Annotated in this window: 125 protein-coding genes, 2 tRNA genes and 1 pseudogene (1 of these 128 running past the window's edge); 47 read left to right on the forward strand and 81 right to left on the reverse strand. The window is 43.2% G+C overall.

Annotated elements, in window-relative coordinates:
* Positions 1-79 precede the first annotated feature (79 nt).
* Together RJ01_RS00005 and RJ01_RS00010 are read right to left on the reverse strand one after the other, a co-directional pair.
* Positions 80-156 (reverse strand) — tRNA-Arg (locus RJ01_RS00005).
* Positions 157-169: 13 nt separating this feature from the next.
* Positions 170-259 (reverse strand) — tRNA-Ser (locus RJ01_RS00010).
* Between the two features lie 260 nt (positions 260-519).
* Here RJ01_RS00010 and rnr point away from each other — a divergent pair.
* The 6 genes from rnr (at position 520) to RJ01_RS00040 (ending at position 7,326) form a co-directional block, all read left to right on the forward strand.
* Positions 520-2,967, forward strand: coding sequence for a ribonuclease R (gene rnr, locus RJ01_RS00015; protein ID WP_034169651.1), 2,448 nt, complete (start codon positions 520-522; stop codon positions 2,965-2,967).
* A 79-nt stretch (positions 2,968-3,046) separates the two neighbouring features.
* Positions 3,047-3,592 (forward strand): hypothetical protein, encoded by a 546-nt coding sequence (locus RJ01_RS00020; protein WP_034169652.1) that lies wholly within the window; start codon positions 3,047-3,049, stop codon positions 3,590-3,592.
* A 71-nt stretch (positions 3,593-3,663) separates the two neighbouring features.
* Complete coding sequence (locus tag RJ01_RS00025; RefSeq protein ID WP_034169653.1) at positions 3,664-5,703, forward strand: M3 family metallopeptidase; 2,040 nt, start codon at positions 3,664-3,666, stop codon at positions 5,701-5,703.
* 40 nt (positions 5,704-5,743) lie between these two features.
* On the forward strand, positions 5,744-5,956 hold the full coding sequence (locus RJ01_RS00030) for a YheV family putative zinc ribbon protein (RefSeq protein WP_171064841.1): 213 nt from the start codon (positions 5,744-5,746) through the stop codon (positions 5,954-5,956).
* Between the two features lie 14 nt (positions 5,957-5,970).
* Entirely contained in the window at positions 5,971-6,390 is a 420-nt protein-coding gene (locus RJ01_RS00035; RefSeq protein ID WP_034169654.1) for a hypothetical protein, read from the forward strand.
* A 60-nt stretch (positions 6,391-6,450) separates the two neighbouring features.
* The gene (locus RJ01_RS00040; protein ID WP_034169655.1) at positions 6,451-7,326 is read left to right on the forward strand and encodes a DMT family transporter; all 876 of its coding nucleotides are present in this window, start codon (positions 6,451-6,453) and stop codon (positions 7,324-7,326) included.
* A 48-nt stretch (positions 7,327-7,374) separates the two neighbouring features.
* Here the strand turns inward: RJ01_RS00040 and RJ01_RS00045 are convergent, their stop codons facing one another.
* The 5 genes from RJ01_RS00045 to RJ01_RS00065 all read right to left on the reverse strand — a co-directional run bounded on the left by RJ01_RS00045 (position 7,375) and on the right by RJ01_RS00065 (position 12,703).
* Entirely contained in the window at positions 7,375-9,657 is a 2,283-nt protein-coding gene (locus tag RJ01_RS00045) for a TRAP transporter large permease subunit (protein ID WP_034169656.1), read from the reverse strand.
* 177 nt (positions 9,658-9,834) lie between these two features.
* Entirely contained in the window at positions 9,835-10,407 is a 573-nt protein-coding gene (gene rrtA, locus RJ01_RS00050; RefSeq protein ID WP_005233757.1) for a rhombosortase, read from the reverse strand.
* Positions 10,408-10,479: 72 nt separating this feature from the next.
* On the reverse strand, positions 10,480-11,520 hold the full coding sequence (locus tag RJ01_RS00055; RefSeq protein WP_034169657.1) for a hypothetical protein: 1,041 nt from the start codon (positions 11,518-11,520) through the stop codon (positions 10,480-10,482).
* A gap of 546 nt (positions 11,521-12,066) precedes the next feature.
* Complete coding sequence (locus RJ01_RS00060; RefSeq protein WP_034169658.1) at positions 12,067-12,453, reverse strand: hypothetical protein; 387 nt, start codon at positions 12,451-12,453, stop codon at positions 12,067-12,069.
* Positions 12,446-12,703, reverse strand: coding sequence for a succinate dehydrogenase assembly factor 2 (locus RJ01_RS00065; protein WP_005233752.1), 258 nt, complete (start codon positions 12,701-12,703; stop codon positions 12,446-12,448). The genes RJ01_RS00060 and RJ01_RS00065 overlap by 8 nt, the downstream gene beginning before the upstream one ends.
* A gap of 182 nt (positions 12,704-12,885) precedes the next feature.
* Between RJ01_RS00065 and RJ01_RS00070 the strand changes: the two genes are divergently transcribed.
* Positions 12,886-14,058, forward strand: a complete 1,173-nt coding sequence (locus RJ01_RS00070; protein ID WP_034169659.1) for an acyl-CoA dehydrogenase family protein — start codon at positions 12,886-12,888, stop codon at positions 14,056-14,058.
* A gap of 53 nt (positions 14,059-14,111) precedes the next feature.
* Here the strand turns inward: RJ01_RS00070 and RJ01_RS00075 are convergent, their stop codons facing one another.
* From RJ01_RS00075 to RJ01_RS00215, 30 genes are all read right to left on the reverse strand, one after another.
* Positions 14,112-15,602 (reverse strand): NAD(P)/FAD-dependent oxidoreductase, encoded by a 1,491-nt coding sequence (locus RJ01_RS00075; protein ID WP_034169660.1) that lies wholly within the window; start codon positions 15,600-15,602, stop codon positions 14,112-14,114.
* A 207-nt stretch (positions 15,603-15,809) separates the two neighbouring features.
* Positions 15,810-16,175: a 50S ribosomal protein L17 gene (gene rplQ / locus RJ01_RS00080; protein ID WP_004786886.1), complete on the reverse strand. Its 366-nt coding sequence runs from the start codon at positions 16,173-16,175 to the stop codon at positions 15,810-15,812.
* 18 nt (positions 16,176-16,193) lie between these two features.
* Entirely contained in the window at positions 16,194-17,201 is a 1,008-nt protein-coding gene (locus tag RJ01_RS00085) for a DNA-directed RNA polymerase subunit alpha (protein ID WP_004786889.1), read from the reverse strand.
* A gap of 16 nt (positions 17,202-17,217) precedes the next feature.
* Positions 17,218-17,844: a 30S ribosomal protein S4 gene (gene rpsD / locus RJ01_RS00090; protein WP_004786890.1), complete on the reverse strand. Its 627-nt coding sequence runs from the start codon at positions 17,842-17,844 to the stop codon at positions 17,218-17,220.
* Between the two features lie 12 nt (positions 17,845-17,856).
* Positions 17,857-18,243, reverse strand: a complete 387-nt coding sequence (gene rpsK / locus RJ01_RS00095; protein WP_001040166.1) for a 30S ribosomal protein S11 — start codon at positions 18,241-18,243, stop codon at positions 17,857-17,859.
* A gap of 19 nt (positions 18,244-18,262) precedes the next feature.
* A complete protein-coding gene (gene rpsM, locus RJ01_RS00100; RefSeq protein WP_005233747.1) occupies positions 18,263-18,619 on the reverse strand; it encodes a 30S ribosomal protein S13 in 357 nt (118 codons plus the stop codon).
* 107 nt (positions 18,620-18,726) lie between these two features.
* On the reverse strand, positions 18,727-18,843 hold the full coding sequence (gene rpmJ / locus RJ01_RS15675) for a 50S ribosomal protein L36 (protein ID WP_000867907.1): 117 nt from the start codon (positions 18,841-18,843) through the stop codon (positions 18,727-18,729).
* 20 nt (positions 18,844-18,863) lie between these two features.
* Positions 18,864-20,183, reverse strand: a complete 1,320-nt coding sequence (gene secY / locus RJ01_RS00105) for a preprotein translocase subunit SecY (RefSeq protein WP_171065444.1) — start codon at positions 20,181-20,183, stop codon at positions 18,864-18,866.
* A 45-nt stretch (positions 20,184-20,228) separates the two neighbouring features.
* Positions 20,229-20,669, reverse strand: a complete 441-nt coding sequence (gene rplO / locus RJ01_RS00110; protein WP_004786897.1) for a 50S ribosomal protein L15 — start codon at positions 20,667-20,669, stop codon at positions 20,229-20,231.
* A gap of 3 nt (positions 20,670-20,672) precedes the next feature.
* Positions 20,673-20,849, reverse strand: a complete 177-nt coding sequence (rpmD, locus tag RJ01_RS00115) for a 50S ribosomal protein L30 (RefSeq protein WP_004786899.1) — start codon at positions 20,847-20,849, stop codon at positions 20,673-20,675.
* Positions 20,850-20,855: 6 nt separating this feature from the next.
* Positions 20,856-21,353: a 30S ribosomal protein S5 gene (gene rpsE / locus RJ01_RS00120; RefSeq protein WP_004786901.1), complete on the reverse strand. Its 498-nt coding sequence runs from the start codon at positions 21,351-21,353 to the stop codon at positions 20,856-20,858.
* A 2-nt stretch (positions 21,354-21,355) separates the two neighbouring features.
* On the reverse strand, positions 21,356-21,706 hold the full coding sequence (gene rplR / locus RJ01_RS00125; RefSeq protein ID WP_004281497.1) for a 50S ribosomal protein L18: 351 nt from the start codon (positions 21,704-21,706) through the stop codon (positions 21,356-21,358).
* 14 nt (positions 21,707-21,720) lie between these two features.
* Positions 21,721-22,254 carry a 50S ribosomal protein L6 gene (rplF, locus tag RJ01_RS00130; protein ID WP_004786903.1) on the reverse strand — a complete coding sequence of 178 codons (534 nt, stop codon included), beginning with the start codon at positions 22,252-22,254 and terminating at the stop codon, positions 21,721-21,723.
* A 13-nt stretch (positions 22,255-22,267) separates the two neighbouring features.
* The gene (rpsH, locus tag RJ01_RS00135; RefSeq protein WP_004786905.1) at positions 22,268-22,663 is read right to left on the reverse strand and encodes a 30S ribosomal protein S8; all 396 of its coding nucleotides are present in this window, start codon (positions 22,661-22,663) and stop codon (positions 22,268-22,270) included.
* Positions 22,664-22,675: 12 nt separating this feature from the next.
* Positions 22,676-22,981 (reverse strand): 30S ribosomal protein S14, encoded by a 306-nt coding sequence (rpsN, locus tag RJ01_RS00140; RefSeq protein ID WP_034169662.1) that lies wholly within the window; start codon positions 22,979-22,981, stop codon positions 22,676-22,678.
* Positions 22,982-22,990: 9 nt separating this feature from the next.
* Entirely contained in the window at positions 22,991-23,527 is a 537-nt protein-coding gene (gene rplE / locus RJ01_RS00145; RefSeq protein ID WP_004786908.1) for a 50S ribosomal protein L5, read from the reverse strand.
* Between the two features lie 16 nt (positions 23,528-23,543).
* Entirely contained in the window at positions 23,544-23,861 is a 318-nt protein-coding gene (gene rplX / locus RJ01_RS00150; RefSeq protein WP_004786911.1) for a 50S ribosomal protein L24, read from the reverse strand.
* 9 nt (positions 23,862-23,870) lie between these two features.
* Positions 23,871-24,239: a 50S ribosomal protein L14 gene (gene rplN, locus RJ01_RS00155; protein WP_001982634.1), complete on the reverse strand. Its 369-nt coding sequence runs from the start codon at positions 24,237-24,239 to the stop codon at positions 23,871-23,873.
* A gap of 91 nt (positions 24,240-24,330) precedes the next feature.
* On the reverse strand, positions 24,331-24,588 hold the full coding sequence (gene rpsQ / locus RJ01_RS00160) for a 30S ribosomal protein S17 (protein ID WP_034169663.1): 258 nt from the start codon (positions 24,586-24,588) through the stop codon (positions 24,331-24,333).
* A complete protein-coding gene (gene rpmC, locus RJ01_RS00165; protein ID WP_004786915.1) occupies positions 24,585-24,782 on the reverse strand; it encodes a 50S ribosomal protein L29 in 198 nt (65 codons plus the stop codon). Before rpmC ends, rpsQ begins: the two co-directional genes overlap by 4 nt.
* Complete coding sequence (rplP, locus tag RJ01_RS00170) at positions 24,782-25,195, reverse strand: 50S ribosomal protein L16 (protein WP_004786917.1); 414 nt, start codon at positions 25,193-25,195, stop codon at positions 24,782-24,784. The genes rpmC and rplP overlap by 1 nt, the downstream gene beginning before the upstream one ends.
* Positions 25,196-25,198: 3 nt before the next feature.
* Positions 25,199-25,951 carry a 30S ribosomal protein S3 gene (rpsC, locus tag RJ01_RS00175; protein ID WP_004786918.1) on the reverse strand — a complete coding sequence of 251 codons (753 nt, stop codon included), beginning with the start codon at positions 25,949-25,951 and terminating at the stop codon, positions 25,199-25,201.
* Position 25,952: 1 nt separating this feature from the next.
* A complete protein-coding gene (gene rplV / locus RJ01_RS00180) occupies positions 25,953-26,282 on the reverse strand; it encodes a 50S ribosomal protein L22 (protein WP_001982638.1) in 330 nt (109 codons plus the stop codon).
* An 11-nt stretch (positions 26,283-26,293) separates the two neighbouring features.
* Positions 26,294-26,569, reverse strand: coding sequence for a 30S ribosomal protein S19 (gene rpsS / locus RJ01_RS00185; protein WP_004673001.1), 276 nt, complete (start codon positions 26,567-26,569; stop codon positions 26,294-26,296).
* A 19-nt stretch (positions 26,570-26,588) separates the two neighbouring features.
* Positions 26,589-27,413 (reverse strand): 50S ribosomal protein L2, encoded by an 825-nt coding sequence (rplB, locus tag RJ01_RS00190; RefSeq protein WP_005233738.1) that lies wholly within the window; start codon positions 27,411-27,413, stop codon positions 26,589-26,591.
* Between the two features lie 11 nt (positions 27,414-27,424).
* Positions 27,425-27,745 carry a 50S ribosomal protein L23 gene (gene rplW / locus RJ01_RS00195; protein ID WP_004786923.1) on the reverse strand — a complete coding sequence of 107 codons (321 nt, stop codon included), beginning with the start codon at positions 27,743-27,745 and terminating at the stop codon, positions 27,425-27,427.
* Positions 27,742-28,344 (reverse strand): 50S ribosomal protein L4, encoded by a 603-nt coding sequence (gene rplD, locus RJ01_RS00200; RefSeq protein ID WP_004786925.1) that lies wholly within the window; start codon positions 28,342-28,344, stop codon positions 27,742-27,744. Before rplD ends, rplW begins: the two co-directional genes overlap by 4 nt.
* Before the next feature lie 11 nt (positions 28,345-28,355).
* Positions 28,356-28,994, reverse strand: coding sequence for a 50S ribosomal protein L3 (gene rplC / locus RJ01_RS00205; protein WP_005233737.1), 639 nt, complete (start codon positions 28,992-28,994; stop codon positions 28,356-28,358).
* A 60-nt stretch (positions 28,995-29,054) separates the two neighbouring features.
* Positions 29,055-29,366 (reverse strand): 30S ribosomal protein S10, encoded by a 312-nt coding sequence (gene rpsJ / locus RJ01_RS00210; RefSeq protein WP_000070912.1) that lies wholly within the window; start codon positions 29,364-29,366, stop codon positions 29,055-29,057.
* A 274-nt stretch (positions 29,367-29,640) separates the two neighbouring features.
* Entirely contained in the window at positions 29,641-30,375 is a 735-nt protein-coding gene (locus RJ01_RS00215) for a type 1 glutamine amidotransferase (protein ID WP_034169664.1), read from the reverse strand.
* A gap of 162 nt (positions 30,376-30,537) precedes the next feature.
* Between RJ01_RS00215 and RJ01_RS00220 the strand changes: the two genes are divergently transcribed.
* The 7 genes and pseudogenes from RJ01_RS00220 (at position 30,538) to RJ01_RS00250 (ending at position 37,789) form a co-directional block, all read left to right on the forward strand.
* Positions 30,538-31,740 carry a PLP-dependent transferase gene (locus tag RJ01_RS00220; RefSeq protein ID WP_034169665.1) on the forward strand — a complete coding sequence of 401 codons (1,203 nt, stop codon included), beginning with the start codon at positions 30,538-30,540 and terminating at the stop codon, positions 31,738-31,740.
* 18 nt (positions 31,741-31,758) lie between these two features.
* The gene (locus RJ01_RS00225) at positions 31,759-33,309 is read left to right on the forward strand and encodes a helicase HerA-like domain-containing protein (protein ID WP_034169666.1); all 1,551 of its coding nucleotides are present in this window, start codon (positions 31,759-31,761) and stop codon (positions 33,307-33,309) included.
* A 152-nt stretch (positions 33,310-33,461) separates the two neighbouring features.
* Positions 33,462-34,670 (forward strand): NO-inducible flavohemoprotein, encoded by a 1,209-nt coding sequence (gene hmpA / locus RJ01_RS00230; protein WP_005233731.1) that lies wholly within the window; start codon positions 33,462-33,464, stop codon positions 34,668-34,670.
* A gap of 88 nt (positions 34,671-34,758) precedes the next feature.
* Complete coding sequence (locus RJ01_RS00235) at positions 34,759-35,199, forward strand: Rrf2 family transcriptional regulator (protein ID WP_034169667.1); 441 nt, start codon at positions 34,759-34,761, stop codon at positions 35,197-35,199.
* 93 nt (positions 35,200-35,292) lie between these two features.
* Positions 35,293-36,210 (forward strand): ribosome biogenesis GTP-binding protein YihA/YsxC, encoded by a 918-nt coding sequence (gene yihA, locus RJ01_RS00240; RefSeq protein ID WP_034169668.1) that lies wholly within the window; start codon positions 35,293-35,295, stop codon positions 36,208-36,210.
* A gap of 102 nt (positions 36,211-36,312) precedes the next feature.
* Positions 36,313-37,257: pseudogene (locus RJ01_RS00245) on the forward strand (metal-dependent hydrolase).
* 97 nt (positions 37,258-37,354) lie between these two features.
* Positions 37,355-37,789, forward strand: coding sequence for a VOC family protein (locus RJ01_RS00250; RefSeq protein ID WP_034169669.1), 435 nt, complete (start codon positions 37,355-37,357; stop codon positions 37,787-37,789).
* Here the strand turns inward: RJ01_RS00250 and RJ01_RS00255 are convergent.
* Both RJ01_RS00255 and RJ01_RS00260 read right to left on the reverse strand, forming a co-directional pair.
* Entirely contained in the window at positions 37,786-39,024 is a 1,239-nt protein-coding gene (locus RJ01_RS00255) for a dicarboxylate/amino acid:cation symporter (protein WP_034169801.1), read from the reverse strand. The genes RJ01_RS00250 and RJ01_RS00255 overlap by 4 nt on opposite strands.
* A gap of 142 nt (positions 39,025-39,166) precedes the next feature.
* Positions 39,167-40,039, reverse strand: a complete 873-nt coding sequence (locus RJ01_RS00260; RefSeq protein ID WP_004786947.1) for an acyl-CoA thioesterase II — start codon at positions 40,037-40,039, stop codon at positions 39,167-39,169.
* Positions 40,040-40,321: 282 nt separating this feature from the next.
* On the opposite strand from RJ01_RS00260, the gene plsB reads away from it, so the two are divergent.
* Positions 40,322-42,889, forward strand: coding sequence for a glycerol-3-phosphate 1-O-acyltransferase PlsB (plsB, locus tag RJ01_RS00265; protein ID WP_034169670.1), 2,568 nt, complete (start codon positions 40,322-40,324; stop codon positions 42,887-42,889).
* Positions 42,890-43,050: 161 nt separating this feature from the next.
* Here plsB and RJ01_RS00270 read toward each other — a convergent pair whose 3' ends face one another.
* A complete protein-coding gene (locus RJ01_RS00270; protein ID WP_034169671.1) occupies positions 43,051-43,863 on the reverse strand; it encodes an NAD-dependent epimerase/dehydratase family protein in 813 nt (270 codons plus the stop codon).
* A 33-nt stretch (positions 43,864-43,896) separates the two neighbouring features.
* Between RJ01_RS00270 and recG the strand changes: the two genes are divergently transcribed.
* Together recG and RJ01_RS00280 are read left to right on the forward strand one after the other, a co-directional pair.
* Complete coding sequence (gene recG / locus RJ01_RS00275; protein ID WP_034169672.1) at positions 43,897-45,942, forward strand: ATP-dependent DNA helicase RecG; 2,046 nt, start codon at positions 43,897-43,899, stop codon at positions 45,940-45,942.
* Positions 45,929-46,564 carry a ComF family protein gene (locus tag RJ01_RS00280; RefSeq protein ID WP_034169673.1) on the forward strand — a complete coding sequence of 212 codons (636 nt, stop codon included), beginning with the start codon at positions 45,929-45,931 and terminating at the stop codon, positions 46,562-46,564. The genes recG and RJ01_RS00280 overlap by 14 nt, the downstream gene beginning before the upstream one ends.
* A gap of 1 nt (position 46,565) precedes the next feature.
* On the opposite strand, the gene RJ01_RS00285 is transcribed toward RJ01_RS00280, so the two are convergent.
* Together RJ01_RS00285 and RJ01_RS00290 are read right to left on the reverse strand one after the other, a co-directional pair.
* A complete protein-coding gene (locus RJ01_RS00285) occupies positions 46,566-46,967 on the reverse strand; it encodes an NUDIX domain-containing protein (protein WP_034169674.1) in 402 nt (133 codons plus the stop codon).
* Positions 46,968-46,995: 28 nt separating this feature from the next.
* Positions 46,996-47,586 (reverse strand): TIGR00730 family Rossman fold protein, encoded by a 591-nt coding sequence (locus RJ01_RS00290; RefSeq protein WP_034169802.1) that lies wholly within the window; start codon positions 47,584-47,586, stop codon positions 46,996-46,998.
* A gap of 152 nt (positions 47,587-47,738) precedes the next feature.
* Between RJ01_RS00290 and RJ01_RS00295 the strand changes: the two genes are divergently transcribed.
* On the forward strand, positions 47,739-48,752 hold the full coding sequence (locus RJ01_RS00295; RefSeq protein ID WP_004786961.1) for a CorA family divalent cation transporter: 1,014 nt from the start codon (positions 47,739-47,741) through the stop codon (positions 48,750-48,752).
* Positions 48,753-49,096: 344 nt separating this feature from the next.
* Here RJ01_RS00295 and RJ01_RS00300 read toward each other — a convergent pair whose 3' ends face one another.
* The 8 genes from RJ01_RS00300 to dxs all read right to left on the reverse strand — a co-directional run bounded on the left by RJ01_RS00300 (position 49,097) and on the right by dxs (position 57,926).
* The gene (locus RJ01_RS00300; RefSeq protein WP_034169675.1) at positions 49,097-49,387 is read right to left on the reverse strand and encodes a lipid asymmetry maintenance protein MlaB; all 291 of its coding nucleotides are present in this window, start codon (positions 49,385-49,387) and stop codon (positions 49,097-49,099) included.
* A 12-nt stretch (positions 49,388-49,399) separates the two neighbouring features.
* Positions 49,400-50,035 (reverse strand): phospholipid-binding protein MlaC, encoded by a 636-nt coding sequence (locus RJ01_RS00305; RefSeq protein ID WP_004786965.1) that lies wholly within the window; start codon positions 50,033-50,035, stop codon positions 49,400-49,402.
* Positions 50,036-50,053: 18 nt separating this feature from the next.
* Complete coding sequence (locus RJ01_RS00310; protein ID WP_034169676.1) at positions 50,054-50,731, reverse strand: outer membrane lipid asymmetry maintenance protein MlaD; 678 nt, start codon at positions 50,729-50,731, stop codon at positions 50,054-50,056.
* Complete coding sequence (gene mlaE / locus RJ01_RS00315) at positions 50,731-51,510, reverse strand: lipid asymmetry maintenance ABC transporter permease subunit MlaE (RefSeq protein WP_004786970.1); 780 nt, start codon at positions 51,508-51,510, stop codon at positions 50,731-50,733. Before mlaE ends, RJ01_RS00310 begins: the two co-directional genes overlap by 1 nt.
* On the reverse strand, positions 51,507-52,325 hold the full coding sequence (locus RJ01_RS00320; protein WP_034169677.1) for an ABC transporter ATP-binding protein: 819 nt from the start codon (positions 52,323-52,325) through the stop codon (positions 51,507-51,509). Before RJ01_RS00320 ends, mlaE begins: the two co-directional genes overlap by 4 nt.
* A gap of 407 nt (positions 52,326-52,732) precedes the next feature.
* Positions 52,733-54,541: a DEAD/DEAH box helicase gene (locus tag RJ01_RS00325; RefSeq protein WP_034169678.1), complete on the reverse strand. Its 1,809-nt coding sequence runs from the start codon at positions 54,539-54,541 to the stop codon at positions 52,733-52,735.
* A 529-nt stretch (positions 54,542-55,070) separates the two neighbouring features.
* A complete protein-coding gene (locus RJ01_RS00330) occupies positions 55,071-55,901 on the reverse strand; it encodes an inositol monophosphatase family protein (protein WP_034169679.1) in 831 nt (276 codons plus the stop codon).
* A 114-nt stretch (positions 55,902-56,015) separates the two neighbouring features.
* The gene (gene dxs, locus RJ01_RS00335; protein WP_005233697.1) at positions 56,016-57,926 is read right to left on the reverse strand and encodes a 1-deoxy-D-xylulose-5-phosphate synthase; all 1,911 of its coding nucleotides are present in this window, start codon (positions 57,924-57,926) and stop codon (positions 56,016-56,018) included.
* Positions 57,927-58,237: 311 nt separating this feature from the next.
* Here dxs and ribA point away from each other — a divergent pair, with 311 nt between their 5' ends.
* The gene (gene ribA, locus RJ01_RS00340; RefSeq protein ID WP_034169680.1) at positions 58,238-58,840 is read left to right on the forward strand and encodes a GTP cyclohydrolase II; all 603 of its coding nucleotides are present in this window, start codon (positions 58,238-58,240) and stop codon (positions 58,838-58,840) included.
* Between the two features lie 120 nt (positions 58,841-58,960).
* On the opposite strand, the gene hemN is transcribed toward ribA, so the two are convergent.
* Positions 58,961-60,334, reverse strand: coding sequence for an oxygen-independent coproporphyrinogen III oxidase (gene hemN / locus RJ01_RS00345; RefSeq protein ID WP_034169681.1), 1,374 nt, complete (start codon positions 60,332-60,334; stop codon positions 58,961-58,963).
* 242 nt (positions 60,335-60,576) lie between these two features.
* On the opposite strand from hemN, the gene hemF reads away from it, so the two are divergent.
* The 5 genes from hemF (at position 60,577) to RJ01_RS00370 (ending at position 65,547) form a co-directional block, all read left to right on the forward strand.
* Positions 60,577-61,524, forward strand: coding sequence for an oxygen-dependent coproporphyrinogen oxidase (gene hemF / locus RJ01_RS00350; protein WP_034169682.1), 948 nt, complete (start codon positions 60,577-60,579; stop codon positions 61,522-61,524).
* A gap of 150 nt (positions 61,525-61,674) precedes the next feature.
* On the forward strand, positions 61,675-61,881 hold the full coding sequence (locus tag RJ01_RS00355; RefSeq protein ID WP_034169683.1) for a hypothetical protein: 207 nt from the start codon (positions 61,675-61,677) through the stop codon (positions 61,879-61,881).
* A 98-nt stretch (positions 61,882-61,979) separates the two neighbouring features.
* A complete protein-coding gene (aroE, locus tag RJ01_RS00360) occupies positions 61,980-62,768 on the forward strand; it encodes a shikimate dehydrogenase (RefSeq protein ID WP_034169803.1) in 789 nt (262 codons plus the stop codon).
* Positions 62,769-63,154: 386 nt separating this feature from the next.
* The gene (locus RJ01_RS00365; RefSeq protein ID WP_005233691.1) at positions 63,155-64,978 is read left to right on the forward strand and encodes an acyl-CoA dehydrogenase C-terminal domain-containing protein; all 1,824 of its coding nucleotides are present in this window, start codon (positions 63,155-63,157) and stop codon (positions 64,976-64,978) included.
* 359 nt (positions 64,979-65,337) lie between these two features.
* Positions 65,338-65,547, forward strand: a complete 210-nt coding sequence (locus tag RJ01_RS00370) for a cold-shock protein (RefSeq protein WP_004786992.1) — start codon at positions 65,338-65,340, stop codon at positions 65,545-65,547.
* A gap of 430 nt (positions 65,548-65,977) precedes the next feature.
* On the opposite strand, the gene RJ01_RS16260 is transcribed toward RJ01_RS00370, so the two are convergent.
* On the reverse strand, positions 65,978-66,187 hold the full coding sequence (locus RJ01_RS16260; RefSeq protein ID WP_034169684.1) for a hypothetical protein: 210 nt from the start codon (positions 66,185-66,187) through the stop codon (positions 65,978-65,980).
* A 131-nt stretch (positions 66,188-66,318) separates the two neighbouring features.
* On the reverse strand, positions 66,319-67,473 hold the full coding sequence (hemW, locus tag RJ01_RS00380) for a radical SAM family heme chaperone HemW (RefSeq protein WP_034169685.1): 1,155 nt from the start codon (positions 67,471-67,473) through the stop codon (positions 66,319-66,321).
* A gap of 126 nt (positions 67,474-67,599) precedes the next feature.
* Between hemW and RJ01_RS00385 the strand changes: the two genes are divergently transcribed.
* Both RJ01_RS00385 and RJ01_RS00390 read left to right on the forward strand, forming a co-directional pair.
* A complete protein-coding gene (locus RJ01_RS00385; RefSeq protein WP_005233686.1) occupies positions 67,600-68,058 on the forward strand; it encodes a DMT family transporter in 459 nt (152 codons plus the stop codon).
* Between the two features lie 40 nt (positions 68,059-68,098).
* Entirely contained in the window at positions 68,099-69,457 is a 1,359-nt protein-coding gene (locus RJ01_RS00390) for an MATE family efflux transporter (protein ID WP_034169686.1), read from the forward strand.
* 30 nt (positions 69,458-69,487) lie between these two features.
* Here RJ01_RS00390 and RJ01_RS00395 read toward each other — a convergent pair whose 3' ends face one another.
* Positions 69,488-69,694: a DUF1737 domain-containing protein gene (locus RJ01_RS00395; protein ID WP_034169804.1), complete on the reverse strand. Its 207-nt coding sequence runs from the start codon at positions 69,692-69,694 to the stop codon at positions 69,488-69,490.
* Positions 69,695-69,982: 288 nt separating this feature from the next.
* On the opposite strand from RJ01_RS00395, the gene RJ01_RS00400 reads away from it, so the two are divergent.
* Together RJ01_RS00400 and RJ01_RS00405 are read left to right on the forward strand one after the other, a co-directional pair.
* The gene (locus RJ01_RS00400) at positions 69,983-71,281 is read left to right on the forward strand and encodes an AarF/ABC1/UbiB kinase family protein (RefSeq protein ID WP_004787005.1); all 1,299 of its coding nucleotides are present in this window, start codon (positions 69,983-69,985) and stop codon (positions 71,279-71,281) included.
* Positions 71,282-71,378: 97 nt separating this feature from the next.
* Positions 71,379-71,630, forward strand: coding sequence for a type B 50S ribosomal protein L31 (locus RJ01_RS00405; protein WP_004787006.1), 252 nt, complete (start codon positions 71,379-71,381; stop codon positions 71,628-71,630).
* Positions 71,631-71,707: 77 nt separating this feature from the next.
* Here RJ01_RS00405 and crcB read toward each other — a convergent pair whose 3' ends face one another.
* The gene (crcB, locus tag RJ01_RS00410) at positions 71,708-72,088 is read right to left on the reverse strand and encodes a fluoride efflux transporter CrcB (RefSeq protein WP_034169687.1); all 381 of its coding nucleotides are present in this window, start codon (positions 72,086-72,088) and stop codon (positions 71,708-71,710) included.
* 165 nt (positions 72,089-72,253) lie between these two features.
* Between crcB and RJ01_RS00415 the strand changes: the two genes are divergently transcribed.
* On the forward strand, positions 72,254-72,586 hold the full coding sequence (locus RJ01_RS00415; protein ID WP_034169688.1) for a HopJ type III effector protein: 333 nt from the start codon (positions 72,254-72,256) through the stop codon (positions 72,584-72,586).
* Positions 72,587-72,809: 223 nt separating this feature from the next.
* Here RJ01_RS00415 and RJ01_RS00420 read toward each other — a convergent pair whose 3' ends face one another.
* The gene (locus RJ01_RS00420; RefSeq protein WP_034169689.1) at positions 72,810-73,373 is read right to left on the reverse strand and encodes a hypothetical protein; all 564 of its coding nucleotides are present in this window, start codon (positions 73,371-73,373) and stop codon (positions 72,810-72,812) included.
* 180 nt (positions 73,374-73,553) lie between these two features.
* On the opposite strand from RJ01_RS00420, the gene RJ01_RS00425 reads away from it, so the two are divergent.
* Positions 73,554-74,180, forward strand: coding sequence for a class I SAM-dependent methyltransferase (locus tag RJ01_RS00425; protein WP_034169690.1), 627 nt, complete (start codon positions 73,554-73,556; stop codon positions 74,178-74,180).
* Here the strand turns inward: RJ01_RS00425 and RJ01_RS00430 are convergent.
* Together RJ01_RS00430 and RJ01_RS00435 are read right to left on the reverse strand one after the other, a co-directional pair.
* A complete protein-coding gene (locus tag RJ01_RS00430) occupies positions 74,177-74,761 on the reverse strand; it encodes a hypothetical protein (RefSeq protein WP_034169691.1) in 585 nt (194 codons plus the stop codon). The genes RJ01_RS00425 and RJ01_RS00430 overlap by 4 nt on opposite strands.
* A 26-nt stretch (positions 74,762-74,787) precedes the next feature.
* A complete protein-coding gene (locus RJ01_RS00435; RefSeq protein ID WP_004787020.1) occupies positions 74,788-75,255 on the reverse strand; it encodes a Holliday junction resolvase-like protein in 468 nt (155 codons plus the stop codon).
* Between the two features lie 123 nt (positions 75,256-75,378).
* Between RJ01_RS00435 and RJ01_RS00440 the strand changes: the two genes are divergently transcribed.
* From RJ01_RS00440 to RJ01_RS00460, 5 genes are all read left to right on the forward strand, one after another.
* Positions 75,379-76,023, forward strand: coding sequence for a ParA family protein (locus RJ01_RS00440; RefSeq protein WP_034169692.1), 645 nt, complete (start codon positions 75,379-75,381; stop codon positions 76,021-76,023).
* A gap of 131 nt (positions 76,024-76,154) precedes the next feature.
* Positions 76,155-77,303: an AI-2E family transporter gene (locus RJ01_RS00445; RefSeq protein WP_034169693.1), complete on the forward strand. Its 1,149-nt coding sequence runs from the start codon at positions 76,155-76,157 to the stop codon at positions 77,301-77,303.
* 110 nt (positions 77,304-77,413) lie between these two features.
* Positions 77,414-77,956 (forward strand): superoxide dismutase family protein, encoded by a 543-nt coding sequence (gene sodC, locus RJ01_RS00450; protein WP_034169694.1) that lies wholly within the window; start codon positions 77,414-77,416, stop codon positions 77,954-77,956.
* 142 nt (positions 77,957-78,098) lie between these two features.
* Positions 78,099-80,264, forward strand: coding sequence for a YccS family putative transporter (gene yccS, locus RJ01_RS00455; RefSeq protein ID WP_034169695.1), 2,166 nt, complete (start codon positions 78,099-78,101; stop codon positions 80,262-80,264).
* A gap of 126 nt (positions 80,265-80,390) precedes the next feature.
* Positions 80,391-80,687, forward strand: a complete 297-nt coding sequence (locus tag RJ01_RS00460; RefSeq protein ID WP_004787034.1) for a DUF3817 domain-containing protein — start codon at positions 80,391-80,393, stop codon at positions 80,685-80,687.
* A 211-nt stretch (positions 80,688-80,898) separates the two neighbouring features.
* Here RJ01_RS00460 and RJ01_RS00465 read toward each other — a convergent pair whose 3' ends face one another.
* From RJ01_RS00465 to RJ01_RS00480, 4 genes are all read right to left on the reverse strand, one after another.
* A complete protein-coding gene (locus tag RJ01_RS00465) occupies positions 80,899-82,128 on the reverse strand; it encodes an MFS transporter (protein ID WP_034169696.1) in 1,230 nt (409 codons plus the stop codon).
* Positions 82,129-82,307: 179 nt separating this feature from the next.
* Positions 82,308-83,180 carry a hypothetical protein gene (locus tag RJ01_RS00470; RefSeq protein ID WP_034169697.1) on the reverse strand — a complete coding sequence of 291 codons (873 nt, stop codon included), beginning with the start codon at positions 83,178-83,180 and terminating at the stop codon, positions 82,308-82,310.
* A gap of 47 nt (positions 83,181-83,227) precedes the next feature.
* Positions 83,228-83,605 carry a hypothetical protein gene (locus RJ01_RS00475; protein WP_004787040.1) on the reverse strand — a complete coding sequence of 126 codons (378 nt, stop codon included), beginning with the start codon at positions 83,603-83,605 and terminating at the stop codon, positions 83,228-83,230.
* Between the two features lie 142 nt (positions 83,606-83,747).
* On the reverse strand, positions 83,748-85,157 hold the full coding sequence (locus RJ01_RS00480; protein ID WP_034169805.1) for an FAD-binding oxidoreductase: 1,410 nt from the start codon (positions 85,155-85,157) through the stop codon (positions 83,748-83,750).
* Positions 85,158-85,511: 354 nt separating this feature from the next.
* On the opposite strand from RJ01_RS00480, the gene serA reads away from it, so the two are divergent.
* Together serA and RJ01_RS00490 are read left to right on the forward strand one after the other, a co-directional pair.
* Positions 85,512-86,744, forward strand: a complete 1,233-nt coding sequence (gene serA / locus RJ01_RS00485) for a phosphoglycerate dehydrogenase (RefSeq protein ID WP_004787044.1) — start codon at positions 85,512-85,514, stop codon at positions 86,742-86,744.
* Between the two features lie 124 nt (positions 86,745-86,868).
* Positions 86,869-87,735: a DMT family transporter gene (locus RJ01_RS00490; protein WP_034169698.1), complete on the forward strand. Its 867-nt coding sequence runs from the start codon at positions 86,869-86,871 to the stop codon at positions 87,733-87,735.
* A 46-nt stretch (positions 87,736-87,781) separates the two neighbouring features.
* Here the strand turns inward: RJ01_RS00490 and RJ01_RS00495 are convergent, their stop codons facing one another.
* Positions 87,782-88,930 carry a hypothetical protein gene (locus tag RJ01_RS00495; RefSeq protein WP_034169699.1) on the reverse strand — a complete coding sequence of 383 codons (1,149 nt, stop codon included), beginning with the start codon at positions 88,928-88,930 and terminating at the stop codon, positions 87,782-87,784.
* Positions 88,931-89,262: 332 nt separating this feature from the next.
* Here RJ01_RS00495 and RJ01_RS00500 point away from each other — a divergent pair, with 332 nt between their 5' ends.
* Positions 89,263-90,147 (forward strand): DMT family transporter, encoded by an 885-nt coding sequence (locus tag RJ01_RS00500; protein ID WP_034169700.1) that lies wholly within the window; start codon positions 89,263-89,265, stop codon positions 90,145-90,147.
* 61 nt (positions 90,148-90,208) lie between these two features.
* Here the strand turns inward: RJ01_RS00500 and RJ01_RS00505 are convergent, their stop codons facing one another.
* The 3 genes from RJ01_RS00505 to truB form a co-directional block, all read right to left on the reverse strand.
* Positions 90,209-90,676 (reverse strand): hemerythrin domain-containing protein, encoded by a 468-nt coding sequence (locus RJ01_RS00505; RefSeq protein WP_005233643.1) that lies wholly within the window; start codon positions 90,674-90,676, stop codon positions 90,209-90,211.
* Between the two features lie 127 nt (positions 90,677-90,803).
* Positions 90,804-91,571 (reverse strand): TSUP family transporter, encoded by a 768-nt coding sequence (locus RJ01_RS00510; protein ID WP_034169701.1) that lies wholly within the window; start codon positions 91,569-91,571, stop codon positions 90,804-90,806.
* Positions 91,572-91,586: 15 nt separating this feature from the next.
* Positions 91,587-92,492, reverse strand: coding sequence for a tRNA pseudouridine(55) synthase TruB (gene truB, locus RJ01_RS00515; protein ID WP_034169702.1), 906 nt, complete (start codon positions 92,490-92,492; stop codon positions 91,587-91,589).
* Positions 92,493-92,645: 153 nt separating this feature from the next.
* Here truB and RJ01_RS00520 point away from each other — a divergent pair, with 153 nt between their 5' ends.
* The 3 genes from RJ01_RS00520 to RJ01_RS00530 all read left to right on the forward strand — a co-directional run bounded on the left by RJ01_RS00520 (position 92,646) and on the right by RJ01_RS00530 (position 96,348).
* Positions 92,646-93,674, forward strand: coding sequence for a lipase secretion chaperone (locus RJ01_RS00520; protein WP_034169703.1), 1,029 nt, complete (start codon positions 92,646-92,648; stop codon positions 93,672-93,674).
* A 511-nt stretch (positions 93,675-94,185) separates the two neighbouring features.
* Positions 94,186-95,196 carry a triacylglycerol lipase gene (locus RJ01_RS00525; protein ID WP_034169704.1) on the forward strand — a complete coding sequence of 337 codons (1,011 nt, stop codon included), beginning with the start codon at positions 94,186-94,188 and terminating at the stop codon, positions 95,194-95,196.
* A 171-nt stretch (positions 95,197-95,367) separates the two neighbouring features.
* Entirely contained in the window at positions 95,368-96,348 is a 981-nt protein-coding gene (locus tag RJ01_RS00530; protein ID WP_034169806.1) for a triacylglycerol lipase, read from the forward strand.
* Positions 96,349-96,413: 65 nt separating this feature from the next.
* On the opposite strand, the gene rplS is transcribed toward RJ01_RS00530, so the two are convergent.
* The 12 genes from rplS to ispH form a co-directional block, all read right to left on the reverse strand.
* Positions 96,414-96,785 carry a 50S ribosomal protein L19 gene (gene rplS / locus RJ01_RS00535; protein ID WP_004787066.1) on the reverse strand — a complete coding sequence of 124 codons (372 nt, stop codon included), beginning with the start codon at positions 96,783-96,785 and terminating at the stop codon, positions 96,414-96,416.
* Between the two features lie 206 nt (positions 96,786-96,991).
* Complete coding sequence (trmD, locus tag RJ01_RS00540) at positions 96,992-97,732, reverse strand: tRNA (guanosine(37)-N1)-methyltransferase TrmD (RefSeq protein WP_034169705.1); 741 nt, start codon at positions 97,730-97,732, stop codon at positions 96,992-96,994.
* 42 nt (positions 97,733-97,774) lie between these two features.
* Complete coding sequence (gene rimM, locus RJ01_RS00545; RefSeq protein ID WP_034169706.1) at positions 97,775-98,323, reverse strand: ribosome maturation factor RimM; 549 nt, start codon at positions 98,321-98,323, stop codon at positions 97,775-97,777.
* Between the two features lie 30 nt (positions 98,324-98,353).
* Positions 98,354-98,611 (reverse strand): 30S ribosomal protein S16, encoded by a 258-nt coding sequence (gene rpsP / locus RJ01_RS00550; RefSeq protein ID WP_004281198.1) that lies wholly within the window; start codon positions 98,609-98,611, stop codon positions 98,354-98,356.
* A gap of 137 nt (positions 98,612-98,748) precedes the next feature.
* Positions 98,749-99,216 (reverse strand): type IV pilin protein, encoded by a 468-nt coding sequence (locus RJ01_RS00555; RefSeq protein ID WP_034169707.1) that lies wholly within the window; start codon positions 99,214-99,216, stop codon positions 98,749-98,751.
* Positions 99,210-99,755, reverse strand: a complete 546-nt coding sequence (locus RJ01_RS00560; protein ID WP_005233625.1) for a type IV pilin protein — start codon at positions 99,753-99,755, stop codon at positions 99,210-99,212. Before RJ01_RS00560 ends, RJ01_RS00555 begins: the two co-directional genes overlap by 7 nt.
* Complete coding sequence (locus tag RJ01_RS00565) at positions 99,736-103,818, reverse strand: PilC/PilY family type IV pilus protein (protein WP_034169708.1); 4,083 nt, start codon at positions 103,816-103,818, stop codon at positions 99,736-99,738. Before RJ01_RS00565 ends, RJ01_RS00560 begins: the two co-directional genes overlap by 20 nt.
* A gap of 13 nt (positions 103,819-103,831) precedes the next feature.
* Positions 103,832-104,578, reverse strand: coding sequence for a PilX N-terminal domain-containing pilus assembly protein (locus tag RJ01_RS00570; RefSeq protein WP_034169709.1), 747 nt, complete (start codon positions 104,576-104,578; stop codon positions 103,832-103,834).
* Positions 104,575-105,528, reverse strand: coding sequence for a PilW family protein (locus RJ01_RS00575; RefSeq protein WP_034169710.1), 954 nt, complete (start codon positions 105,526-105,528; stop codon positions 104,575-104,577). Before RJ01_RS00575 ends, RJ01_RS00570 begins: the two co-directional genes overlap by 4 nt.
* A gap of 1 nt (position 105,529) precedes the next feature.
* Positions 105,530-106,030 (reverse strand): type IV pilus modification protein PilV, encoded by a 501-nt coding sequence (gene pilV, locus RJ01_RS00580; RefSeq protein WP_034169711.1) that lies wholly within the window; start codon positions 106,028-106,030, stop codon positions 105,530-105,532.
* Positions 106,030-106,542 (reverse strand): Tfp pilus assembly protein FimT/FimU, encoded by a 513-nt coding sequence (locus RJ01_RS00585; protein ID WP_034169712.1) that lies wholly within the window; start codon positions 106,540-106,542, stop codon positions 106,030-106,032. The genes pilV and RJ01_RS00585 overlap by 1 nt, the downstream gene beginning before the upstream one ends.
* 162 nt (positions 106,543-106,704) lie before the next feature.
* Complete coding sequence (ispH, locus tag RJ01_RS00590; RefSeq protein WP_034169713.1) at positions 106,705-107,655, reverse strand: 4-hydroxy-3-methylbut-2-enyl diphosphate reductase; 951 nt, start codon at positions 107,653-107,655, stop codon at positions 106,705-106,707.
* A 135-nt stretch (positions 107,656-107,790) separates the two neighbouring features.
* On the opposite strand from ispH, the gene gmk reads away from it, so the two are divergent.
* From gmk to bfr, 6 genes are all read left to right on the forward strand, one after another.
* Positions 107,791-108,414 (forward strand): guanylate kinase, encoded by a 624-nt coding sequence (gene gmk / locus RJ01_RS00595; protein WP_004787090.1) that lies wholly within the window; start codon positions 107,791-107,793, stop codon positions 108,412-108,414.
* A gap of 77 nt (positions 108,415-108,491) precedes the next feature.
* Positions 108,492-108,773, forward strand: coding sequence for a DNA-directed RNA polymerase subunit omega (gene rpoZ, locus RJ01_RS00600; protein WP_004650579.1), 282 nt, complete (start codon positions 108,492-108,494; stop codon positions 108,771-108,773).
* Positions 108,774-108,990: 217 nt separating this feature from the next.
* Complete coding sequence (locus RJ01_RS00605; protein ID WP_034169714.1) at positions 108,991-111,096, forward strand: bifunctional (p)ppGpp synthetase/guanosine-3',5'-bis(diphosphate) 3'-pyrophosphohydrolase; 2,106 nt, start codon at positions 108,991-108,993, stop codon at positions 111,094-111,096.
* Between the two features lie 75 nt (positions 111,097-111,171).
* A complete protein-coding gene (locus RJ01_RS00610) occupies positions 111,172-111,555 on the forward strand; it encodes a RidA family protein (RefSeq protein WP_005233608.1) in 384 nt (127 codons plus the stop codon).
* A gap of 155 nt (positions 111,556-111,710) precedes the next feature.
* Entirely contained in the window at positions 111,711-111,905 is a 195-nt protein-coding gene (locus RJ01_RS00615) for a bacterioferritin-associated ferredoxin (RefSeq protein ID WP_004787097.1), read from the forward strand.
* A 226-nt stretch (positions 111,906-112,131) separates the two neighbouring features.
* The gene (gene bfr, locus RJ01_RS00620) at positions 112,132-112,596 is read left to right on the forward strand and encodes a bacterioferritin (RefSeq protein ID WP_034169715.1); all 465 of its coding nucleotides are present in this window, start codon (positions 112,132-112,134) and stop codon (positions 112,594-112,596) included.
* 54 nt (positions 112,597-112,650) lie between these two features.
* On the opposite strand, the gene RJ01_RS00625 is transcribed toward bfr, so the two are convergent.
* The 3 genes from RJ01_RS00625 to RJ01_RS00635 all read right to left on the reverse strand — a co-directional run.
* Positions 112,651-114,288, reverse strand: a complete 1,638-nt coding sequence (locus tag RJ01_RS00625) for a PglL family O-oligosaccharyltransferase (protein WP_034169716.1) — start codon at positions 114,286-114,288, stop codon at positions 112,651-112,653.
* Positions 114,289-114,369: 81 nt separating this feature from the next.
* Positions 114,370-115,104 (reverse strand): TfpX/TfpZ family type IV pilin accessory protein, encoded by a 735-nt coding sequence (gene tfpZ, locus RJ01_RS00630; protein ID WP_034169717.1) that lies wholly within the window; start codon positions 115,102-115,104, stop codon positions 114,370-114,372.
* A gap of 24 nt (positions 115,105-115,128) precedes the next feature.
* Positions 115,129-115,343, reverse strand: the end of a protein-coding gene (locus RJ01_RS00635) for an O-antigen ligase (RefSeq protein WP_034169718.1). It continues 1,063 nt past the right edge of the window; the window shows 215 of its 1,278 coding nt (coding positions 1,064-1,278); the start codon falls outside the window, past its right edge; its stop codon occupies positions 115,129-115,131.

Here is a 115,343-nt window from a genome sequence, read left to right on the forward strand (position 1 = left end):
AAGTGCTCTATCCAGCTGAGCTATGAGCGCGTAACTTGTGTCGTCTTTATTAGACTACGTTATTTTCCGATTTACTTATTGGTGCGCTCAGAGAGATTCGAACTCCCGACCCCTTAGTTCGTAGCCAAGTGCTCTATCCAGCTGAGCTATGAGCGCGACATAAGTAAATTGGCGGTGAGAGAGGGATTCGAACCCTCGATACAGTTACCCGTATGCGTCCTTAGCAGGGACGTGGTTTCAGCCACTCACCCATCTCACCGTAACGTGCCGCCATAATACAAATTTCGGCATAGCACTGCAAGCACAGCTTGAAAAAAAACTGCATATTTTTGCTCGTTTAAATACTTTTTAAACAATTTCCCTGTTTTTAGTCATTTAAGTCCTGAAAAACCCGATAAATTTCCAGTTATCTAAAATTAGCCAAAAATCGAAAACTTAAACAGATTATTGCAATCATTTACGTGCAGTCTGCACTGACATGACTTATGCTAAACCTATCTCCAAGGACACTTTAAAGATATGATGAAAAATTGGGTCGATCCTGAAGCAAAAGCTGAAGCCGAACGTTATGACAACCCTATTCCAAGCCGTACCCTGATTCTCGAAACTATAGAAGAAAAAACTGCCCTGTCCCATGCCGACCTGGTGGAATATTTTGAAATTGCCGATCAAAAAAGTATTGATGCCCTGAGCCATCGTCTGATTGCGATGGTACGTGACGGGCAATTGATGAAAGACGGTTACAAGTTCCAGATCGCGGCGGAACAGCCTGAGCATGAAGCAACGGTATATATCAACTCCAAGGGAAGCGGCACAGCCAATATTTCAGGTGAAGATGACCTGCTCTTACCTGAACGTGAATTGCGTCAGGTCTTTAACGGTGACCGTGTCAAAGTCCGTCGGACCTCAGTAGACCGCAAAGGTAAGGCCTGGGGCTTTATTACCGAGGTTTTGCAGCATCGTGTCAAACAGATCATTGGTAAAGTGTCTGAATATGAAGGCGAATATTTTGTTCAGCCAGCTAATCCAAATGCACATCAGCCTATTACTCTAGAAAAAGAGCTGATCGAGCATGCCCAGGTCAAAGTCGGCGATTCAATCCGCGTGGCAATTGACACCTACCCGACTAAAGAAGAATTTGCGACTGGCCATATTGTGCAGTCGATGGCAGACAAAGCCGATACCGAAATCATCATTCCACAGACTATTCTGGAATATGGCCTGCCATATGAATTCCCTGAAGAAGTCTTGAAAGAAGCGGAAAGCTTTAAAGAGCCTTCTGCCAAAGACCGTGAAGGCCGTGTCGATCTACGTGATTTAGCGCTTGTCACCATTGACGGGGAAGATGCACGTGACTTTGATGATGCGGTCTATGCAGAAAAACGTCCGGGCGGTGGTTATCGTGTCGTCGTGGCGATTGCTGACGTGAGTCATTATGTACGTCCAGGCAAACCACTGGATGATGAAGCGCAAGAACGTGGAACCTCCGTGTATTTCCCGCACTTCGTTTTACCAATGTTGCCTGAAGCACTCTCTAATGGACTGTGTTCTTTAAATCCGAATGTCGACCGTCTGTGCATGGTCTGTGATCTGAAACTGTCACGAGCTGGCCGAGTGACCGGATATGAATTCTATCCTTCGGTGATGCATTCCAAGGCACGTCTGACCTATGATCAGGTCGCGAAGTATTTTGAAGGTGATAGCACAGCAATCACGGAAGATCGTAGCGTACGTAAATCACTAAATACCCTGTTCCAGTTGTATCAAATTTTAAAAGGCTTACGTGCTGAACGTAATGCAATGGAATTCGAAACCATTGAAACCTATATGACTTTCGATGAGCTGGGCGGTATCAATGAGATTCTGCCACGTACCCGCAATGACGCGCATAAGCTGATTGAAGAATGTATGTTGCTAGCCAACGTTGCAGCAGCTGAATATGCATTGAAAAATGAAATACCGATGCTGTACCGGGTGCATCAACCCCCTGAGTTCTCACGTATCCAGAAAGTTCGTGATTTCGTGAAACTGCTGGGTCTGCCATTCCCGGAACAGCCAACCCAAGCTGACTATCAAGCGGTGATTGAAGCGACCAAAGACCGGATTGATGCGCCAAGTATTCATGCCGTGTTATTACGCTCCATGATGCAGGCCTATTACGGTGCCGACAATGCTGGTCACTTTGGTCTGGCTTATGAAGCGTATACACACTTCACTTCTCCAATTCGCCGTTACCCGGATCTGTTATTACATCGTGCTATCAAAGCTCATTTGAGTAAAAAGCCATATCCAATTTCAGGTGCATCTTTAGATGATGCCGGTGAGCATTTCTCAGCGACAGAACGCCGTGCTGATGAAGCCTCCCGCTCTGTAACGACCTGGCTGAAATGTCACTATATGCAGCAACATCTTGGTGAAGAGTTCGTCGGAATTATCAGTGCAACGGCTGAATTTGGTTTGTTTGTCACGCTGAAAGACCTCTATGTCGATGGTATGGTGCATGTTAGCCAGTTGGGCGATGACTTCTTTGTCTTTGATCAAAGCAGCCAGAGTCTGGTCGGCCAGAACCGTGGCCAGATCTTTGGTCTGGGTGATGAAGTCAAGATCAAGGTCGCTGGAGTCAATCTGGAAGAACGCAAAATTGACTTTGAATTGATCCAGCAACTGACTCATGCGGGTCGTCCAATTCGCGCCCGTGCTCCACGTGTCGCAGAAAAAAAACCTGCACCACGTCCGGAAGCAAAAGAGGAAGTCTTCAATAATCATGAGCGTGCGCAAAAAGCCCAGCCCAGTGATGATGGAGAACAGCCCATACGACGCAAAAAAGACAAATCCAAGCCCAGTTCCTACAGCAAAAAGCCTGCTAAAAAATCTGCAGGAAAGTCTGAAGCAAAGGCTAAAGATAAAGTAAAGAAAAAAGCCAAGATCAAAAAGAAAAAGTCGAATGCAAAAGCCAAGACTGAATAATGTTTGATGATCATAAAAAGAGCGCTACGGCGCTCTTTTTATTTATAATCAATATACTAATTAAAAGTAAAATTATAAATTGGATACAGTTAATATTCTTACATTAATCATTTCCCTCACAGCTCTACTTGTAACCTATGCAGTGTTTAAATCAGATCAACAGCCACAGATTCTTATTTTTGCTACACCTCATTATGGAAAAGAATCTTTAATTCAACTTCATGTTAAAAATATTGGTAAATCTATCGCTCACAATGTAAGAGTCTTTAGCGACCGACCTATTCCTCAAGCAGCATTTGGAATTGAGAAATTAAATTCTAATAAGCAATATTTTGATTCTGGTATTTTTAAAAATGAAATAAAAGTATTTCCACCTAATCAAAGTTACATATACGATTGGGGACAATATGGAGGTTTTAAAGAATCATTAAATAATACATCTATCACCTTCACTGTGACTTATTTTTATAAACATCCTTTAAACCTGTGGAAAACCAAAATCTCTATTATCGATATAAATGAACTAGAATCTCTTCCTTCATCCAATGGCGGCATCTTAGAACAATTAAAAAATATCAATAAATCCTTAACAACCTTAAATCAAAAAATTGAGAAAAAATTATAGATAGCTTGATTTCCCTACCAATAAGCCCTACATCTAGATTTAACACAGGAAATGACTTCGGCAGAAACGACATGACATTAGAAAAAGCAACTTTACCCGTTCCACAATTCGATCAGATTACGCTGGCAGACCTTAAACAAAAAATTGAAGACTGCATTCAGCAAGGCTTGCAATTTCTAAATGAACTGACCCAGACGCCTGATACTGTCCAGGAACAACTTGCGGTTCTGAAGCAAGTTGATACGCTAGAAAATAATATGGGCGAGTCCTGGGGAGTTTTATCGCATCTGAACGCAGTCATGAATAACAGTGAAACCCGTGATGTTTATCAGGCGCTATTACCGGGTCTAAGTGATTACTATACCCAGCTGGGTCAGCACACAGCGCTATATCAAACCTATCAACATGTACAGGATGCACCAGTCTTCAATGAACTACCGGAAGCCCAGCAAAGTGCAATTAAACTGGCGCTACGTGACTTTAAATTGTCAGGCGTAGCTCTAGAGGGTGAAGCAAAAAAACGCTATGCGGAAATTTCTGCACGTTTGTCACAACTTTCCTCAGATTTCTCCAATCATGTACTGGATGCAACTCAAGCTTATTTCAGACCGCTTAAGGAAGAAGAATTAGCGGGGCTGTCTGAAAGCAATATTGAACTGTTAAAACAATATGGCCAGCAACGTGAGCTGGATCAGCCGGTTGCCACTTTAGATTTTCCGTCTTATCTGGCAATTATGACTCACGCCGAAGATCGTGGCCTGCGTGAAGAGCTCTATAAAGCCTATACCACACGCGCGTCAGATCAGTCCGAACAGACTGAATTTGACAATACAGCCATCATGGAAGAAATCCTGAAATTACGTCAGGAAATGGCAGCACTCTTAGGCTTTAATAATTATGCCGAATATTCACTGGCCAGCAAAATGGCACCGAATGTCGAGGCTGTGGATGAATTCCTGCGTGATCTGGCAGAACATGCCCGTGCGCCTGCTGAACAGGAAGTGGCTGAACTGAAAGCGATTGCTGCTGAAGATGGTATTACTGACTTAAAACCTTGGGACAGCAGTTACTATTCTGAAAAGCTGAAAATGCAGCAGTTTAATCTGTCTCAGGAATCGCTGAAACCCTATTTCCCGGCTCCAAAAATCTTGCAAGGTCTGTTCAGTATCCTGAAACGTTTATATGACATTCAGGTAGTTGAACGTGAAGCGCCAGTCTGGCATCCAGATGTACGTTATTTTGAACTGGAAGACCAAGGCGAAGTGATTGGCGGTTTCTATTTTGACCTCTATGCGCGTCAGGGCAAACGTGGCGGTGCCTGGATGAGCGGCTTCCGGTCACGCATGCAAACCGCTGAGGGTCTGCAAAAACCGATCTGTTATATGGTGGCAAACTTTACTCCACCAGTCGGTAACCGCCCTGCACTACTGACTCATGATGAAGTGATTACCCTGTTCCATGAGTTTGGTCACGGTCTGCATCATATGCTGACAGAAGTGGACAATATTGCTGTGGCTGGTACACACGGCGTGGATTGGGATGCTGTTGAGCTACCAAGCCAATTTATGGAATTCTGGGCTTGGGATCAGGACAGTTTAAACCTGCTTAGCGAACATATCGAAACCAAGGAAGTCTTACCTGCTCACTTGTTAAAAGCCTTACTGGATGCCCGTTTCTTCCAGTCCGGTATGCAAACTTTGCGTCAGCTGGAATTTGCTTTATTCGACCTGAGCATTCATCGTGCCAATCCGGCATTGAATGCTGAACAGATTCAGGCAACCTTGAACGAGATTCGTGAAAAATACGCCGTTTTACCCACTACACCATATAACCGGTTCCAGCACAGCTTCAGTCATATCTTCGCGGGTGGATATGCAGCGGGCTATTATTCTTATAAATGGGCAGAAGTTTTGGCCAGTGATGCCTTCGATCGCTTCGAAGAAGAAGGAATTTTTAACACTGAAACCGGAAAGCAGTTTAGACAAAAAATTCTAGCAGTTGGCGGAAAAGATACAGCACTTGACGCATTTATCAATTTCCGCGGACGCGAGCCAAAAATAGATGCTTTGTTACGTCATCAAGGTTGGACGAACCGCTCTAAAAACGCTTAAACTACGTTTTTAAGTAAATCACAGGGTGAGTATGATGGCTATCAAACGTCGTTTCATTGCAGGCGCAAAATGTCCTAAATGTCAGGCGTTAGATCGGATCGTTATGCTGACCTCTGGTGAAGCTGAATGGATTGAATGTATCGAATGTGGGTATGAAGAAAACCGTCCTACCCATATCGAGGAACCTGAGTCACCAGCCGTTCCGGATGAAATTGGTGTGATTCAGTTTAAACCCCGTCAGCCAAAAGAATAATTTCGGGAACCTAAATGACTCTAGATCATCGACAAAATCCTAAACTTTTATGGGGAATAGTGAGCGGATTAATTGTTGTGATTATTGCCGTTTTAATAATTACACAGTTTTTTCTCACACAAAATGAAACATTACCGGCACATCAGGGTGACTTGATGCATGCACCGGTGACACAAGCCGCACCTAAAGCAGAACCTGAACCGGAAGAAATTGTGCCTACTTCTGAAAATGTCTTGGTCGATGCCTCTATTATAAGAGAAGAAGTCACTGAAAATGCCACTTTGGCGAAAGAAGAAATTGCCAAACTGGAAGATATCCAGCAACAGCTCAATGAGCAGGAAAAAAGCCTGAAGCAACAGCATAGTGATGCGGATGAGCTGATTAAACTCAAAGAGGAACAAATCAAGTTACTCGAAGCACAACTGGCACAATAGTCAGAATGAGTTAGGGATTTTCAGCTAGAATATCCACAGATTTTCTAGCTAAGTTCCCCCATGAGTGTAGCCTCTCCCTCGCATCTGGTTAAGGCAATTGTCTTTCTGACCTGTTCCGCTTTTCTGTTTTCAGTCATGGGCGTCTGTATCCGCTTCGCCTCACACACGGTTGACAATGCCACGGTGGTATTTTTCCGGAATTTTGTCGGCCTGTTTATCTTTCTGCCATTAATCTTTAATAAAGGCATTAGCTTTTTTAAAACTGAAAAACTCTGGATGCACACCTGGCGTTCTGTCGCAGGTCTGACAGCGATGTATGGCTTTTTCTATGCCATTGCACATTTAAAGCTCTCCAATGCCATGGTCTTCACCTATTCCTCACCGATTTTTATTCCACTGATTGCCTGGCTGTTTCTAAAAGAAAAAGTCACTCAAAGCATGTTACTGGCTGCTGCGATCGGTTTTATTGGCGTGTTGTGCGTGGCTAAGCCTGATTCCGGTTTATTTAACCTGATGTCTGTGATTGGCTTGAGTGCCAGCTTCCTGGCTGCTATGGCTTTTGTCACGGTTCGCGCACTAACTCAGACCGAACCACCAGAACGGATTGTGTTTTATTTCTGTCTGATCGGCACCCTGATTTCCATGGTTCCAATGTTCTTGCATTGGCGTCCTTATACTCTGACTGAACTCGGTTATTTAATTGCAGCCGGTTTATTAGCAAATACCAGCCAGTTATTTCTATCCAATGCTTATAAACTGGCACCTGCTGGTCAGATTGGGCCAGTGAACTATATTGCGATTTTTTTTGCTGGCTTATGGGGTTTTATATTCTGGCAGGAAGTTCCGGATCTCTATAGTCTGCTCGGACTAGGGCTGATTTTTTGTGGGATTTTACTGTGTAGTCCTGCTTTACAAAATAAGTTTAGGCTGCGTTAAGGCCACAATAAAAAAAGCACCCGAAAGTGCTTTTTTTATTTGCTTAAATTACTGATACCAGCCGAAGAGTTTAAATACATAAGGTACATAGGCAATGATCAGCATCGCTGGCAGTAACACGATCATCGGTAAAATCCAGCGCTCGTAACGGTAATAGAAGGACTTATGTCGAACTTCTGCATCCGCCTCGGCCACCTCCGCATCACCAATGGATTGCCTTGCTAACAGATGGTTCAGGGCAACTGGTGGTGTCACATAACCCAGCTCGAAACCAATCAAGGTAATCATCCAGAAGTGCACCGGATGAATTCCATACTGATAGGCGACTGGTGCAACCGTTGCTGAAATTAGGATCACTGCGCCGAATGGGTCCATAATCATGCCAACGAACACCATCAGGCCAACAATCATGGAAATCACCAGAATGGTACTGCTGATATCTGTCGGGAACGCTTCCATAATTTCCATACGTTCCAGCAGGCCACCCACACTGACAGACAGTGCCATCAGGATCACCAGCGCACCAATGTGTCCAACCGTTTCACTGGTCGAAATGTGTAATGATTTCCAGAAGCCGACTTGACGCAAGCTTTCACCAACAGTCGAACGTTTTACACCATGGTCTACAGCCAGCTCACTGCCCTGCTGCTCAATATGCTCTGCTTCACGATATTCAGCATTCATGGCTGTACCCGCGGTCGCCATTGCAGGCGTATTTGCTGAACCTAAGGTGGTAGTTAAGGTTTCATCCCAATGTCCCATTGGCGGTAATGGTGCAGGCTCATGACGTAACTTATCAAATAGCACGATCATCAATAGAATGACTGGCATCATGACAGGTGCCGTAAATTCATTCAGATCTGTAGACAAGGCATATTTGTAGAATAGCCAGATCAGGATGAAAATCACGATATAAGGAATCACGTTTACAAAGGCACGTGCAGACTGTGGTGCAGCCAGACCAGGCGCAGCAATACGGAATTTGCTTTCAGCAAAGAATAGCGAAATGATCAGGAACAATGTTGAACTGAGCAGGAAGACATAGACACCGTAGTGATACAACATATCTGTCGTCACTTCCTTGTTCAGTGAAGCTACCACAACAATTAATAGACATGGACGTAATACCACACCGAGTGAACCCGACATGGCGGTTGCTGCCAAGGCAAACTGACGGCGACCACCGGCATTCCACACTTCCTTATAAATGATCGCACCTGCAGCAATCACGAAAATTCCAGATGCACCGGTATAAGCGGTTGGTAATGCAGCTGCCAGCAGGATTAACCAGGTCAAGGTTTCTGGAGCCAGATTCCATGGACGCAGGATATTCAGGAACATGTCTACGACACGGGTTTGTTTCAGCAACATACCGGCCCAGATAAATAAGGCCAGATTCAGGAAGATGCTCGAAAATTCAACCAGTTGCCCCAGATAGATGCCCTGACCCATCGGGTAATCCATCAAGAAGACAAAGTTAAACCCGGTACTGATGGCCATATAGGCATACAGTGGCACGCTTAAGAAAGCCAGTCCGAAACTACCCCCTTCTCGGGTCGCCTGAGGTGGCTTAATGACTTGGTACAAACTGATCAGGGTCAATGTTCCAAAGAGAATCATCCATAGCCAGTAGACATACTTCATGTCTCCCATCGGCACCCCAGAATTCAGCACCGACATATATTGGCTATAGGAAGAATAGACTAGGAAACTGTTCGCGATCAGCATCGCCACGGAATAGACTTTGAAATCGATACGGGTGGCTAGGCTACGTAGACCGATATGATGGGTTTTTAATGTCGCACTGATTGCAGCAAATACCACCATGATAATCAACAGTAAGGCACGGTTTTCAGTCCCAAACTTGAAAATGCCAAAGAATGAGGTTTCAAAACTGCGATAAGCGCGAATACTTGGATGCGCTTCAATATGCGTCATCGCCTTGTCATAGAACTGGTAGGACTCTTCACAGACCTGTTGTGCCTGCATAACTGCAGCACGCACATCCGCTTCAGAACGTACACCGAAGAAATCGGCATATTCATCGGCGGCATCTGCTTTTATCTGCTCCTGAACTTTTTGATCGACATTAATATTACGATCACATTGTGGTGCTTTCGGTTCAGCACGCAAAAACGAATATTGCATGCCTGTCGCCGGATCACCATACAGACGCTCGCCCATACGCAGTAACTGACCATGAATCATTTCCCCGGTTCCAATCACTAAGGTCAGTAAGAGCAAGATGAGCACGACAAAGGTCGAGATCCACTCTGTCCAGATATAACGTAACAGACCTAATCCTGATCTGTTTTGATTATCGTTGTACATGTATTTTCCTATTCTTGTTTTCGCGCCTTACATTCTTTTAAGCGCTGGTCTTTCTGTCTGCCCCGAAAATTCCTTTACAAGGGTCAGTATTATTATTTGCTGTTTTGACTCTGCATGAAAATCAGCAGAATAAAAATGACAATTTATCTTTTCTTTTTGTCTTTTCTGCCAACAGTTTCAGCTATCCCCAACATAGTTACCCAAGATATAGAGCAATGCGACTACCACTCCCCAGATCACCCCTAACAAATGCGCTTCGACCAGTACCGGACTGCCAATAAGTTGTGCAGTTTCCTGATTTCCAATGGTATTTTCCCAAATTAGTTTGGCAAAGATTAAAAATAATACCAGTACGGCAAATCCACGTTCACGTTGATAAAGCAGATGCACACAGGCGACTGCGACATAGGCCCCATGTAATACCCCGGATAGTCCTGCATATGCTTCAATATTTGGCAGGAAAAAATAAAAACTCAGGCTGATCAACGGTGGCAGAATCAAAAGGATTGAGACGAAATGCCACACAGATGCACGGGGAAAAATGAAAGGCAAACAGATAAAGGCAAGAATATTCAGAAAATAATGGGCCCAGCCGACATGCACCCAGTGCGCAGTCCAGAGCCGCCAGAATTCTCCGAGCAGGCTTTCCTGCCAGTAGATGAAAGCATCGTTAAAGATTTGCAAACTCGCTGAAAGAGAGACAAAAGCCGCCAGAAAAATAATTTTTCGTCGAAGATGTTGATCTTGCATCGGCTCCTTGAACTCCTTTCAGCATATTGAAAATGACCCCTATGAGCATCATTCACTTGATTTTTGATTAAATTATAGGTCAGCGCTGAACAGATCATCCAGTTCTGAGGAATTATCTGTTTCATCCCAGAAGGTCTGCATGCCATCATCTGCACTACGAATACCGGTATTTTCAGTCCAGTAACGGTCAGAAATACCATTCACCATAATGGCAGCCATACTGTCGATCAGCTTGAACTGAGGATTGACCGGTTTTTCATCACTACGTGCCTGATCAAAAGTTCTTAATGCATCACGAATTTTGGCATCATCCCCACTGGCCTGTGCGGCTACAGCATATAAGGCATGTGATAAACGTACACCTTTTTGCTCACCAATTTGTACTGACTGTTTCAGAGTTTGGTAAGGATCAGGTTTCCCATCACCTGCCCCTGGCAATAAAGTCCAGATGACAGCACGGGTTGCATTTGGCGCGCCCCAGAATTTGGTATTATCCAGACAGGTCATGCCACGCTCAACCACAGCCGCAATATCTTTAGGTACTTGTACGGCCCCACCCGAGTTAATGTCATTGGTCATGGCTTGCAAGCCACTCAGCATGCCCAGCAGATAAACTGTCTGTTCAATATCACTGTTCATGCGTGGACAGTCTTCACCCAGCGCTTTTTTATATTTTTTCTCATAACGGGTCTGAAATAACTGATAACCCGTGTACTGGCGTTGTGCAGCCAATGCAGCCCAGCGTTTCTGCTCAATCCGCGCATCCTGAGCTTCAGTCACCTGGTTGACTTTAGAAGCACGCAGATACCGTAGCTCTGCATCCAGTGCTTTCTGCTCGGCACAAATTCCGGCTGCAGAATACATCAGTACTGCGACACGAGTCGGATCAGCCCCCATTTCTTTAGTCGACATGATGGCCGGTGTTAAAGAATTCCCGGAATTACACACCATCTCGGCATCATCCATCGCCAGGATTGGTGGAACAATATGCTTTTCAGTGAAACCCAGCGCCACATTGGCACCGGTTTTAATGACCTGAGAACATCCTGTTAGAACTGTTGTTGTTATTGCAATGGTCGCCATACCTTGGCATATTTTTCGGACGCTCGACATTTTCCTGTCCTCTATAATTGTGATTATGTCCATTATTCTGCTAAACATATCAGAAGCATATAGCGAATAAAAGAGTATTTACTCTAATTTAGACCAGACACTTTGCCATTAAATCGCCCAGCTTCAATTGACTGTAGTAGATAAAATCCCAAATTTTGGGCAAAAAAAAGTAGCATTGCGACGGTTCAGCACATGCTACTTATCAACTTGGCAAGTCGAGAAGAAAATAGGTTCTCGAGCTTAATTCTGTTATTTAGGTGAAAATCTGTCCTTCAGCACCGTTCCCAGCCGTCCTATGACTAGGGCCATCACAATCGCAACGATCAAAAACATCCACATTGGAAATTCCATCATGATCTCCTGTGTTCGCTGTTGGTGAGTTAAATGTACCTGCTTATAAAAAAAGCAGCTGAAAAATTGTCAGACAATTCATTGTTTTTACAGAGAAATATAATTTTTTTGTCTGACAATTTAAGCGGGATTAGCGTATAAATATTTATTTTTAATCAATTTATTTAAAATTTCGGAATCTCATTTGTCGGACAATTAAAGTATTTTTGTTAAAACTTTCAAAGACTTCCATTGTTTAAAAGGTAACTGATCACACCAGATGAGCAACGGACGTGCTTTTGCATGTTGGAAATACACCACGATATAAGCTTGGTGATCAATCACGTGACTGATCAATACTCGCCGTGTGCCTTGTGCAGCTGTAGTCAGTGACCATTCACGTCCATCCAGATATTCAAACTGCTCAATGTGCGGTGTCTTACGATAAAACAACTGGTAAATGACCAGACCGATGACGCCGCAAACCAGCCAAATTGTCACAGGCAATAACTGATACAGCAGGAACATCAATACAGCAAAAATAAAAAGCTGAAACACCAGTGCACACTTACTGCGTTTCAGCTTAAAACAGCGATTATCCATGAACGTAAAATTTAAGTTTCTTGATAAAATCTTTTAATTCAGGGCGTGGGGGTTCTGACACTTCCATAAACCAGTCCAGCAGGTCCGGATCTTCCTGTGCAACCAGCTCAGCAAACATCTGTTTTTCGAAGGGATCAGCATTGAGATAATAGTTTTTCACGTAGGGATCAAAATATACATCGATCTCTTTCAAGCCACGACGCGCGCGATAAATCACTTTGCGCTCTTCTAAGGTGATGTCATCAGTCATCGAATTTTCCCAACTCGTTACAAACCTGAGTAGTTTACCTTAAGCCATTGCTGAATTTCGAGGTATTTCATACAAATGACCAAAAGCATCAGTAGATTCCCCAGATTTGAACATTCAGCTCATTGCTCCCTCGTCTGCTCTATCTTAAATTAAATAAAACATCACAATAAGGGAATTATAAGATGCATTCGAGCGCGATCCGTCCATTGGCCAGCATGCTGCCACGTCAACTTTTCAATGATGAACATGAAGCCTTTCGGGAGACGGTCCGTAAATTTTATGAAAAGGAAGTGACTCCTCATACAGAAAAATATGAACAGCAACAGCATATCGATCGTGAGCTCTGGAATAAAGCCGGTGAACTTGGCCTTCTCTGTGCCACGATGCCTGAAGCTTATGGCGGTTCTGACGTAGATCGTCTCTATAGTATGATTCTGATTGAGGAACAGGCCTATGCAGGCGACTCTGCGACAGGATTTTCACTGCACTCCGATATCGTGGCCAATTATATTCTGAACTTTGGCAATGAAGCACAAAAGCAACAATGGCTCCCGAAAATGGCAACAGGTGAAGTGGTCACAGCAATTGCGATGACTGAGCCCGGAACTGGCTCAGACCTGCAGGCAGTACGCACCAGTGCGGTATTAGAAGGTGATGAGTATGTGATTAATGGATCTAAAATTTTCATTACCAATGGCTATCTTTGTGATATGGCAATTGTGGTATGTAAAACGGGCCATAGCGAGAAAGGCTCTGCTAACCTGTCTTTAATTATGGTCGAAGCAGATCGTGCAGGATTTAGTAAAGGTAAACCCTTAAATAAAATCGGCATGAAAGGTCAGGATACCTGTGAACTGTTCTTTGACAATGTCCGTGTGCCTAAAGAAAACCTGCTAGGTCAGGAAGACATGGGTTTTATGATACTGATGAAAGAACTGGCTTGGGAACGGTTAATTGTGGCCATCATATGTCAGGCAGGGGCAGAAGCGGCATTCGCACATACAGTGAAATACACCAAAGAACGTCAAGCCTTTGGCAAACCGATCAGCGCTTTTCAAAATACCCGTTTTAAACTGGCAGAACTGCGTACCGAAATTGAAATTTGTCGGGCTTATCTGGACCGTTGTATGCAACTACAGCTTACTCAGGAATTGGGAATTGATGCTGCCGCAGCTGCTAAATACAAAATTTCTGAACTGTATAGCAAAGTGGTTGATGAATGCCTGCAACTGCATGGCGGTTATGGCTATATGCTGGAATACCCGATTGCACGAGCGTATCTGGATAATCGCGCGAACCGCATTTATGCAGGAACCAATGAAATCATGAAGGAACTGATTTCCAGATCACTCTAATTTGAAATATGAAAAAGGAGTACATCAGGTATTCCTTTTATCTATATCTACACTTAAGACACCAATCTTGGCTTGGCTGGTACAGCACTGGATCTCGTTTTAAATTTCAATACTCCATCTTCAAAAGATGCAGTTTTCAGCTCTTTACGGTCTGCCAGATAATTATTGGATACTTTCCAAGGTGCATGCTTACCCTGTTTCGGCATCACATCCGCTGCACGGGCAATATAGCCTGAAGTTAAACTACCCATCACCGTATCTTCAAGTAATTCGGTAGCATCCCCTTCTGCAATCACTTCATCATAACCATGCTGATCCATATAATTGAGCAGACGGCAGATATATTCTGCGGCAATGTCCACTTTCAAGGTCCAGGAAGCATTGATATAGCCAATAATCAGCGCCATATTTGGCACATCACTGACCATCACCCCCTGATACAGCATATGCTTCGACGTATCCAAAGGCTTGCCGTCCATCGTGGCCTGAATACCCCCCAGAATCTGAATATTTAAACCGGTGGCAGACACAATAATATCCGTATCCAGATGTTTACCTGATTTCAGCTGAATCCCGGTTTCAGTAAATTTCTCAATATGATCTGTTTCTACTGAAGCATGACCTTCCCGCAGGATTTTGAACAAGTCACCATCTGGCACTACACATAGGCGCTGATCCCAAGGCTCATAATTCGGGGTAAAGTGTTTCATGTCCACTTTACCTTTCAACTGGAACTGTACAGATTTTAATAGTAATGTTTTCAGTAATTTTGGCTGTTTTCGTGCGAGTGCATAGATACCACGTTGCATACCGATATTACGCGCACGGGTCAGCTTATAGGCCACATCTTCAGGCAATAATTTACGCATTTTTGAGTAAATCATATCGATCGAAGGCACTGACGCGATATAGGTTGGAGAGCGCTGTAACATGGTCACATGCCCTGCTCCGCCTTTAACCATGGCAGGAACCAATGTAATCGCTGTTGCACCACTGCCAATAATGACTACTTTTTTTCCGCTATAGTCCAGATTTTCAGGCCAATGCTGCGGGTGAATGAATGTACCTTTGAATGCTTCCTGATTCGGGAATTCCGGCTGGAAGCCTTGATCATAATTGTAGTAACCGGTACAGCCAAGAACAAAGTTAGCGATCCAGGTCTGCTTTTTGCCCTGAGCATTTTCAACTACGACTGACCATTTACGTGTCGCTGAATCATAATTGGCACTAACGACGCGATGTTGAAAATGAATTTTTGAGCTCAAGTTAAATTCCTGAACCACTTCTGCAAGATAATTTTTAATTGCCGAGCCGGAAGCCAATACACTTTCTTTTTTCCACGGCTTGAAGTTGAAACCAAAAGTCGACATATCCGAATCTGAACGGATACCCGGATATTTAAACAGGTCCCACGTACCGCCAAAGCTTTCACGACGTTCAATAATTTCGAATGAGCGTTGAGGACTATGTTTAGAAAGATGGGCTGCCAGACCAATTCCAGAGATCCCCGCGCCTACAATTAAAATATCAACTTGCTTTTCCATATTCTTCTTCTACCTGAGCATTGTCATATATTTTTATTAAAGCACAAAATTGACAATACACAATGTCAAGTTTAAATAAAAGTGATTATTTTTTATCTTTTCAGGACAAATTACTAAACTGCCTGATAATAGGTAAATGCAAGACAATAAAAAAGGCCGGTTTATTCAACCGACCTTTTCGAACAACGTTTGCTGCTCTACACGAAATTAGTTAACTTCGCGATCTACTAGCTCAACGTAAGCCATCGGTGCAGCATCACCTGCACGGAAGCCCGCTTTAAGAACACGTAGATAACCGCCGTTACGCTCTTTGTAACGAGGGCCAAGAACGGTAAATAATTTACCAACAGTTGCAGCTGAACGAGTACGAGCAAACGCCAAACGACGGTTTGCTACTGTATCGACTTTAGCTAAAGTGATTAAAGGCTCAGCAACACGACGTAATTCTTTTGCTTTAGGCACAGTTGTTTTGATCAACTCGTGCTCAAACAAAGAGTTAGCCATGTTTTGGAACATCGCTTTACGATGACTGCTTGTACGGCCTAATTTCACACCACTATTACGATGACGCATGGTGATAGTCCTACTTAATTAACGGCTACGATAGGCGAAACGATCGTCCATACGGAGACTAGCTGGTGGCCAGTTCTCTAAACGCATGCCGAGTTGTAAGCCTTTGGAAGCCAGAACATCTTTGATCTCAGTAAGCGATTTTTTACCAAGGTTAGGAGTTTTAAGTAACTCAACCTCAGTACGCTGTACAAGATCACCAATGTAGTAAATGTTTTCTGCTTTCAAACAGTTAGCAGAACGAACAGTTAGCTCTAGATCATCTACTGGACGAAGCAAAATTGGATCAACTTCTTCACGAGGTTCTTGAGCCACAGGAGCTTGATCTTTCTGAAGATCAACAAAGATTGCAATTTGTTGTTGCAAGATTGTTGCCGCTTTGCGGATTGCTTCTTCAGGATCAACTGTACCGTTGGTTTCAAGATCAATGACCAGTTTATCAAGGTCAGTACGTTGTTCTACACGAGCGTTTTCCACTGTGTAAGACACACGTTTGATCGGGCTGTAAGATGCATCTAACTGTAAACGACCCACTGGGCGAGTCTCGCCTTCTGGAAAACGTGAGTCAGAAGTCTCATAGCCACGGCCTTGAGCCACTTTCAGGCGCATCTTCAGATTGCCTGATGCACTTAGCGTGCCGATCAAGTGTTCAGGGTTAACCACTTCAACATTATGAGGTAAACGAAGGTCAGCCGCAGTTACGTCGCCTGGACCTTGTTTCTCTAATGTTAAATAAGCTTCATTTTGATCGAACAGCTTAATAGACAATCCTTTTAGGTTCAGCAAGAGCTCGACGATGTCCTGCTGCAAGCCTTCCAAAGTACTGTACTCGTGCTCAACACCTTCAATCTCAACTTCTACCACAGCAGCGCCAGGTAAAGAAGAAAGAAGGATGCGACGTAAAGCATTGCCCAGAGTATGACCAAAGCCACGCTCTAAGGGTTCTAGAATAACTTTTGCCGAGGTCCCGCTTGCCGCTTCGACCTTGATCGCTTGCGGAGTTAGAAACTCATTTGCAGTACGCGTCATATTGCTACCTCAAGGATTATTTAGAATACAATTCTACAATCAAGCTTTCGTTGATTTCAGCAGGTAAATCAGAACGATCCGGTGCAGCTTTGAACGTACCTTCTAGTTTAGAATGATCTACTTCCATCCAAGAAGGAATGCCACGTTGAGCAGCTAATTCAATTGCGTTTTTGATACGTAATTGTTGTTTAGCGCCTTCGTGAACTGCAATCACGTCACCAGCTTTAACTTGGATAGACGCGATGTTAACGCGACGGCCATTTAAAGTGATTGAACGGTGAGATACTAACTGACGAGCTTCTGCACGTGTAGAACCAAAACCCATGCGATAAACAACGTTATCAAGACGGCTTTCAAGCAGTTTCAACAGGTTTTCACCAGTTGCGCCTTTCACACGAGCAGCTTCTTTGTAGTAGTTACTAAATTGACGCTCTAAAACACCGTACATACGACGTACTTTTTGTTTTTCACGTAATTGTAGTGAGTACTCAGATTGTTTACCGCCACGAGCTCCACCATGTTGACCAGGAGCTTTAGCGTGTTTTTTAGTTTTGACGTCAAATGGTTTAACGCCAGATTTTAATTGCAGGTCTGTCCCTTCGCGGCGAGAGAGTTTGCATTTTGGACCAATATAACGAGCCATGAATGTTTCTCCTTACACGCGACGTTTTTTAGGTGGACGGCAACCGTTGTGAGGGATTGGAGTCACATCGGTAATGCTGTTAATTTTATAACCCACTGCACCTAATGCACGAACCGCAGACTCACGACCTGGACCAGGACCTTTAACAAGGACGTCCAAGTTTTTCAAACCGTAATCTAAAGCTGCTTTACCAGCAACTTCAGCAGCTACCTGAGCAGCAAACGGAGTTGATTTACGTGATCCACGGAAGCCTTGTCCACCTGAAGTGGCCCAAGCCAGTGCATTACCTTGACGATCGGTAATAGTCACAATGGTGTTATTAAAAGAAGCGTGAATGTGTGCAACACCTTCAGAGACGGTACGAGTGACCTTCTTGCGTGTGCGAGTATCTTTAGCCATCTTTTAGCTTCCAGAAATCTTATTTCTTAATTGGTTTGCGCGGACCTTTACGGGTACGTGCGTTAGTTTTGGTGCGTTGACCACGGACAGGCAAGCTGCGACGATGACGAAGACCGCGGTAGCAGCCTAAATCCATTAAACGTTTAATGTTCATGGAAATTTCGCGACGTAAATCACCTTCGGTCGGAACCTTGGCAACTTCTGCACGAATCGCATCAAGCTGAGCGTCATCTAATTCACGGATCTTAGTAGTAGTTGGGATACCCGCAGCAGCTAAGATTGACTTAGCAGTGTGGCGACCAATACCAAAGATGTACGTTAGAGAGATAACAGCATGCTTGTTATCCGGAATGTTTACACCGGCAATACGAGCCATTCAATTTTCTCCAAAAAGGCAGTAGAGATAATCAACCGCCCCACAAAAATCTTGAGGGGCGGATAATAACCCAATTCGCCTACTGAAATCAACAGGTCTTGATCAGATTAACCTTGACGCTGCTTATGACGAGGTTCTGCGCTACAAATTACGCGAATAACCCCATTACGACGGATAACTTTACAGCTACCACAAATTTTCTTTACAGAAGCTTGTACTTTCATGATGAAACCTCTAAGTGCGCTTATCCCTTAGGATGAGCAGTCGTTTTTCTCATTAACGTTTGATTGTCATACTGGTGCGAGGTGAGATGTGCTTGAAGCTGAGCCATAAAGTCCATCACCACCACTACCACGATCAGCAACGATGTTCCGCCCAAGCTAAATGGAATACCAAAAGAGCTTTGCAGAATCATCGGCATTAAACAGATGACAGTGATGTATATCGCGCCAATAAAGGTCAAACGATTGAGAATATGATCTAAGTAACGAGCAGTTTGCTCACCTGGACGAATACCAGGCACGTAAGCTCCGCTGCGTTTCAAGTTCTCTGACACTTCTTTAGGACTAAATACCAGTGCTGTATAGAAGTAACAGAAAAAGATAATTAACGCACCAAAGAGCACCAAATACAACGGCTGACCAGGCGATAACACCAATGCCAAGTCTTGTAGACTACGCTTGATAATTCCTGCACTTGGATCCGAACTACCAACCCACTGACCTAAGCTCGCTGGGAACAAAAGTAAAGAGCTGGCAAAAATTGCCGGAATTACACCCGCCATATTAATTTTTAATGGCAAATGCGTTTGCTGTGCAGTAAATACACGACGTCCCTGCTGCTTTTGGGCATAGTTCACCGGAATACGACGTTGCGCCTTCTCGATAAACACAATCGCTGCTAGTACAGCAATCGATAACAGACCAAAAATTGCTAGTCCAATTAGACTAGACTGGCCATTATCAACTGAAGTTAGAGACTGCATAACTAAAGTCGGCAATCCTGCAACGATACCTGCGAAGATGATCATGGAAATACCATTGCCCACCCCACGCTCGGTAATCTGTTCACCCAGCCACATCAGGAACATGGTCCCCGCAACCAATGAGGTTACTGCAGGAACATAAAAAGCCAGACCAGAGGTCAGGGTAATTCCCTGGCTGATCAGGCCAGCACACATACCGATTGCTTGCACAAGTGCAAGGAACAGCGTGCCTTGTCGTGTGTATTGGTTAATCTTACGTTTGCCCTGCTCGCCTTCTTTTTTCAAAGCTTCGAGCTGAGGAACCACAGTAGACATCAACTGCACGATAATCGATGCAGAGATATATGGCATGATCCCTAAAGCAAGAATCGACATTCGCTCTAATGCACCACCTGAAAACATGTTAAACAAACCAAGGATGGTACCTTGGTTTGCATTAAACAGATTTTCTAGCGCAGCATTATTAATCCCTGGTACTGGAATATGCGCTCCTAGTCGAAATACCAACAACGCACCAATGAGAAACATCATTCGACGAATAATTTCACGGTATTTCACATGAAATGGTTGGCCTTTCATCATGTTGACATGACCTGAAGAACTAGGAGTCATAGACACTGGGGATTACTCCTCGACTTTACCGCCAGCAGCTTCAACAGCAGCTTTAGCGCCTTTAGTCAATGCGACACCTTGTACAGTGAATGCACGAGTAATTTCACCAGAAAGTACGATACGAGCACGAGTCATGTCTTTACGTACAACGTTCGCAGCTTTTAAAGTTTCAAGAGACACGATGTCTCCTTCAACTTTAGCAAGCTCAGATAAACGTACTTCAGCAGTTTTCAAAGCCAATTGGCTAGTGAAACCGAATTTAGGCAAACGACGATAAAGTGCAGTTTGACCACCTTCGAAACCTGGACGAGTACCACCGCTCTTACGTGAGTTTTGACCTTTGATACCACGACCACCAGTCTTACCAACGCCAGAACCGATACCACGGCCTAAACGAAGGTTGTCACGCTTAGCACCTTCTGCAGGTGCAATTGTATTCAAACGCAGAGTCATGGCTTATTCCTCTACACTAACCATATAGTAGACTTGGTTGATCATACCACGGTTAGAAGGCGTATCTTGCACTTCTACAGTATGACCAATACGACGCAGACCTAAACCTTTCAGGCTCAGCTTGTGATTTTTCAAGCGGTGCGATGCAGATTTAGTCTGGGTAACTTTAATCGTTTTCATGATTGATTACCCTTGAATTTGTTCTACTGTTAAACCACGTTTCGCAGCAACTTTCTCAGGAGAAGTCATATCACGCAAACCGTTAAAAGTCGCGTTTACTACGTTAGCAGCGTTTGTAGAGCCATAACATTTAGTTAATACGTTACGTACGCCAACAGCTTCTAAAACTGCACGCATCGCGCCACCAGCAATTACACCAGTACCTTCAGAAGCAGGTTGCATGTAAACGCGGCTTGCACCGTGACGAGCATTGATAGGGTGCTGAACAGTACCATCAACAAGGTCAACAGTAATCATGTTACGACGAGCAGCTTCAAGTGCTTTAGAAATAGCAGCTGGAACTTCACGCGCTTTACCACGACCAAAACCTACGCGACCATTACCATCACCCACAACAGTTAATGCTGTGAAAGAGAAGATACGACCACCCTTAACAACTTTGGCTACACGATCAACGGCAACCAGCTTTTCAACAAGACCTTCGTTTTGTTCAACTTTAGCCATGATTAGAACTCCAAGCCGTTTTCACGGGCAGCATCAGCCAAGGCTTTGATACGACCATGATATTTGAAACCAGAACGGTCAAATGCAACTTTAGTAACACCAGCTGCTTTAGCGCGTTCCGCGATTAAAGCACCTACTTTCTGAGCTGCTTCAACGTTACCAGTAGTACCCGCACGTAGAGTAGCGTCTAGAGTAGAAGCTTGCGCTAATACTTTGCCGCCATCTGCTGAGATAACTTGAGCATAGATGTGACGCGGAGTGCGGTTTACACACAAACGAGTCGCACCCAATGCACGGATGTGCAAGCGTGTGCTTTTCGCACGACGCAAACGGGATTGTTTCTTTTCGTTCATAAGAACCTCGCGCCTTATTTCTTCTTAGCTTCTTTACGAAGTACAACTTCGTCAGAATAACGAACACCTTTACCTTTATAAGGCTCTGGTGGACGGTAACCACGGATATCTGCAGCGACTTGACCTAGAACTGCTTTATCAGCAGATTTAAGTACGATTTCAGTTGCAGTTGGAGTTTCAGCAGTTACACCTTCAGGAAGCGTATAGTCGATCGGGTGAGAGAAACCAAGGTTAAGGTTAACAACGTTACCTTTAACCGCAGCTTTATAACCTACACCGATAAGTTGTAACTTACGTTCGAAACCTTCGCTTACACCTTTTACAAGGTTGTTAAGCACAGCGCGAGCAGTACCAGCTTGCATCCAAGCGTCTTTAGATTCAGCTTTAGGAGCAATAACTAAAGTACCGTCTTCCTGTTTTAGCTCGACCAGCGCATGCAGGTTGAAAGACAATGTACCTTTGCTGCCTTTCACTTCGACCTGCCGGCCGTTCTGAGTAACTGTTACACCATTAGGTACAGTTACTGGGGCTTTAGCCACACGAGACATGAGGAATCACCTATTAAGAAACAAAAGCAATAACTTCACCACCAACGCCTGCAGCACGTGCAGCGCGATCAGTCATGATGCCTTTGCTTGTAGAAACAATTGCAATACCTAAACCTTGCTTAACGCTTGGAAGTGCATCTTTACCGCGATACTGACGTAGACCTGGACGGCTTACGCGTTTCACAGTTTCGATAACTGGCTTGCCTTCAAAATATTTTAAAGTCAAAGTAAGAGTTGCTTTGCCTTCAACTTCAGCAACTTCTACGTTTGAAATATAACCTTCTTGTTGAAGTACGTTAGCAATCGCAACTTTCAACTTAGAATTAGGCATAGAAACAGTTTGTTTCTTTGCCATTTGTGCGTTACGAACACGTGTTAGCATGTCGGCAACGGTATCTTGCATACTCATTTATAGTGCTCCTTACCAGCTTGCCTTAACAACGCCAGGTACATCACCTTGCATTACTTTATCGCGTACCATGTTACGGCTTAAGCCGAACTTACGGAAGTAACCATGAGGACGACCAGTTAAACCACAACGGTTACGTAGACGTACTGGAGATGCATTACGTGGTAATGCTTGTAATTTCATCATCGCATCGAAATGTTCTTCATCTGAAGCATTTACGTTTGCAATGATTGCTTTTAATTCAGCACGTTTTGCAGCGTATTTAGCAACAGTAGCTTCGCGTTTCAATTCGCGATTAATCATACTTTTCTTAGCCATTTCGACCTCTTATTTGAACGGGAAGCCGAATGCACGCATTAGCGCACGGCCTTCGTCATCGGTGCGAGCAGTCGTAGTGATGGTAATGTCCATACCACGAATACGGTCAATCTTGTCAAAATCGATCTCAGGGAACATGATCTGTTCTTTAAGACCCATTGAGTAGTTACCACGACCATCAAATGATTTCGCAGAGAAACCACGGAAGTCACGGATACGAGGAATCGCAATCGAGATCAGACGGTCTAAGAATTCGTACATACGTTCGCCGCGTAAAGTAACTTTACAACCAATCGGCCAACCATCACGGATTTTGAAACCAGCGATAGATTTACGAGCTAACGTAAGAACTGGTTTTTGACCAGCGATAGCTTGCATATCAGAAAGAGCACCATCAAGGAGTTTCTTGTCAGCAGAAGCTGCACCAACACCCATGTTGATAGTGATTTTAGTGATGCGAGGGATCTCCATCACATTCTTAATTCCCAATTGTTCTTTTAATTGAGCTTTAAGTTCGTCGTTGTAACGTGCTTTAAGTCTGGCCATTGCCTTTTTCAACCTATTACTTCGCTACCGCCACTGATTCACCATTAGATTTGAATACGCGAGTTTTCACGCCATCAATCGTTTGGTAACCAACACGGTCAGCCTTTTGGGTTGTAGCATTAAAAATTGCCACGTTTGAAATGTGAAGCGAAGCTTCTTGAGTTACGATGCCGCCTTCAGCGCCAGTAACACGGTTCGGCTTTTGATGCTTCTTCACCAAGTTAAGGCCTTCAACCTTAACGCGGTCATTAGAAACAGACAGAACAGTACCCTGTTTGCCTTTTTCTTTACCTGCGATCACAATTACTTGATCGCCTTTTTTAATCTTAGCCATGATCGCCTCTTATAGAACTTCAGGAGCCAATGAAATAATTTTCATGAACTGTTCAGTACGAAGTTCACGAGTCACTGGTCCGAAAATACGAGTTGCAATCGGCGCTTTGTTGTTGTTCAAAATTACAGCAGCGTTATCGTCGAAACGAATCACTGAACCGTCTGGACGACGGATACCGAATTTTGTACGTACAACTACTGCATTCATCACGTCACCTTTTTTAACACGTGCGCGTGGAATTGCTTCTTTTACAGTAACTTTAATAATGTCGCCAACAGAAGCATAACGACGATGTGAACCACCAAGTACTTTAATACATTGTACGCGGCGAGCACCACTGTTGTCTGCTACGTCGAGCATAGTTTCGGTCTGAATCATTGCCCTACTCCAAAACCGAGCATCACCGGTCACAATTTCGAAAGGCTCAAAGAGTACTCGAAATTGACCGATGATGCAACAAGAACGTTAATTACTCAGCAGCTACTTCAACAACTTCAACTAAAGTCCATGACTTAGTTTTAGACATTGGGCGGCTTTCTTTAATGGTTACAACGTCGCCAACTTTAGCTGTGTTGTTCTCATCATGAGCATGTAATTTTGTTGAACGGCGGATTGATTTGCCATACAACGGGTGTTGAACACGGCGTTCGATAAGAACAACGATAGATTTCTCCATCTTGTCGCTTACTACTTTGCCTGTTAACGTGCGGACTGTATTTTCACTCATTGTCCGTTCCCCTGTTTTTCGGTAAGGAGGGTCTTGATACGAGCAATAGTCTTGCGAGTCAATTGCACTTCGTGCGATTTACCCAATTGACCAGTTGCTTTCGCCATACGAAGACGGAATTGGTTTAGCTGTTGCTCATCAAGCAAAGCTGTCAACTCTTCTACCGACTTTTCACGTAGATCTTTAGTTTTCATTACATTACCGTCCGAGTCACGATAGTGGTTTTAAACGGAAGTTTAGCAGCAGCAAGCGTGAACGCTTCGCGAGCTAGGTCTTCGTTAACACCATCAATTTCGTACAAGACTTTACCTGGTTTGATTTGGCAAACCCAGTATTCCACAGAACCTTTACCTTTACCCATACGCACTTCAAGTGGTTTAGAAGTAATTGGCTTGTCCGGGAATACACGGATAAAGATTTTACCACCACGTTTAATACGACGGCTAATTGTACGACGCGCTGCTTCAATTTGACGTGCAGTCATTTGACCACGTTCAATTGATTTAAGTGCGATAGTACCAAAAGATACTGAGCTACCGCGGTGAGCTAGACCAGTGTTACGGCCTTTTTGCACCTTACGGAATTTAGTACGTTTAGGTTGCAACATGGATTATTCTCCTTTTTCAGCAGAACGATCATTGCGACGACCACGACGCTCTTGACCTTCACCACGACCGCGACCGCGTTTAGCTGGACGTTCTTCAGCTGGAGCTGGGTTCATGACTTGTTTCATGCCACCCAAGATCTCACCACGGAAGATCCAAACTTTAACACCAATCGTACCGTAAGTAGTCTCAGCACGCATAGTCGCGTAGTCGATATCTGCACGAAGAGTATGTAGAGGTACACGACCTTCACGATACCATTCAGTACGAGCAATCTCAGCACCACCTAAACGGCCTGAAACTTCTACTTTGATACCTTTCGCACCAGCACGCATAGTGTTTTGAACCGCACGCTTCATAGCACGACGGAACATTACACGTTTTTCCAATTGAGAAGCGATAGCTTCAGCAACTAGACGCGCATCTAAGTCTGGACGATCAATTTCGTTGATACTTACTTGCGCAGGAACACCCATAATAGATGTTAATTCGCGTTGTAATTTCTCAATGTCTTCGCCTTTTTTACCGATTACGATACCAGGACGAGCAGTGCTAATAGTTACTTTAGCAGCGCCTGTTGGACGTTCGATAAGAATATTGCTGATCATTGCATTCTTAAGTTTTTTAGTTAAAAACTCACGAACTTGCAAATCTTTAAGCAAGTATTCAGCGTATTGTTTCGGACTCGCATACCAGTTAGCGTTATGACGTTTCACAACACCTAGGCGGATACCGATTGGATGAACCTTCTGACCCATATCAAACCCCTACCTTAACGGTGATGTGACAAGTACGCTTAGTAATACGATCTGCACGGCCTTTAGCACGTGGCATAATACGTTTCAGGCTCATGCCTTCATCAACGTAGATCGTAGAAACTTTAAGGTCGTCTACATCTAAACTGTTATTATGTTCAGCGTTTGCAATTGCAGATTCCAACGCTTTCTTAACCAATACTGCAGCTTTTTTGTTGCTGAAGTTTAAGATGTTAAGGGCGTGCGCAACAGATTTGCCGCGGATAAGATCTGCAACCAAACGAGCTTTTTGTGCCGAGATAGCGGCACCGCGTAATTTAGCAGTTACTTCCATCATAGCACCTATTAACGTTTAGATTTCTTGTCAACACCGTGACCACGGTAGGTACGAGTCGGTGCAAATTCACCAAGCTTGTGTCCAACCATATGTTCAGAGATGATCACTGGAACATGGTTACGGCCATTGTGTACAGAAATTGTTAAACCAACAAAATCCGGGAGGATCATCGAACGACGCGACCAAGTTTTGATCGGCTTACGGTTATTAGCCGCGATAGCCGCTTCAACCTTAGCGAACAAGTGCGCATCGACGAATGGGCCTTTTTTCAGAGAACGAGGCATTGTCAGATTCCTTTACTTGTTACTTAACGCGACGGTCGCGAATAATCATCTTAGTCGTACGCTTATTGGTACGTGTTTTGTACCCTTTAGCTTTTTGACCCCATGGGCTTACAGGTTGAATACCTTTGTTACGCCCTTCACCACCACCGTGTGGGTGATCAACTGGGTTCATCGCCATACCACGAACGGTAGGACGAACACCACGCCAGCGTGATGCACCAGCTTTACCTAGTGAGCGAAGGTTGCTTTCTGAGTTAGATACTTCACCTAACACAGCGCGGCATTCAACATGAATTTTACGCATCTCGCCTGAACGAAGACGAACGATAGCGTAAGAACCGTCACGACCCAACAACTGAACAGAAGTACCAGCTGAACGAGCTAACTGCGCGCCTTTACCGATTTTAAGTTCGATGTTGTGAAGAGTAGAACCGATAGGCATGTTGCGAAGTGGCAAGCAGTTACCTGGACGGATTGGAGCATCGTTACCAGATTGAACTGAATCACCAGCGCGTAAACCTTTAGGCGCGATGATGTAGCGACGTTCACCGTCAGCATACTTCAACAACGCAATGTGCGCAGTACGGTTTGGATCGTATTCAATACGCTCAACTACAGCTGGAATGCCGTCTTTGTTACGTTTGAAGTCGATTAAACGGTAGTGTTGTTTGTGACCGCCACCAACGTGACGAGTCGTAATGTGACCGTTGTTATTACGGCCGCCAGTACGTTTTTTAGCTTCAACTAGTGGAGCATAAGGCGCGCCTTTGTGAAGGTGATCATGAACCACTTTCTCTACAAAGCGACGTCCTGGAGACGTTGGCTTACATTTTTGAATAGGCATAGTTTTCGTCCTTATTCCGCTGCGCTTTCAGCGGCATCGCCCAAGTCAGCCATTTCAACATCTTGGCCAGCTTTCAGGGTGACGTATGCTTTTTTAACATCAGAACGACGTCCTAATGTTTTACCAAAGCGTTTAGTTTTACCTTTAGTGATCGTAGTGTTAACTTTAACAACTTCTACACCAAACAATTGTTCAACTGCTTTTTTGATTTCAAGTTTGTTTGCATCAAGTGCAACTTTAAATACTTGAACACCCGCAGTTTCACCTAAAACTTGTGCTTTTTCTGAGAAAACAGGTCCTTGCAGGACTTGATATAAACGTTCGTTGTTCATCCGAGTTCTACCTCAATTTTCTTAGCAGCAGCTACAGACATAACAACTTTATCGAACGCGATCAAGCTAACAGGATCGATTGCAGTCGCATCAACCACATCAACGTGTGGAAGGTTACGAGCAGCTAGATACAAGTTCTCATCAACAGCATCAGTAACGATCAATGCACGAGTAGCATTCAAGTCGTTAAGTTTTGCAAGCAATTCTTTAGTTTTTGGAGCTGCAACAGCAAACTCTTCAACTAGAACTAAGCGATCTTGACGAACAAGTTCAGCCAAGATGCATTGCATAGCACCGCGGTACATCTTACGGTTTACTTTTTGAGACCAGTCTTGTGGACGAGCAGCAAAAGTTTTACCACCGCCAACCCAGATTGGGCTACGAATAGAACCAGCACGAGCGCGGCCAGTACCTTTTTGACGGAATGGTTTTTTACCACCGCCAGAAACGTCTGCACGTGATTTCTGAGCTTTAGAACCTTGACGACCACCAGCTAAGTAAGCTGTAACAACTTGGTGTACAAGAGCTTCATTAAATTCACGACCGAACGCAACTTCTGATAATTCAACAGCAGAGCCGGAAACAGTATTTAAATTCACGTTATTTCCCCTCAGGCCTTGATCGTAGGACGAACAGTTACGTCGCCACCAGTAGCGCCAGGAATCGCACCTTTAACCACTAGAACTGAACGTTCTGCGTCGATAGATACAATTTCAAGACCCTGCACAGTTACGCGTTCAGCACCTAAATGGCCAGCCATTTTTTTGCCTTTGAACACGCGACCAGGAGTCTGGTTTTGACCTGTAGAACCTAGAACACGGTGAGAAACAGAGTTACCGTGAGTAGCGTCTTGAGTACGGAAGTTCCAACGCTTAACACCACCTTGGAAACCTTTACCTTTAGACTGACCAGTTACATCAACGATTTGACCAACTGTGAACAGATCTACACCGATAGTAGCGCCAACTTCACGACCTTCAAGCTCAGCTTCTGAAACGCGGAATTCTTGAACCAGACGACCAGCAGCAACACCAGCTTTCGCGAAGTGACCTTTCTGAGCGTTAGTTACGCGAGATTCGCGACGTTCACCAGTAGTGATTTGAATCGCTTGATAACCATCAGTTTCAAGCGTTTTGATTTGAGTGATGCGGTTAGGATCAACCTCAATCACTGTAACAGGCACAGAAACACCAGCATCTGTAAAGATACGTGTCATACCGCACTTGCGACCGACTAAACCAATAGCCATGTGCATAAACCTCTAAAAAAGCGGCCTAATTAACTTAGAGCGTTAATTAACCCGAAAGCCTTAACCCAATGCGATCTGAACATCAACACCAGCTGCAAGATCTAACTTCATCAATGCATCTACAGTTTTGTCTGTAGGTTGAACGATGTCGATCAAACGTTTGTAAGTGCGGATCTCGTATTGGTCACGCGCATCTTTGTTAACGTGTGGTGATGTTAAAACGTTAAAACGTTCAATGCGTGTAGGCATTGGAATTGGACCACAAACTTGTGCGCCAGTACGTTTTGCTGTTTCTACGATTTCTTGAGCTGATTGATCAATAAGACGGTGATCAAAAGACTTAAGACGGATACGAATTCTCTGGTTAGACATACCAGTTAACTCCAAGCCAAATATATAAAGAATCACTCTTGACGCATCTCACCCCACTATTTAAAGGCAAGTGTCAAGAGCAGTGAAATATCACTAAGGTCGTGATCGATGCCACGACTGTAACGATAGTTAACTACTTTCTTCGCAGTTAACTCCCTTCCTATTGAAGGGTCGCTTATTATAGCCATTGTTTATTGCATAAGCAAATCCCTTTTACGGTTTTTCTTGCTGTATTTCAATTTATTCGGGAAATCAATTGTTTATTTTTTACCCACTAGGCCGTTTTTTCCAAAACATATTGAATGGCTTGGTTTAATATTTGATTTCCTTGAATAAAATTATTTTTGGTTGTTCTTTTCAGTTGTTGAATGTCCTGTACGTATTTTCCAGAAAATTGTGAAATTTCTTCTTCATTTTCCAAAAACAGCTTTAAAGTTTCCGGGGTAATTTCCGGATGAAACTGGAAACCCAAGACATTCTTGCCGAGTTGATACATCTGATTACGACAGGCTTCATTTTCTGCCAGATGAATCGCTCCCTTAGGAAGTTCAAAAGTTTCACTATGCCATTGCATGATTTCAAACTGTTCAGGTAAAACAAAACAATCCTCTGGTACATGTGCGACTTTGCGTACCGTGGTCCAGCCTAGCTCCTGTTCCTGGTTACGGCTGACGGCCGCACCCAAGGCATTGGCAATCAACTGCCCACCTAAACATAGACCAATTGTCGGCTTGCCTTGAGAAAGATAACGGCGTAACCAGCGTTTTTCGATCTTGAGCCATGGATAATTTGCTTCATCATTGACGCTCATGGTGCCTCCCATGATGATCAGTAAATCAACTTCTTCAACTGCTGGTAAAGCTTCTATATCAAGTGGACGATCGACGGGTAAAGCAAAGAATTCAGTCGCAGTAATTTGCGCCTTATGCTGCTTTAAAAAATCAATACAACTACCAAAGCCCTCGCCAGCAATATGCTGAAAATAATGTACTTTTAACTGCGACTTCATGCGCCTAAACCTTTTGTTGTAGCTCTCTGATTTTAGGTTTTGCAAAAATGAAGCCAACTTTTTAGCAATGTCTGTTTTTTCAACATTTCACAACATAACTAGCAGCAATAATGAGATTCTCTTAAGCTAAAGCAATATTTGATTACATTTAAGAGCATTCACGTGAAAAAAAATCCTCAAACAGCGCTGATTCATGCACCACGAAAGGCCCCGCAATACATTTCGAGTATTCAACCTCCCTTGTTTCGTGCATCCACCATTATCTTTAACAACACCGATGCCCTATTTAATCGCCATTGGACTGATGACTATGACTATAGCTATGGCACGCATGGTACACCGACGACATTTACCTTAGGCGATAGCATTGCCCAGATCGAAGGTGGTCAATATTGTTTGCTGGCACCGAGTGGTTTATCCGCGATTAATCTCGTGAATTCTTGTTTTTTAAGCCAGGGCGATGAAGTGTGGGTTGCGGATAATATCTATGGTCCAAACATGGAACATCTACGCAATCTGGAAACCCGCTATGGTATTCAGGTCAAAGTCTATAATGCGATAGATGCAGATACTTTTCAGCCCTCGAAAAAAGCCAAACTGCTTTGGCTGGAAGCAGCAGGTTCCGTGACTTTAGAATTTCCCGATTTGAGTCGCTTGGTCAAGAAGGCCCAAGCGAACAACATCCTCACTGCGCTGGATAATACCTGGGGTGCAGGCCTTGCCTTTAATGCATTTGATTTTGGTGACGATCATTTAAGTATCGATATGACCGTGCATGCCCTGACTAAATATCCAAGTGGTGGCGGTGATATCCTGATGGGTTCAGTAGTGACCCGCGATAAAGAACTGCACCATAAATTGTTCCGTGCGCATGCCATTCAGGGTATTTCAGTATCAGGTGATGATGTCGCTCAGGTACAACGTAGTCTGGCATCGATGCAACTCCGATATGAACATCAATCACAAAGCTGTTTAACCTTATTAGACTGGCTCAAACAGCAACCAGAATTTGTTCAGGTCTTACATCCGGCTGATGCTGACAACGCAGGTCATGAATACTGGAAAGAAATTTGCAAGCACGAACACAGCGCCGGACTGGTCAGCGTGATTTTTGACAATAACTACAAGCTGCAAGATATTCGCAATTTCTGTGACAGCTTACAACTGTTTAAGCTTGGCTTTAGCTGGGGTGGTCCTGTCAGTCTGGTCATGCTATATAACTTAAAAGAAATGCGTGTGCTTGAACATTCACATTTGAAAGAAGGTTTTCTGGTTCGTTTCTGTATTGGTCTGGAACATCCCGAAGATCTGATTGAAGATATTCAGCATGCACTACAAGAAATGAAAAAACTTAAAAATGAATAAATAACAATAGGAAAATTTATGGGCACACTAATCATTATTGCTAAAAAAACCAGTGATACCACGCAAGATATTGTACTGCACTCACAGCTTGCCAACCGTCACGGACTAATTGCCGGCGCGACCGGAACCGGCAAAACGGTAACTTTGAAAGTTTTGGCAGAAAGTTTTTCCCGCATTGGTGTACCCGTGTTCCTTGCCGATGCCAAAGGCGATGTTTCCAGCCTGGCCAAGCCGGGGGAAAGCAATCCTAAGTTTGATGAACGCATTAAAAGCCTGAATATTGACTCACTTCCTTTTGAAGCTTCGCCGGTCGTGTTCTGGGATCTGTTTGGCGAACAGGGCCATCCGATCCGCACTACCATTTCTGAAATTGGGCCGCTTCTGCTTGCCCGCATCCTGAACCTGAATGACACACAAGAAGGTGTTCTCTCAGCAGTCTTCCGGATTGCCGATGATCAGGGCCTGTTACTGATCGACCTTAAAGACCTGAAAGCCATGCTGAGTTATGTCAGTGAACATGCTGCAGACTTTAAAGTGGAATATGGCAATCTTTCACCTGCCAGTCTCGGTGCGATTCAACGCAACCTGCTCGCGCTTGCTGATCAGGGTGGGGATAAATTTTTTGGTGAGCCGGCATTAGACCTGATGGATTTCCTGCAAACGGATAGCCAAGGTCGCGGTAATATCAATCTGCTGGCTGCCGACAAGCTGATGAACACACCGAAGTTGTACGCCACTTTCCTGCTATGGATGCTGTCAGAGTTATTTGAACAGTTACCAGAAGTGGGTGATCTAAACAAACCGAAACTGGTGTTCTTCTTTGATGAAGCCCACCTACTCTTTGATAATGCCAGCCCTGCCCTTCAGGAAAAGATTGAACAGGTGGTGCGTCTGATCCGCTCCAAAGGTGTCGGGATTTACTTTGTCACCCAGAATCCACTCGACTTACCTGAAAGCGTATTAGGGCAACTCGGCAACCGCATTCAGCATGCTTTACGCGCTTTTACGCCTAAAGACCAGAAGGCAGTCAAAGCGGCGGCAGATACCTTCCGTGCCAATCCAGAATTTAAAGTGCAGGAAGCGATTACTGAACTTGCTATGGGTGAAGCGCTGATTAGCTGTCTGGATGAAAAAGGGACTCCGCAGATTGTTGAACGTGGCTGGATCATGCCCCCACATTCCTCTTTTAGCCCGATTACACCAGAAGAACGTAAGGCACTGATGCAACAAAGCATCGTGGCTGGTATTTATGAGCAGGAAGTTGACCGTGACAGTGCGCATGAGATACTACAGCAAAAAGTACTGGAACGTCAGCAGCAGGCTCAAGCCGCGGAACTTGCCAAGCAGCAAGCCAAAGAACAGGAAGTTCTAGCTAAACAGCAAGCCAAGGAACAGGAACGTTTGGCACGTGAACAGCAAAAAGAAGCTGAACGTACAGCTAAGCAACGTGAAAAACTTACTCAGGATATTGTGGGTACCTTTGCTAAAAGTGCAGCACGTAGTCTTGGTGGTAGTACCGGCCAGAAAATTGTGCGTGGTCTATTAGGTTCCCTCTTCGGGCGTAAATAACCCTCCTTTCTCCGATCGAAAACATCATTTTTATGGGATATTTTTATATCCCATAACTTTTTTATGGTTTTATGCTTTTACTATATTGTAAAAGCATTTTATAAGATGTATTTTAAATACATCTTATAAATAACAGACATGAGAGATCAGCTATGACTCCACAGCAAATTGACCTTGTAAAAGCCACTGTTCCTGTACTTCGTGAAAATGGGGTAGCCCTGACCGGTTATTTCTATAACCGCATGCTAGGCAATAATCCTGATTTGAAAGAAACCTTTAACATGGGACATCAACGCAGTGGAGCTCAAGCACAAGCCTTGGCAGGTGCGGTTCTGGCTTATGCTGAAAATATCGAAGATCCATCTGTGCTGTTACCTGTGGTTGAGCTGATCGCACACAAGCACGTGAGCTTAAATATTAAGGCACCGGACTACGGTATTGTTGGGGAAAACCTTTTATATTCGATCAGTGAAGTGCTGAACATTTCTATGGATGATCCACTGATTGATGCTTGGGCTGCAGCATACGGTCAACTGGCGGATCTGTTTATTGCAACTGAAAAAGCGATTTACGACCAGCATGAACAGACTAAAGGTAGCTGGTTAGGCTGGCGCAACTTCAAGATTGCCAAGAAAGTCGTGGAAAGTGATGAAATCACTTCGTTCTACCTGACTCCAGTTGACGGCGGTCCATTACCAAAATATGAAGCCGGCCAATACATTTCAGTACGTGTATTCGTGCCTGAGCTGAACCTAAAACAGCCACGCCAATATACTCTATCGACTTGCCCACAAGCGGATTACCTGCGTATCTCGGTGAAACGTGAAGACCAGAAAGGCGACATGGTTCCAGGCTGGGTATCCAATACCCTACACAGCCTGCCAGAAGGTTCAGAAATTGAAGTCTCTGCACCAACAGGTAACTTCTACCTGATCGATCCGAACAAACGTAATGTGTTCATCAGTGGCGGTGTAGGTCTAACTCCAATGGTGGCCATGCTAAACCAGCTGGTGACTCTGGACATGCCACAGCCTGTGACTTTTATCCATGCCTGCCGTAGCAAACAGGTTCATGCAATGAAACAGCATATTCATGACCTGAAAGCCAAATACCCACGTTTAAGCACAATGACTGCTTATGAATTCCCGCACCCAAGCGATAAACTGGGCGAGGATTATGATGTTGCCGGTCGACTGGACTTAAGCACTGTAGATAGCGCATTATTACCAGCCAATGCAGACTACTATCTCTGTGGCCCAATGCCATTTATGGCTGAACAGCAAAAGGCACTTGTCGCTCGCGGAATTCCTGCTGAGAACATTCATAGCGAAGCCTTTGGCACAGGTGGTGTACGCCACTAACTGCTTCTTCAGCTTAAAATAAAAACAGAGGGTTAGTCTGGTATGCTAGACTAACCCTAATTTTTTCATCAAAAACATCAGTATTATCATGCAACTGAATAAATTTACTGACTATGCGCTGCGCATACTGATGTATGTTGCACAACCTCGTGATCTGCCTTATACAATTGCCGAGCTGGCGGAGCGCTTACAGATTTCACAGAACCATGCCATGAAAATCGTCTACTTTATGGCAAAACAGGACTGGCTCATTACCTCTCGCGGTAAAGGGGGTGGAATCCGTCTCAATCCGGCTGCCCTGAAAGTTCAGCTAGGACAGATTGTGCGTATTCTACAACGTGACAACCAGATTGTAGAATGTAATGATCCACCTTGTATATTACGTACCAATTGCGGATTAAAAGGCATTCTGGATCAGGCTGTGGAGCAGTTCTATACCAGTCTGGATCAATATATTCTGGGTGATGTCGTTGAACCGACTAAGGAACATTTTAGTATCCAGTCACCGATTAGTCTGATCAATCTCTAATACCCTTATTCTATTGAACAATTCTAAAGTTCGCTTGCCCGCCCGACTTCCTTTATAATAGCTTCTTGTATAATTAGTCATTGAAGTTGAGTCATGCATCACAGCAGAGGAAAGTCGAAAAACAGTAAGGCATCAAATGCCCCAAAGCAAAAGATCAGCTATGAAAAAAAGGTCGATCCAGCCATTACTGAATATTCGGTACAAGCCCTCAACTGGTTACGCAAAGCTGAGTTCCTGATGAGTGCACCCAAGCTGAGCTTGTGTGTAGAAGATACCGGTTATGAAGTGGCTTTTGCTGGCCGCTCTAATGCGGGTAAATCGAGTGCCATCAATGCCCTGACCAATCAGAAACAGTTGGCCCGTGCGTCCAAAAAACCAGGCCGTACCCAGATGATCAACTTCTTTAGCCTTGGCAATCCGGATCAGCGTCTGGTCGATTTACCGGGTTATGGCTATGCAGCGGTCCCAGAAGCCATGAAAATTGTCTGGCAGAAAGAACTGGAAAACTATCTGATTCACCGTAAGAGCCTTCAAGGTCTGGTGTTGCTGATGGATATCCGTCACCCGCTACAACACTTTGATGTGATGATGCTGGAATGGGCGTATTCACGTAAATTATTCGTACATGTCCTACTGACCAAAGCCGACAAACTGAACCGTGGCCCCGCTTCGAAAGCGCTACAAGAAGTGAAAGCCAAACTGAAAAAGATGAAGCTGGATTTCTCGATTCAACTATTCTCTTCTCTAAACAAGCAAGGTTTGGAAGAATTGGCCAGTGTGATGGGCGGCCGTTTGAACTTCACTTTGAATCAAGCACCTGAATTTGATCTGGACAGCATTCCTGAAGCTTCAATGCATGATTTAAACGAAGCTGATGAACCAATTGAATTATTAGAAGATGAAGATGAGACCAACAGCGCTCATGAAGTCAGTGCCAGTGAACTGAATGATCTGGACGCACCTGTGGAAGTCGATCCAACTGAGATTGTCGAACAGGATCCACACAAATAAGCCGAATGTGTTTGATCGGATAAAAGGATGTCCCGTATTGCCTGCTGCAATTCGGGATATTTTTTTCATACTGTCTTGATCAAGCAGTGATGGATTCACACCATGTCTTTACTTTCGCGCTTCAAAACAACAATAATTGGCTCTTCCATTTCCTATTTTATCCAGCCTCGCAAAGTCAGCTTTGAATGGCAAGACACTCCAGTCGACTGGATTCCTGATCAGCCCTTTGCCAGTTACTTCGTCAATGAAATTAACAATATTCTGCCCGCGAGTGAACTCTGGTTCTGCCGCTTATATAATAAAGTTCTCCCCCAGATCACTGACGAAAAATTAAAGCATGATGTACAGGCGTTTATCCGTCAGGAAGCCATGCATGCCCAGGCACATAATTCGTCCAATAAAGAATATTGATCTGAACGTCAGATTGATAGCCAGCGCAATTTGGACATCATGCATTTCCTATTTAACAAGCTGCTCGCCGATCAGCCATTCGGTCTCAAAATTCCTAAAATCTTAGAACACCAATGGGATCTGTTTCGTCTCGGTATCATTGCGACGATAGAACATATGACCTGTGTCTTGGGTAAATATGCACTCTACAATACTGAATGGGAACGTCTGGGTGCTGATCCGAATATGCTGGATCTGGTGAAATGGCATGGTGCTGAAGAAATTGAGCATCGTAGTGTGGCTTTTGATTTATACCGTCACCTAGGTGGCGGCTATATTGCGCGATATTATCTAAGTGTGGTGGTCATTATTGGTGTAATTGGCCTTTGGGTGGATGGTGCTGCACATTTAATGGCACAGGATCCACGCTTTAAACCACTTAAACCTGCCATACATAAACCCTGGATTTGGAAAGGATGGTTACGTATTTCCCAGTTAGATAACCGCCTGTTGCCAAATCCACTGTGGTTAGTATCCCAACAGCTCGGCTACTTAATGCCCTGGTATGATCCGGTGCATGAAGGCAGTACCGATGATGCGCTGCATTATCTCAACCATTCACAGGCAGCCAAACGTGCTACTCTCAAAGTCGCTTAAGCTTGCCTGTTATTACAATTTCTAACAGCAGAGATCGCTTCCCTGCTTTTTATTTGTCCTGAGATAGAAATATAACAATCATAATCAGGAGGGAGTTATGCAAGCACGGATTTCTGTGATTACCCTCGGTGTGCTCGATCTGGAAGCTTCACTACACTTTTACCGTGACGGACTGGGTTTTCCCAGTGAAGGCATTATGGGTGAAGAGTTTGAATATGGCGCGGTGGCTTTTATTCAATTACAACCTGGTCTTAAGCTTGCCTTATGGCCACAGCGTAGTATCCAGCAAGATACCGGTCTGGAGCCAAGCCCAATCTGTCCGACTCAAATGACTCTGGGGCATAATGTCTACGGTCCCTTAGAAGTCGATCAAGCAATGGCACAGGCAGAACGTGCCGGTGCTAAAATTATTAAACCTGCACACACGACTTTTTATGGCGGATATGCAGGTTATTTTCAGGACCCCAATGGTCATCTCTGGGAAATTGTCTGGAATCCAGACTTAGATAAAGCTGAATTAGACAAAGATTAAACTGGCACTTCAGGCTCGCGGGTATGTCGATCTACCACCACACTAATCATCATATCGCCCTGTACATTGACCACAGTACGTACGGTATCCAGCAGACGGTCAATTGGAAGTAAAATCGCAATCGCTTCAGCAGGCAGCCCCACCGATTGCAGCACCATGATCATGGTGACCATGCCGGCGCTTGGAATGCCCGGTGCACCTAGGGACGCAATCATTGCCGTGGCACAAACCACCAGCTGCTGACCTAAGGTTAGATCCAGCCCCATCAGATTGGCAATAAACAAAGCTGCGGCTGCTTCATAAAGTGCTGTTCCATCCATATTCAGCTGCGTGCCAAGTGGAATCACAAAACCGGCTGTTTGCGGACGTACCCCTAGATTTTCCTGCGCGCACTTTAAAGAAATCGGCATGGTTGCCGAACTGGAACTGGTGGCAAAGGCGGTAATTAATGCACTACGGGTGCCTTTAAAAAAAGTCAGTGGATTCATTTTTCCGAAGATCCATAGCAATAATGGCAACACCACTATCCCATGAAAAATTGTGGTACCTGTCACGACTGCCGCAAACTCGGCCAGACGGCTCAGTACTGAAATATCTTCAGTGGCAATTAACTTGGCGAGTAATGCAAAAATCCCAATCGGTGCCAGTTTCATGATCCAGCCAATCATCAACATCATGATGTCAAAAAACTGGTGACTGAGCTTACGCACAGTACGGAAGCTGTCTCCACCTGCGACCAGAGCCACACCGATAAATAGAGCCAAAATTACAACGGCTAGGACATTGCCATCAGCAAAGGCCTTAAAGGGATTGATTAGGGTATTCTGAATAAAATTAGTAAAGAAAGACGACGGCGTTAAGGTATCAGGCGTTTGATGCTGAGCCATGGCATCCTGAAACATCACCACATCCACACCTCTCCCTACATCAAACAGATGTGCACAAGTGAGGCCAAGAATCAGTGCCAATGAGGTGGTGGTCACACAACACAGCAAAGTAATTTTCCAGGTTCGACTCAGCTGTCCCCCCGCCTGCAGATTAGACACACCAACCACGATTGAAGTAAAAATCAGAGGAATCAAAATCATTTTCAGCAGGCCAATAAAAAGGCTGCTGGCAATTCCAATCCCGTACAGGCCGACATCAAAAAATGTGCTTTGCGGAAATAAAGTCAGTAAAAATCCAAACAGTACCCCCAATACGGCGGCAATTAAAATCTGCGTATTTAAGCTCATTTTACATGCATTTTTAATATTGATCTTAAGGGCAATATGCCATGCAAATACTGGAGAATCGAGTAATTTTTTATAAAGAGCCATGCTTAAAAAACATAAAGCCGGATCTGGGATCCGGCTTTATTTAGATTAAAAGTCCGCTTTACTGGGTTTCAATTTCACGTAAACGGATCAGGCCTTCTTGTGTGGTGCTACAGACCAGCTCACCATTTTGCCACATGCGGCCAAAGTTCAGACCACGCGAACTGGCACTTTGAGTAGCATCCATGTCGTATAACATCCATTCATCTACCCGGAACGGTTTATGGAAATACATGGCATGGTCAATACTGGCACATTGCAAGCTTGGAGACAGATAACTCAAACCATGCGGACGTAGTGCCGTGGTCATTAAGGTAAAGTCTGAATAGAAAGCAGCAATCGCTTGATGTAGGGAAATTTCATCCACTTCTGCAGCAATCTTTCCATGAGTACGGATATAGTGCGCATAATTCGGCGCTTCCGGTTGCGGCTGGAATGGGTTCACCGGCATCACAGGACGAATCTCGACATGACGGTCACGCATGAAAGACGCACGTACATTTTCCGGAATAAATTCAATAATCTGCCGGGTGAGTTCTGCTTCATTTTTCAGGCTTTCTGCCGGTGGATATTCAGGTTCTGAAATCTGATAGTTCAGGCCTTCTTCCTGATGCGCAAAAGAAACCATACACATGAAAATAGTACGGCCATGCTGAATGGCACGAACCTGACGGCTGACGAAACTTTTGCCATCACGGATACGGTCTACTTCATAAATGATCGGTGCATTGACATCGCCACCAAACAGGAAATAGGCATGCAATGAATGTGCAGGACGATCTGTGGTATAAGACGCAGCACGTAGGGCCTGTCCCAGAACCTGCCCACCAAATACGCGCTTGCCTACCAGATTACGGCTAATTCCCCGGAAAATATTTTCTTCTAACTTTTCTAAACTGAGCAGCTCGACCAGTTCCTGTGTTAAGGCATTCATAAGCAACCTGTGTGATATTGGCAAGATCCAGAAGTGTAGAAATAAATCTATACAATTTATTCTGAATATTCTGCCATAAAATCCAAGCAATCTTCTAAAGATTGATTGACTGTTCTGTCAACTGCTCTTGCAACTTACTAGGAAAAACATCTGCTTTCGCGCTAAAATTGAACCACTTCGATTGAATTTGTCAGAAAATGACATATTGTTTGTTTTTATAATCAATCAAAATAAATTCCCTCAGAAATTCTGTAGTTTTGGTCAGTAAAATTAGGAGTAACTATGTCCAAGAGTGGCTTTGGTCAAATGTATCGCAAGCTTTCAAGTAAGCTACTTGATCTTGTGGTCACCCCGCATGTTCTTGGGAAAGTACCAAGTGAAGTGACAACTCCTACTACTGACCAGATTCCGGCAGCGCAGCAGAAAATTGTCTGCTATATCTTGCAGAATCATTCACGCAGTAATGCGCTGGTAGTTGATGCAGAAACTCGCCGTTTAAATATGCCACCTGCGCTCGATCCTCTACAGATTGGTGACAGCAAGGAAAAGGCTTCTGTGCTGTTCCTGCAGTACCATGATGAGAATAATCTGCTTAGCTCACCACCACATGCCTTTCCACCACGTCTGTTACGTCTGATTGAAGTACTCGAAAAAAATCCTGAACTAGACGTGGAACTAGTACCGGTCACTGTGCTCTGGGGTCGTGATCCTGAAAAAGAAGATTCCTGGTTCAAGCTTTTATTTACCGATACCTGGTCAACACCAAGCCGAGTCAAACAGCTGGTGAATATCGGTCTGCATGGCCGCCAGTCTTATCTGGAGTTTCACGAGCCGCAATCTTTACGCGCCCTCATGGACTTTGCCAAAGAAACCTATCCAAATTCAGCGCCAGCGACCTATATTGTTAGCCGACTAAATGATTATCTAGATGCACAGCGTGAAGTGATTCTCGGCCCTGACCTGTCAGATCGCCGTAATGTGATGCATGGCCTGATTAAATCTCCGGATGTACAGGCGGCTATTCGTAACGAAAGTATCCGTAGCAAAATCAGTATGCTGGAAGCAGAGCGTCGTGCGATTGGCTATCTGAATGAAATTGTATCGGACTATTCTCATTCTACCGTGCGCTTCGCCGATAAAGCCCTGACCCGTTTATGGACCCAGCTCTATGACGGTGTTGAAGTGCATAATTTCAGTACCGTGCGTGAACTGGCCAAAGATTATGAAATTGTCTATACGCCATGTCACCGCAGTCATATCGACTATTTGTTATTGTCTTACGTAATCTATCGCCGTGGCCTAATGGTGCCTTATATTGCGGCAGGCGATAACCTGAACATGCCATTTGTGGGCCAGATCTTACGGGGTGGTGGTGCTTTCTTTATCCGTCGTACCTTCCGCGGTAATGCACTTTATACCACTGTATTTAAAGAGTATCTGTATAGCGTGCTGTCGCGTAATACTCCACTGGAATACTTTATCGAAGGTGGCCGTTCACGTACTGGTCGTCTACTGCCACCAAAAACCGGCATGCTGGCGATGACCATACATAGTCATTTACGTGGCAAGGCCAAGCCAATTGTCTTTGTTCCGACTTATATCGGCTATGAACGCCTGATGGAAGGTGGTACTTATGTCGGTGAGATGAACGGCAAGCCGAAAGAAGCAGAATCTATTTTCGGTATCCTGAAAACCTTGCGCAAAATTGAACGTATTTTTGGCAAGGTCCATCTGAACTTCGGTGAACCGGTATTTCTGGATGACATCCTGAAACAGCACGGTGCAGAACATATCAAAATTGAAAAGAATGATGATCCGATTCCGCAGCCGGTATCCGACGCAGTCAACAGTTCCGCTCAAGCCATTCTGGAAAATATCAACCGTGCAGTCGTGGTGAATCCGGTTTCACTGCTGTCACTCATTTTATTGGCAACACCGAAACATACCCTGGACGAAGAAATCTGTATCAAGCAGCTGGATACCTACCGTAATCTGCTGGTGGCTTTACCTTATGATGAGCGTATGCAAATTACCTCACTTTCAGGTAAAGAGATTATTGCCTATGCAATGAAGCTCAAGCTGATCAAACGGGTGAAACATGTTCTGGGCGATATTATTGCGATTGAGGATAATCAGGCTGTATTGCTGACCTATTTCCGTAATAACATCGTGCATAGTTTTGTACTGCCTTCCCTGATTGCAGCACTGGTAGAACACAACGGCATGATTCGTCGTGAAGATGCGATTAATGCCAGCAGTACGCTCTATCCGTTCCTGAAAGCCGAGCTGTTCCTGAAATGGAAAGAAGACGAAATTCAGCAACACGTTGACGCATATATCGATGCTTTACTTGCAACCAACCTGATCAGTGAAGATGGTGAAAATCTGGTAGCACCAGCACCAAATACTGAAGCGCATCACCAGCTTGAAGTTCTGGCTGCTCCAGTGACCCAAAGTCTGGAGCGTTACTATATGACACTGGCTTTAATCACTCAGCGTGGACCAGGCAACATTTCGACCCGTCAGGTGGAAGAACTGAGTCATCTGGTGGGGCAACGCCTTTCTGTACTATATGAATTCAACTCACCAGAATTCTTTGATAAAGCCTTATTCCAAAGCTTTATCAAAGTTTTGACGCAAAAAGGCTATATATGTACCAACGAAGACAATGCCATTGTCTATGATGAGCAGCTGACCAATGTTGCGCAGTATGCAGATCTGGTACTGGATGAAGTGAAGCTGCAAATGCTGCATCACATCACGTCCTTTACCGATGAAGAGCTGAAAGAAGCATTAGATGCAGTTGCGGCTGAACAAGCCAAGAAACGTGCGAAACGCAAGAAAAAGTAAAGCTTAAGTAAAGGAAAAGAGAGGTTTTTGCCTCTCTTTTTTTGCTTGAGAATTAATAAAAATAATAGATATTCCCTCTCCTTTTAGGAGATGGTTAGAGAGAGGTGATTTAAAAAACCCTCCTCCTAACCTCCTCCCAGAGGAAGGAGGAACTTCCAAATTTATAAATCAGTCTTATTCATCAACTCTAAATAATCCTGAAAACAATCCTGATGCTCTAACTCAAAGCCTATCTTTTCCATTCTTGTGGCATACAGCTTTTTACCCGTCACCCTGTCACTTTCCACTTTCAATATAGGTACGCCCATCTGCTGCTGGAACCATTGCAGGGCTTCATGCAAAAGTTGTGGCTCATTATTGGTCAAAATATATGAAGAATCAGGATGTTCCACGTGAATCATCTGAGCCAGAAAACGTGATAAATCTTCAATATGAATCCGATTCGACCAATGCAGATTTGGATAGCTGGTCATTGATGCTGCCATTTTCTGCATACGTGCCACAGAAGTCCCATAAATCCCACTTGGGCGGATAATGGTGCATTGTTCAGGATAAGCGGCGAGATACGCCTGTTCCATGTGATGCAGAATTTCACCTTGAGCATCATTCGAATGAATTTCAGTCTCATCATCCACGCTTTCACCCGCATTCTGTCCATAAACCCGGGTTGATGACACCACCACCATTCTTTTTACCGGATGAAATTTCAAGGCAGTAACGATTGGCTGAACCGAATCCAGATAAGTATGCTGATAGGCTTCGACACAACTCTGTTTGGGACTGAGTAACACATAGACCCAATCTATCGGAGCGACTACACTTAAATCCAGAATGTGCACATCCTGAATCAGATGAGTTGCGAATGAATCTGTTTTGGGACTTTGGCTAATTGTGCTAATTTGATGACCTTGCTCAAATAATTGTTTAGCTACCCGCTCGGATGTTTTACCATAACCAATAAATAAAATATGCATTCGACACCGAATCACAGACCTGGTTGAGGGGACATGGCTGCAGTCCATCAGTTACAAGGCGTTGGCAATGCCGCCGCTGCTTTACTCGAAAAACTAAATATCTTTAATACTGATGATTTGCTTTTTCATCTACCACGTGACTATGAAGACCGTAGCACGATCATTCCCATGAATCAATTGACAGTGGGACGCAGCTATTTGCTGGAAGGTGTCGTGAAAGGGGTTGATTTCCCTCCCGGTAAACGCAAGTCCATGGCGGTGTTACTGGATGATGATTCTGGCAAAGTAACCTTACGCTTTTATCACATTTATAAAGGCATTACCGATCGCTGCAAGCTAGGTAACCGTTTAAGGGTCTTTGGTGAAGTACGAGTCGGCGCCCGTGGTCTGGAAATGTATCATCCAGAGCTGCAAGTCATTACTGAACATACACCTCTACCCCATACCCAACTCACCTCGATCTATCCGGCAACCGAAGGACTGACTCAGCCCAAGCTGCGGGAATATATTAAACAGGCACTAGAACTGCATAGTGATGATTTGCCTGAACTGTTGCCACAAAAATTTAGCAATGGTTATGGCCTGAAGCAGGCATTGGAATATATTCATCATCCACCGTTGGATGCCAATATGTTGCAGCTCACTCAAGGCTCACATCCGGCACAGCAGCGTCTGATTTTTGAGGAACTGGTGGCGCATCAAATCAGTTTACTGACTCGGCGTGCCTTTATTCAGCAGATTGAAGCCCCTTCATTTTCCCCGAGTAAAACCTATGCCAAACAGCTTTTGGCCGGTTTGCCTTTCGAAATGACCGGTGCACAAAAACGTGTATCCAAAGAAATTGCCATAGACCTGAAACAGAATAAACCGATGCTACGTCTGGTGCAGGGTGATGTGGGTGCAGGAAAAACCTTGGTTGCCGGCGTAGCAGCTTGTCATGCCCTAGAAGAAGGCTGGCAAGTCGCGCTGATGGCACCCACTGAAATTCTGGCCGAACAGCATTACCTCAACTTCAAGCGCTGGTTCGAACCACTCGGTTTAAATGTCGCCTGGCTTTCCGGGAAACAGAAAGGTAAAGCCCGTGCTGCAGCAGAGCAAGTGATCCGTGATGGTAGCGCGGATCTGGTGGTGGGCACACATGCCCTGTTTCAGGAAAATGTCGAGTTTGCCAAACTGGGCTTAGTGATTATTGATGAGCAGCATCGTTTTGGGGTCGATCAACGCTTAGCCTTGAGAAATAAAGGCTTGGATGGCATGTCGCCGCATCAACTGGTGATGACCGCGACCCCGATTCCACGCACGCTTGCCATGTCAGCCTATGGGGATCTGGATACTTCGATTATTGATGAACTCCCACCGGGCCGTACTCCGATCCAGACTGTGACTATTCCGTTAGATCGGCGAGAAGAGGTTCTGCAACGGATTGCCACGAATTGTGCTGAAGGTAAGCAAGCTTATTGGGTATGTACCTTGGTAGAACAGTCTGAAACGTTGGATGCCCAAGCTGCAGAAGCAACCTTTGCCGAAATTAAGGAACGCTTTCCTGAACTGAATATCGGTCTGGTACATGGCAAGATGAAAGCCGATGAAAAACAGGCAGTCATGCAGGAATTCAAAGACAACAAACTGCAGCTACTCATTGCTACAACCGTAATTGAAGTCGGAGTCGATGTTCCGAATGCGTCCATTATGGTGATTGAAAATGCCGAGCGTCTCGGCCTGTCACAACTACATCAGCTGCGTGGCCGGGTGGGTCGTGGTGCCAAAGCCAGTTTCTGTGCCCTCCTTTACAAAAATCCATTGTCCCAAAATGGTCAGGAACGTCTGCACATCATGCGTGAAACCAATGATGGATTTATCATTGCCGAGAAAGATCTGGAATTACGTGGTCCAGGTGAATTACTGGGTACCAAACAGACCGGTGATATGGGTTTCCGTGTAGCCAAGCTGGAACGTGATAATCACTTGTTGAATCAGGCCCATTATGTCGCCCAGCAGATGCTAAAAGATTATCCGAAACAGGCGGATGGATTATTAAAACGCTGGCTACCTGAGGCTCCACGCTATGCCTATGTTTAAGCTTTTACAACAGGGTAAACTCTGGCTGAATCGTTTACAGCCTTGTCAGCTGTGCCAGACAGATTATCAAAACCTGCATTCTGTCTGTCAGGATTGCTGGCAACAGTTACCTTGGGCACATCAGACCATTCAGCGTCAGGAAATGCAGTTTCAAGTGGCTTGTGACTATGCCTACCCAATGGATCGCCTGATTCAATTATTTAAATATGAACAAAAGCTGCATCTGGAACCTTTATTGGCAGGTGCATTACTGACCTTAAAATTTCCTAAAATCAGTGCAGTGGTTCCTATGCCGATTTCAACCGAACGGCTGGTCGAACGTGGCTATAATCAATCCCTATTACTAGCCAAGCATGTTGCCAAACACTTACAAGTTCCTGTCTGGCAGCCCATTGAACGACTCAAGCAACATTCACAAAAAGGCTTAAGCCGTCTGGAACGTATCGAAGACATTGAAGCCCAATTCAGGGTCACTACCTCTTCAAAAGTTCGTTATCGTAAGGTTCTGATTATCGATGATGTGGTTACGACTGGCAGCTCGATTCGAGCTTTAAGCCAGCAACTGGAAAAACTGGGCTGCCAGCAGATTTACGCCGCTTGTCTGGCAGGAGCCAAACTTTAAATCAGGCTTGTACCAATAAGTTCTTTTTAACCCAGGGTATGACAATTTCTGTAGTCAATGGTGCAAGTTTCACATCTTTCTGATTCAGGTCCACCCATTTCATTTCGGCAATCTCAGCCTCAATATGTGGCTCGCCATCTAATTGCACCAGATAAACATAACTGACCAGTTGATGATCCGGTTCGTTGGCAGTTTGTGTCTCAAAACGCCCAATGAATTGCTGAATCTCAGCCTGACAGCCAATTTCTTCCTGAATTTCACGTAGCAGGGTGCGTTCAGGTGCTTCATCCGGTTCCAACTTGCCACCGACTTGCATGAAACAGTCAGTATTTTTCTTACGAACCACCAGCAGCTGCTGATCAGAATTCAAAATAATGGCAGCTGCAACGGTAATAATTTTCATGAATTCGGAACGATCAAATAGGAAATCCCTATTTTACGAGATCTTCCTGATCGACCATACCCCATTTTGCTTCAGGCGGCTGGTAATCTTGAAATTTCTGCAAAATTTCTTCGAAGTCATCACTCACAATCAAAGCTTCAGTAAAACGTGGCTTGGTAAAACCTTTGTCTGTGGTCATCTGAATGAATTTAACCAGATCATCATAAAAGCCATCGACATTAAGAAAAGCACAAGGTTTTTTATGAATCCCGAGTTGAGCCCAAGTCCACTGCTCAAAAATTTCCTCGAGCGTTCCAGCCCCACCTGGAATGGCAATAAAACCATCGGAGAGTTCTGACATTTTGGTCTTACGCTCATGCATATTATCGACCACATACAACTTCGTAATATGCGGATGTGCCAGTTCGCGATTTACCAAGGGTCTTGGAATGACACCAATGACCTCGCCCCCTGCAGCTAAGGCACTATCTGCTACAATGCCCATTAATCCGGAACGACCCCCACCATAAATTAGTGTTTGCTGTCTTTTTGCCAGGGTTTGGCCTACCTTTTCAGCAATTTGTTTATAACTAGGTTCAGAACCTAGCGCTGAGCCACAGAAAATTGCGATAGAATTCATCATTTTCACCATTGCATTGCCGGTATATAGTACGCAGGCAGCGCCTGAGAGTTTTTTTTCAAAAATAACTGCACAATCAGTGTTTTTATTCAATTCCTTGTCTAAAATACACGCATTTAGATTAACATACTGCGCAAGGGAGAAAAGACAGCATGCTTGAAGCCTTTTACGCCACAGAGCGCGGTAGCCTAGAAGATGCCACCATCAATGGTGATTTCGACCTGCATCCGGAACTGGTTTGGATAGATTTAATTGCGCCTTCACAGGAAGAACAGCAATGGATTCTGGATGCCTATGAGCAAAACCTGCCCACTTTAAAGTCTCTGGAAGATATTTCTTCGAGTGCCCGATTTTACCGTGATGATGACGGTATTTTGCACATCAGTACCTATTTCTTAACGAAAAATAAAAATTATCAGGTCGAAAGTGAACATGAGGATGATGCCAGCATCCTCGCGACAGTTCAGACAGTCGCTTTCATTTTACATAAAGACCGGCTCTTTACCCTGCGTGGTGAAAAGCTGGTAGCTTTCCGGGCCTTTCGTGCCCGTGCACGTCGCAATGATTATGATATTGACTATAAAGATCCGACCTGGATTCTGCTCGGTTTACTCGAAGCCAAACTGGATGAGCTAGCGGATATTCTGGAAGATGTACATAAGGATCTGGAAAAATACTCAACTGAAGTTCTGAATAACCGGCATCGTGAGCAGATCCTCGATCTGGATGACATGATTACCCGTCTGGCCCAACTGGAAGATATGCTCGGAAAAGCTCAGCTGTGTCTGATCGATTTACGACGGGTACTTACCTTCCTGTCACGTCCACGAGCCTTAGGCAGTCATATTTATGATGCGGATATTCGGGAACTCAGTGAAGACGTTCGCTCACTGGTCGAGCATGATGCCTTCCTGTTCCAGAAAGTCCGCTTCTTGCTGGATACCACGTCCGGATTCATTAACACTGAACAGAATGATACGATCCGTCGCTTCTCGATTTTACCGAGTATGCTTGCCCCACCCATGCTGATTGCCAGTATTTACGGGATGAACACTGATGTCTTGCCCTTCGCTCAAGGTTCGATGAGCTTTGTGATGGTGAGCATTATTATTATGGGCTTTTTGATTGGGCCATTGATTTACTTTAGATGGAAGAAGTGGATTTAGAATCCCTCCTAATTTCTCCTAAGGGAGAAATTTCCCTCTCTTTTCAGGTGATGTGCAGTACTGCTGCTCAAGGGTGAGGTCAGAATTAACCCTCTCTAACTCTCTTGTGCTTAGATTTAAGGCAGTGCTTTAAATCTCGCCCAGAGAGAAAAGACTTCCAATATTTGCTTAAAGTTCGAGTCTAGGCCCATTTTCTCCACTTTTTTAAAATACAAGTCCCCTCTCCTTTCAGGAGAGGGTTAGGGAGAGGTTAATTAACTAATCCCTCCTAAGCTCCCTTTGAGAGAGAGGAACTTTTTTAAAATATACCGGCAATAAAAAAGCACCTTTCGGTGCTTTTTTATTTACTGAATGATCTGTAAATCATCCTGCAAATGACAGGCCTGAATGATCTTCATCATTTTCTCAGGAACCGCTTTAAACTGTAGTCCTCGTACTTGTGGAGTTTGGCGCAACCAGCGCACCAGAACTGCCAAAGCCAAAGTACTACCCTGCTTAAGTCCAGCCAGATTAACTACCACAGGAAACTTGTCCTGTGACTGAATGACGCGCAGACCATCTAAGTAATAGCTTTGCGCATTGTCAGCGTCAATCTTGCCTGAAACCTGCAGTTCCTGATTATTGAATTGAATCACAGCTCACCTATCTTATTTTTTCTTGTCAATCGCCGCTTCAGCATCTGGCTTGAAGTTAGCAATGGCTTTATCCAGGTTGCCACCATTACGTTTTACTGTAGCCGCAAACTGGTTACGGAACTGCAGACCTAGGTCAATACCAGACACATTGATGTTACGGATTTTCCATTGTGAACCTTTATCAACCAGCTGGAAAGCAACCGGAATTTTCTCGCCTTTGTTATTAAAGTCGATGGTCACCACAGGATTTTTGCTGTTAGTCGCCTTGTAAGGACGAACGCTGTAAGTCTGGTTACTGAACTTAGAGAAAGCCGTACCATAATTTTCAATCAGGGTTTCACGGAAGTTTTTTTCAAACTGTGCACGCTGCGCTGCAGTACTATACTGATTGGTCGCATAAGTCCCCATCACGATCCGCGTAAACGATTGTGAATCGATATACGGGTCAAGGTTCTGACGGACAATCGTTTTCACAAGCGCAGGATTATTCTGCAATTTGGCATGATCGGTTTTAAGACGATCAATCAAATTGTCTGCAACTCTTTTAATAAAAGCAGGTGGGGCTTCAGACGGTGCAGCAAACACTGTACCAGCAACCATTGTTGAAAGAATGCTTGCAGCAAGCGTTTGTTTTACTAAAGTCTTCACTCAAATCTCCTCAATCTGTTATTCAACAAATGCAGGTTCTGCATCTGTTGTTTCTGAAAATGCAGCTTCTTCTGAGGCACTTTCCTGACTATCTGACGATTTTCCGGCACCACCGGTAATAAATTTCGTCACTAAATCTTCAATTTCCATGGTCCCTTGAGTGTTCACAATCTGCTCACCACGTTTCAAGTAAGTCAGACCGCCACCTGGAATAATTTTCAGATACTTTTCACCCAATAAACCATTTGTTGCTACCATAATGTAAGCATCTTCATCAATATTGGTGATGGATTTCATGTTGTCTAATAGTTGTTTTTCCATTGATTTTTGTTGCGCAGGATCGGCTGCGGTATAGTCTGAACTATAACGTAACTCTTCGAGGGCTTCCTGCTGAACCTGCTTGAGCTGCTCGGCATTAAAGGATGTCAAAGAGCCATCCAGTGTCATATGGACTGTAGCTAAACGGGTCACCGGATCAAGTGTAATTTTATCGACCTGACCGACTTTCACCCCACTTAAAGCAACTTTAGCGCGTGGTTTGATGCCATTTACATTTTCAAAAGTCGCTGTCATCTGATAGCTATCAGAAATATTGGTGCCTACCAGACCGCTGACACGCATCGCCAAGAAGAACAGGGCGATACCGAAAAGAATGACAAAAACACCAACGGCCAGCTCACTAGTACGTGATTTCATTAAATACCTCCGAACATGACCGCAGTCAACACGAAATCAAAACCTAATACGCACAGCGAAGAATAGACGACCGTACGTGTTGTAGAAGTTGCGATACCTTCTGATGTTGGTTCACAGGCATAACCCTGATAAACCGCGATCCAGGTACAAATTAATGCAAAAACAAAACTCTTGATAATGGTGCCATTCAGGACATCTTTATAGAATCGCACGGTACTTTCCATGCCACTCCAATATGCCCCTTCATCAGCACCCAGAAAATCAACGCCTACCATTTTTCCGCCCATAATCCCGACCGCAGCAAAGATCACTGAGAGCATTGGCAAGCTAAAAATACCGGCCCAAAGGCGTGGTGAAATCACCCGTTTTAAGGGATCAACCCCGATCATTTCCATACTGGACAATTGCTCGGTCGCTTTCATCAGACCAATTTCGGCGGTTAAAGCAGAGCCGGCACGACCCGCGAACAGTAAGGCAGCAACCACAGGTGCCAATTCACGTAACAGGGTTAAAGCCACTGCAGTACCAAGCATCGCTTCACTACCAAATGTTGACAGGATGGTATACATCTGCAAACCGAGTACTGAACCAATAAACAGGCCAGATACCGCAATAATCAAGAGTGACAACACCCCAACCCGGTACATCTGATAAACAAACAGCTTTACTCCAAGCCAGGTCGGCATGGAAAAGAGAATCTGTAACAGCATCAGTGTTGCAACACCAATCCCCTGAACACGTTCAATAACGCGTCTACCTAAGGCAGCAATGGCATTCATGAACGTACCTCATCACTTAAATAAGCCTGATGACTAAACTGATAATCTACCGGGCCTTCAACCGAACCGGTTAGGAACTGTTGCACAAAGGCTGAAGGATGATTTTTCAATTCCTCTGCTGTGCCCTCACCCTGGATTTTGCCTTCTGCGACCACATAGATGTAATCAGCAATCGATAAAGTCTCTGCTACATCATGCGAAACAATAATGGTTGTTAAATCCAATGCTTCACGTAGAGAGCGGATCAGTCGGGTCAAAACTCCCATGACAATCGGATCCTGCCCGGCAAAAGGCTCATCGTACATGATCAGCTCTGGGTCCAGTGCAATCGCACGAGCCAATGCGACACGACGATTCATCCCGCCAGACAGCTCTGAAGGCATCATCTGCTCTGCCCCACGCAGTCCTACTGATTCGAGTTTCAAAGCCACGATTTCAGCAATCAGATGTTCAGGCAATTTGGTATGCGCACGAATCGGAAAGGCAACATTTTCATAGACGCTCATGTCGGTAAACAGAGCACCACTTTGGAACAGCATGCCCATACGTGCACGTGCAGAAAAAAGCTCAGAACGGGACATCTTGGCAATATCTTTACCGTCCAGTAAAACCTGACCCTGTTCAGGCGTCAGTTGCCCACCGATCAATCTTAATAAAGTGGTTTTACCAGTTCCGGAAGGTCCCATAATGGCAGTAATCTGTCCACGACGAATGTTTAAACTGACATCGTCATAAATTACACGCTCACCCCGCTTGAAACTCAAATTCTTGACTTCAATCAAAGACGGAGGATCCTGCGCTGTTTGATTTTTCATAGCTGAGTTTATTCCTGCATTTTTTCAGCATGCATATGACAAAAGAACGAAGTTCAACATGTTAGCATTTGAAAATGAAGGGTCAAGTTCATGGAAAACATAATGCTCCATGCCTGGCCATATATTTCTAGTAATCAAAAATTTTATTTCGACGCGATTTTAACAGACTATGATCCATTTAAAAAATGATATACATAATAAATCAGATTGCATAAAAGCAGAGTTACTGCAATGTAGGACATGTACCTCTCAATAATATGAAAGACTATAAAAAGACGCTTTCAGATTACCGATCATCATAAACCCAGAAAAAGTTGATGAAGTAGGCATTTTATGCTGAAAAAACAAAAAATCAATGCATAAAAAAACCAGCACTCAGGCTGGTTTTTTTTTCAGACGTTATTCAATTAGTCATTGAATTTACGACGTGGACGATCTTCACCGAATGAACGCTCGCCACGTGGCTTGTCATCAAAGTTGCGACGCGCTGGACGGTCATCACCGAATGAACGCGCTGGAAGATCACCAAAACCACCTTCGCGACGTGCTGGACGATCACCGAAATCACGTTTTGGACGATCACCGAAACCACCTTCACGGCGTGGAGCAGGACGATCACCGAAATCACGTTTTGGACGGTCACCAAATGAACCTTCACGACGTGGTTTGTAATCTACACGGTTACCGCGGTTGTCATCATTACCTTCAAAACGAGGACGGTCACTAAAGTCACGACGTGGACGATCATTGTTAAACTCGCGACGTGGACGGTCTTCATTGAAGTCACGACGTGGACGATCACCGAAACCACCTTCACGACGTGGACGATCGCTGTTGAAGTCACGACGTGGACGATCTTCGCCACCGAATGCAGGACGTTCGCCACGAGGTTTGTCATCGAAGCTACGACGTGGACGGTCATCACCGCCTTCACGACGTTTGAAGTTGCTCTCGCCTTCGAAACGACGACCACCACCGAAGCCACGACCACCATCACGACGACCGCCACGACCGCGACCAGCGCCATCACGGCTACCGCGTGCAGGAGGTGGAGATGGCTCAAGACCTTCAATTTCAGATACATTTAGACGAGCTTCAAGAAAATCTTCTAGTGCACGGATTTTACCGCGTTCACGATAAGTCGCTAAAGTAATTGCTTTACCAGTACGGCCCGCACGACCTGTACGACCAATACGGTGTACATAGTCTTCGTTCTTCATAGGAAGACCAAAGTTGATCACGTGAGAGATTGTCGGTACATCAAGACCACGTGCTGCAACGTCAGTTGCAACCAGGATTTTTGCACGACCTTCACGGATGCTGCGCAGACGACGATTACGAACGGTTTGTGGCATCGCACCATGTAGAGCAACAACGGACAAACCTGCTTCAGCAAGTTCTTCAGCCAGCATATCTGTATCTTCTTGAGTAGAAGCAAAGACCACTGCCTGATCAACATCTTCTTCGTTTAACCAGTGAGTAAGAAGTTTTTTCTTGTGCTCAAAGCCATCAGTCCAGTGTAAAGTCTGGGTAATGTCCGTGTTGGTAGAGTGACCAGTTTCAATTGCAATACGCTCTGGCTCATTCATCATGCGTTCAGCAAGGGTAATGATACGTGGAGCGAAAGTTGCAGAGAACATCAGTGTTTGTTTACGGTTTGCAGCCAAGTCACCGATTGCTTCTAGGTCTTCAGAGAAGCCAAGGTCTAGCATGCGGTCAGCTTCGTCGACGATCAGCGAGTCAACTTTGTCAAGTTTGATTTGACGACGGTTAACAAGGTCAAGTAAACGGCCTGGAGTTGCTACCACAACCTGTGCACCTTTTAACTGCTGGATTTGTTTACCAAAAGGCATACCACCCATAATTGCAGCAATACGAACACCTTTCATGTGACGTACAAATGCGATCGCGTCTTGGCATACTTGTTGTGCCAATTCACGAGTTGGTGAAATCACCAAAATAGTTGGTTGAGTCACCGCTTTCATACGTTCTTTAAATGGTACGAAAGTATCTTGGTTAGCAAGTGCGTTCAAAGTTGGGAGAAGGAACGCAGCGGTTTTACCCGAACCTGTCTGGCTAGATACTAAAAGGTCTTTACCTTCTAGTGCAGCAGGGATAGATTGTTCTTGTACAGGAGTCGGAGTAGTAAAACCTAAGCCTTGAAGGGCTTGTTGTAACGATTCATGCAAAGAAAATTCAGCAAAAGTTTTGCTCATAGAGTATTCCACCCGGAAATTGGGTGCTCCATTAAAAATAAAGTCAAATGGACATCGACAAAAAGCGGTACAGCAATTAAACGCTGAAAAGAGATGATTCAGCGGCGATCCGAGTAACGACGATGTGATATAACGCACGCATGATTACGGCATAACCTGAAGGAATCGCTTTAGCGATTGGGGCGCGAGATATCGTCCTCTCTTTGGACCGCACGCGCATACACAATGATAATAAGAGAAATGTTCAGGTAACGAACAGAAATTAAGTGCGTGCGCAGATTATAGCAGGATTATTCATAAAGTCATCCGCTTTTCAGATTATTTTGTTTAACTGCTAATTTCTTCATCAATTTCTAAGACTTAAACAAGAAAAGAAATGTAATTAATTCTCCAACTGGTCAATTTTCTTTTTATCAAGGCTGTGGATCATCTAAATATGAAGATATTTATCAGGTAATTATTTTCAAAAAATAAAAAAGGCATCCCGAGAGATACCTTTTTAATATTCGATTTACGGCGTTAAACCCGATTATTTCGCTGCGTCACCCCAAGCAGGAACAACTGCTTGCATAAGAGGTTTCAGCATTTTCATTGAACAAGCCAAAACTTGACCATTTTCCATAGAATCGCTACCACCACGCGCATCAACCACAGTACCGCCCGCTTCTTTCACGATTAACTCGCCTGCTGCAATATCCCAAGGTTTCAAGCCAAGCTCGAAGTAACCATCAAGACGACCAGCAGCGACATAAGCCAGATCCAAGGCAGCTGAACCCCCACGACGGAATTGTGCACCTGCTTCAGTCACATTGAGCAATGCATCAAAATGATTCTTGGCATGAGAGACTACTTCACCATTACGTTTAGTACGGTAAGCATGACCAACTGCCAGGAAAGTATTGTTCAGACTGTCTTTAACATTTACACGGATACGGCGCTGGTTCAGCATCGCACCACGACCACGGCTCGCAGAGAATAGCTCATCTTTCACAGGGTCATAAATAACACCGTGCTGAGTTATACCTTTGTGCTGAACTGCGATAGAGATACAGAAATGCGGAAAACCGTTGATAAAGTTTAGTGTGCCATCAAGTGGATCAATCACCCAACACCAATCAGCGTCGTGACCTTTACCTTCTTGCAGACCAAATTCTTCACCAAGGAAACTGTGATTTTTATAGCTTTTACGTAGAGTATCGATGGTCAACTGTTCCAGATAACGATCTACACGCGTTACCGGACCATCAATGCCTTTTTCTTCGACTTGCAGATCGAGTTTATGACGATTTTGATGCGCTTTTAAAAGCTCTTGACCAACTAATTGAGCCGCACGCGCAGCCATCACCACCATAGGTTCCATTGAACACCCACTACAAATTTGAAGATACTGATAAAGAATAATGCATAAAAGCCCGCATATTTTAGCAAATATCCGGGCTTTTTGGGAAAAAATGTGTCGAAACTTTTTAAGAGTTTATAACAGGACGCTTTGACCTAGCTTTGACCAGGCTTCATTGATTGATTTTTCAATGCCTTGGCTATCAAGTCCTGCCTGTTGCAACATTTGACTATGTGTTGCTTGTGCCATAAAGCTATCCGCTAAACCTAGATTCAGGATGGGTTTAACAATTTGAGCTTCAGCCAGATACTCATTCACTGCACTTCCTGCGCCGCCCATGACTGCATGTTCTTCAACAGTAACAAACAGGCTGGTTGAATGGGCCAGTTGGTTTAACATTTTGGTATCCAGTGGTTTGATGAAACGCATATTTACCACGCGTACACCCACATCATGCTTGCTGGCAAATACTTGAGCAGCTTCAACTGCAGCTTGAACTCGACTACCGAATGCTAGAATCGAAACATATTCATCATATTGTTCGTTCAGACTGAGCAACAATTCTGCCTGACCGATCTGCATCTCGGTCATGGTTTTCTGGATTTCCACACCCAGTCCATTCCCGCGCGGATAACGCACTGCTGCCGGACCATGATACAGATAAGCCGTATGCAACATCTGACGGCATTCATTCTCATCTTTTGGTGCCATGATCACCAGATTCGGAATGGTACGCATATAAGCATAGTCATAAGCACCGGCATGCGTTGGGCCATCTTCACCGACCAGACCGGCACGGTCGATCCCAAACGTCACATCCAGATTTTGCAGTGCCACGTCATGCACCAACTGATCATAACCACGTTGCAGGAAAGTTGAATAGATTGCGACGACCGGTTTTAAACCTTCACAAGCCATACCAGCGGCAAGCGTTACTGCATGCTGCTCAGCAATAGCAACATCAAAGAAACGCTCTGGATATTCTTTGGCAAACTGCACCATGCCCGAACCTTCACACATCGCTGGAGTAATTGCCAATAAACGTTTGTCTTGTGCTGCTTCATCACATAACCATTGTCCAAATACATCTGAATATTTGGGTGCTGGATTAGGGGCTGCAACTGCATTGAGTTTGCTAATCGCGTGATATTTAATCTGATCACATTCTGCTGGCGCAAAGCCCTTACCTTTTTTGGTATAGATGTGGATCAGACGTGGGCCTTTACGTTTTTTCAAAGCTTTAAAAACGTGTACCAGCTGTTTAACATCATGGCCATCATAAGGACCAAAATAATCAAAACCAATGGCTTTAAACAGGTTATCTGCGGCATCAGTTGCAGCTTGATGTAAACGCGAGTTATACAGCCATTCCGGGTGCGGCTGTACATAAGCCTCACCATCTTCAGTTACGTTGACGAATTCGCCACGTTCCCAGATTGCAGCGAGATGCTTGGCAAAACCGCCAGTACTACATGAAATCGACATATCATTGTCGTTCAGAACCACCATCAGGTCAGCCTGATGTGCCACAGCATCATTCATAGCTTCAAAAGCCATACCTGCGGTCATGGCCCCATCACCAATAATTGATACGACTTCACACGGATTGTTCTGATAACGACGCGCCAGAGCCATGCCAAGGCCAGCAGAAATGGCGGTAGATGAATGCCCTACCCCAAAAGTATCAAATTCGGATTCTTCACGTGCCGGAAATGCAGCCAGACCATCTTTTGCACGGATTGTAGTGAGCTGTTCACGACGTCCGGTTAACGCCTTATGCGGGTAAGCCTGATGACCCACATCCCAGATCAGGCGATCATGTGGCGTATTAAAGCAGTAATGTAAAGCGACAGTAAGCTCAATCACACCCAGATTGGCCCCAAAGTGTCCTCCACTCTGACCCGCAGCATACAAAATGAATTGACGTAACTCATCCGCCACTTGTGTGAGCTGGCTTTGCTCGAGTGCACGCAGTTGCTCAGGATGATCGATCGCATCAAGCAACGGTGTTACAGGGCGTTGAGTTGGTATTTCTGTATACAGCATATATGGCAAAGCCTTCTAAAGCCTGGCAAAATCTTAAGCTAGGTCAATGGGGAATAACCGATCATATAGTTGAATTGTAGCAGCTTCAATTCAACTACGCTTCTAGCGATGCAATATTAAACAGCGATCTCGTCGGGATGAAAAATTTGCAGGCTACGATTATCCTGAATAATCTTACTATTTATCAACTATTATCGTTCGCTTTCTACAAAAAAGAAAATGTTCTTCATAAATTCAGCTGAGCAATTCTACTAATGTTTAAACATTACGCTATACTTTAGCTACTTTATTAGGATTTTACGGGTTCAGCTGTGCCTATCGAATTTGTCGCAACTTCAAGATTACCGACCGCTCATGGTGAATTTAAAATTACTGTTTTTCAAGACCCTAAGACTGGCGAAGAGCATGTCGCTCTTTCTAAAGGTCTCGAAGAACCAAGTGATGAACCTGTGCTGGTCCGTGTACATTCTGAATGTTTAACCGGTGATGCCTTTGCTTCATTAAAATGCGACTGTGGCCCTCAACTCCAGGCAACACAAAAACTGATTAATGAAGTGGGTCGCGGTGTCATTCTCTATTTACGTCAGGAAGGACGCGGAATTGGCCTGACCAATAAAATCCGTGCATACGCCTTGCAAGACCAGGGGCATGATACGGTCGATGCCAATCTGATGCTGAATTTACCTGCAGATGCACGTCAATATGATATGTGCAGCATCATGCTGGATCACCTAGGTGTAAAAGCCGTCCGCCTGATCACCAATAACCCTTTAAAAATTGATGCACTGAAAGGGCAAGGTATTAATGTAGTGGACCGTGTACCACTCACTGTCGGTCTGAATCCATTCAATGAGCAATACCTCAAAACCAAGCATGAACGCATGGCGCATATGTATCAGAAGGAAGATTTTTAAAAGAATCTCCCCCTGCCCCTCTTTTTCAAAGAGGGGAAATTTCCTTTTATATAAGTATAGGGAAGCCTCTCTTTTATAAAGGGAGGTTTGGAGGGATTTTTAAGATCCTAAGAGGGATTCTTAAATCGTCATTGAGAAAATCCGGTTCTCTGGCATGCGACGCTTTAAACGTAAATCAAAAGCCATGCAAATATTGCGTACAAATGGCTTCCCTTTCTCCAAAATCGTGACTGAAGAGTCTTCAATTTTGATCAGCTGATCCTGCTGCATTTCCTCAAGCTGCTTTAGAACTTCATTAATTTCAGCAAACTGCATGTCAGGTTTTGCCCAAGAGGTGGTAAAGCTACACATCAGGTTCAGGATATGTTTGCGAATAATCAGATCTCCCTGATTCAGAATATGCCCTTTCACCACTGGAATCTGATTCTGCTCTAGCAGTTCATAATATTCTTCAATAGTTTTCACATTCTGCGCAAAGCTATACCAGCTATCACTAATCGAAGAAATTCCGAGTCCGATCATCACCTGAGTTTTAGACGCGGTATAACCCATAAAATTGCGGTGCAAAGTTCCAGCCTGAAAAGACTGGTACATGCTGTCTTTTTCTAGCGCAAAATGATCCATACCAATTTCATGATAACCATGCGCCAGGAGCTTTTTCTTACCTTCTTCATAGCACTGACGCTTGATCTCATCTTTCGGTACATCCGCATCTTTAAAACCGCGCTGGCCATTCCCTTTAATCCAAGGCACATGTGCATAGCTATATAAAGCCAGACGGTCTGGTAATAGAGAATTGGTCTGATCAATGGTATTTAAGACATCCTCCAGGCTTTGAAATGGCAGACCAAAAACCAGATCATGCGAAATCGATTCATAACCAATTTCTCTTGCCCATTCAGTCACCTGTTTAACATTTTCATAAGGTTGAATCCGGTGAATGGCTTTTTGTACAGTTTCATTATAATCCTGCACGCCATAACTCACCCGACGAAAGCCCAGGTCATACAAGCCTTGCAAATGCTCACGCGTGGTATTGTTTGGGTGACCTTCGAAGCTGAATTCATGTTCTGCTGCAATCTCGGCTTTGGACAAAATACCTTGAATGAGCTGGGTTAAATGTTCAATTGAAAAGAACGTTGGTGTCCCACCGCCGAGATGAATTTCTTTGATGATGGGTTTTTCTTCTAATAACTCATAATACAGCTCCCATTCTTTCAGCACAGCTTGTATATAAGGCTGCTCGACTTCATGACGTTTGGTCACCCGTTTATGACAGCCACAAAAGGTGCATAAACTTTCACAAAATGGCAGATGGATATACAGGCTAATGCCTTCAGTCGCATTCGACTCCTGAAAAGAACGTTTTAGTGTCTGCTTCCAGAGCTCTAGTGAAAATCCTGACTCTTCCCAATAAGGGACAGTTGGATAACTGGTGTAGCGGGGACCGGGGACATTATATTTTTGAATGAGAGAATTTGCCTGCACAGTCATGAATGCCTACCACCTTATTAGCCAGGTTAATGCGCTGCATAGAGCGCTGTTGAGGTTATTGTGCGGAGCTCAAAAAAAGAATTCAACCTAGTAGTCTGGTCGGATTTGAGCTGAAGCAAATTGCTCTAAAACATTAGGTTGAATGTTGTTACAGATGGTGAGCATCCAGAAAAACACCTTAATTTTTAGGCCATTTTATGCTTTGATGTTATCAGTCTTTTTATTTCCCTATGAGGGTTCTGATGCAGCATCCCACCTCTGCAGATATTCAACGCGTTCGCGATTTTCTCCTCGACCTGCAAGCCCGGATTTGTGCCACGCTGGAACAGCAGGAACGTGCCGGTGGCGGCACAGCTGAATTTGTAATTGATGACTGGGAACGTCCTGAAGGTGGCGGTGGCCGTTCACACGTACTGCAAAATGGTACGGTAATTGAAAAAGGCGGTGTGATGTTCTCTCACATCAATATTTCCAAACTACCCGCTTCTGCCACTGAACGCCATCCGAATATAGCAGGAGCTAAAGCCCAAGCCATGGGTGTATCATTAGTCATCCATCCTAAAAATCCGAATGTCCCGACCTCACATGCCAATGTACGTTTATTTGTGGCGGAAAAAGAAGGTCAGGATCCGATCTGGTGGTTTGGTGGCGGTTTTGACCTCACCCCTTTCTATCCAAATGATGAAGATGTGCTGTCATGGCACCAGACCGCGCATGATCTCTGTGCGCCTTTTGGCGAAGAGGTTTATCCAGAACATAAAAAATGGTGTGATGATTATTTCTATCTAAAACACCGTGATGAGCAGCGCGGTGTCGGTGGCCTATTCTTTGATGACCTGAATCAATGGGATTTTGAAACCTGTTTTCAGTATATACAGGCTGTAGGCAATGGTTATCTCGAAGCAATTCTGCCAATTTTCCAGCGTAACCAAGACAAGTCTTATACTGAAGCACAACGTGATTTCCAGCTGTACCGTCGTGGCCGTTATGTGGAATACAATCTGGTATATGACCGTGGCACACTGTTTGGTCTGCAGACGGGTGGCCGGATTGAATCAATTCTAGTCAGCCTGCCACCTCTTACCGGCTGGTTATACCGCCCGGAATGGGCTGAAGGATCGCCAGAAAAACGTTTGACCGATTACTACCTTAAACCACATGATTGGTTAACAGAATTAAAAACAAAATAAAGCAATCAAAATATTTAAATACAAATTGCCCTCAGATCGAGGGCTTTTTTAATGGATAAATCCTCTATACTGCAACTCAGAAAGATATTTCAGGATCTACTCCTAGATCTCGACTCTGATAAAGATAAATTCTGTTAGGTAAAAATAACAATGTTTAAGCTTCACCTTAATCCTGCTACATTGGCCTTTTGGCTATTTCTGGCGCTTGGTATTAGTGCGATTAGTACCGCTGTCATCAGTCATAACCTGATTCTAGATGTAGTTGCCATTTTTGTGAGTGTCTTCACGATTGCCGGAACCCTCTTTAGTATGGCCTTGCTTTTTGTCGAACATATTATTGAAATCTGTAGTTCCTAAACCTTTAAACTCCAGCCTGCTTTTCACTGCTGACAGGCTTTAGCCCTCCTGCATTTTCACGTATATTAATGGCCATTTCCGCACATGGACATGGTGAAATGAGCAAGCAATTTGCCGTTATTGGCAACCCCATCGAACAATCACGCTCTCCTGAACTACATCAGGCTTTCGCTGCTAAAACCGGGGTCGATCTGACCTATACCAAACGCCTTGCCCCACTGGATGGTTTCACAGCCAATATCCAGGAATTTTTTGTTCAGGGCGGTATTGGCATGAATGTGACTGTGCCCTTCAAAGAACAGGCCTTTGCCCAATGCCAGGTCCTTACCGAACGTGCCAAAATCGCCAAAGCCGTGAATACCCTATGGATGAAAGATGGCATTCTGCATGGTGACAATACTGACGGACAAGGCTTAGTGGAGGCTATTCGTGCTCTTGACTGGACTCTGGAAAATACCGATATCCTGATTATTGGTGCTGGTGGCGCGACCCGCGGTGTTATCTATCCATTGGTACAGGCCGGTGTGAAGAAGATTGTTATTGCTAACCGTACTTTGTCACGTGCAGAACAACTGGTTGCCGATCTAAAAGACGCTGTTCCACAAGCAGAACTGCAAGCCATTGCCTTAACTGATTTAGCCGGTGAGTTTGATATTGTAATTAATGCGACTTCTGCCAGTCTTAGTGGTGATGCGCTGGTACTACCTGAAGCTCTACAGTTTAAACATGCCTATGAAATGGCCTATGGCAAACCGTCCACTTTTCTGGATCAAGCTCAAGCCCGTGGCGTCCCTACTTCTGAGGGTTTCGGCATGCTGGTCGGTCAGGCTATTGAATCTTTTTGTATCTGGAACGGGGTAAAACCTGAGCTGAAAGATTTTCTTTAATTCTAAATATTTTTCAGGTGAACGGGTTAGTCATTAATTCGTTCACTCTTTTCCTTTCATTAAAAACAATAAAATTAAATTGGATTTAATGACATGATTTATCCAATGATTAGACCCTAACATTCGTGTACAATTCATACAAAAACACCCCTAGACAATCTCCCTAAATATTGATTAAAGTCCAGACAGATAAGCGTTTTTAAATACAAGTGTCTTATTTAAAGATGGAGATTTCCTTTATTTAATCTTTAAACTTGTCTGATCTTCTCGATTCGCTTTTCTGACATTTTTATTTGTTGTCTTTATCAATGTTTTTTTATCCCCAATGTGAATAATCATAGAATCGATACAGATAATCCAAAACTATTTTAATCAGGATTAAACGCATGCCAGCATATAAAGCTCCTTTACGTGATATTCGTTTCTTAATGAATGAAGTGCTTGATTACCCTGCACATTACCAAGAACTGTCAAATGGCGAATATGCCGATGCAGATACGGTAGACATGATCCTAGAAGGTGCGGCAGATTTCTGTGAAAATGTACTTTCTCCGCTGAACCAGACTGGCGATGCAGAAGGCTGTCACTTTGAAAATGGCGAAGTACGCACACCGAAAGGCTTCAAGGAAGCTTATGATCAGTTCGTGCAAGGTGGCTGGCAAGGTCTGTCTTATCCTGAAGAATTTGGCGGTCAAAATCTGCCGATGTCTTTAAACCTGATCAAATCAGAAATGATGGGTACGGCAAACTGGTCTTTCCAGATGTATCCAGGTTTGAGCGTGGGCTGTATCAATACCATCATCCAGTATGGTACTGATGAACAGAAAAATACCTATTTACCGCATCTGGTTGCAGGTACCTGGTCAGGAACCATGTGCCTGACTGAGCCACAATGCGGTACCGATCTGGGTCAGGTAAAAACTAAAGCAGAACCACAAGCTGATGGTACTTATGCGATTTCTGGTACTAAAATCTTCATTTCTGCGGGTGAACACGATTTAACTGAAAACATCGTACACATCGTTTTGGCACGTCTTCCAGATGCACCACAAGGCACCAAAGGCATTTCCCTGTTTATCGTACCGAAATTCATTGCCACTGAAGATGGCGGCATTGGTGAACGTAATGCCGTGAACTGTGGTTCGATTGAACACAAGATGGGGATCCGTGCCTCTGCAACCGCTGTACTGAACTTTGATAATGCAGTGGGTTATTTAATTGGCGAGCCAAACAAAGGCTTGCATGCCATGTTTACCTTCATGAATACCGCGCGTATTGGTACCGCAATTCAAGGTATCTGTCATGCAGAATTATCGTTTCAGGGTGCATTGCCATATGCCAAAGAACGTATGTCGATGCGTGCCCTGTCTGGTAAAAAAGATCCGGAAAAAGTGGCGGATGCGATCATCCACCATGCCGATGTGCGCCGTATGCTGTTGACTCAGAAAGCGATTGCTGAAGGTGGTCGTGCCATGATTTATCATGCAGCAAAAATCGCAGATAACATGAATGATGCCCTGCTGCGTGGTGATACTGCTGAATTTGAACAGCAGGATGATCACTTAGGTTTCTATACCCCTATTCTGAAAGGCTTCCTGACTGAAATGGGTTATGAAGCAGCGAACCACGGTATGCAAGTATTTGGTGGTCATGGTTACATCAAAGAATGGGGCATGGAGCAAATCGTTCGTGACTCACGTATCTCTACCCTGTACGAAGGAACGACTGGCGTTCAGGCACTTGACCTGATTGGTCGTAAGGTCCTGCTAACCTCTAAAGGTAAAGTGATTCGTGATTACACCGCTGAAATTCTGAAATTCTGTGGACAGCATGCACGCAATAAATACATGCGCCGTTTTGCTTGGGACCTGACCAAGCTGTGTGCACAGTGGAATGCGTTAACTGTACGTATCATGCTGGCAGCACGTAAAGACCGTGACATCGTATCCTCTGCTTCTGTGGACTTCCTGATGTTCTCAGGCTATGTAATGATGGCTTACTTCTGGGCACAACAAGCTGCAGTGGCTTCAGCGAAACTGGTTGCTGGTGATGGTGCAGAAGTTCCAGAGTTCTACAAAGCGAAAATTAAAACTGCTGATTTCTACTTTGAGCGTTTATTGCCACGTGCCCAAGGCCATGCTGAAGCAATGGTGAATCCATCCAAAACCATGACTTCACTGGCAGCAGAACACTTCAGTTTTGATTACTAAGTCAAAAGTTTAGGTTTTAGCTTTAAAAAGAGCGCTACGGCGCTCTTTTTCATATGTCAAAATGATGACTGGATACAAAGAAAAATCTGCTGCGTACACAAACTACACAAATTTATATCTATAATTTTCAGACGTCTATTAAATAATCCATATAATTTACTTGAATATCTATAAATACAGGGTATGATGGCGATAACTAGAAAAATTCTTGTTTTGGTTAGTCTTCTTTTAAGTATCGCAGTTTTAGTCATAAACCTTCGTTTTAAAGATCAATAAGCTCCATCCTTTTTATTTTTCAAAGTTACAGCTAGTCATCTGAGATTTTGACTATAAATCCATAAGATTCAATAGGTTATATTATGTCTAACACAGTTACCGGTACAGTAAAGTGGTTCAACGAAACTAAAGGTTTTGGCTTCATTCAACAAGACAATGGTCCAGACGTTTTCGCTCACTTCAGCGAAATCCAAGGTTCAGGTTTCAAAACTTTAGCTGAAGGCCAAAAGGTTTCTTTCAGCGTAGCTCAAGGCCAAAAAGGTCCTACAGCGACTAACATCACTGCAATCTAATATTGCGAAGATGAAAAAAAGCACTCATTAGAGTGCTTTTTTTATAACTTAAATTGACTAATTTTAGTTTCCAGATCAATTAATTAAATTTAAAAGATAATTAAATATTATATTCGCTTTTCATTCATCATCTTGTCCTAAATTTCTTCATCTGATTTCACTCACTTTAAAACATGAAGAAACGGAGAAGAATTTTGATGATTTTAAAATCAAAAATTGCCCATAAAAATACAGAATTTTTAATAAAATTTATTATTCATTAATTATTTAAATACAAAATTGAAAGAAATTCTGAAATTTACAAAAGTGTTGTCTATGGCTCCATCTCCCCTACATCGCTGACTCCTATGATGAACTCATTGAATAAATATGAGTATGATCATGAAAAAACTAGTTTCTTCTTTAATGATTGGCTTGATCGCAACAACAGCTACCATGTCAGCAATGGCCGCTCCTGGACCGGACCATCGTCATCCAACACTAGCAGCGCATCATTTTGATAAGAAACCAATGCTGCATAAAGGCTGGCTTCCATAAAGCACCTCCTAAAGCGCATTTTAACCAGCATGATCGTCATGATAAGTTTGGCAAGAAAGATCATAAAAGCTTCTTCAACAAAAATCATCACGATGGCCCGCATCACAAGTTACCGCCTAAGTATCGTTAATCCGAATGGCTTAAATGCATAGTGGAGAGAGAAGAAAAAGCCCGATGTAACTCATCGGGCTTTTTCTTTTTAAACTGGATTAATTATTCGGATAGATTAGGCAATTAAAGAAACTCTTCCAGCACAGAGTTTAAAAAGATGTGACCTTGCTCAGTACATGTCAGACGTTTCGTATCTTCTACCATCAGTTGACGTTGACGCAGTGAAGTCAGCAATTCATTCATTGTATCCAGACTATAGCCTGTTCGCTCAAGATAAAGCTTCGCTTCCACACCATCATTTAAACGTAAGGCATTCATCATAAATTCAAACGGCATATCTGCCGCTTCGATGCGCTTAAACTGCAAATGTTCGGCTGGCACTTTGGCTAAATAGTCTTTAGGCAAACGGGTTTTCTGGAAACGGTAAACACCATCCGGTTGAGTCACTTTGCCATGCGCCCCTGCTCCAATGGCCAGATAATCACCAAATTGCCAGTAATTCAGATTATGTGCCGAGGGTAATTCTTTACGCCAAGCAGAGACTTCATAATTGATAAAGCCATTGGCTTTTAAATAAGCCTCGCCCTGTTCCTGAATCTCTTCTAGTACTTCATCGACCGGTAAAATCGGCTGAGTACGGAAAAATACGGTATTTGGCTCAATAGTTAACTGATACCAGGAAATATGCGTAGCACCATTCTCGACCGCCAGTTTCAGGTCATTGAGTGCCTGCTCCAGTGACTGTTCAGGCAAGCCATGCATCAAGTCGACATTAATCCGCTGAAATCCTGCGTCACGCGCCAGGCCAATCGCCGAGATCGCATCTTCATTGCTATGAATTCGGCCCAGCTTTTTCAGATGCTCGGTATTAAAACTTTGCACGCCTATCGAAAGACGATTAATACCAGCTGCTAAATAGCCAGCAAATGGATCATGTTCCACTGTACCTGGATTGGCTTCCAGTGTGATTTCACAATTCTCTTCAAAAGGAATCAGTGCTTTTAGTTCTGTAAATAACCACTGATAACCTGCAGCAGAGATCAGTGACGGCGTTCCCCCACCGATAAATACACTATGAATCGAACGGCCTTGGGCAAAATCAACCTGAGTTTTAAAGTCCTCTACCAGCGCATGCAGATATTCCCGTTCCAGGTCCAAAGAGAGTTTTCCATCAGGTACGGCATGCGAATTAAAGTCACAATACGGACATTTACGTACACACCACGGCATATGGATATACAGGGATAAGGGAATAAGTGCAGGATTCAATTCAGCCAAAGAACTACTCTAAAACAACTACAAGATCTAGCGTAATTTTAACATGACTCGGCAACAACACTGCTAAAATTAAAATCGCCATCGCCTAATGCCTAAAAATTTAAATAGAATTAGATAGTTAAAATTATGAAAATACCCTCCCAGCTCCTTATTTTATTGCCTTTGGTCTTTGCAATCGGGGTCTTGCTGACCTTACAGACGGCTATTAATACCCAATTAAAAGAATATTTATATTCTCCTATTCAAGCTGCATTTTTTTCCTTTTTGATTGGTACAATAGTACTTGCCGGCATCGTGCTGTTTCAGTCACATCCCAAACCAGGCTTACAGGAGCTGATTGCAGTTCCCTGGTATCTCTGGTTAGGTGGATTTTTAGGTGTTTATGCGATCAGCATGAGCATTTATGCTGCACCTAAAATGGGCTTCCTGACACTGACCGGAATGATTATTTTTGGTCAGATGGTGATGTCCATGATTGTCGATCAGTTTGGTCTGCTGGGCAATGAAAAAATGCCGGTGAACTGGCAACGTCTTTTAGGTGGCGTGGTGATTTTTATTGGTGTGCTTCTCACTTTACAACGCTAAACCTTATCTCTAAGCACATGATCACTAATGAGTAATTTTTGTGTCGAATGTTTTGACAGCCACAACCTGTCGTTATGAATTAAAACAGCTGTTTCATCTGATGTTGCCCATTCTGGTCACACAATTCTCCCAGGCGGGTTTGGGCCTGATTGATACGATTATGGCCGGGCGTCTCTCACCGACTGATCTGGCAGCGATTGCAGTTGGTGTCGGGCTATGGATTCCAGTCATGCTACTCTTCAGTGGCATCATGATCGCCACTACACCCTTAGTGGCGGAAGCCAAAGGCGCACGTACACCTGAAAAAATCGCTACAATTGCGCGGCAATCATTATGGGTCGCATTCATCCTGGGGGTGATTGCGGGTCTGGTTTTACAAGTTTTGCCCCTCACTTTACCTTTACTAGGTGTCCCAGAAAGCCTGCAACCTAAAGCTGGCCTGTTCCTGCATGCAATCGGTTTTGGTATGCCTGCTGTGACTATGTATGCGGCTTTACGCGGCTATTCTGAGGCCATTGGTTACCCGCGTCCGGTCACTGCCATTAGCCTCATGGCGCTACTGCTTCTGGTTCCATTAAACTTCATTTTTATGTATGGAGTTGGCCCTATTCCGGCACTGGGCAGTGCCGGTTGTGGTTTTGCTACAGCAATTCTGCAATGGCTCATGTTAATGAGTCTGGCACTGTATATTTTTAAAAATCGGGTCTATCAAAGCAGTCAGCCATTTAGTCATTGGGAAAAGCTGAACGGATATTGGCTGAAACGGATTTTAAAGCTGGGCTTTCCGATCGGACTGGCAATTTTCTTTGAAGTGAGTATTTTTAGTACCGCAGCGATTGTCTTGAGTCCATTAGGTGAAACCATTGTGGCCGCTCACCAGATTGCTATTTCCGTTACCTCACAATTATTCATGATTCCGATGTCTCTGGCCATTGCGCTGACCATTCGGGTGGGAACTTACTATGGTGAACAGAACTGGGATGCCATGCGTAGAGTACAAGGTTTAGGTCTGATGACCGCGACGATTCTAGCTCTGCTGATCATGCTAATGCTTTGGGTGTTCCGTAGTGAAATCGTAGCGCTCTATACTTCTGACCCGATGGTGACCCAGATCGCGCTTTATCTGGTGCTCTTTGCAGTGGCCTATCAGCTGATGGATGCCTGGCAGATCAGTGCTGCAGGCTGCTTACGCGGTATGCAGGATACCAAAGGCCCAATGTGGATCACCATGATTGCCTATTGGGTGATTGCCTTCCCGGTGGGGGTTTATTTGTCCCGTTTTGGAGATATGGGGGCGGCAGGCGTCTGGGTCGGTCTGATTGTCGGTCTGAGCGTGGCCTGTGTTTTATTGCTGGCACGGCTTTATGGCAATAACAAACGTTTAAGCCAGCGTGCCTAATCCTCTTATTATTTAAAAAGATGCATTGAATTACTGATTTAATGCATCTTTTAATCCCTGTGGAATCTCGGACTCATCTGACACTTCCTTAATCACCACTTGCCCGACAATGACATCTGTTCCATTAAAGGTCATGGTCGGTGCACCATAAAGTTCATAGCCTTCATTGAGTGCCTTGGTCACACGGGCACAAAAATTCACATCATCTTTGCCAGTAAAATATCGATAGACTTTCATTGAGATTTCTTGATCTTGAGGTGCCATTATTTTAAGCCTTTTATCATGGAAAGGAACTTAAAAATCGTGCTTTGCTCTCTTCAGAATAATTAAATAATTGATTCAAAAACTGCCGTACAGACGACAAAATGGTTTAAAAATTGCATAAATCAAGTGAACAATATCAAGCAAATATGAACACTTTGAGAAGCTTTGCAACATAATATCTACAATTAAATATAGGCAATTTATAGTTTGTCACCTATGATCAAATACAACCATAAAAATGGTGATTTTGAGGAATCTCGCATGGCAAAAACGGCTCGAACGCCTGGTCGCCGCTTTATGAAATTGGCTGGAATGACCGCAAGTATTGCAAGTAAAACCCTATCCAATTCGATTAAAAATTTAACTGCGGATGAAGAGCAGAAAAATGCTGCACGCAGTAAATTATTTCAGGATATTGGAGTACAGATTGCTGATACCTTGGGGGAAATGAAAGGTGCGGTGATGAAAGTCGGCCAGATTGCCTCGCAATATAAAGATATTTTTCCGCCTGAAGTTGCTCGAGCCATTTCCAAATTGCAGCGTCAGGCGCCACCAATGCCATTTAAAGAAATTCAGTCACAGGTCGAAAAAGAATTAGGCAAATCTTTGCAGGACCTATTCCAGCAGTTTGATGAGCAGCCTTTTGCCGCGGCCTCGATCGGACAGGTGCATAAAGCGACTCTACCCGATGGCCAGCAGGTTGTGGTCAAGGTGCAATATCCGGGAGTGGAAGAAGCCTGTGAAAGTGACCTGAAACAGGTTCGTCTGGCCTTGCGTTTGATGGGTGTACTAAAAATTGACCGCAAATTGCAGGATCAGCTATTCAAGGAAATCCAGCATAGTCTGGACAATGAACTCAATTATGAAATTGAAGCTCAGAATCTGGAAGTGGCACGTGCCTTTCATGAATCACTCGATCACCAAATTGTGATTCCAAAAGTATTTAGTGAATATTCTTCCCGCCATATTCTGACCCTAAGCCTGGAACAGGGTGAAAGTATGGAAACGGCCAGCCAATGGCCGCTAGAAACCCGTAATGCCCTAGGCCGCCGTTTATTCCGTGCGATTGGTCAGGAAATTTTCTATCTGAAACGTTTCCATTGTGATCCGCATCCAGGGAACTTTGCCTTCCGTGAAGATGGCTCGGTGATTATTTACGATTACGGCGGTGTTAAAACGCTTTCTACCGAGATCATTACTCATTTCAAGGAACTGATCCATGCAGCCCGTGACAAGGATATTTCGACCATTGAACAGCAACTGGATGCCTTGCATACCCTGACAGAAACCGGAAAATTCCCGGCCGATCTGTATGAGCAATGGCTAGAAGTGCTGATGCGTCCTTTAACTACCAATTATGATTTTGCTGAAAACTCAGCACATCATGATGGAATGGAATTGCTCAAACCTTCTCTAAAATATTGGGATGTATTCAAACCGTCGCCAGATACCCTGATGGTAAACCGTACTATTTCCGGACAATACTGGAACTTGATTCATTTGAAAGTACATGATGATTTGAGTGATGTATTTGAAGAAATCGTGCCAAGTCGCAGTTAAGTTGCAGTAATAAGCTTACAAGCTGTAACCCTACTTCACTTGAAATATCAAATGTTACATTATAACATTACTCTTAAATTACAAGAGGAATATTACGATGCGTCCAGACATTCATCCCGAATATCGAGAAGTTTTATTTCATGACACCAATGCTGATGCCTACTTCGTGATTGGCAGCACCATGACTTCTAGCCAGACCAAGGAATATGAAGGTAAGACCTATCCTTATGTCACCCTGGATATTTCGAGTGCTTCACATCCGTTTTATACCGGTGAGCAACGTCAAACCAGTAATGAAGGTCGCGTAGCGAGCTTTAACAAACGTTTTGCCCGTTTTAAACGTGGTTAAACTTAAAACCTCCGATTTTTACTCTCAATTTAAATCGCGGTTTATGTCAGGAAATTACCTCCAATTTCCTGACTTTTTTATGCCTGCGCTAAAGCCAGCTGAGTTAAATAGAAGCCCACACCCAGCATCAATACTCCGACAATCATACTAGAGATCACATAACTGAGGGCGATCGTGACTGCACCCTGCTTAAGCAGCTGAAAGGTTTCTAGTCCAAAACTGGAAAAAGTCGTAAAGCCGCCCAAGATGCCTACCATCAAAAATAGCCGTGCTTCAGTTTGCAGGAAACTATATTTCTGGCTAAAGGCAAAGAAAATTCCGGCACACAGACAGCCTATAATATTGATCCACCAGGTCGGCCACGGAAATAGCATCTGTGGCTTGGCAATCAACATTCCTGTTCCATAACGCAGTGTTGCCCCGATTGCCCCGCCCATTGCCACCAAAAGCCAGTTCATGTCTACTCCGTCTTTATTCGATCTTAAACCTTTTCTCAGCCACCATGTGGGACGAGAATAATGCATAACATCATGCACCTAAAATTGCAGAATGAACATGGACCTTTGCCAAAAAATTGGTATATTCGACGCCATTCAAATTGATTTAAGTTAGAGGGAATCCACATGGTTCAGGAATTACTGGCTCAATTGGCTGCGGGCGAAGCTAAATTTGCAGATGTGATTGCATATATCGATGCGCACTATGCTCATACACCTACTGCTTTTAAAAATGGCCAACAGGCTAATGCTGCCACTGAAAACCAAGGCAGTGCCAAAGTATTTTCATTTGCCAAACTGAATGGTCTGGATCAGGCACAAACCTTGAGCCTGTTTGCAGAACACTATGCGGCTGTACTGGCCACACCAGAAGCAACGGATCATCAGAATATCCGCCAGTTCATGCAAAATGGCTGGGATGGCATTGCCTTTGAAGGTGAAGCACTGGTTGCCAAATAAGCATGTCTTTAAAATAAAAAACCGTCTATTTCTGGCGGTTTTTTATATCAAAATAACAGAACAAGATGACATTCATATTTAAGATTAAAATTATTTTTTGGAAGAAGTAGTTCACTTTAAAAATGAAAAACTATAAGGCTAAAAATAAATTAAATATCAATAAAGCCTGGTCACCCTGAAGCACTCCAAGCGACCCTTTCAGAAAGCCATAAGTTTTCCAGTTTTAACCTTTACCCACTTTCTCAATCCACTTGATTGAGCTGACCCGAAACACTTCACAAGCGCCATCACCGGTATCGGTTGGAGTTAAAGAGGATTTCCAGACGAGGTCTTTATCACGTACTTCCACCAGTTCCCCTTGCAAACGCACCAAGTCACCCCGTTTTACCTGTTTAATTGCTTTGGCAATTTGTGGATTGGCAGGGATGATGTGCATATTGGATACCATCTGTTTAGCCTGTTCAATAGGCACTGGCACGCGATCCATTTTCCAGTTCAGGTAACGGTTATACTGGTTGACTGTAATGTGCCGGGCAATTTCAGGTTGTGCAAACAGCCCCCAACTCACCGCATAATCGATCGGAGAGAACTTGGCCTGCTCATCGTCGCTATAAATTTTTGATCCCAGAATGCGGAAATCACCTTTAAACGGCTGCAAGACTGAAATAGATTGGTCTTTAGCCATCGGTGGCAGTCCTTTGGCAACATTATGGTCTACAGAAGTGTGACCATAAAGCGGTAGTAAAAGACTGGCCGCCAAAGCATAGTATCGAAGATGTTTGAACATAATTCTGTCTTTATTCCATCAAATCTTTTCAAGAATATCTTGCTTGATAGTACGATTTTTTTAATGAATAAATAGTTGAAATTAGTAACAAGTTGATCAATTTTGGTGAGCGGAGGGCTTTAGCTAATCTGATTATTTTCGGTTAATCTAAGCCTGTCTAAAAATAATTTGAATGCGACCATGCTGTATAAATTCTATCAACAACATATTTTTCCACATTTGCTAAATCAGGTCATGCAGACCCCATCCCTGATGGATTTACGCCGCGAATTATTGTTGCCTATTACAGGTGAAGTCCTGGAAATTGGCTTCGGTACAGGATTGAATCTGCCTTTTTATCAGGCCGTCGATAGAGTCTATGCGCTGGAACCTAACCTGGACATTTTTAAACTGGCTGAGCAGCGCATCAGTCAAAGTCCTTTTGCAGTCGAACAGATTCAGGCCCGTGCAGAAGCCCTGCCTTTTGCAGAGAATAGTCTGGAAAATATCGTATCAACCTGGACCTTATGCAGTATTCCAGATCTGCACCAAAGTCTGCATGAAATTTACCGGGTTCTGAAGCCAGGCGGCCATTTTCATCTGGTTGAGCATGTGTTAAACCGAGAGCATCTCAACATTCAGCGCTTACAGCATTTACTCACCCCGATTCAGAAGAAAGTGGCAGATGGCTGTCATCTTAATCGGGATATTGAAACCGCTCTTTTAGAGGCCGGGTTTGAACTGGATGAAGTTCATTATATCGATGCCGAAGGTATTCCAAAGATTGGTCAGCGTATGCTGCTGGCACGAGTACATAAACCGCTTTAATCCAGCACTTTTAAATCAGTTATTCTGAACAGACGGCATTGGGCTGATCTTGGATTGCCTTTTCCAACCTGAAATTCTTGCTGGCTGGTCGCTGATTTGACCTGTACCCAGTCACCTTGCAGCCAGATCCGCTGATCTGCTTTTAAACGGCGAACCTTATTGGCAACAGCTTCGCTGGCGGCAATCACACTCAGGTTCAGCAAATGAGGTTGAATGTTCGCAGGATTGGCCTGTGCGTCTGTAGCGGTCATATTCAAACAACGCCTGTCCTGCTCAAGCTTGAATGATTTAAATAAGCCACTCGCCACATTTGGTGCGGCCAGTAACAGATCAATATTGCTGACATAGGCCAGATCATTAAAGCTTCCCACCACTGGACTGGCTGGATGAATGGTACGCCGCTCAGGCCCATAATACTGTTTAGCCAGTACGCGATATTCAGCCTGATGCGGCTCAATCGATTCTACCTGAAAATTTTTGAGTACTCCGGCCTGCTCCAGATTCGGAATCGCCCGAAAGTATTCCGACCAGATCCGTAGTCCAAGCGCAAACAGTGCTGCGGCAATAATCAGTTTATCCATAGTGTAGAGTTGAAGCTTGCTGTCCTTCAGTCTTCAAAATCAATCCGGATGGTTTCAAAACGTACCCGCCCTTCCTGAATGGCTTGAGCAATTGCCATCTGGCCTTTGGTCAGACGTGCACCCCCACTTTTAATATCAATCAACACCACTTCAATATCTTCAGCCAGCCCTTCACCATCACGAAAATCGGTATAACCATCAAAGACCACATAATCCACCGGATCACCTAAAAATTTGGCATCACTAGGTAGATATTGAAACTCTGGCATGATCGGTGCCAACTGCTCGGCCATTTTGCCTTTGAGTACCGCGCGACTGGTATTCACACTGCGTTTTTGTGCAGCGACTAAAGCTTGCTGATGTTCCAACTCCAGCTCGGCAATATATTGTTCATATTCTGCTTTAATTCGACCATTTCGCGTCTGGCCCAGAATCAGGGTAGTTAAAACCACTCCAATACAGGCACCAATCAGCATAGCCATTCCAATGGACATTCAATCTTCCTAATCTGCTTTATTTTGCTGCCTACTTTCGACTGAAGTTGAAAGTGTCTGCCATCCAGTAAGCCTGCAAAGAATGATATGCTAGGCGGGAGCAGAATTAAATCATCCAAGGTCATGAAAACTATTTTAGTTGCAAATCAGAAAGGCGGCTGTGGTAAAACCATTACTGCAATTAGCTTGGCAGCTGCCCTGGCACAAAAGGGTTATAGAGTTGCTCTGGCCGATGCGGACAGCCAGAAATCGACCTTGCAATGGTTGAAACATCGCCCGAAAGATGCAGCGCCGATTCAGAGTCTGGACTGGCGAAATGCCAAATCGATTGGGGATGCGCCTAAAAACTTGGAATATCTGATCATCGATGCACCCGGAGCGCTGAATGAAGATCATGCCGAGCAGTTAATCAGTGAAGCAGATGCCATCATTACCCCGCTGCAGCCTTCATTTTTTGATATTGATTCTACGCGCCGTTTTCTCAAGCATTTGCAGGACATTAAACGCATCCGTAAAGGCAAGGTTGAAATTCTGCTCCTCGCCAACCGCACCAAACTTAATGCAGCCAGCAATCAGGACATTCAGCAGTTTTTCAATAAAATTGATCAGCAACCGGTTGCCTGGATTTCTGAACGTGCACCCTATAGCCGGCTGGCCATGCAAGGCCTGTCTATTTTTGACAAACAGCAGAAGATGTACCGGGAATTACAGGATCAATGGCAACCTTTATTGAATGCCATTATTGACGATCCAAGCCAATGGTTCTAGTTCTGTTATTTTTGCCTCTTCTTTTTATTCTTAGGAAAATAATCGTACTACTTCTTGTACTATCGTTTTCGATCGCTTTTTTTTCAGTTAATATGCCTGACATGACCTAAAAAAATGAGCTTCTAAATTCAGTGCAACAATACGCGCCCACACTACAAAAAGTCTTATTATTTGGACTGTTTTTCATTCTGATTTTTCTGAGTTTCCACATACTCAAGTATTTCATCATTCCTGTAGTTTGGGCAGCCATTATTGCGTACATGACCTGGCCGTTGTATCAGTCGATCTTAAGAATGAGTGGCAATCGGCCGACACTGAGTGCGACTATTATGATTCTAGGTGTGATTCTGGTGTTTGGTCTACCTTTTATTTTTGCCATTTTTATGCTGCAGCACGAAGGTCGGAACCTGTATTTTGAATTGCAAAAACAGGTATTCTCAGGTCATCTTAGCGTTCCAGATTTTATTCGCGGCCTGCCACTTGTAGGTAAGGAAATTACCCGCACCCTGAATGAGATTAATGCCGATCCAAACAGCATTGCACAAACTATTTCGGTCTGGATTCAGGGTCATCTGAATTACGGCAAAGTCGTACTGAATGAAATCAGTAAAAATGTCTTCAAGCTGTGTTTTGCCGTACTGTCGTTATTCTTCTTCTACCGTGATGGTCATACCATTCTGAATCAGGTGCGTAAAGCCTTTGAGATGGTAGTCGGTCCACGTATTCACCATTATCTGGCGACAATTTCAGATACCACACGTGCGGTGGTCTATGGGGTAGGCTTAACAGCAATTGCCCAGTCTTTGCTGGCAGGTATCAGCTATTTCGTGGCTGGTGTACCGAACCCGATGGTACTGACCATTATCACCTTTATCTTTGCCTTAATTCCTTTTGGCCCTCCCGTTGCTTATGGTGCAGTTTCGCTATGGCTGTTCTCGCAAGGACAAACCATTGAAGCCGTTGGCGTCATGGTCTGGGGTGTCTGTATTGTGAGTACAGCGGACAACGTGATTCGTCCACTGGTCATTTCGGGTGCAACACAGATTCCATTCCTGCTGATTATGTTTGGTGTTTTGGGTGGTATTGCCAGCTTTGGTCTGGTTGGTGTCTTTATTGGACCGGTGATTCTGGCCGTACTACTGGCCATCTGGCGTGAATGGCTGCATGAAAGCAACCTGAACGAACCTTTGATGATGCCTAAAGCCACTATGGCGCATGAGGTTGAACCGAAGAAAAAATTCCGTCTGCGCCGTAACAAGGCACCGAAATCACAAGACTGACTGGCTTAAACAAATTAAAACATTTAAGTACTGATTTTCTATAGTGCTTTTGGTCTTGCTCTGTTTCAATAGATTCTGAAAAGCAGAATAAAGATCAAGGTGTGATAATTATGTCTTCATTGTTTAAACTTACAGCTTTGTGCGCAGTCAGTGCCGCACTTTTTACCGGTTGCGCTTCAACCTCTACTTCGACTGAAAATGTTAAAACCGTGACCCTGAATGCAGTTTCTGCACAGGGCGTCGGTGAATCGATTGGTACCGTATTATTGAGTGACAGCCCGGCTGGCTTGGTGATTCGTACTAATCTGAAACAGCTTCCTGCGGGTGAGCGTGGTTTCCACATTCATGAAAATGGTTCATGTGCACCTGCCATGAAAGACGGCAAGATGGGCGCAGCACTGGCTGCAGGTAGCCATTACAATCCAAATCAGGCTCCACATCACGGTACGCCAACAACCGGTCATCTCGGTGATTTACCCGCATTGAAAGTTAATACAGATGGAACTGCACGTGTCACCCTGTTTGCGCCACGTCTGAAACTGGCTGATGTTCAGGGTCGTGCGATTATGGTACATGCCGGTGGCGACAATTATTCTGACAACCCATTACCATTGGGCGGTGGCGGTGAACGTATTGCCTGTGGTGTGATCTGATTTATTACAGATTATTAGCATTCAAAAACGGGCTTCTTGCCCGTTTTTTAGTAGACATTTCTTCTGAAATTGGCGCTTAAATTGCATTTAAAACCGGCATTCAAATACCACGGATCATATTCTTGTGAATAGCTCAGATTCCATGTTGCATCCTCTTCATCATATACTTAAAAAAGCCCTGTTGCTTTTTCAGTCCAGTGCCTTAATGACTTACTGTTTGCAGATGTTCATTGTGCTTTCAGGGACAACTTTTGGCCTAAAACTTCTCGGCTATGAGACCTTGATTGTTCCGGTCACTTTAGGGGCAATTGCCACTGCTCTAACCGATTTTGATGACCGTTTAAGTTTAAGGCTACGCAATCTGGGGCTGGTCATGCTGCTGTTTTTTGCAGTCAGTAGCATGCTGGAATTTCTGCATCCCTATAAAATCTGGTTTTCGCTCTGGTTATCAATTTCTAGTGCTGTATTTATCTTGATGGGTGCTTTGGGACAGCGCTATGCCACCATTTCTTTTGGCACTGTATTGCTGTCCATTTACACCATGTTTGGCTTGGGAGAATATGCGCACTGGTACGAACAGCCGCTGTATTTTATAGTTGGGGTGCTGTGGTATGGCCTGACTTCTATTCTGTTTTACCTGATTCGCCCCACCTTGCAGGTTCAGGAAAATTTGTCCATCAATCTGCAACAGATGGCGGAGCTGCTATCGACTAAAGCCAAATTATTTGATCCCGATAATCAGAATAATGTCGAGCCATTGCTCTACGAACTTTCTTTAAAAAATACTCAAGTGATTGAAAGCTTTAACCGTACCAAAGATTCTTTACTGACCCGACTCAAAGCCTCGCGTCCGAATCATAAGACCATTTACTGGCTGAACCTTTATTTTCTGACTCAGGATATTCATGAGCAGGCAACTGCCAACTATCTGCATTATGAGCAGATTCACCAGCATTTTAGCCGTACCGACCTGATTTTTCGCATTCAGAAAAATATCCATTTACAGGCACTTGCTTGCCAGCAATTGGCTGCTTGCGTATTGCGTAATGAAACTTATCAGCTTCCTGAACAGCATCAGCTGGCACTCAAAGCATTAGAAGCTTCCATGCAGGACTGGATTGTTCAGCATCCCCAGAATATTGAAGTGAAAAACTTACAGCTCATTCTGAGTAATCTGCTGAGTGTGCATGAACAGCTGCAACATTTGCAGGATGGACAAGCCATTTACCGTCCGGATTATCCAAAGCATTTTGATGATTCCAGCCTGTTTGATGATGACCTGCGTGGACCCGCAGATTTTTGGCTGAAATTAAAACCCCATTTGGGACCACAATCGGCGCTGTTTCGTCATGCGGTGCGGATCGCTTTGGTCTTTCTGGTTGGCTATGCCATTTCCCTATTGCCCTTTGCCAAAAATGGCTACTGGATATTACTGACCAGTTTATTTGTGTGTCAGATCAGTTATTTCGCCACTAAAAGCCGGTTAAAACTGCGGACTTTAGGTACATTACTCGGCGTCATTTTAGGCATCCCGATCCTGTATTTTGTACCAAGTATTGAAGGCCAGTTGCTGCTTACTGTGATTTTCGGTGTCGGTTTTTTCTATTTGCGTTCCAAGAAATATGCCATGGCCACATTGATGGCAACCTTGGTGGTACTGCTGATTTTCAATCTGAAAGGCGCTGGCTATGCAGTCATTCTGCCACGTATTATCGATACCCTGATTGGTTGTCTGATTGCCTGGCTGGCGGTCAGTTGTATCTGGCCTGACTGGAATTTCCGGAATATTTCCAGCAATATTAAAAAGTCTTCCCAAGCGACGCTGAACTATTTACTGGCTATTCTGGAGCAATATCAGCATGGCAAAAATAACAGTATTGCTTATCGGACAGCGCGTCGTTTGGCCCACAATGCCCAGATTGACCTTTCCAATATGATTTCCAGTCTGAGTACTGAACCGAATCCCGATCCGGTGCTGATTCGCAATGCCTTTCGCTATCTGGTTTATAGTCACAGTCAGCTCAGTTATATTTCCGCATTGGGTAGCCATCGTGAACAAGTATCTGATCCGCAGATTCTGCAACTGCTTTCTGCCTGTCAGCAGACTTTAACTAATGCCCTGTCAAATCCTGAAAATGTACCGCAGCAGGACATTCAAGGCCAGTTGTCAGAAATCCGGCAGCTGAGTCAGCAGGAACATATTTCCACCCACCTGCTGCTAGTACTTAAACAGATCAGTCTGTTACTGGAAACCTTGCCTGAATTATTGTCTTTAAGGCAGCAGTTACTGGCGGTTGAAATCAAATAACCAAGCAGATTACTAGGATATAAGTATCTAAAATAATTCATTTTATTTTATAAATTTCTTTTGCTTAAATCGGCAGATTGGGTACACTCAAGCCTGATTGAATAGGACATAGAAGAGTGAGCGCGCGTGAATATTAAAACTTTACGTCTGGTTGGATTGCTTGAAGGTATTTCATTTCTGCTGTTGTTATTTATTGCCATGCCGGTCAAATACATGATGGATAACCCGATTCTGGTGAAATATATCGGCATGGGTCACGGCGTTCTTTTCGTGCTTTTTCTTGTGGTGTTATTTGCGGTCTGTGAAAAACAGAAATGGTCTCTGAGTATGTTTATTCTGGGCTTGATCGCGTCAATTCTGCCGTTTGGACCATTTATCTTTGATATGAAATTAAAGAAGTTGGAGCAGCCGGCTGAAGCTTAACTTTTGAATTCTAATTATTATTAAATCCATCATGGACGTTTTCTCTCCTTTTAGGAGATGAGCAGCACTGCTGCGCAAGGGTGAGGTTATTTTATTAATATGTCCCTCTCTAACTCTCTCCAATTGGGAGATAGAACATTCCATACTTTTATTTGAGGCATATAAAGTAAATAGCTTCATTCGATTAAACATTTAAAAGGGAGAAATTCTTTTAAAACTCCCCTCGCCCTTTTCTTTCCAGCATCACCTGTTTTAGCTGCATACGTGGCAAGCTAAACCAGAGTGCAATTAAAATAAACGAGGCACCGCAATAAGCCCAGAGATCAAAAACTTCATAAACGATCCTGACCACTTCAATCACGATAAAGAAACTCAGCATCATCAAGATAGATACCGTTGCCGCAACCGTGCCTTTAGACACCTCAGATGACATCAGCGCAAAACGGTACAATACTGAGAAGCTGATCCCTTCACCCAGACTGATGCAAGTGGTACCGATAATCAGACAATGCAGAAAATAGTCTGGAATCAACATTCCCACTAACAACAAAATGGTTCCGAACAGCATCAATGGCACACCCAGCATTACTGTTTTACCGAGCGGCATCTTGTCGATAATTTTCAGCAGAATGATATTGCCCAGAATCAGGCCACCCAATACCGGAAACTGAGCCAGGCCATATTGCATGCTGCTCAAGCCCAATTCTTCAACCAGAATCACAGGAGATAAGGCAATCCATAGCATCAATGGCAAGCTCACCAGTGGCAATGCCATGGTCATGATCACAAAGCGTTTATTTTTCAGAACCTGCTTAAAGTCATCGACAATATAGCTAAGTGGCTGTTTGGGAATACTGATATTCGGATTTGGCATTTTCGCTTTCAGTCCAAACCAGCTCACAAATGCCAGACAAGCGATGCCGATAAAGCCCCAATGCCATGAGACATGATCAATCATAAAAGCACCAACCACTGGCCCTAAAAGGGGTGCCAGCAAGGAGACATTGGCCATAAGCGCCATCACTTTAATGGCATCGCGTTCTTCAAAACTTTCCTGAATCGCGGCATAACCCACAGCAGCAATAAAGGACAAACCAAAACCTTGTAAAAAGCGCAGGAACAGAAAGCTTTGAATATTCGGTGTAAGTAAAATCGCCAGACAGCAGATTACAAAAAATGCTACGCCACCGAGCAGGACTTTTTTACGGCCTAATCGGTCTGATAAGGGTCCTAAAATTGCGGCAACAAATGCCCCACCTAACAGGAAAAAGGACATAGAAGATGGTGCCCAGGAACTGCTTACGCCAAAATCACGGGTAATGGCCAACATGGCCGGCTGGATCAGGTCATTACAGATATAGACGGAGAATTCAAACAGCACCAGTGCCAGAGGAAACATCAGTGTGGCACGGGTCAGTTTGTGGGTTTGGGCGTTTTGCATGGGAGAGTTAAGGCTCATTTACTCTTTTTTTAGAATTTTAAAAGAGCTAGATTTCAATAAATGAGAGCAGTTTAGCAGAGTTTGATTTTGAAGTCTGCGAGGATTACTGTGAGCTAAAAAATCAACAATTTCTCAAAATATTAACAAAAATTAATTTACTAGAATGCAAATATTTTCATTTAATTAACATTAAAAACTATCTTTTTCTGACCTTTTATTTCAATTTCAAATTGAAAATCTTGAAGGTTATCAAAATTAAAGTCTGTAATTTTAATAAACAAATTTTCATCTTCTAATGGATAACTTAACTTTAATTTATTTATTTCATCATTAATGATTTTCTCAACATCTAGACAAATATCGTCATATTTCATCATAACCTGGATTGAACCATAGAAATTAAAAGCTGATTCCGAACAATATGTAGAATCATTAATCTTAATAAAGTAGTTTATTGATTTATTTCTAAAGAATAAAATTTCATCATCCGTTAAGGTAGAGCCTTGTATACCATTTACTTTTCTATGGGAAATTAAATCTGGTCTTTCATTGTCTAAAATCTCCAAACTGTTTTGTAAATGCCACTCTCCATGTACTGCCGATCTAATAAAAAATATTTCTTCTTCATTTATATAAGCAAATATAACTGTCTTTGTCCCTTTTACCATTTTTTTATGTTTAGGATCTTGATAGACACCTAAATGTAAATGATGAATACCGAAGTCATAAAGCATTAAGTCTCTTGCATTTCCATTAAATAACTTTCGACTTTGATGTTGATAAATTCCTCCTTTACCATGAATAAACTTCTCTATTAATAATTTAAATCCAGCCTCATTCTCAATGGGTATTGAAAAATCTTTAGCAAAGCTAATTTTTCTTGGTTTATCTTCTATAAACCAATGTTTCAATTTCAAAAGCTGTTCAAAAGCGCTATCATTTTTAGATATTTTATATTCTATATTTTTTAAAAATTTTGTCGCTAATTCATCTAAATCCTTCGATACTAATTTACGAATATCTATTATTTTTCCAAAAACAAAAAAGCGCATCCTGAAGATACGCTTTTAACGAAGTTTTGTTTAAAGATCAAACATTATTATGGACAGACTGCCTTCTGGAAAGTTTTTGTATTTGAACCGCGTACACACTGATAGAGCTTTTCAGTATTGTGCATTTTCCAGTTTTTCTCTTCTTTCCTAAAATGATAAATGGTCTGAATTGATCTCACCGAGTCATCCATCAAACCTGTTTCAGTTACTTTTACCTGTCCAACCGTCGGTGACTCAACACGATTAAAGAACTGACGTATCTCGACTGTTGCCAGTTCTTCACGCAGGTCAGGCCTCATTTTAAGTACCTGATCCAAAGGTGTATCTGAAGAAGACTGCACTTTTGCAATCACTTTCTGGGTGGTTGTACAACCTGATGTCATCACACCCAGACCTAAAATTGTAACCGCCAATAACCGTAACATATTGTTTAACCCAGATTATCTTTATTATGCAGAAATTATCATGCCGGGCTTTTCAGCTTAACGCTATTTAGACTCTGTAAGTCCAGTTACAAAGCAATAAAAAAAGCGCACCTTTCGATGCGCTTTTGTAAATCTATTCTGATTAAAGATCGAATAGTTTGCCTGGGTTCATGATGCCATTTGGATCGAACACTTTTTTCAAGGCTTTCATGTATTCGATTTCTTCAGCTGAACGGGTGTATTCAAGATAAGGTTTCTTGGTCATACCCACACCATGTTCCGCAGAAATTGAACCGTCATATTTTTTCACAGTATCAAATACGTACTTGTTCACGACTTGGCATTTCGCAAAGAATTCATTTTTGGTCAGGTCAGCCGGTTTCAGGATATTCAAGTGCAGGTTACCGTCACCGATATGACCGAACCAGCAGATTTCGAAATCTGGGTAGTTTTCATTCACGATCGCATCGATTTCTTTAATGAATGCCGGTACGTGAGTGATCAGTACAGAGATGTCATTTTTGTATGGAATAAATGGAGCAATCGACTCAGAAATGTCTTCACGTAGACGCCATAAGCTGTGTACTTGCTCAAGACTTTGGCTCATCACGCCATCCAGCACCCAGCCCTGTTCCATACAGTGCTCGAAGATTTCCATCGCCTTGTCCATAATCGGCTCAAACGGCGCTTCAAACTCAAGCAATACATAGAAGGGACATTCAGTTTCAAATGGACGCTGTACGTGACCATTGGCCAATACTTTTTGCATCGCCAGCTCACCGAAGAACTCAAATGCAGTCAGGTCGATTTTCGCCTGGAAGGCATGCAATACTGGCATGATCGCATCAAAATCAGGTACACCCAGTACCAGCACTTGCAGGTCGTGTGGCTGACGCTCAAGTTTGATTTCTGCTTCAGTGACTAACCCTAAGGTACCTTCACCACCGATGAACAGATGTTGTAACGCATAACCAGTCGCGTTCTTGATCATGCCCTTGTTTAGACGCAGTACATCACCTTTACCAGTCACCACGGTCAGGCCTAGCACCCAATTACGGGTCATGCCGTATTTGATCACTTTAATCCCGCCGGCATTGGTGCCGATGTTCCCGCCGATCTGGCTTGAACCAGAAGAGGCAAAATCAACCGGGTAATACATGCCCTGCTCTTCAGCATAGTTTTGCAACTGTTCAGTCACCACACCTGCCTGTACGCGCACCATACGGTCTGCCGGGAAGAATTCCAGAATCTGGTTCATCTTGTCCATGCTTACCACAATCTCGCCATTCGCAGCGACAGCGCCTGCAGATAGACCTGTACGACCACCTGATGGAGTCACTGCAACATTGAACTGATTGGCAAGCTTCACAATTGCTTGAACCTGTTCAGTCGAAGATGGGAAAACGATGACCGATGGGTTTGGATCAAAGTGTTTGGTATGATCACGACCCCAATTCTGGAGGCTGTCCGCATCAGTTTTAATACGGTTTTCACCCACAATTGCAGTCAATTGGGTCAATAACTCTGGGGTTAAAGCGACTGGAGCATTCATCGTTTGCAGACCTAGCATGAATTAAACAAGAGAGACCTCGCCGGTTTATTCGTATATTTTTCAGGCATTAAAACCTGTATACAAAGCAGGCGAAACATGATGATTAAAGCACCAAAACTGGCAGCTTAAACAGCATGGCGCAATATTATAAGCTATTTTTGGCGCTTTCCCTTAAAAAATGACAATTTTGATAATATACCTTTGAAAATGATAGTTTAATTCAACCAGCTCTATCATTTTCACTACTATCACTTGCAAAAATAGCTGATATTGTAGTCATCAAGGAAATGTATAACCGCTCCATTCCTGTGCTATTATACGGCGACTAAATTTGGCCTTTGTAGCGGAGCCGTAATGAGCCAACATCTATCTCTACCTAAAGATAAAATCCGTTTTCTATTGTTAGAAGGCGTTCACCAGAACGCAATCGACACATTGAATGCAGCTGGATATACCAATATCGACTATCGCAAAACAGCGCTTGAGGGTGAAGCACTGAAAGAAGCGATTAAAGATGCACACTTCATTGGTATCCGTTCCCGTACTCAGCTCACTGAAGAAGTGTTTGAAGCTGCGAACAAACTGATCGCGGTAGGTTGTTTCTGTATCGGTACCAACCAAGTGAATCTGGATGCAGCAATGCGTCGCGGTATTCCGGTATTTAACGCACCGTATTCAAATACACGTTCAGTTGCTGAACTTGTACTTGCTGAAGCGATTCTTTTGCTTCGCCGTGTACCTGAAAAATCTACAGATACACATGCAGGCGGCTGGAACAAATCTGCTGTAGGTTCGTTTGAAACTCGTGGTAAGACTTTAGGTATCGTTGGTTACGGTTCAATTGGTTCACAACTTTCTGTCCTTGCTGAAAGCCTGGGTATGAAAGTGATCTATTTCGACACAGTGACTAAATTACCACTCGGTAATGCACGTCAGGTCGGCACAATGGGCGAACTTCTTGCAAATGCTGATGTTGTTTCTATTCACGTTCCTGATGTTCCGTCTACACGTAACTTCATGACCAAAGAACAATTCGCGCAAATGAAAGAAGGCTCAATCTTCATCAATGCGGCACGTGGTACATGTGTTGTGATCGAAGATCTGGCTGAAGCGTTGAAATCTGGCCACCTTGCAGGTGCTGCGGTTGACGTATTCCCTAAAGAGCCTAAAGCAAATGGCGAAGAATTCGTTTCTCCACTACGCAACATTCCAAATGTGATCCTGACTCCACACGTGGGCGGTTCTACGATGGAAGCTCAGGCAAACATCGGTCTGGAAGTTGCTGAGAAATTTGTAGCTTATTCAGATAAAGGTATGACGCTTTCTGCGGTGAACTTCCCAGAAATCGCGCTTCCATTAACTGAAGGCAAACACCGTCTGCTTCACATCCACAAAAACATCCCGGGTGTTCTGTCTAAGATTAACAATCTGTTTGCTGAACACGGCATCAACATCTCTGGTCAGTCTTTAATGACCAAAGGTGATGTAGGTTACCTCGTAATGGATGTAGATGCGACTGCATCTAAAGAAGCACTTGATACGCTACACGAAGTTGAAGGCACGATTCGCGTACGCGTATTGTTCTAATTCAACTACTGAAAAAACCGCAGGCTTCGGTCTGCGGTTTTTTTTATTTTTTAGGGATTTATTTTCCCTGAGTACAGTCCGCTCCTGTGCGCTGTATTCGATTACTTCGAAGCCAAATTTAGTCATGCCAGATTTTAAAATTGCACCGATGGTGCAAGCGCCACTGATTTTGCTAATCGCCATGATCAGCATGCAAAGCAGTGGCTCCTTTGCCAAATATCTGTTTGGCCAGTTCCCGATCCTGACCGTTTCAGCCATGCGCCTGCTCTTAGGTGCAGCCGTGTTGGCGTTGATTTTTAAAATCTGGCAAATCAATTTCCGTCAGGTGAAATGGTCAGCGATTATCAGTTATGGCATCGCGTTGGCTGGCATGAATATGCTGTTCTATCTGGCGATTGATCGCCTGCCACTTGGTATTGCAGTTTCTTTTGAATTTATTGGGCCCTTAAGTGTTGCGCTTTTTCATGCCCGGCAGAAGTTTGATTTTATCTGGGTCGGACTGGCAATTATAGGGCTGGTGCTGTTGTTTCCCTTTGATCAGACTGCACAGCCGCTTGATCCGATTGGCATCCTGTTAGCCTTAGGCGCGGGTTCCTGTTGGGCACTATATATCGTGGCCGGACAAAAACCTTCTGGTGTATCAGGGAATCATACCGTGTGTCTGGGCATGTTTGTGGGCACGCTGGTGCTGATGCCGATTGCCCTGTTCGCGGGAATGCCTGCTCATGTGTTTGAGCCAAGTAGCCTCATGTATTTTGTTATTTTGGCTGCTCTTGCCAGTGCCTTACCCTTTACTTTGGAAATGATTGCACTGCGTAATTTAACTGCCTTGAGTTTTGGCACTCTAATGAGCCTGGAACCTGCGGTTGCAGCACTCTCCGGTTTCGTATTCTTAGGCGAGACTTTATTGTGGACGCAATGGCTGGCACTGGCCACTATTATCAGTGCGTCGATTGGCTGTACGGTGACCACACAAAGAAGAAAGCATTAAATAAAAAAGGCGCTCAAGCGCCTTTTTTAAGATGATTGATTTAATTTTAGCGTGGCGTTGCATCTTTAATAGCCGTATTTAATGCAGTAGCTGCTGTCACATTATAGCCATCACATGCCGAAGCAAGATGGTCATACAGGTAATCTGTCCATTTAAGCATTAGAGGAGTTGCACCCTCTTCCCTTAAATTGTCCAAGGCAGCTTTTCTTGCCTGAGCAATATAATCGGCATGATCAATATGCTCTCCATGTTCCGAGAAAGTACTGGAATAAATTTCATCCTGATATTCGATTGCCCCAAAGTATTTGTAATATTGCTGCGCATCGTCTTTATATTCGGCTTTTTTAAATTTCAGATTAGCCATCGTACCATCTAAAATGGTTTTCGCCATCTCTTGAACAGACTCGCCTGTCTGCCATTCAGCCAGTGTACGATAGCCAGTTTTGATATCCGGATCAAATTCAATAAAGTCTTCCTCAGGATGTTCTGCCAGAATACGGAAACATTTAGATCCGTTCGGGAAAGTACGCGCCTTCTGCAAACCGACAAAATTGGTAGCAAACTGATTGTAATATTTACGCTCAGCATCGGTAGTATCAGTATCAAAGAAAACTCTGGTTTCGGTATCGTCATACATCTTCACGACAGCAATATTGGTACGTTCAGTTAAGGCTTTACCTGACAGGTCGTACCACTCCAGGTGTCGATGATTGCTGATGTTATTTTCCGGAATAGTGACGGGACGACTGGTAAATTGTTCAGAAGTATTTTCCAGTACTTTTTCCAGTTTATAACCTAATGCTGTACGGGCACGATCTGCAGGGAATACGCCTTTTTCTGTGACATAAATTGGGAAAGTCATGTCTTCATCAAGATCATATTCAGTATCAACAGCCCGGTTATTATCTGCATACAAGATGCCGTCAGTAATTTTATTTTTATGACTGGCCAATAGAAGCTTTTCCGACTCCATATCTGAAGCATCAATATTCGGTAGGTTGAACTGATAGGTATAGAATTCTGAAATTGTATCTGATGTTCCATCACCATTATCTGGAGTTCTAGGATTGCTCGGATTACCAGGATTGGTTGGGGTGGGTTGACCTGCGACTGGCTCGTTATTATCAGAATCAGAGCCACCACATGCAGTCAGCATAAGGCTCAAGACAGCACAAGAAAGTAATCTTAATTTCATTATTATCTACCTTATTATTTTTTCATCATTTTATTTTTCATTGTTATTTTAAAGTTGACCCAAACCATGAGGTCTAAGCCATTTTAATAAATATAAAATTAAGATCAAATTAAAAATTGATTAATTTGTAACCACAATCTCATCAACAATTAACGTTGAATTTAATTTTTTCGGTGGGGGACGAAATCAAAAATTCAAATTCACTGATCCAAAATCCGCTTCGCATTCACAAAATATTCGTCTGCCCTACTCATCAAAAATTAACCAGTTTGATATACTTCCGCTTTCTTCTGTATCTTGATTATACCCTTCTGGTATAAGTAGTTTCTCCCATGCCAAACGTCCAACTTCTTGCTGTGTTGTACATGGTTCTCTCCATGACTTCATACCAGATCAGTGCATCCTTCGCCAAGCAACTTTTCCTAGTGCTTGACCCGATCACCGTCACTATTTTAAGGCTCTGCTTTGCCGCCATTATTGTCTGTGTCATGTTCCGTTCCTGGAAAGTTATTCGACGTTTACAATTCCTGAAATGGCAGGATCTGCTCTGCTATAGCGCTTCTCTGGGCATCATGAATATCTTGTTCTATATGTCGCTCGGAAAACTCCCGCAAGGAATTGCTGTCGGACTGGAATTTATTGGCCCGCTAGGCTTGGCCTTAATCTCAATTCAAAATCGTAAGGATTATGTCTGGGTGTTACTGGCAATTTTAGGTATCGTGCTGATGGTGCCATGGGGGGAAGCCAATAGCAGTAACTTTGACCTGCTTGGTGCAGCGTGTGCCCTAGGAGCCGGCCTCTGCTGGGCCCTGTATATCTATTTTGGGCAACGCGTGGTACAGCAAAATATCGGGATGCATGCACTGACCATTGCCATCAGTATTTCAGCCTTGTGTTTGTTGCCAATCGGACTATATAACAACGCCTCTGCTTTGATTGATACTCAATATTGGGGCAAGGCCATTACCATTGCAGTACTGGCAACCGCCATTCCTTATGCACTGGATTTAAAAGCGCTCCAGCACTTGAATAAAACCAGTTATGGCACGCTTTCCAGTCTGTCTCCAGCTCTAGCAGCACTAGTAGGTTTTATCTTGCTGGGTGAAAAAATTACGCTACTTCAAACGGTCGCACTGGTTTGTATTATGCTGGCTTCAGTGGGTGTGACCATGCGGGAAGCACGGCAAAAATATAAAACCCGAAAAATAGAAAGCTGAATAATAAAGAAAGATGGCACTTTGACCATCTTTCTTTATTATGAAAATTTGAATTTCAATATTAGCTTTTAACCAGCATGTCTTTTTTCATTTCTTTATAACGCTGATATTCAGTTTTGTACTGATCAGCTAAAGCCTGTTTTTGTTCATCTCCCAGAATTTTCCCGGCCTGCTGGAAGAAAGCATGCTCTTCTTCTTTTAAATGATGATGAACCTTATCTGAGAGTCTCTTGGCAATTGCAATCCAGCTAGGGCTACTAAATTCGGTTTCAGTCAGTTCCTCAATCATTTCATCCATTTCATGATGTTCTGCCAAGGCGTGACGGGTAATATTCAAGCCGGGATCTGTCATCATCAAAGGAATATAAAAGTAACGGTCTTCTGCCGTTTCATGCGCAAACAGTTCATTCTTCAGCTGCTTGAATAACTCACGACGTTCCGGTGAATCCCCCGAAGTTTGCAGTAATTTTTCTGCCAGATCACGCTGGATCTCATGACTTTCCCTTAATGCTTCAAAAATGGTGGTCATGTAATTGTTCTCCTGTTTTTGTCATGCCTTTGCTCCAGCATAGAGTGAAACCGGCAAATGTTCAGGAATATTTATAAGGCGAATTTGTATAAAAAACTTTAATATTGAGAATAGTTTACATCTATTTTTAGGCTAAAAACATCTGATAAGCCATACGACAAATCAGCAAACTGACCAGGGTCAGAAATAGAATCCGGATAAAACCGCTGCCATATTTAAAGGCCAGTTTAACACCCAACAGCGAACCGCAAATATTCGCAGCCGCCATCATGGCACCCACCAGAAATAGCACATGACCTGTAGGAATAAAGAAACTCAGTGCCGCAAGATTGGTAGTGAAATTGGCAATTTTTGACAGTGCTGAGGCATGTAAGAAATCCACACTCAGATAACGAATAAAGAAAAAGATAAAAAAACTGCCTGTCCCCGGGCCAAAAATTCCGTCATAAAAACCGATGGCCAGACTGCCTAGTGCTGCCAATATCAGCATCTTTTTATTCAGCTTTTGCTCGACGTGTACCCGACCAAACTGCTTTTTCATGAATGTATAGATTGCAATCACGATCAGCATGATCAGCACAAAAGGCTTGAGAATATCCACCGGAATCAAGGTGACACTGGCTGCTCCAATAAATGAGCTAATAAAGCTGCACAGCGCAATTACACCAAGTAAAACCCATGGCAGTTTGACCTGTCTAAGATAGGAAAAGGCTGCCGAGCCTGTACCAAAAATGGAGGCCAGCTTGTTAGTGCCAAATACTGTGGCGGGTTGCAACTGCGGCAGGCTACTCATAATTGCCGGGATTTGGATCAAACCGCCACCACCAACGGCAGCATCAATCGCTCCTGCCATAAAGGCAAAAAGCACCAGACTGAGGATAATCTCGATGTCCATTGTTATTCAACGCGACTAGAGATTAAGAACACGTTTGGGTACCAGACGTTTTTTATCCGTGATTTCAGCCAGGCCTAAGCATTTCTCACCATCAAAGACCAACACCTGTGGCTCTGCCGGATGATCGATATTACTTTCCATACCTCGGCTAAAATATTCTGCACGGCCTTCCGGAGCCTGAATCTGCGGGAAATACTGTACCGGTGCATAAGCTGGCAGTAATAGCGCTTCACGTTCTGTCTCAGTCAAGCTTTCCAGATATTCAATGGTATAGCTTGGAATAAGGTCAAAATGACCGGTTTGAATCCGGTGCAGATACGTCAGATGACCATAGGTACCGAGTGCTTTGGCAATATCTTCGCCGAGTACCCGGATATAAGTGCCTTTGGAACAGGTCACATCCAGCGTAATACTATTTTCAGTAAAAGATAAAAGCTCAATTGCATAAATGGTTATTGGACGTGCTTCACGTTCGATCTCAATGCCCTTACGCGCCAGCTCGTACAGCGGACGACCTTCCTTTTTCAGAGCCGAATACATCGGTGGCACTTGCTGGATCTCGCCAACAAATTTGGCAATTGTCTCCTGAATCAACTCTTCATTCAGTTCAGGGACTGGTTTTTCCAGCAGAACTTCCCCTTCGACATCACCTGTAGTAGTGCTATGTCCTAGAAAAACTGTAGTCTGGTAACGCTTAGTTGAATCCAGCAGATAATGCGAAAACTTGGTCGCCTCACCCAGACAGATCGGTAAAAGACCGGATGCCAATGGATCTAGTGCACCAGTATGTCCAGCTTTTTGCGCACGATATAACCAGCGTACTTTTTGCAATGCAGCATTCGAGCTGATGCCTAGAGGCTTATTTAATAGAAATACACCGCTGATATGACGACGCTGAATTTTAGGAGATGAAGATTTCATGGCAAAAAGTCAGACATTTTATAAATTGGCGCAATGGTAAAACCCCTGCCAATTATTTACAACTTTTCTACAGCATATAAGGGGCAATATCTCCTATCCTGCCGAATGCAAAATTTAAAATAATCCGATAATTAAAATAAAGGTGCATAGGATATGCAGAAATATAAACTATGGATCGTGATTGCGCTCATTGTATTGTGCTTGATTACCCTGATTCTATGGCTGGCTCCTAGGGATGAAGCACAGGCACATGTCTCAGGCCCGCAATCCACCAATGAAAGCAGCGCTCAACAGGCAGCAGCACTGGCCAATGGCCCCGTAAATAACATATTCCCGAGTCCAAGCCAGCAGGATACGGAAATTAATTGCCAGATGCAGATGGATGCCAGCAATCGCCTGATCGTTAATGAGCAGACCCGTAACTGTTTTGAATATTTTATTACCCAGTACGGGGAAAAAACCCTCGAACAAATCCAGCGAGATTTTAAAGCTTATATTCAGCAGAATTATCAGGATCCTGCGCTCTCACAAGTTCTGGATCTTTGGGACCGTTATATCCAGTATCATCAAGGTTTGGGAGAATTGACTCCACCTACAGGTCTGGATCAGGAAGATCCAGCTTACTACCGCAGTATCTATGCCAGCACCCAGAATCTGCGTAAGCGCTTTTTCTCTGATTATGAAATTGAAGGACTGTTTGGCACTGAAGATACCTATCATGAATATACCTTAGACCGTATGGCAGTCATGGCGGATAAAAAATTGAGCGAAGCAGAAAAAGCTCAGAAACTAAAAGAACTGTTTGCACAGTTACCGCAGGACTGGCAAGAAAACCTGGAGCAACTGAATAAACTGGAAGATCTACGCAAACTTACGGCTGATATTAAAGCGCGTGGTGGTTCTGCGGAAGAAATCCGTCAGATGCGACTGAATCTGGTCGGGCCTGAAGCAACCCAACGTCTGGAAAAACTTGATGATGAACGTGCGAATTGGAAATCCAGTGTGACGCGTTACTTGGGCGAGCGGGATAACATCCTAAAAAGTGGCCTGAGTGAAAATGCCAAACAGCAGGCAGTTGATCAGTTGCGTCAGAAACATTTCCAGCGCCCTGAAGAACGGCTCCGTGTAGGTACATTTGAACAGGTCCATGATCAGGGAGGGACCTTACCCTTTGCCAATTAATTTTCAGCTAAAATTGCTCATTGACGCCGTAGCTAAACAGTACTGCAACGGCGTCGAATATCTTCTCTTATTCCCTTTCTTTTTTGTCTCATCTCTTATATATATAAAAACAGTAACAACGACCCTCTATTTTGAGAGTTTAACAGAGCCATTTTCCTCTGAAAGCCTTGATTTTCTTGGGTTGATTACTTTTTTTAACATTGTTATTTGTTTCCAACTATTTCAGCCTAAACATTCATCAATCTTAGATTTCAAAGAGTTAACAATAAAATACATACGTATATAAATTTCAAATTTATGAACTCATCAATGCTCACCGGGCGTGGCCCAAAATGACATGGAATTGGCTCATCAGCATGAAAAAATGCTTCTGCTTCAAAATAATAATTTTTGCACGTGATTGAAGATTAGGTCTGCACGATCGAGGCATCCAACTTCAATATTTAACGCGCATCAATACTCCCGAGCAATGATTGCTTTTTATAACAATAAAATGAACAAAGGAACGGTTATGCGTACTTTTATTAAAACAACACAGATGCTGGCGCTTTCCTTGGCAGCAGGCCTCGGTTTTGGCTTTTCAACACAAATCCAGGCAGCAGCAAGTGCAGTTCAGGTCACTGAAAAAGCCAAATCAGACTATGCCAAAACCAAGTATCCCATTCTGATGGTACATGGCTGGCTAGGCTGGCAACGCATAGGTACCGATACCATTGGTTTAGATTACTGGTATCAGATTCTGCCGGATATGGCTCGTAATGGCTCGACCGTGTTTGCCACCCAGTTGTCGCCTGCCAATACCACGGCTCACCGTGGTGAACAGCTCATTCATCAGGTCGATGAAGTGCTGGCAATTACAGGGAAGGAAAAAATCAATCTTATTGGTCACTCACATGGAGGGCCGACAGTACTTTATGTAGCAGCAACTCGACCGCAGCAGATTGCATCCATTACAGGGGTCGCAGGCACCTATCATGGCTCTAAAGTGGCCGACGATATTCAGAACAATACCCTCACCCGTACTGCTTTCAATATTCTTGGTGATTATATTATTGGACCGCTCATTACACTGGGGCAGTTCAAACCCGAACTGGAAATTGATTTCGATGCATCCATGAAATCCCTGACCCAAACTGGCTCTAGCTCTTTTAATGCTAGCGTGGCCAAACAGATGGTGCAGGATGGTGTCTTAGCCTCCACAGAAAACTGTAATAAAAATCTGAAACCAAAAGACCGTAACGGTATCTATTATTATTCTTGGACCGGTGTGGCTCAAGCGACCAATGCACTGGACATCGATACCATCCTGATGCAGCTTGGCCCTCTATCTTATGGCAATAAAGACAATGATGGCATGGTCGCCCGTTGTAGTGCATTCATTGGTAAAGTGATTAATGACCAGTACAAGCTGAACCATACCGATCTGGCCAATATGATATTTGGTCTTAAAGGCCTGTTTGCTTCAGATCCGGTGGCGATGTACCGTCAACATGCCAATCGTTTAAAACTTCAGAATCTCTAATTTTCATCGCCCTTATATCTGCAGATATAAGGGCTTTTTCGTTATTTTCACTTGAAAAAACTAAGGAGATAAAAAAACTCAAAACGCTGAATGGGTCAGCTTTCAAGCTGGCTATTCCCCACATTATGGCGAGGATCGCCTTAACACAACAACAAGAATGAGGAAATAATGATGAAATATGGAGTATTAACGGCAGGACTGCTCATGGCAGCGACCTGCTTCACGGCTCACGCCTCCACTCAGGCCAGTCAGGTGACGGCGAAAGCCAGTTCACAATATGCCAAAACCAAATATCCGATTGTATTTTCACATGGTATGGCGGGTTTCATTCAGGTTGGCACTGAACAGTTTGGACTGGATTACTGGTATCAGATTTTACCTGATCTGGCCCGTAATGGTGCGAATGTCTGGGCGACACGGGTCTCCCCTTTTAACTCATCTGAAATTCGCGGTGAACAACTTTTGGAGCAGGTCAAGGAAATTGCCGCAATTACCGGTGCAGATAAAGTCAACCTGATCGGACATTCACATGGTGGCCCAACGATTCGTTATGTGGCCGGTTCAGAACCTAAGCTGGTGGCTTCATTAACCACAGTAGGTGCACCACACAAAGGTTCGCCGGTTGCAGACCTGATTCTAAAAGCTGAAGGGACTGCTATTGAAGCGCCACTGCTCGGTACGATAAATCTGGTTTCTAAAGCTATTACCTGGGCTCAAGGTCTGGATCCAAATAGTTTCCCACATGACTCTCTGGCGGGTGGTAGCAGTCTAACCCTGGCAGGCTCTGCAAAATTTAATCAGAAATATCCAATTGGTATGCCAAGCACTGCTTGCGGTGAAGGTGCTTATAGCTGGAAGCATGCGGATGGGCAGATTTACAATTATTCATTCACAGGTGTAGGCCAAGTCACTAACCTGCTTGATCCTGACTCAGCACTTAAAGTCACTGCTTTGCTCATTGATGGGGGTAAAGAAAATGATGGCCTAGTATCACGCTGTAGCGCCAAGTTCGGTAAAACCATTCGTGATAACTACAACTGGAATCATCTGGATGAAGTGAATATGGTACTAGGATTGAAAAACCTGTTTGCTCCAGATCCAGTAGATGTTTACCGTCAACATGCCAACCGACTAAAACTACAAGGTTTATAAAAAAATAGCGAGCATAAAAAAATGCGCCCAGAGGCGCATTTTTTTGCTTTAAAGCAAGGCTAAAATTAACCTTGTTTACGAGCTGGCAACTTTTCACGAATACGTGCAGCTTTACCAGAAAGTTCACGTAGGTAGTAAAGTTTAGCACGACGAACGTCACCACGACGTTTAACTTCAATCTTAGCAACGATTGGAGAGTGAGTTTGGAATACACGCTCAACGCCAACACCGCTAGAAATTTTACGTACTGTAAACGCAGAGTTCAAACCACGGTTTTTCTTAGCAATTACAACGCCTTCAAACGCCTGTAGACGTTCACGGTCGCCTTCTTTTACTTTCACTTGGACAACTACTGTGTCACCTGGTGCAAAAGCTGGGATGTCTTGTTTAAGCTGAGCATTTTCAACAGCTTGTACTAAAGGATGCTTACCGCTCATGGGGTATCTCCAATATGTGCGAGTCAGAAGAGGTCTGATTATCGCTGGGTATAGAGGCTGAATCGCATAGACCCGATTGACTTTCCCTTTATGCTTGACCGCTTCAATGCATAAAGAGCCTATTTAAGTACTTAATTTACATTAAGTAGTTTAGTTTGCTCGAAGCATAGCTTCTCGCCTTGCGCTCGGGTAAAGCAATGCTTTACTCACCCTCGCTCATCTTTTAGCCATTTCTTTTGCTGCTTGGTCAGTTCAACTTTTTCTACCAACTCAGGTCGGCGTTCCAAAGTGCGCTGATATCGCTGCAAAAACCGCCATTTCTCAATATTGGCATGATGTCCCGATTTCAAGATGTCCGGTACATCCATACCTTCAAAATGGTCTGGCTTGGTATATTGTGGGCAATCTAACAGACCATCCACAAATGAGTCTTGCACGTGTGATTGTTCATCTGACATTGCACCCGGAAGTCTCCGGATAATACTGTCCAATAACACCATCGCAGGGAGCTCGCCACCCGATAATACGTAATCTCCAATCGACCATTCCTGATCAACATATTTCTGGATCAAACGTTCATCGACACCTTCATAACGACCACACAGTACAATCAGTCCGTCATATTTAACGAAGTCCTGTACCGCAGGTTCATTTAAGGTTTTTCCTTGCGGTGACATATATACCACAGGAACATGAACTGCACCCGCTTGCGCTGCAAGCTCTTTGGCACGGTGAATTGCTTTCGCTAATGGCTCAGCCATCATCACCATACCGGGCCCCCCCCCAAATGGACGTTCATCCACCCGTTTGTAGTTCCCTTCAGCAAATTCGCGTGGATTAATACAATGAATTTGCATCAAATCACGTTGTGCTGCGCGCCCGCTAATACCGTAGGCTGTAATCGCTTCAAACATTTCAGGAAAAAGCGTAATGACTGCAAAGAACACCGCAGACTCCTCATTTTCCTGCTGCGTTAATCCTGTTAAGGATTAATAATCTACGCCCCAATTTACGTAGATACGACCAGCTTCGAGATCAACTCGCTGTACCACATCTTTATGCCATGGAATCATCCGCTCTTCGCCATCAACGCTATCAGCAGTAGCGCGAACTACCATCACGTCATTGGCACCTGTTTCAAACATTTCATGGATTTGACCGAGATTCACTTCCTGTTCTTCTTCATCCAGACCTAACACAGTTAGACCTTTCAAATCAGACCAGTAATACTCGTCCACGCCTGGTTGAGGCAGTTGCGATTTAGAGATCCAGACATTAGCACCAACCAGACCGTCTGCTGCGGTGCGATCACTCACACCCTTCAACGAAACAACCAGACCTTTGCCATGTGGTTTCCAACGTTTTACATCGACAATTTGCCATCCTGCTTTGATCTCAATGTACCAAGGAAGGTAGTCAAATATGTTGCTCATAGGTTCTGTATTGGAATAGACCCAGAGCCACCCATTTAATCCATATGCTGAACGCAACTGTCCAATCTGAATACGATCTTCGGGAACATTCTGTATTGGTGTCATGGGCAAGCTACTACCTAATTTATATAAAAATTATGCAGCAACTGCAGCTTTCTTAGCTTGAGCAGCTAAAGAAGCAACACGATCAGAAGGTTGAGCACCTTGAGAAACCCAATGAGCAAAACGGTCAGCATCTAAACGAAGTTTTTCTGCTTTACCTTGAGCTGTAGGGTTGAAGAAACCAATACGTTCGATGAAACGACCGTCACGTGCATTACGGCTATCAGTCACAATGATTTGATAGAACGGACGTTTTTTAGCACCACCGCGTGCAAGACGAATAACAACCATGATAGAACCTTATAGTTTTTACGGATTATTCATGTACCGACCACCGGAACACTTCAAACCCCTTTCATAGAGGGCAATATTTTACGCGAAGTTTACCCTGAATGAAAGATCAAAAACTGGTTGGCTACAATTTTGAATTAGCGACCGTCCCAATTTGAATTTGCTGCTAAAGCACTGCCACAGGCACTGGCAGTCGCTGTTACTTTTGACCAGTAACGTTGACCAGTATCATCTAAACAACTTACCCCATCATTTTTCTGATTTCCTGTGGGTGAAGGTACAGCACTTAGCACCCAGCTTGTTGCTGCTGGGTTAAAACTTAAATTAAGTGTATATAAACCATTTTGAGATAAAGGAGTAGCTGAAGAAAAGCCTAGCTTAGTTAAATCAATCGCAGTTGTTGCATTAATCTTATAGTTAAAATTAGTTGACTTGTATTGTTGCAATCTACTCGCTATGTCAATTAACTCGGCCTGTACCTCAGTACGCTTTGATTTTCTTACCTGCTCCTGATAAGAAGGAAAAGCTACTGCTGCAAGAATAGCGATAACAGCTACCACTAACATGAGTTCAATAAGAGTAAATCCTGACTGCTTTCTCACCATGTGTTCATACCTCCTGTGCCGCATCCTGTATAAGACACATTGGCCTTGGTCATATTCTTACACTGAATTCCTGTACTAGTCATGAGAAAAGTAAAATTATTAGGGTCTTGGCTTTCTGCTTTAATAGCCCATCTTTGTCCTAAAGCGGTAGTATTAGTTAGAAGTTTAGTAGCATCTGTACCATCTCGAACAGAAACAATATATTTAACTGCGGTTCCTGAACTATTTAATGGCAGGTTTAATTGTGCGTTACTTGTATTATAACCAATAAGATTTCCATTATTATCTTTATATAAATAACTAGGCTCAAAACCCAGATAACTAAAATTTTTACCTTTATGGCGCTCTAACTGCTCTGCTAGCTTTTGCACTTCCTGTTGTGCCTGACTAGCGATTGCTCTTCGAGCATAAGCCTGATAACTCGGAATAGCAATTGTGGCAAGAATCGCCACAATTACCACTACCACCATTAATTCAATTAATGTAAATCCTTGTTGTGGTATACGCAGGGTCCACTTCTTATTGTGCATATTTTTCATACCAACGATTTGGAATAAAACGTAAGGAACCCCCTGTTTCCAAGAATTTCCCACCCACTGTTCCACATGCTGTACCCTTACATGGGCTGCAATTAGGCCCTGAGCAAACATCATTTGGATCAGGTACGACTAGACTGCGTTTGTTAGGATCACCATCTGCACTACCTACATTAGGAGTTACAATTCCTGAGCCCAAGTTATAAGTATAATTAGCATCTTGTTTACATACCCCGGTTGGCAGACATAAACGTTGTGTAAAACTATGTCCTTTTACCCCAGCACCACAACTTGAAGTTGTACCATTATTAGACGCATCATATTGAGTAACATATAAGCTACCTTCTAATGCGATTGGAGTAGTTAGACCTTTAATAATATTTGCAGCAGCGTCACTATTATCAAACTTCTTATTAAATACATAGTACCAGCCACCCCATCCATTATTTTTATCTATGGTTGTTGTAGATGTGGCATTATTTACATACCTTAGCTGCGTAGGAACTGGAGTTGTTGCAGAGCTAGCAGCTAAAGTTTTTGCCTGCATTTTTGAAGTTGGATAACGCCCTTCAGCATTACTTGGATAAATATCATAATCATAGATACCATATGCGGCATCATATTGCAGCCCTAAAGGGTCTTTCTTTTGTGCTGAATCTGTCGTACCTACCAATGGAGAACTTTGATTTCCAGAAACAAAGGTAGCGACCACAATATTCCCACCATAAATTGCACTACTACCTGCACTATAATGAGCTGTAAATGCAGGCATAGTATAGAAACGTGGGCTAGTGCCATCAGCTTGGTTCAGATTTAAAATTCTGGTGGCTTGAGCAGTAAATGTTGTAGCGCCATCATTCTTAAAATCCACTCTAAAGGCCTGTCCCGCAAGATCACCAAAATATAGATGATCAATAACTCCATCATTATTTCGGTCTACTGTACGAATCTGACTTACAACGCTATATTTTAAGTTCTCATTTGTACTTGAATCTGCATTCCATAATAAATCACCTGTATCAGCATCAAAGATATAGACACCAGCACCGATTTTATTGTCTTGCTTATAGTTATAGCTTTCATAACCTGCGTAACCTGTACGTACGCCTTGGGTTTTTAAACCATCTCCATCCGCTCCTCCTGCATCATATCCCCCACCAACAATCATTACGAGTCTGCGCTTACCTTGCCAGTTAATATAACCCAGACTAGGTTTAGACCAGCTTTGACCCATTTTACTTAATGCACTATAGGATTTACCGGCAGGAGTTTTTTGTGAATATACCTTGCCTGTACTTGGATCAATATGAAATTTAATTTTTGGACTATTAATATCGGTTAGATCTAGGGCGTAATAACTACGTCCACCCATTCTCATTCCGCCATATACCCATTGCTTACCGCTCAGGTCCTCAGTTTTACCATCCAAGTCAGTACGAGAAGTTCCTTTTACAGTTAGAGTCCCATCACTTTTACTGACATAGATTGTGTGAGCAGTCCATTCGCCATCCATACCATAATAAAGAGCATCTTTCCCTCCCGCCAGATTTCCTCCTTCATTTTTGAAAGTTTCTGACTGACCTTCAATAATTTCTTTAGGAACAAAAGAAAATTTTTCTACCCCAGTCTCTGCATTTACAATATGGATCAAACCTTGAGTTGTCCCGAATAGCACATAATCTTCACGATTTGTACTACCAATACTGATTTTACCTGTATTGTTGTCTTTCTCCGCTACTGCTTTACCCTGCTGAGTAATCAGGATAGGTTTAGAATGCAGAATGCTTCCCATTTGTCTTACTGTAGCCGAATAGGTAGAAAGATCGAGATCAGTTGTAGAAATATCACTTGGAATATTGAAACCGAGCAAGCTCATTAAAGCTCTTGAATAAGTACCATCTGTTTTAGTCTTCGCATTAGTTGTATAAGTATGATCAATTTTGACTAGATCTAAATTACGAGAAACTTGCTCAGCTACAGGTTTAGTTCCATCATAACTATAGTCAGTTAAGAGAGTTCTCGCAGTTACTGAATTACCCGTTGTATTAGTCCCAAGCCCTAAAGGAAGCTGACTTAAAGCTCCGCCTTTTTTAAATATTGGTGCATTTTCTGGATAACTCATCCCAGCTTTGGCCCAGATATCAGCTAAATCTTGCAATTTACTTTTTTTCACCACTACAGTTAAATCGCTAGGCGTTTTACTTGCATAAACTCCATTATTTACTACATGGAACTTTTTCAAATTACCAAACCAGATCTGCTGTCGGTCTACCGGATTCACTTTTGGCTCGAACTGAGGGAAATAAGAATAAGGTTGTACAATTGCAGGATTCAAATCATCTAATGGAATCGTTGATGATCCGGTACTCATAGATGGAATATCTTTATTCAATTCTTCAACGAATTTATTAATACTATCTGAAATATCTTTAGAGTTAGTACCAGCTTTCCAGCCACCGCCACCTAGTATCCCCCAATCTTTAGCGTCTTGCACATCAGGATTGCTATCTCCGCTAAAATCGCTACCAAACCCTACAACAGCAGTTTTAATTTTTAAACCGACAGGATTTTTTGCAGGATCCAGTAAAGCTTGTGCATATTTACCAACACATGCCCATCCATTTCTAGAGTCCATGTAACCACTACGATTTCCCAAAGGACTTACAGAGCAATCAAATTGAGTTCCTTTATTCCCTAAGGACGTTGACATTAAAGTATAGGCTGTGCCGCTTTTACCATCCCAGCCCATCGCTGTACCACCAGGCTGCGGTTCACCATCAGTCAAGAAATAAATCCCTTGACCGCTGCATTCTCGTTTTTCTGGATTATTAACTTGGCCGCTAATTGATTGAGGGGCCAAATAAGTACGAGTTTTACTCGTATCTTTTGCATCCCCTACAGATGAACCAAATCCACTATAAGTACTATTACTTGTAGCCTGTCCCATTAAGTAAGCTGCGGCTTCCGAATACGCATAAGGCGTAGGTGTACCACCACTTGCTTTAAGATCTTTAATCGTTTCTAACAGCAAATCACGTTGAGTAACCTCTTTAGTTACATAACGGACTTTTTCTACTGGACGAGTTTTAATGACTGTTTCATAAACAGGTACTTCACGTGTACCTTCTTTATTTCTCTCATAAAAAATTACGCAATCATTATTATTACCAGCTGTACAGGTAGTAGTAGGAAGAGTATCATTAAATCCTGAAGGACGTGTTTCGGTACGTGTTCCCCATGAGCAGGCACTATTAGTCCAAGTACAGGTTTGATAATAAGTTCTTTTGACATTAGATCCTCCCCAGCAGAAACCGAAAATACAGGTTTGATTCTCTAGTCGCGTTTCCGAATATCTTGTCCACCGTGGCAAGTCATAATAATATTTTTCTTGCGTCGTCCCCGTTTGAACTCTTTCCTCATATTCTTCTTGATCGATATAAGTTTCTGCTACTTGGTAAGAACGGATAACTTCACTCAAAGGACGTGCAGGCACACGGATATAACCATTATCTCCAGCAAAGCTAGAGAGGCCTAACACGATTTTATCACTCACCCGAGGTACAGTAGGGGTGCCCTGTAAAATTTCTCTTAAACCATCTTTTAAACGGGTCAAACGATCGTAACAACGATAGTTACCGTTTGATTGTTTTTCACAACCTGTTTTTGTATCTTTTACTTTAGCATTAGCCGTGCTTGCAGTAACCGCACAGTAATAACGATTATAAAGAGAGGTTGTACTAGTATCCACTTGAATACCAGTATTAGTTCCTGCACAAACTCCATAATCATTTTCTATACTCATAGAAGTATAGGGTCTACCTCTATTATCAACATAACCCTCGCCCCAGCCCATACTGCCTGACAAGTCGAGCATCAGCATTAAAGTCGTACTACCCACACTATCTTCAGGCACTTTATAAATTTCAATATCACTTGCATAACTTACAGGTAAGGCAGTGCATAATAAGGTAGTTAATACTACACATATTCCAGCTACTTTTATTTGAGAGAAGATCGCTTTTTGGAAAAACGGTGTCATAACCAGTTGTTTCTTTATATTTTTCATTATTGACACTCCTTTACGATGTCCCTTTCACAGGTCTTAAGGTATATTGCATTTCTTGATCACTATAAGGCACATTACGTTCTGTTAAGCACTGTCTTACAGTCTTGTTATCTGCTAAAGGGTCATAAAAACTTGTATAATTTGATAAACAATTTTGGATATCTGTTACCGAGCTTTCGCTTAAATTTGGGATAATCGAGATAACGTTTACTGCTACTTTCTGGATTTGTTGGGTTTTTGACTGTTGTTCGTCATCTCCTTCCAACATATGTTCCCAATCTAAACCGGAACTATCAGCACGGATTCCAACACGTGTCATAACTGCTGAACGACCACTAATAAAGTCTGTTTTTCGAGAAATTTTACAAAAACCGATAGTGCCAAGCTGGGTATTTTTAATTTGATCACCTTCCCAATATACGACACTCGCATTACGGCTTCCCTCAAGACTATTAGCATCCCCTCCCCGAATACAAAATACGAGCTCTTTACCTTTATTTTCTGGTCTTAGTACATAGGCCAGCATTCCATCCCCAATCCTCATATTGGCTAGAGTCAAATCATTAGACGTTTGATTTTCTAAACTAAAGAATATGGCATCAGAAGCCTGTTGAAGCAGAGCCTGTGCTTGAGTATTCGTAGCTATATTTAAAGAAGTTAGACTTCCTTTAATTGCCCAAGTCCCTACCAGAGTTAATAAAATGAGCATAACGAGAACAACAATTAAAGTAGCTCCTCGTTGTATAGATAAAGCTTTCATTGAGGGTTCTCCTGAATACCAAACCCATTTCTCAGTGCTATTGTTTGGGTAACCACTTGTCTCATATATAAATTATTTTTATTATCAGCGATTAATGGTTTATTAATATCAAAAATTTGATAGCTTTTATTTGGATCAACAGCACTGTTACTTCCCACACTGTCAGGTGAGCGAACCAACATTCCCAATTGAATAGATACAATTTGTGGTTTATTTGCTAAAGCTAAGTAGTTAGGAATACTAATGTAGCCAAAACGATCAAGTACACCATCCTGCCCAGTAACCGCGGGTGATTTTGTGGCATCAATAGTATCTCTTGCCACCCCTAATAAAACATGCAAATGGTCAACCCGAGGGATAATAATCTCACCATTTCCATTTAAATTATCAAGCTTGAGATCATTATCATTGGAATAACTTGTAGCTTTACAAGCTAAAGCCAGAGCAGTATTTGGATCATTATTTACTTGGCTATCTGTTCGTAAAAAATAGCGCTCTACAACATATACATTTGATGCAATTTCAACACCTTCACAATTATATTTATTGTTGATGGTATTACGATATTGAATTACCAGCTGATCACTTTTTTCTCCCTGCAAATTTGAAGGGCCAATACTGCCAGCGGTCATCAAATTATTACTCGTACTAGCACCTGTAATCTGAAAAGTAGGATTAGTACTGAGATTAGCCTTATTTAACACAATTCCTCCATGTAAAATAGAAGGATCCATAATAGGCTTGCCTGAGTTCAAGTTTGCTAGACGGATATTACGCAACATATATTCCAGACCAAAACTAGCACTATTTTGTAAATTAGCTGCACCTTGCTGTATAGCCATATTTTTTTGAGCAGTAATATAAAGCTGTATAGCAGCTGCTGTAATAAGTAGGCCCAAGATCATGGAAATCATGAGTTCAATAAGTGTAAAACCAGATTGGTGCTTCATGTCAGTACGCCTCCATTACCAGACATTGTGCATCAGCTTTATACACTCCATTTACCATACATGTTGATACATCCTCTTTTGTAATAGAGGTTTTTCCCCACGCAATATAAACACAGGTACGACTACTCCCATCACACTTTTTCATAATGATAGTTTGCCCAAGACTATTTGCTTTGGCTTGGATCTGAGAAGCATCATATATTGCCATTTTATCTGGCTCACAATCTGGCTTATAGGAAGTTGCACTTCCTAGACAGCTCACAATAGCTTGTCCATTTGGCGTATTAATTGCCGAGATGTAATCATTCAATGCAAGACGATTAATTCGCATTCGATCACTTAGGTCTCGAGCTACTGTCATTGCCATGGTACGGTCAGTTGCTTCCGTCATTGCCTGTAATGCACGAAGCTGTAATATTGAAAATCCTATTACCCCTATCGCTAAAATGAATAGTGCTACCAGAACCTCCATTAGCCCTACTCCATATTGTGATTTAATCATCAACATGCACCTGCTTTATTTTCAATTTTCTCAATTACACCTGTTTTCGAGATGCTGATTTCTTTTGAAGTAGCTAATTTAGTACTACATAAGGTAAAAATAAGCGGAACTACCTTATCGATTTTTTTAGGATTTGTAGTATCGTTTTCGGGTAGAAGTGGATTAAAATCTGGATTATCAATCTGCTTATTTCTTTTAGTAACTAAACCTATAGGCTGAAATTCTACATCTGTAGTATCACTTGTAAGCCTTATATCACTGTACTTAGAAGTCCAATAAAATGTAGTCGCATCATTGGTACCATTTGCAAATTTAATAGTTACCTTTTTACGTAGTGCAGCAGATTGAGCACGAGCCTGACCAAACAAGTAGGCAAGTTCTTTAGCAGTATTATTTAACTGTTGTTTTTTTATAGCATCTCCAAAAGAAGGTGCTGCAATTGTCGCAATAATCCCTAGAATTGCAATCGCCACCATCAACTCAATTAATGTGAATCCATTTTTTTTCTGCATACTATTCCCCAAGGCAACAAAACTTTACCTCATTAAAAATATTATCTAATTAACTTACAAATCCCACACAAATAGAGATGAATGGCATAAAAAAACAGATAACTGCAAAAATTAGTTATCTGTTTTTTAAAATTATAAATCAGGTGATAAGTGCGTCATATCTTAAGCTTGAGTGACTGGAATACGTAACTCTTTTGGCAAACTAAATGTAATATTCTCTTCTCGCCCATCCAGTTCTTTTGGTGCCTGTGCACCCCAATCCTGTAAACGCTGAATCACCTGCTTAATTAAAATTTCCGGGGCGGAAGCACCTGCAGTTACCCCAATTTTAGAAATATTAGTAAACCATTCCTGCTTGAGCTCATCTGCATTATCGACCAGATAGGCCGCTTTACCCATACGTTCCGCGAGTTCGCGCAAACGGTTTGAATTTGAAGAGTTTGGAGAACCTACTACTAGAACCACATCACAACGTTCAGCCAAGTCGCGCACTGCATCCTGACGGTTTTGCGTGGCGTAGCAAATATCGTCTTTACGTGGGCCTTGAATCAGTGGAAATTTCTGGCGAAGAGCATCAATCACTTTGGCAGTATCATCAATTGACAAAGTTGTTTGTGTTACAAAAGCGACTTTCTCAGGATTGCGTACCGTTAAAGCAGCGACATCTTCTTCATCTTCAACTAGATAAATGTCACCCCCATTATTTTTATCATATTGCCCCATGGTGCCTTCAACTTCTGGGTGGCCCTCATGACCAATTAGAATCGCTTCCACTCCCTCACGGGCATATTTAGTCACTTCAATATGTACTTTAGTGACCAATGGACAGGTCGCATCAAAAACTTTTAAACCACGCTGTTCGGCTTCCTGTTGCACAGCCTTAGACACACCATGTGCACTAAAAATCACGATATTGTCATCCGGAACTTCATCTAGCTCATCGACAAAGATCGCGCCACGTTGACGTAAATCATCTACGACAAATTTGTTATGCACCACTTCATGACGCACATAAATTGGTGGATTAAAGCATTCTAGGGCACGGTTTACGATCGCAATGGCACGATCCACACCGGCACAGAAACCACGCGGGTTAGCTAAAACAATTTCCATAGAAATCCTCAATACTCACTCAATTTATGGCGCTACAATTGAAATAAATGTAAAACAATCGACGTACAACTATTTAGTTTAAAGCCGGTCTACTCTAAAATAGAGAAGATATTTTATCATATCAGGAAAAATATCATGTCGGGTCTCTTGTTTGTCGTTTCTGCAGCGTCTGGAACGGGCAAAACATCCCTCGTTAAAGCATTACTTGAACGCGTCAACAATCTTCATGTTTCTGTTTCTCATACGACACGCGGTCAACGACCTGGCGAACTCGATGGCGTACATTATCATTTCTCGACTAAAGAAGACTTTTTAAATCTGGTCGAGGAAGGTGGTTTTATTGAATATGCCGAAGTCTTTGGTAATTATTACGGCACAGCACAAGCGACTGTAAAAGAACAACTTGCTAAAGGTCATGATGTATTACTTGAAATTGACTGGCAAGGTGCACAACAAGTTCGTCGACTTTTTCCTGAATCTAAACAGATTTTCATTCTTCCACCAAGTCAGTTTGATTTGCGTCAGCGTCTTTCTAATCGTGGTACAGACTCTGTTGAAGTGATTGAACACCGTCTTAGCTGTGCAGTCGAAGACATGCAGCAGTATGTCAATTTTGATTATGTCATTATCAATGATGACTTTAATAAGGCATTACATGATCTTGAATCTGTGATTATTGCCAATCGACTAGTCCTTTCCCAGCAAGCGACCCGCCATGAAAAACTGATCCAGGCTTTAATTACTCCAAGCGAACAGTGATTAAAACTTGAGTCTCCAGACAAAGCATTTTATACTGTGCAGTCTGTTGAAATTTACTATTCAAAACGAGAATTCTTATGGCACGCGTAACCGTTGAAGATTGTTTAGACCATGTAGACAACCGCTTTGAGCTTGTACTAGTGGCAAGCAAACGCGCGCGTCAATTGGCACGTCAAGGCATTGAACCAACTGTAGAATGGGACAATGATAAACCAACTGTAGTTGCTTTACGTGAAATCGCTGCAGGTCATGTATCAAAAGATATTTTGAAACAACGTGATCAAGATTATCAAACTTCAAGTTTAGACCTTGCACTTTCTGCAAATAATCTAAATTTAGATGGTTTTTCTTTCCAATAAGAATAAACCATTCCAAAAAGCCTAGTTTTAAACTAGGCTTTTTTTGTTCTGTGACTTTTATATTTTGCACAGAACGGTTATAACATAAGGGTTAGCTCTAAAGTCAGTATAAGTTTTTCACTCGTTAATATGAAAAAACTGACCCACTTTATGTTATACATTTCATACGAGCTTTCTCTGTTTTATTTGTTAAAAAGTCCAGTTTTAAAGGTGTTTTATGCCAGGCCCACAGGTCAGTGAAGCTAAGCAACAGTTAAAAATCATCATCGACGCGTACTTAAGTGAAAGCGATGTCGAACGTGTGCTTGCGGCCTGTGATTATGCCGATATTGCCCATGATGGCATTACCCGTAAAAGTGGTGAACCTTATATTCTGCACCCTATCGCGGTGAGCTGTATTCTGGCCCATATGCGTCTGGATACTGAAACCTTAATGGCAGCGCTGCTGCATGATGTCATTGAAGATACCGACTTCAATAAAGATGACATTACTGAAAAATTTGGCAGTACGGTTGCAGAGCTGGTTGATGGGGTCACCAAACTCAGCCATTCTAGCGATAAAGAATATAATAAAGCAGCCTCTTTCCGAAAAATCCTGCAAGCGACTCTACAGGATCCACGTGTCATTATTGTGAAACTGGCAGATCGCTATCACAACATGACTACACTGGAAGCATTACGCCCTGATAAACGCGCCCGTATTGCCCGAGAAACCTTTGAAATTTTTGTTCCAATGGCACGCTTGGTCGGCATGAATGAAATGGCAGATAATCTAGAACATCTCTGTTATCAGAATCTGGATCTGGATATGTACAATGATGTCCAGGCCGCCCTTTTAGAAACCAAGCCTAAACGTTGTGAATATCAGGCCAAATGGGAACAGAAACTTAATGAACTGCTTCAGCAATATGCCATTGAAGGCCGGGTTAAAAAGAAAAACAATAATATCGAGCTATTACGTCACTTTGTAAAAAATGATATTGATCTGCAGGAACTTACCCATAGCCACGCATTTGAAATTATCTTACAGAGCATTGCCGACTGTGACCGTCTCGCAGATATCCTGACTGAGAGTTTTACAGTTCAAAATTATCAGGACAATATTCGTCGCCCCCTTCCGGGCGGCAACCAGTCTTTAACCATGCGCTTAAAAGGTGAAAAGACCACCCTATCGCTGACTATTCAAACTGAACTGATGCGTAAAGCTGCGCGCTTTGGTGTGGTACTTGGTGAAAATGCGCCTCAAGCCTGCCGCTCTGCTATTCAGGCATCTATGCAAAATCTAAACGTATTGGTTGATGGCGAATGCGCCAAAACTACGTTCAGCGAATTACTGGATTATCTGCACCAGGAAAAAATTTGGGTTTATACCCCTCATGGTCATCTGCATGAATTACCTCAAGGTGCGACTGCAGTTGATTTTGCCTATGCCGCTAGTCTGTTCCTAGGTAACCATGCCATTGGCGCCAAAATTAATGGTGAAACCAAACCACTTTCTACACCATTATTGAGTGGTCAGGTCGTTGAAGTCATTACCGATGTTCTTGCAACCCCAAACCCGGACTGGCTCAGTTTTATTAATACCCAAAAAGCCCGTCGTGCCATTCAGAATATTTTGCGTGATCAGGATATTGATGAACAGCGCCTTGTCGGTCAACAGGCTCTTAACCGTGCCTTAAAACTTTTCCAGTGTTCTATTCGTGATCTGACCGAAGCTGACTGGAAAAATGTACTGGAGTGGCGTCATGTCCCGACTAAAGAACAACTATTTGAACAGATTGCTGTAGGTGATTTATTACCGCAACTGGTTGCCAACCATTTATTCGCACATGATCAGCATCAAAATACAAATAGTTCAGGTCGCCTTATTCAGGGTACAGAAGGTGTAGATGTTAAATACGCACATTGCTGTAACCCGGTACTTGGTGATCCAATTCAAGGTCATCTGACTCGTCGTGGCTTAATTGTGCATCGTGCCCGTTGTCATAATTTATTGCAGGAACAACATATGCATCCTGAAAATATTATGCCTCTACAATGGACGACCGAAGATCTGGATGATGTCAGCTTTACTGCCTATCTCTGTATTGATCAGGCCATGGACGATGAACAGATTTCCGATCTGATTTATCAATGTCGTAAAGGCCATACAGGTGTAGAAATGGTACGTAATTATGATGGCAAAACTTATGTAAATATTGTGGTGCATAACCGTAAACAGATTGCCAAGATTATTCGTGATTTACGCATGCATTTTGGTTTTCCACGTATTACTCGCTTAGAACAGTCGCTCAATATTGCTGAAACATCTAAAGCCAGTTAATCATTTAAAACGATAATGCTTTTGTCAGTTGAATTGATCTAATATGATGTATGTTGATGATAAAAGGAGAAATTGATGTCCCGCCAAGTGATCCATACTGAAAATGCCCCGGCTGCCATAGGCACCTATTCACAAGCAATTCTAGTCGGGGATACACTTTATTTATCCGGCCAGATTGGTCTGGATCCATATAGTATGGAACTGGTTGAAGGCATCGAAGCTCAGATTCGCCGTGTATTTGATAACCTGAAAGCGGTTTGTGAAGCAGCAGGTGGCTCATTGGCTGATATTGCGAAACTGAATATCTTCTTAACTGACCTCTCTCATTTTCAGCTCGTCAACCAGATTATGGGTGAATACTTTGCTCAACCTTATCCAGCACGTGCTGCCTTAGGTGTTGCAAGTTTACCTAAAGGTGCTTTAGTTGAGATGGATGGCATCGTTGTTATCAATCAATAAGTTATAGAAAATTAAGAGATACCACCTATCAGGTGGTATTTTTTTATCTGAATCATCAATCACTATAAAAAGCGTTTTCAAATGATTTTTATTGACAAACGATAACAATTATCAATAATATCTCTTATCTTATTTATTCACTGTGGTTGTATCCTATGTACGTTTGTCTATGCCGTGGCATTACAGATCAAGACATTAAAGATGCTATTGCAAATGGCGCCGAAAGTTATCGCGATGTACGCGAAATGCTTGACCTAGGCACGTGTTGTGGCCGTTGTGCTCCGGAAGCCCGTATGATCATCAGTGATGAAATTTCCCAGATTGCTGCCCGGCTAGCGGTTGCTGCCTAAAGCGGATAACGATAATTATAAAATCAATGGTCTCGTATCATTACTCCTCCCCCGCCTCTGACTCTGGCGGGTTTTTATTGCTTTATATTTCACCTGAAGCTTTTTGATTGCGATTTTCATTTGCAGTTCAATAAATTACTCGCCATTGCTCGCTCGATTGATTTAAGATAAGTTAATCAAAAACCCATAGCGATAAATGGGGCAACAGGCTATATGGAGTGATACGATGAAAGGCAATCGTGATGTAATTAATCAGCTGAACCAGGTGTTGTATCACCACCTTACTGCAATTAACCAATATTTTCTGCATTCCCGCATGTTTAATGACTGGGGCATCGAAAAGCTCGGTTCTGCCGAATATAAAGAATCGATTCGTCAGATGAAGCATGCAGACAAGATTATTGAGCGAATTTTATTTCTGGAAGGTCTGCCAAACCTGCAACACCTAGGCAAACTCTATATCGGTCAGCATACGCAAGAAGTGCTGCAATGTGATGTGCGCAAAGTCAAAGAGAATATTGAAACCATCCAGCAGGCAGTGACTTTGGCAGAAACTCAAATGGATTATGTGACGCGTGATCTGGTTCAGGAAATTCTGGAAAAAGAAGAAGAATATCTGGACTGGACCACTACTCAGCTTGATCTGATTCAAAGTGTGAGTATTGAAAACTATATTCAAAGTCAGCTTTGATTTCTGAAAGATATAAAAAAGCCATCATAATGATGGCTTTTTATTAGATTCAAATTATTTCGGCATATCTTTAAGGACATCTTCATAACTCAGTTCAGTCTTTTGAATCGTATTCAAACGCCAGAGCTGATGATGGGCTTCCTCGACATAACCATTGTAAGCCAACAGACGAATATATTTTAATAAGTTGTATTTGGTTGGATAACTCACCACTAATTTTTCATATTCATGGATTTCGTTTTGACTCATCTTGGTATAGGGATTTACACGAATCCAGTCAATACGATGATTAAATTCAGTCAGCAATAAGATCGGCTTTTGATTGGTTATTTTTTCAGGCTCAAATTCATAACGGATGCTCTGCCCCAATTTTGGCACCGCTGTATCATAATCCCGGTAAATCACTGCAATTAAAATAATACCGGTAATGAAGGCTACTTTCATCAACCATGATGGCATGACAAGCTGTTTAGCTACATCAGCTCGCTGTGACAATACTGTACCAATAATAAAACCAACTGGTAGCAGGAAATAGGCATAATGCTGTGGGAACTCAAACATGGCATGGGTGACAAAGGCACCGATCATTAATATGCCAATGACTGACTCCGTTGTCTTGACCCAACGCTGCATTTGATAGCTTAGATAGCCGAAATAAGCCAGAAAAGGCACACCAATCACTGCCCCGTTCCAGATCAGGAAATCAATAATAAAGTTATGCGCACTCCGGATCCAGACTGGACCTTGGACTGTATCCCTAATAGAAACAAAGGCGACACTGGTCTGATACCAGCCATAACCAAACCATGGCTGTGCCTGAATTGCCGCTAGCATTTGCTGCCAGATTGCCAGACGCGACATATCTCCTGTTGCACGTGCGACTACATCACGGCTTTGTACCACTTGGGCATCCATGACTTGTGTAGCCAGCTGACTGAGTAATGGAAAAGCCACAATACAGGAAATAAAGAAGATGAACCAAGCGGTGCTGTAATACCATTTCAGGCGGATAATGCCTTTGTATTGATAGAAAGCTAAATACAGCATGATGGCGATTGCAGCGACCCAGGCAGTACGTGACTGGCTTAAAGCCACTCCCATCACAATCACAGCAGCGCAGGCAAACAGCCACTTGGTCTGGATTTTTTTCTTTTCATAAAGATAAAAACAACTCATTAATGCCATGACTAAAAAAGTTGCCATATTATTTGGTTGGGCGAAGTTAGCATAAGGCCGTTGAGTACCACTGATATTCACCATCCCCGGCAATACTGAATCCAGATTTGTCCATTGGCAAAGTGCGATCATGCCTGTGACTGTACCGGAAGCTAGAAATACATAACTCAAATTAGTAAAAGTTTCTTCCCGATTATAATCTCCTGTTGACAGGTGATAACCCAGCACACTTGCCAACCAAAAACTAAAGACAAAAATAAAGCCCATCATGGCGGTACTAAAGAAAAATACTTGCCCCATAAGAAATTGAATCAGCGGGACACAGGCAAGTATCAATAATGGCAAACTAACTACAGGAATTCTTAATTTTTCTTTTAAGCAAATTGCAGCTAATGCAAATAGTGCAAAAAAGGCATACAGCTCACCTGTATAGGTCACCCAAGGACGGTAGTGAATGGGCATCAGCCATGCTAAAGAGATCAGGATTGCTGCGATGAGGGAGAGCGTGAATTTCATGGAAATATCAAGCGGTGGAGTTGGGCGTATGATAAACAAAAAGCAGATTAAACGGTAATCTGTTTTTTAGGTAAAAATTAGTTAGTTCCAAGGGCGAAGGTCGACGATTTTAATCACTTCTACTTTTTCTTTATTGATTAAAACTACCATATCAACGGCATTGGCTTTAAGTGGTAACCATGCATTGGCATCTGGGTATTTAGCCAAAGTTCTTTCAACCTCTGTTTTTAGATTGTATTGTTCAAGCTCTTTTAACGGTAAAGCACGTTTCTGGATTTGGTTTTTGGCTTGACTCAGCTCTGCATAACGCTCTGGTCGCTGCGCAATAGAAATACCACTAAATACTTCTGCAAACATCTCATCATTACGCTGTTCAATATTTTTAGCAAATTCGGTTGCAGCATATTGAGGTTTCAACCAAGGAATATGTTGAAATTGCGACTGAGCCTGATCAATTTTTTCTAAAACAATGTCATTTTTACGAACAAGTTCAAAACGGTCTACATTAAATACTAACCATACAGGACGGCCTTGTTCAATACTAAATACCCCATAACATAGAGCCGCAATTTGAATAAATATAATAACACTTAGGTCAAATTTAAGCGTTTTTTTACCTTCTTTATAGACTAATAAACCTAGTAATGGTCCTAAAATTACGTCGATGACCAAGAGCATCAAAAAGATATGCGCCACCCCGACGGCAGAGGCTAGTGGTGATGGATACCAAATAAAAAAGACCATTACTATTGCAGCTAATGCAAGAAAAATAGATATAGAAATATGACTAAGAAAAAATTTTAGACGTTTGGACATTCAAGCCTCCACTGCACTGCTACTTTAAAATAGTCGATAACCATATTCCCAAAATCGGGGTGGAGTTGATGGTAAACTTTCAGATAAAGCTGATGTATGAAAGAATAAATAAATAAAAGCTAAAGCAATTAAAATATAGACAATAAGCTCGAAATTTTTGGATTTTTTTGAACCTTTATGTGTTGATTGATTAAAAGAAGCAGCATACTGAAATTCAGGATTCTTCAGCAGAAAAACGA

The organism is Acinetobacter sp. YZS-X1-1 (assembly GCF_000804305.1).
Taxonomy (GTDB): Bacteria; Pseudomonadota; Gammaproteobacteria; order Pseudomonadales; family Moraxellaceae; genus Acinetobacter; species Acinetobacter variabilis.

Bases quoted from the DNA above. Each gene is read 5' to 3' on its own strand.
- rnr (WP_034169651.1), top strand. From the start codon at position 520: ATGATGAAAAATTGGGTCGATCCTGAAGCAAAAGCTGAAGCCGAACGT.
- RJ01_RS00025 (WP_034169653.1), top strand. From the start codon at position 3,664: ATGACATTAGAAAAAGCAACTTTACCCGTTCCACAATTCGATCAGATT.
- RJ01_RS00035 (WP_034169654.1), top strand. From the start codon at position 5,971: ATGACTCTAGATCATCGACAAAATCCTAAACTTTTATGGGGAATAGTG.
- RJ01_RS00040 (WP_034169655.1), top strand. From the start codon at position 6,451: ATGAGTGTAGCCTCTCCCTCGCATCTGGTTAAGGCAATTGTCTTTCTG.
- RJ01_RS00045 (WP_034169656.1), bottom strand. From the start codon at position 9,657: ATGTACAACGATAATCAAAACAGATCAGGATTAGGTCTGTTACGTTAT.
- rrtA (WP_005233757.1), bottom strand. From the start codon at position 10,407: ATGCAAGATCAACATCTTCGACGAAAAATTATTTTTCTGGCGGCTTTT.
- RJ01_RS00055 (WP_034169657.1), bottom strand. From the start codon at position 11,520: ATGTCGAGCGTCCGAAAAATATGCCAAGGTATGGCGACCATTGCAATA.
- RJ01_RS00060 (WP_034169658.1), bottom strand. From the start codon at position 12,453: ATGGATAATCGCTGTTTTAAGCTGAAACGCAGTAAGTGTGCACTGGTG.
- RJ01_RS00065 (WP_005233752.1), bottom strand. From the start codon at position 12,703: ATGACTGATGACATCACCTTAGAAGAGCGCAAAGTGATTTATCGCGCG.
- RJ01_RS00070 (WP_034169659.1), top strand. From the start codon at position 12,886: ATGCATTCGAGCGCGATCCGTCCATTGGCCAGCATGCTGCCACGTCAA.
- RJ01_RS00075 (WP_034169660.1), bottom strand. From the start codon at position 15,602: ATGGAAAAGCAAGTTGATATTTTAATTGTAGGCGCGGGGATCTCTGGA.
- rplQ (WP_004786886.1), bottom strand. From the start codon at position 16,175: ATGCGTCATCGTAATAGTGGTGTGAAATTAGGCCGTACAAGCAGTCAT.
- RJ01_RS00085 (WP_004786889.1), bottom strand. From the start codon at position 17,201: ATGACGCGTACTGCAAATGAGTTTCTAACTCCGCAAGCGATCAAGGTC.
- rpsD (WP_004786890.1), bottom strand. From the start codon at position 17,844: ATGGCTCGTTATATTGGTCCAAAATGCAAACTCTCTCGCCGCGAAGGG.
- rpsK (WP_001040166.1), bottom strand. From the start codon at position 18,243: ATGGCTAAAGATACTCGCACACGCAAGAAGGTCACTCGTACCGTCTCT.
- rpsM (WP_005233747.1), bottom strand. From the start codon at position 18,619: ATGGCTCGTATTGCCGGTGTAAACATTCCGGATAACAAGCATGCTGTT.
- rpmJ (WP_000867907.1), bottom strand. From the start codon at position 18,843: ATGAAAGTACAAGCTTCTGTAAAGAAAATTTGTGGTAGCTGTAAAGTT.
- secY (WP_171065444.1), bottom strand. From the start codon at position 20,183: ATGAAAGGCCAACCATTTCATGTGAAATACCGTGAAATTATTCGTCGA.
- rplO (WP_004786897.1), bottom strand. From the start codon at position 20,669: ATGACTCTGCGTTTGAATACAATTGCACCTGCAGAAGGTGCTAAGCGT.
- rpmD (WP_004786899.1), bottom strand. From the start codon at position 20,849: ATGAAAACGATTAAAGTTACCCAGACTAAATCTGCATCGCACCGCTTG.
- rpsE (WP_004786901.1), bottom strand. From the start codon at position 21,353: ATGGCTAAAGTTGAACAAAACGAAGGTCTTGTTGAAAAGCTGGTTGCC.
- rplR (WP_004281497.1), bottom strand. From the start codon at position 21,706: ATGAACGAAAAGAAACAATCCCGTTTGCGTCGTGCGAAAAGCACACGC.
- rplF (WP_004786903.1), bottom strand. From the start codon at position 22,254: ATGTCTCGTGTGGCTAAAGCCCCAGTAACTGTACCTAATGGTGTAACA.
- rpsH (WP_004786905.1), bottom strand. From the start codon at position 22,663: ATGAGTATGCAAGATACCGTTGCCGACATGCTAACACGTGTTCGTAAC.
- rpsN (WP_034169662.1), bottom strand. From the start codon at position 22,981: ATGGCTAAGAAAAGTATGATTAATCGCGAATTGAAACGCGAAGCTACT.
- rplE (WP_004786908.1), bottom strand. From the start codon at position 23,527: ATGGCCAGACTTAAAGCACGTTACAACGACGAACTTAAAGCTCAATTA.
- rplX (WP_004786911.1), bottom strand. From the start codon at position 23,861: ATGGCTAAGATTAAAAAAGGCGATCAAGTAATTGTGATCGCAGGTAAA.
- rplN (WP_001982634.1), bottom strand. From the start codon at position 24,239: ATGATTCAGACCGAAACTATGCTCGACGTAGCAGACAACAGTGGTGCT.
- rpsQ (WP_034169663.1), bottom strand. From the start codon at position 24,588: ATGAGTGAAAATACAGTCCGCACGTTAACAGGCAAAGTAGTAAGCGAC.
- rpmC (WP_004786915.1), bottom strand. From the start codon at position 24,782: ATGAAAACTAAAGATCTACGTGAAAAGTCGGTAGAAGAGTTGACAGCT.
- rplP (WP_004786917.1), bottom strand. From the start codon at position 25,195: ATGTTGCAACCTAAACGTACTAAATTCCGTAAGGTGCAAAAAGGCCGT.
- rpsC (WP_004786918.1), bottom strand. From the start codon at position 25,951: ATGGGTCAGAAGGTTCATCCAATCGGTATCCGCCTAGGTGTTGTGAAA.
- rplV (WP_001982638.1), bottom strand. From the start codon at position 26,282: ATGGAAGTAACTGCTAAATTACGCGGTGCCGCTATCTCGGCACAAAAA.
- rpsS (WP_004673001.1), bottom strand. From the start codon at position 26,569: ATGCCTCGTTCTCTGAAAAAAGGCCCATTCGTCGATGCGCACTTGTTC.
- rplB (WP_005233738.1), bottom strand. From the start codon at position 27,413: ATGCCTATTCAAAAATGTAAGCCAACGTCTCCAGGACGTCGCTTTGTA.
- rplW (WP_004786923.1), bottom strand. From the start codon at position 27,745: ATGAACAACGAACGTTTATATCAAGTCCTGCAAGGACCTGTTTTCTCA.
- rplC (WP_005233737.1), bottom strand. From the start codon at position 28,994: ATGGCTATTGGTTTAGTCGGTCGCAAGTGCGGTATGACACGTATCTTT.
- rpsJ (WP_000070912.1), bottom strand. From the start codon at position 29,366: ATGTCTAACCAGAGAATTCGTATCCGTCTTAAGTCTTTTGATCACCGT.
- RJ01_RS00215 (WP_034169664.1), bottom strand. From the start codon at position 30,375: ATGAAGTCGCAGTTAAAAGTACATTATTTTCAGCATATTGCTGGCGAG.
- RJ01_RS00225 (WP_034169666.1), top strand. From the start codon at position 31,759: ATGGGCACACTAATCATTATTGCTAAAAAAACCAGTGATACCACGCAA.
- hmpA (WP_005233731.1), top strand. From the start codon at position 33,462: ATGACTCCACAGCAAATTGACCTTGTAAAAGCCACTGTTCCTGTACTT.
- RJ01_RS00235 (WP_034169667.1), top strand. From the start codon at position 34,759: ATGCAACTGAATAAATTTACTGACTATGCGCTGCGCATACTGATGTAT.
- yihA (WP_034169668.1), top strand. From the start codon at position 35,293: ATGCATCACAGCAGAGGAAAGTCGAAAAACAGTAAGGCATCAAATGCC.
- RJ01_RS00250 (WP_034169669.1), top strand. From the start codon at position 37,355: ATGCAAGCACGGATTTCTGTGATTACCCTCGGTGTGCTCGATCTGGAA.
- RJ01_RS00255 (WP_034169801.1), bottom strand. From the start codon at position 39,024: ATGAGCTTAAATACGCAGATTTTAATTGCCGCCGTATTGGGGGTACTG.
- RJ01_RS00260 (WP_004786947.1), bottom strand. From the start codon at position 40,039: ATGAATGCCTTAACACAGGAACTGGTCGAGCTGCTCAGTTTAGAAAAG.
- plsB (WP_034169670.1), top strand. From the start codon at position 40,322: ATGTCCAAGAGTGGCTTTGGTCAAATGTATCGCAAGCTTTCAAGTAAG.
- RJ01_RS00270 (WP_034169671.1), bottom strand. From the start codon at position 43,863: ATGCATATTTTATTTATTGGTTATGGTAAAACATCCGAGCGGGTAGCT.
- recG (WP_034169672.1), top strand. From the start codon at position 43,897: ATGGCTGCAGTCCATCAGTTACAAGGCGTTGGCAATGCCGCCGCTGCT.
- RJ01_RS00280 (WP_034169673.1), top strand. From the start codon at position 45,929: ATGCCTATGTTTAAGCTTTTACAACAGGGTAAACTCTGGCTGAATCGT.
- RJ01_RS00285 (WP_034169674.1), bottom strand. From the start codon at position 46,967: ATGAAAATTATTACCGTTGCAGCTGCCATTATTTTGAATTCTGATCAG.
- RJ01_RS00290 (WP_034169802.1), bottom strand. From the start codon at position 47,586: ATGAATTCTATCGCAATTTTCTGTGGCTCAGCGCTAGGTTCTGAACCT.
- RJ01_RS00295 (WP_004786961.1), top strand. From the start codon at position 47,739: ATGCTTGAAGCCTTTTACGCCACAGAGCGCGGTAGCCTAGAAGATGCC.
- RJ01_RS00310 (WP_034169676.1), bottom strand. From the start codon at position 50,731: ATGAAATCACGTACTAGTGAGCTGGCCGTTGGTGTTTTTGTCATTCTT.
- mlaE (WP_004786970.1), bottom strand. From the start codon at position 51,510: ATGAATGCCATTGCTGCCTTAGGTAGACGCGTTATTGAACGTGTTCAG.
- RJ01_RS00320 (WP_034169677.1), bottom strand. From the start codon at position 52,325: ATGAAAAATCAAACAGCGCAGGATCCTCCGTCTTTGATTGAAGTCAAG.
- RJ01_RS00325 (WP_034169678.1), bottom strand. From the start codon at position 54,541: ATGAGCAAAACTTTTGCTGAATTTTCTTTGCATGAATCGTTACAACAA.
- RJ01_RS00330 (WP_034169679.1), bottom strand. From the start codon at position 55,901: ATGGAACCTATGGTGGTGATGGCTGCGCGTGCGGCTCAATTAGTTGGT.
- dxs (WP_005233697.1), bottom strand. From the start codon at position 57,926: ATGCTGTATACAGAAATACCAACTCAACGCCCTGTAACACCGTTGCTT.
- hemN (WP_034169681.1), bottom strand. From the start codon at position 60,334: ATGACTGTGCAGGCAAATTCTCTCATTCAAAAATATAATGTCCCCGGT.
- hemF (WP_034169682.1), top strand. From the start codon at position 60,577: ATGCAGCATCCCACCTCTGCAGATATTCAACGCGTTCGCGATTTTCTC.
- RJ01_RS00355 (WP_034169683.1), top strand. From the start codon at position 61,675: ATGTTTAAGCTTCACCTTAATCCTGCTACATTGGCCTTTTGGCTATTT.
- aroE (WP_034169803.1), top strand. From the start codon at position 61,980: ATGAGCAAGCAATTTGCCGTTATTGGCAACCCCATCGAACAATCACGC.
- RJ01_RS00365 (WP_005233691.1), top strand. From the start codon at position 63,155: ATGCCAGCATATAAAGCTCCTTTACGTGATATTCGTTTCTTAATGAAT.
- RJ01_RS00370 (WP_004786992.1), top strand. From the start codon at position 65,338: ATGTCTAACACAGTTACCGGTACAGTAAAGTGGTTCAACGAAACTAAA.
- RJ01_RS16260 (WP_034169684.1), bottom strand. From the start codon at position 66,187: ATGCGGGCCATCGTGATGATTTTTGTTGAAGAAGCTTTTATGATCTTT.
- RJ01_RS00385 (WP_005233686.1), top strand. From the start codon at position 67,600: ATGAAAATACCCTCCCAGCTCCTTATTTTATTGCCTTTGGTCTTTGCA.
- RJ01_RS00395 (WP_034169804.1), bottom strand. From the start codon at position 69,694: ATGAAAGTCTATCGATATTTTACTGGCAAAGATGATGTGAATTTTTGT.
- RJ01_RS00400 (WP_004787005.1), top strand. From the start codon at position 69,983: ATGGCAAAAACGGCTCGAACGCCTGGTCGCCGCTTTATGAAATTGGCT.
- RJ01_RS00405 (WP_004787006.1), top strand. From the start codon at position 71,379: ATGCGTCCAGACATTCATCCCGAATATCGAGAAGTTTTATTTCATGAC.
- crcB (WP_034169687.1), bottom strand. From the start codon at position 72,088: ATGAACTGGCTTTTGGTGGCAATGGGCGGGGCAATCGGGGCAACACTG.
- RJ01_RS00415 (WP_034169688.1), top strand. From the start codon at position 72,254: ATGGTTCAGGAATTACTGGCTCAATTGGCTGCGGGCGAAGCTAAATTT.
- RJ01_RS00420 (WP_034169689.1), bottom strand. From the start codon at position 73,373: ATGTTCAAACATCTTCGATACTATGCTTTGGCGGCCAGTCTTTTACTA.
- RJ01_RS00425 (WP_034169690.1), top strand. From the start codon at position 73,554: ATGCTGTATAAATTCTATCAACAACATATTTTTCCACATTTGCTAAAT.
- RJ01_RS00430 (WP_034169691.1), bottom strand. From the start codon at position 74,761: ATGGATAAACTGATTATTGCCGCAGCACTGTTTGCGCTTGGACTACGG.
- RJ01_RS00435 (WP_004787020.1), bottom strand. From the start codon at position 75,255: ATGTCCATTGGAATGGCTATGCTGATTGGTGCCTGTATTGGAGTGGTT.
- RJ01_RS00440 (WP_034169692.1), top strand. From the start codon at position 75,379: ATGAAAACTATTTTAGTTGCAAATCAGAAAGGCGGCTGTGGTAAAACC.
- sodC (WP_034169694.1), top strand. From the start codon at position 77,414: ATGTCTTCATTGTTTAAACTTACAGCTTTGTGCGCAGTCAGTGCCGCA.
- yccS (WP_034169695.1), top strand. From the start codon at position 78,099: ATGTTGCATCCTCTTCATCATATACTTAAAAAAGCCCTGTTGCTTTTT.
- RJ01_RS00465 (WP_034169696.1), bottom strand. From the start codon at position 82,128: ATGCAAAACGCCCAAACCCACAAACTGACCCGTGCCACACTGATGTTT.
- RJ01_RS00470 (WP_034169697.1), bottom strand. From the start codon at position 83,180: ATGCGCTTTTTTGTTTTTGGAAAAATAATAGATATTCGTAAATTAGTA.
- RJ01_RS00475 (WP_004787040.1), bottom strand. From the start codon at position 83,605: ATGTTACGGTTATTGGCGGTTACAATTTTAGGTCTGGGTGTGATGACA.
- RJ01_RS00480 (WP_034169805.1), bottom strand. From the start codon at position 85,157: ATGAATGCTCCAGTCGCTTTAACCCCAGAGTTATTGACCCAATTGACT.
- serA (WP_004787044.1), top strand. From the start codon at position 85,512: ATGAGCCAACATCTATCTCTACCTAAAGATAAAATCCGTTTTCTATTG.
- RJ01_RS00490 (WP_034169698.1), top strand. From the start codon at position 86,869: ATGCCAGATTTTAAAATTGCACCGATGGTGCAAGCGCCACTGATTTTG.
- RJ01_RS00495 (WP_034169699.1), bottom strand. From the start codon at position 88,930: ATGAAATTAAGATTACTTTCTTGTGCTGTCTTGAGCCTTATGCTGACT.
- RJ01_RS00500 (WP_034169700.1), top strand. From the start codon at position 89,263: ATGCCAAACGTCCAACTTCTTGCTGTGTTGTACATGGTTCTCTCCATG.
- RJ01_RS00505 (WP_005233643.1), bottom strand. From the start codon at position 90,676: ATGACCACCATTTTTGAAGCATTAAGGGAAAGTCATGAGATCCAGCGT.
- RJ01_RS00510 (WP_034169701.1), bottom strand. From the start codon at position 91,571: ATGGACATCGAGATTATCCTCAGTCTGGTGCTTTTTGCCTTTATGGCA.
- truB (WP_034169702.1), bottom strand. From the start codon at position 92,492: ATGAAATCTTCATCTCCTAAAATTCAGCGTCGTCATATCAGCGGTGTA.
- RJ01_RS00520 (WP_034169703.1), top strand. From the start codon at position 92,646: ATGCAGAAATATAAACTATGGATCGTGATTGCGCTCATTGTATTGTGC.
- RJ01_RS00525 (WP_034169704.1), top strand. From the start codon at position 94,186: ATGCGTACTTTTATTAAAACAACACAGATGCTGGCGCTTTCCTTGGCA.
- RJ01_RS00530 (WP_034169806.1), top strand. From the start codon at position 95,368: ATGAAATATGGAGTATTAACGGCAGGACTGCTCATGGCAGCGACCTGC.
- rplS (WP_004787066.1), bottom strand. From the start codon at position 96,785: ATGAGCGGTAAGCATCCTTTAGTACAAGCTGTTGAAAATGCTCAGCTT.
- rimM (WP_034169706.1), bottom strand. From the start codon at position 98,323: ATGACACCAATACAGAATGTTCCCGAAGATCGTATTCAGATTGGACAG.
- rpsP (WP_004281198.1), bottom strand. From the start codon at position 98,611: ATGGTTGTTATTCGTCTTGCACGCGGTGGTGCTAAAAAACGTCCGTTC.
- RJ01_RS00555 (WP_034169707.1), bottom strand. From the start codon at position 99,216: ATGGTGAGAAAGCAGTCAGGATTTACTCTTATTGAACTCATGTTAGTG.
- RJ01_RS00560 (WP_005233625.1), bottom strand. From the start codon at position 99,755: ATGAAAAATATGCACAATAAGAAGTGGACCCTGCGTATACCACAACAA.
- RJ01_RS00565 (WP_034169708.1), bottom strand. From the start codon at position 103,818: ATGAAAAATATAAAGAAACAACTGGTTATGACACCGTTTTTCCAAAAA.
- RJ01_RS00570 (WP_034169709.1), bottom strand. From the start codon at position 104,578: ATGAAAGCTTTATCTATACAACGAGGAGCTACTTTAATTGTTGTTCTC.
- RJ01_RS00575 (WP_034169710.1), bottom strand. From the start codon at position 105,528: ATGAAGCACCAATCTGGTTTTACACTTATTGAACTCATGATTTCCATG.
- pilV (WP_034169711.1), bottom strand. From the start codon at position 106,030: ATGATTAAATCACAATATGGAGTAGGGCTAATGGAGGTTCTGGTAGCA.
- RJ01_RS00585 (WP_034169712.1), bottom strand. From the start codon at position 106,542: ATGCAGAAAAAAAATGGATTCACATTAATTGAGTTGATGGTGGCGATT.
- ispH (WP_034169713.1), bottom strand. From the start codon at position 107,655: ATGGAAATTGTTTTAGCTAACCCGCGTGGTTTCTGTGCCGGTGTGGAT.
- gmk (WP_004787090.1), top strand. From the start codon at position 107,791: ATGTCGGGTCTCTTGTTTGTCGTTTCTGCAGCGTCTGGAACGGGCAAA.
- rpoZ (WP_004650579.1), top strand. From the start codon at position 108,492: ATGGCACGCGTAACCGTTGAAGATTGTTTAGACCATGTAGACAACCGC.
- RJ01_RS00605 (WP_034169714.1), top strand. From the start codon at position 108,991: ATGCCAGGCCCACAGGTCAGTGAAGCTAAGCAACAGTTAAAAATCATC.
- RJ01_RS00610 (WP_005233608.1), top strand. From the start codon at position 111,172: ATGTCCCGCCAAGTGATCCATACTGAAAATGCCCCGGCTGCCATAGGC.
- RJ01_RS00615 (WP_004787097.1), top strand. From the start codon at position 111,711: ATGTACGTTTGTCTATGCCGTGGCATTACAGATCAAGACATTAAAGAT.
- bfr (WP_034169715.1), top strand. From the start codon at position 112,132: ATGAAAGGCAATCGTGATGTAATTAATCAGCTGAACCAGGTGTTGTAT.
- RJ01_RS00625 (WP_034169716.1), bottom strand. From the start codon at position 114,288: ATGAAATTCACGCTCTCCCTCATCGCAGCAATCCTGATCTCTTTAGCA.
- tfpZ (WP_034169717.1), bottom strand. From the start codon at position 115,104: ATGTCCAAACGTCTAAAATTTTTTCTTAGTCATATTTCTATATCTATT.